Source organism: Nonomuraea sp. NPDC049028, from assembly GCF_043197735.1.
Lineage (GTDB): Bacteria > Actinomycetota > Actinomycetes > Streptosporangiales > Streptosporangiaceae > Nonomuraea.
Genome location: NZ_JBICTR010000010.1, coordinates 56,773 through 170,988, shown reverse-complemented (window position 1 = coordinate 170,988; position 114,216 = coordinate 56,773). Strand labels below are relative to the sequence as shown.

General features: G+C 68.4%; 107 protein-coding genes, 2 tRNA genes and 2 pseudogenes (2 of these 111 cut by a window edge). 37 read left to right on the top strand and 74 right to left on the bottom strand.

The window, feature by feature from the left end:
* Nucleotides 1-1,079: the 5' portion of an L-aspartate oxidase gene (locus ACGFJ2_RS37410; RefSeq protein WP_393476605.1), read on the bottom strand. The gene continues 652 nt to the left of window position 1, outside the view; 1,079 of the gene's 1,731 nt are visible here — the first part of the coding sequence; it begins with the start codon at nt 1,077-1,079; its stop codon lies beyond the left edge, outside the window.
* 196 nt (nt 1,080-1,275) lie between these two features.
* Between ACGFJ2_RS37410 and ACGFJ2_RS37405 the strand changes: the two genes are divergently transcribed.
* A complete protein-coding gene (locus ACGFJ2_RS37405; RefSeq protein ID WP_358181440.1) occupies nt 1,276-2,073 on the top strand; it encodes a sigma-70 family RNA polymerase sigma factor in 798 nt (265 codons plus the stop codon).
* Here the strand turns inward: ACGFJ2_RS37405 and ACGFJ2_RS37400 are convergent.
* From ACGFJ2_RS37400 to ACGFJ2_RS37370, 7 genes and pseudogenes are all read right to left on the bottom strand, one after another.
* Nucleotides 2,059-3,123: pseudogene (locus tag ACGFJ2_RS37400) on the bottom strand (low temperature requirement protein A); the annotation flags it as partial. The gene ACGFJ2_RS37405 and the pseudogene ACGFJ2_RS37400 overlap by 15 nt on opposite strands.
* 188 nt (nt 3,124-3,311) lie before the next feature.
* Nucleotides 3,312-3,986, bottom strand: coding sequence for a nitroreductase (locus ACGFJ2_RS37395; RefSeq protein WP_393476602.1), 675 nt, complete (start codon nt 3,984-3,986; stop codon nt 3,312-3,314).
* Between the two features lie 117 nt (nt 3,987-4,103).
* The gene (locus ACGFJ2_RS37390) at nt 4,104-4,670 is read right to left on the bottom strand and encodes an NADPH-dependent FMN reductase (protein WP_393476599.1); all 567 of its coding nucleotides are present in this window, start codon (nt 4,668-4,670) and stop codon (nt 4,104-4,106) included.
* A gap of 92 nt (nt 4,671-4,762) precedes the next feature.
* A complete protein-coding gene (locus ACGFJ2_RS37385) occupies nt 4,763-5,428 on the bottom strand; it encodes a nitroreductase (protein WP_357940049.1) in 666 nt (221 codons plus the stop codon).
* Nucleotides 5,429-5,698: 270 nt separating this feature from the next.
* Complete coding sequence (locus tag ACGFJ2_RS37380) at nt 5,699-6,184, bottom strand: MarR family winged helix-turn-helix transcriptional regulator (RefSeq protein ID WP_357940047.1); 486 nt, start codon at nt 6,182-6,184, stop codon at nt 5,699-5,701.
* 77 nt (nt 6,185-6,261) lie between these two features.
* A complete protein-coding gene (locus ACGFJ2_RS37375) occupies nt 6,262-6,594 on the bottom strand; it encodes a putative quinol monooxygenase (RefSeq protein ID WP_357940045.1) in 333 nt (110 codons plus the stop codon).
* Between the two features lie 196 nt (nt 6,595-6,790).
* Nucleotides 6,791-7,375 (bottom strand): DUF1707 and DUF4870 domain-containing protein, encoded by a 585-nt coding sequence (locus ACGFJ2_RS37370; protein WP_393477140.1) that lies wholly within the window; start codon nt 7,373-7,375, stop codon nt 6,791-6,793.
* Between the two features lie 141 nt (nt 7,376-7,516).
* Here ACGFJ2_RS37370 and ACGFJ2_RS37365 point away from each other — a divergent pair, with 141 nt between their 5' ends.
* Nucleotides 7,517-7,858 carry a hypothetical protein gene (locus ACGFJ2_RS37365; protein ID WP_357940043.1) on the top strand — a complete coding sequence of 114 codons (342 nt, stop codon included), beginning with the start codon at nt 7,517-7,519 and terminating at the stop codon, nt 7,856-7,858.
* Between the two features lie 19 nt (nt 7,859-7,877).
* Here ACGFJ2_RS37365 and ACGFJ2_RS37360 read toward each other — a convergent pair whose 3' ends face one another.
* From ACGFJ2_RS37360 to ACGFJ2_RS37310, 11 genes are all read right to left on the bottom strand, one after another.
* Nucleotides 7,878-9,008 (bottom strand): Gfo/Idh/MocA family protein, encoded by a 1,131-nt coding sequence (locus ACGFJ2_RS37360; protein ID WP_393476593.1) that lies wholly within the window; start codon nt 9,006-9,008, stop codon nt 7,878-7,880.
* Entirely contained in the window at nt 9,005-9,784 is a 780-nt protein-coding gene (locus ACGFJ2_RS37355) for a ThuA domain-containing protein (protein WP_357940039.1), read from the bottom strand. The genes ACGFJ2_RS37360 and ACGFJ2_RS37355 overlap by 4 nt, the downstream gene beginning before the upstream one ends.
* A 24-nt stretch (nt 9,785-9,808) precedes the next feature.
* Nucleotides 9,809-10,633: a carbohydrate ABC transporter permease gene (locus tag ACGFJ2_RS37350; protein WP_357940037.1), complete on the bottom strand. Its 825-nt coding sequence runs from the start codon at nt 10,631-10,633 to the stop codon at nt 9,809-9,811.
* 7 nt (nt 10,634-10,640) lie between these two features.
* On the bottom strand, nt 10,641-11,606 hold the full coding sequence (locus ACGFJ2_RS37345) for a carbohydrate ABC transporter permease (protein WP_393476589.1): 966 nt from the start codon (nt 11,604-11,606) through the stop codon (nt 10,641-10,643).
* Between the two features lie 19 nt (nt 11,607-11,625).
* Entirely contained in the window at nt 11,626-12,882 is a 1,257-nt protein-coding gene (locus ACGFJ2_RS37340) for an extracellular solute-binding protein (RefSeq protein WP_393476586.1), read from the bottom strand.
* 125 nt (nt 12,883-13,007) lie between these two features.
* Nucleotides 13,008-14,084, bottom strand: coding sequence for a LacI family DNA-binding transcriptional regulator (locus tag ACGFJ2_RS37335; protein WP_358181431.1), 1,077 nt, complete (start codon nt 14,082-14,084; stop codon nt 13,008-13,010).
* A 677-nt stretch (nt 14,085-14,761) separates the two neighbouring features.
* The gene (locus ACGFJ2_RS37330) at nt 14,762-14,914 is read right to left on the bottom strand and encodes a hypothetical protein (protein ID WP_358181429.1); all 153 of its coding nucleotides are present in this window, start codon (nt 14,912-14,914) and stop codon (nt 14,762-14,764) included.
* A gap of 643 nt (nt 14,915-15,557) precedes the next feature.
* Entirely contained in the window at nt 15,558-16,013 is a 456-nt protein-coding gene (locus ACGFJ2_RS37325; protein ID WP_358181426.1) for a hypothetical protein, read from the bottom strand.
* 39 nt (nt 16,014-16,052) lie between these two features.
* On the bottom strand, nt 16,053-23,462 hold the full coding sequence (locus ACGFJ2_RS37320) for a LamG-like jellyroll fold domain-containing protein (RefSeq protein ID WP_393476581.1): 7,410 nt from the start codon (nt 23,460-23,462) through the stop codon (nt 16,053-16,055).
* 471 nt (nt 23,463-23,933) lie between these two features.
* Nucleotides 23,934-24,083, bottom strand: a complete 150-nt coding sequence (locus ACGFJ2_RS37315) for a hypothetical protein (protein ID WP_393476578.1) — start codon at nt 24,081-24,083, stop codon at nt 23,934-23,936.
* 70 nt (nt 24,084-24,153) lie between these two features.
* Nucleotides 24,154-24,420, bottom strand: a complete 267-nt coding sequence (locus ACGFJ2_RS37310; protein ID WP_393477137.1) for a phosphotransferase — start codon at nt 24,418-24,420, stop codon at nt 24,154-24,156.
* Between the two features lie 723 nt (nt 24,421-25,143).
* Between ACGFJ2_RS37310 and ACGFJ2_RS37305 the strand changes: the two genes are divergently transcribed.
* The 3 genes from ACGFJ2_RS37305 (at nt 25,144) to ACGFJ2_RS37295 (ending at nt 28,909) form a co-directional block, all read left to right on the top strand.
* On the top strand, nt 25,144-27,759 hold the full coding sequence (locus ACGFJ2_RS37305; protein ID WP_393476576.1) for a DNRLRE domain-containing protein: 2,616 nt from the start codon (nt 25,144-25,146) through the stop codon (nt 27,757-27,759).
* A 16-nt stretch (nt 27,760-27,775) separates the two neighbouring features.
* A complete protein-coding gene (locus ACGFJ2_RS37300) occupies nt 27,776-28,180 on the top strand; it encodes a hypothetical protein (RefSeq protein ID WP_393476573.1) in 405 nt (134 codons plus the stop codon).
* A 120-nt stretch (nt 28,181-28,300) separates the two neighbouring features.
* Nucleotides 28,301-28,909 carry a transposase family protein gene (locus tag ACGFJ2_RS37295; RefSeq protein WP_393476570.1) on the top strand — a complete coding sequence of 203 codons (609 nt, stop codon included), beginning with the start codon at nt 28,301-28,303 and terminating at the stop codon, nt 28,907-28,909.
* Here the strand turns inward: ACGFJ2_RS37295 and ACGFJ2_RS37290 are convergent.
* From ACGFJ2_RS37290 to ACGFJ2_RS37260, 7 genes and pseudogenes are all read right to left on the bottom strand, one after another.
* Nucleotides 28,876-29,111 (bottom strand): annotated as a pseudogene (locus ACGFJ2_RS37290) (ISL3 family transposase); the annotation flags it as partial. The gene ACGFJ2_RS37295 and the pseudogene ACGFJ2_RS37290 overlap by 34 nt on opposite strands.
* A gap of 176 nt (nt 29,112-29,287) precedes the next feature.
* Nucleotides 29,288-30,358, bottom strand: coding sequence for a DUF4192 domain-containing protein (locus tag ACGFJ2_RS37285; RefSeq protein WP_393476567.1), 1,071 nt, complete (start codon nt 30,356-30,358; stop codon nt 29,288-29,290).
* Nucleotides 30,359-30,509: 151 nt separating this feature from the next.
* Nucleotides 30,510-31,265, bottom strand: a complete 756-nt coding sequence (locus tag ACGFJ2_RS37280) for an EI24 domain-containing protein (RefSeq protein ID WP_393476564.1) — start codon at nt 31,263-31,265, stop codon at nt 30,510-30,512.
* A 10-nt stretch (nt 31,266-31,275) separates the two neighbouring features.
* Nucleotides 31,276-31,857 (bottom strand): Maf family protein, encoded by a 582-nt coding sequence (locus ACGFJ2_RS37275; protein ID WP_393476561.1) that lies wholly within the window; start codon nt 31,855-31,857, stop codon nt 31,276-31,278.
* Between the two features lie 16 nt (nt 31,858-31,873).
* Nucleotides 31,874-32,416: a DUF937 domain-containing protein gene (locus tag ACGFJ2_RS37270; RefSeq protein ID WP_393476558.1), complete on the bottom strand. Its 543-nt coding sequence runs from the start codon at nt 32,414-32,416 to the stop codon at nt 31,874-31,876.
* 29 nt (nt 32,417-32,445) lie between these two features.
* The gene (gene ftsH, locus ACGFJ2_RS37265) at nt 32,446-34,407 is read right to left on the bottom strand and encodes an ATP-dependent zinc metalloprotease FtsH (RefSeq protein ID WP_358181408.1); all 1,962 of its coding nucleotides are present in this window, start codon (nt 34,405-34,407) and stop codon (nt 32,446-32,448) included.
* A 34-nt stretch (nt 34,408-34,441) separates the two neighbouring features.
* Nucleotides 34,442-35,233: a hypothetical protein gene (locus ACGFJ2_RS37260; RefSeq protein ID WP_393476554.1), complete on the bottom strand. Its 792-nt coding sequence runs from the start codon at nt 35,231-35,233 to the stop codon at nt 34,442-34,444.
* Between the two features lie 171 nt (nt 35,234-35,404).
* Here ACGFJ2_RS37260 and ACGFJ2_RS37255 point away from each other — a divergent pair, with 171 nt between their 5' ends.
* Complete coding sequence (locus ACGFJ2_RS37255) at nt 35,405-36,373, top strand: DUF3616 domain-containing protein (protein ID WP_393476551.1); 969 nt, start codon at nt 35,405-35,407, stop codon at nt 36,371-36,373.
* Between the two features lie 6 nt (nt 36,374-36,379).
* On the opposite strand, the gene ACGFJ2_RS37250 is transcribed toward ACGFJ2_RS37255, so the two are convergent.
* Together ACGFJ2_RS37250 and ACGFJ2_RS37245 are read right to left on the bottom strand one after the other, a co-directional pair.
* On the bottom strand, nt 36,380-37,039 hold the full coding sequence (locus tag ACGFJ2_RS37250; RefSeq protein ID WP_358181399.1) for a peptidyl-tRNA hydrolase: 660 nt from the start codon (nt 37,037-37,039) through the stop codon (nt 36,380-36,382).
* Complete coding sequence (locus ACGFJ2_RS37245; protein WP_357940007.1) at nt 37,036-38,298, bottom strand: MFS transporter; 1,263 nt, start codon at nt 38,296-38,298, stop codon at nt 37,036-37,038. The genes ACGFJ2_RS37250 and ACGFJ2_RS37245 overlap by 4 nt, the downstream gene beginning before the upstream one ends.
* A 71-nt stretch (nt 38,299-38,369) precedes the next feature.
* Between ACGFJ2_RS37245 and ACGFJ2_RS37240 the strand changes: the two genes are divergently transcribed.
* Nucleotides 38,370-39,317, top strand: coding sequence for a DJ-1/PfpI family protein (locus ACGFJ2_RS37240; RefSeq protein WP_357940005.1), 948 nt, complete (start codon nt 38,370-38,372; stop codon nt 39,315-39,317).
* A gap of 286 nt (nt 39,318-39,603) precedes the next feature.
* Here the strand turns inward: ACGFJ2_RS37240 and ACGFJ2_RS37235 are convergent, their stop codons facing one another.
* The 3 genes from ACGFJ2_RS37235 to ACGFJ2_RS37225 are packed head-to-tail and all read right to left on the bottom strand — an operon-like array spanning nt 39,604 to nt 42,500.
* On the bottom strand, nt 39,604-40,368 hold the full coding sequence (locus tag ACGFJ2_RS37235) for a class II aldolase/adducin family protein (RefSeq protein ID WP_357940003.1): 765 nt from the start codon (nt 40,366-40,368) through the stop codon (nt 39,604-39,606).
* Between the two features lie 27 nt (nt 40,369-40,395).
* Nucleotides 40,396-41,880 carry an FAD-dependent monooxygenase gene (locus ACGFJ2_RS37230; RefSeq protein ID WP_393476547.1) on the bottom strand — a complete coding sequence of 495 codons (1,485 nt, stop codon included), beginning with the start codon at nt 41,878-41,880 and terminating at the stop codon, nt 40,396-40,398.
* On the bottom strand, nt 41,877-42,500 hold the full coding sequence (locus tag ACGFJ2_RS37225) for a TetR/AcrR family transcriptional regulator (protein ID WP_393476544.1): 624 nt from the start codon (nt 42,498-42,500) through the stop codon (nt 41,877-41,879). The genes ACGFJ2_RS37230 and ACGFJ2_RS37225 overlap by 4 nt, the downstream gene beginning before the upstream one ends.
* Before the next feature lie 517 nt (nt 42,501-43,017).
* Here ACGFJ2_RS37225 and ACGFJ2_RS37220 point away from each other — a divergent pair.
* Entirely contained in the window at nt 43,018-43,725 is a 708-nt protein-coding gene (locus tag ACGFJ2_RS37220; RefSeq protein WP_358181388.1) for a hypothetical protein, read from the top strand.
* 77 nt (nt 43,726-43,802) lie between these two features.
* On the opposite strand, the gene ACGFJ2_RS37215 is transcribed toward ACGFJ2_RS37220, so the two are convergent.
* From ACGFJ2_RS37215 to ACGFJ2_RS37195, 5 genes are all read right to left on the bottom strand, one after another.
* Nucleotides 43,803-44,249, bottom strand: a complete 447-nt coding sequence (locus ACGFJ2_RS37215; protein WP_357939995.1) for a group II truncated hemoglobin — start codon at nt 44,247-44,249, stop codon at nt 43,803-43,805.
* 65 nt (nt 44,250-44,314) lie between these two features.
* Nucleotides 44,315-44,839: a flavin reductase gene (locus ACGFJ2_RS37210; RefSeq protein ID WP_357939993.1), complete on the bottom strand. Its 525-nt coding sequence runs from the start codon at nt 44,837-44,839 to the stop codon at nt 44,315-44,317.
* 103 nt (nt 44,840-44,942) lie between these two features.
* Nucleotides 44,943-45,719 (bottom strand): SDR family NAD(P)-dependent oxidoreductase, encoded by a 777-nt coding sequence (locus ACGFJ2_RS37205; protein WP_393476539.1) that lies wholly within the window; start codon nt 45,717-45,719, stop codon nt 44,943-44,945.
* Nucleotides 45,720-45,780: 61 nt separating this feature from the next.
* A complete protein-coding gene (locus ACGFJ2_RS37200; protein ID WP_357939989.1) occupies nt 45,781-46,167 on the bottom strand; it encodes a hypothetical protein in 387 nt (128 codons plus the stop codon).
* Nucleotides 46,168-46,176: 9 nt separating this feature from the next.
* Nucleotides 46,177-47,256, bottom strand: coding sequence for an acyl-CoA dehydrogenase family protein (locus ACGFJ2_RS37195; protein ID WP_393476536.1), 1,080 nt, complete (start codon nt 47,254-47,256; stop codon nt 46,177-46,179).
* A 302-nt stretch (nt 47,257-47,558) separates the two neighbouring features.
* Between ACGFJ2_RS37195 and ACGFJ2_RS37190 the strand changes: the two genes are divergently transcribed.
* Nucleotides 47,559-48,758 carry an NAD(P)/FAD-dependent oxidoreductase gene (locus ACGFJ2_RS37190; protein ID WP_393476533.1) on the top strand — a complete coding sequence of 400 codons (1,200 nt, stop codon included), beginning with the start codon at nt 47,559-47,561 and terminating at the stop codon, nt 48,756-48,758.
* Between the two features lie 18 nt (nt 48,759-48,776).
* Nucleotides 48,777-49,730 (top strand): sigma-70 family RNA polymerase sigma factor, encoded by a 954-nt coding sequence (locus ACGFJ2_RS37185; protein ID WP_393476530.1) that lies wholly within the window; start codon nt 48,777-48,779, stop codon nt 49,728-49,730.
* A gap of 114 nt (nt 49,731-49,844) precedes the next feature.
* Here the strand turns inward: ACGFJ2_RS37185 and ACGFJ2_RS37180 are convergent, their stop codons facing one another.
* The 6 genes from ACGFJ2_RS37180 to ACGFJ2_RS37155 all read right to left on the bottom strand — a co-directional run bounded on the left by ACGFJ2_RS37180 (nt 49,845) and on the right by ACGFJ2_RS37155 (nt 55,346).
* Complete coding sequence (locus ACGFJ2_RS37180) at nt 49,845-50,042, bottom strand: (4Fe-4S)-binding protein (RefSeq protein WP_357939981.1); 198 nt, start codon at nt 50,040-50,042, stop codon at nt 49,845-49,847.
* Between the two features lie 8 nt (nt 50,043-50,050).
* A complete protein-coding gene (locus ACGFJ2_RS37175; RefSeq protein WP_393476527.1) occupies nt 50,051-51,274 on the bottom strand; it encodes a cytochrome P450 in 1,224 nt (407 codons plus the stop codon).
* Between the two features lie 254 nt (nt 51,275-51,528).
* On the bottom strand, nt 51,529-53,025 hold the full coding sequence (locus ACGFJ2_RS37170) for an ATP-binding protein (protein ID WP_393476524.1): 1,497 nt from the start codon (nt 53,023-53,025) through the stop codon (nt 51,529-51,531).
* Between the two features lie 35 nt (nt 53,026-53,060).
* Nucleotides 53,061-53,699, bottom strand: coding sequence for a response regulator (locus ACGFJ2_RS37165; protein WP_357939975.1), 639 nt, complete (start codon nt 53,697-53,699; stop codon nt 53,061-53,063).
* A gap of 179 nt (nt 53,700-53,878) precedes the next feature.
* Nucleotides 53,879-54,565, bottom strand: coding sequence for a DedA family protein (locus tag ACGFJ2_RS37160; protein WP_393476521.1), 687 nt, complete (start codon nt 54,563-54,565; stop codon nt 53,879-53,881).
* Between the two features lie 151 nt (nt 54,566-54,716).
* Entirely contained in the window at nt 54,717-55,346 is a 630-nt protein-coding gene (locus ACGFJ2_RS37155; protein ID WP_393476518.1) for a TetR/AcrR family transcriptional regulator, read from the bottom strand.
* 111 nt (nt 55,347-55,457) lie between these two features.
* Here ACGFJ2_RS37155 and ACGFJ2_RS37150 point away from each other — a divergent pair, with 111 nt between their 5' ends.
* From ACGFJ2_RS37150 to ACGFJ2_RS37135, 4 genes are read left to right on the top strand one after another with little or no spacing between them, the layout of a single operon-like run.
* Complete coding sequence (locus ACGFJ2_RS37150; protein WP_393476515.1) at nt 55,458-55,655, top strand: ferredoxin; 198 nt, start codon at nt 55,458-55,460, stop codon at nt 55,653-55,655.
* Nucleotides 55,652-56,848: an NAD(P)/FAD-dependent oxidoreductase gene (locus ACGFJ2_RS37145; protein WP_393476512.1), complete on the top strand. Its 1,197-nt coding sequence runs from the start codon at nt 55,652-55,654 to the stop codon at nt 56,846-56,848. The genes ACGFJ2_RS37150 and ACGFJ2_RS37145 overlap by 4 nt, the downstream gene beginning before the upstream one ends.
* Before the next feature lie 14 nt (nt 56,849-56,862).
* A complete protein-coding gene (locus ACGFJ2_RS37140) occupies nt 56,863-58,059 on the top strand; it encodes a cytochrome P450 (protein ID WP_393476509.1) in 1,197 nt (398 codons plus the stop codon).
* Nucleotides 58,060-58,063: 4 nt separating this feature from the next.
* Nucleotides 58,064-58,816, top strand: coding sequence for an MFS transporter (locus ACGFJ2_RS37135; RefSeq protein WP_393476506.1), 753 nt, complete (start codon nt 58,064-58,066; stop codon nt 58,814-58,816).
* A 6-nt stretch (nt 58,817-58,822) separates the two neighbouring features.
* On the opposite strand, the gene ACGFJ2_RS37130 is transcribed toward ACGFJ2_RS37135, so the two are convergent.
* Genes ACGFJ2_RS37130 through ACGFJ2_RS37120 form a run of 3 tightly spaced genes read right to left on the bottom strand, consistent with a single transcriptional unit; the run spans nt 58,823 to nt 61,041 of the window.
* On the bottom strand, nt 58,823-59,116 hold the full coding sequence (locus ACGFJ2_RS37130) for a DUF1330 domain-containing protein (protein WP_357939971.1): 294 nt from the start codon (nt 59,114-59,116) through the stop codon (nt 58,823-58,825).
* Between the two features lie 34 nt (nt 59,117-59,150).
* Nucleotides 59,151-60,539 (bottom strand): MFS transporter, encoded by a 1,389-nt coding sequence (locus ACGFJ2_RS37125; protein WP_393476503.1) that lies wholly within the window; start codon nt 60,537-60,539, stop codon nt 59,151-59,153.
* Between the two features lie 43 nt (nt 60,540-60,582).
* Nucleotides 60,583-61,041, bottom strand: a complete 459-nt coding sequence (locus ACGFJ2_RS37120; protein WP_358181365.1) for a MarR family transcriptional regulator — start codon at nt 61,039-61,041, stop codon at nt 60,583-60,585.
* Between the two features lie 33 nt (nt 61,042-61,074).
* Here ACGFJ2_RS37120 and ACGFJ2_RS37115 point away from each other — a divergent pair, with 33 nt between their 5' ends.
* Nucleotides 61,075-61,221: a hypothetical protein gene (locus tag ACGFJ2_RS37115; protein WP_393476498.1), complete on the top strand. Its 147-nt coding sequence runs from the start codon at nt 61,075-61,077 to the stop codon at nt 61,219-61,221.
* Nucleotides 61,222-61,482: 261 nt separating this feature from the next.
* On the opposite strand, the gene ACGFJ2_RS37110 is transcribed toward ACGFJ2_RS37115, so the two are convergent.
* A complete protein-coding gene (locus ACGFJ2_RS37110) occupies nt 61,483-62,124 on the bottom strand; it encodes a 2'-5' RNA ligase family protein (protein WP_393476495.1) in 642 nt (213 codons plus the stop codon).
* Between the two features lie 219 nt (nt 62,125-62,343).
* Nucleotides 62,344-62,697: a putative quinol monooxygenase gene (locus ACGFJ2_RS37105; RefSeq protein ID WP_358181356.1), complete on the bottom strand. Its 354-nt coding sequence runs from the start codon at nt 62,695-62,697 to the stop codon at nt 62,344-62,346.
* Between the two features lie 58 nt (nt 62,698-62,755).
* Here ACGFJ2_RS37105 and ACGFJ2_RS37100 point away from each other — a divergent pair, with 58 nt between their 5' ends.
* Nucleotides 62,756-63,061 carry an ArsR family transcriptional regulator gene (locus tag ACGFJ2_RS37100; protein WP_357939959.1) on the top strand — a complete coding sequence of 102 codons (306 nt, stop codon included), beginning with the start codon at nt 62,756-62,758 and terminating at the stop codon, nt 63,059-63,061.
* A gap of 528 nt (nt 63,062-63,589) precedes the next feature.
* The gene (locus ACGFJ2_RS37095; protein ID WP_357939957.1) at nt 63,590-63,808 is read left to right on the top strand and encodes a type II toxin-antitoxin system VapB family antitoxin; all 219 of its coding nucleotides are present in this window, start codon (nt 63,590-63,592) and stop codon (nt 63,806-63,808) included.
* 255 nt (nt 63,809-64,063) lie between these two features.
* Here ACGFJ2_RS37095 and ACGFJ2_RS37090 read toward each other — a convergent pair.
* The 6 genes from ACGFJ2_RS37090 to ACGFJ2_RS37065 form a co-directional block, all read right to left on the bottom strand.
* Nucleotides 64,064-64,136 (bottom strand) — tRNA-Ala (locus tag ACGFJ2_RS37090).
* Nucleotides 64,137-64,243: 107 nt separating this feature from the next.
* Nucleotides 64,244-65,767: a von Willebrand factor type A domain-containing protein gene (locus tag ACGFJ2_RS37085; RefSeq protein ID WP_393476490.1), complete on the bottom strand. Its 1,524-nt coding sequence runs from the start codon at nt 65,765-65,767 to the stop codon at nt 64,244-64,246.
* Between the two features lie 95 nt (nt 65,768-65,862).
* A complete protein-coding gene (locus tag ACGFJ2_RS37080; protein WP_393476487.1) occupies nt 65,863-66,426 on the bottom strand; it encodes an isoprenylcysteine carboxyl methyltransferase family protein in 564 nt (187 codons plus the stop codon).
* Complete coding sequence (locus ACGFJ2_RS37075; protein WP_358181346.1) at nt 66,423-67,442, bottom strand: 3-oxoacyl-[acyl-carrier-protein] synthase III C-terminal domain-containing protein; 1,020 nt, start codon at nt 67,440-67,442, stop codon at nt 66,423-66,425. The genes ACGFJ2_RS37080 and ACGFJ2_RS37075 overlap by 4 nt, the downstream gene beginning before the upstream one ends.
* A gap of 114 nt (nt 67,443-67,556) precedes the next feature.
* Nucleotides 67,557-68,642 carry a methyltransferase gene (locus ACGFJ2_RS37070; RefSeq protein ID WP_393476484.1) on the bottom strand — a complete coding sequence of 362 codons (1,086 nt, stop codon included), beginning with the start codon at nt 68,640-68,642 and terminating at the stop codon, nt 67,557-67,559.
* On the bottom strand, nt 68,626-69,324 hold the full coding sequence (locus ACGFJ2_RS37065; protein WP_358181340.1) for a helix-turn-helix domain-containing protein: 699 nt from the start codon (nt 69,322-69,324) through the stop codon (nt 68,626-68,628). Before ACGFJ2_RS37065 ends, ACGFJ2_RS37070 begins: the two co-directional genes overlap by 17 nt.
* Nucleotides 69,325-69,374: 50 nt before the next feature.
* Here ACGFJ2_RS37065 and ACGFJ2_RS37060 point away from each other — a divergent pair, with 50 nt between their 5' ends.
* Nucleotides 69,375-69,785 carry a hemerythrin domain-containing protein gene (locus ACGFJ2_RS37060; protein ID WP_393476481.1) on the top strand — a complete coding sequence of 137 codons (411 nt, stop codon included), beginning with the start codon at nt 69,375-69,377 and terminating at the stop codon, nt 69,783-69,785.
* Between the two features lie 48 nt (nt 69,786-69,833).
* On the opposite strand, the gene ACGFJ2_RS37055 is transcribed toward ACGFJ2_RS37060, so the two are convergent.
* Complete coding sequence (locus tag ACGFJ2_RS37055; protein ID WP_393476478.1) at nt 69,834-70,367, bottom strand: TetR/AcrR family transcriptional regulator; 534 nt, start codon at nt 70,365-70,367, stop codon at nt 69,834-69,836.
* Nucleotides 70,368-70,447: 80 nt separating this feature from the next.
* Here ACGFJ2_RS37055 and ACGFJ2_RS37050 point away from each other — a divergent pair, with 80 nt between their 5' ends.
* Nucleotides 70,448-71,137: an SDR family NAD(P)-dependent oxidoreductase gene (locus tag ACGFJ2_RS37050; RefSeq protein ID WP_393476475.1), complete on the top strand. Its 690-nt coding sequence runs from the start codon at nt 70,448-70,450 to the stop codon at nt 71,135-71,137.
* Between the two features lie 93 nt (nt 71,138-71,230).
* Here ACGFJ2_RS37050 and ACGFJ2_RS37045 read toward each other — a convergent pair whose 3' ends face one another.
* Entirely contained in the window at nt 71,231-72,769 is a 1,539-nt protein-coding gene (locus ACGFJ2_RS37045; protein WP_357939939.1) for a carboxyl transferase domain-containing protein, read from the bottom strand.
* 130 nt (nt 72,770-72,899) lie between these two features.
* Between ACGFJ2_RS37045 and ACGFJ2_RS37040 the strand changes: the two genes are divergently transcribed.
* Nucleotides 72,900-73,877 (top strand): hypothetical protein, encoded by a 978-nt coding sequence (locus ACGFJ2_RS37040; RefSeq protein WP_393476471.1) that lies wholly within the window; start codon nt 72,900-72,902, stop codon nt 73,875-73,877.
* Here the strand turns inward: ACGFJ2_RS37040 and ACGFJ2_RS37035 are convergent.
* Complete coding sequence (locus ACGFJ2_RS37035) at nt 73,865-74,257, bottom strand: DUF3224 domain-containing protein (protein WP_358181330.1); 393 nt, start codon at nt 74,255-74,257, stop codon at nt 73,865-73,867. The two genes, ACGFJ2_RS37040 and ACGFJ2_RS37035, sit on opposite strands and share 13 nt — an antisense overlap.
* Before the next feature lie 36 nt (nt 74,258-74,293).
* A complete protein-coding gene (locus ACGFJ2_RS37030) occupies nt 74,294-75,457 on the bottom strand; it encodes an FAD-binding protein (RefSeq protein ID WP_393476467.1) in 1,164 nt (387 codons plus the stop codon).
* A 150-nt stretch (nt 75,458-75,607) separates the two neighbouring features.
* Between ACGFJ2_RS37030 and ACGFJ2_RS37025 the strand changes: the two genes are divergently transcribed.
* Nucleotides 75,608-75,961 (top strand): PLDc N-terminal domain-containing protein, encoded by a 354-nt coding sequence (locus ACGFJ2_RS37025; RefSeq protein WP_358442191.1) that lies wholly within the window; start codon nt 75,608-75,610, stop codon nt 75,959-75,961.
* Here ACGFJ2_RS37025 and araA read toward each other — a convergent pair.
* The 9 genes from araA to ACGFJ2_RS36980 all read right to left on the bottom strand — a co-directional run bounded on the left by araA (nt 75,958) and on the right by ACGFJ2_RS36980 (nt 86,610).
* Nucleotides 75,958-77,412 carry an L-arabinose isomerase gene (gene araA / locus ACGFJ2_RS37020; protein ID WP_357939929.1) on the bottom strand — a complete coding sequence of 485 codons (1,455 nt, stop codon included), beginning with the start codon at nt 77,410-77,412 and terminating at the stop codon, nt 75,958-75,960. The genes ACGFJ2_RS37025 and araA overlap by 4 nt on opposite strands.
* Nucleotides 77,409-78,071 carry an L-ribulose-5-phosphate 4-epimerase gene (locus tag ACGFJ2_RS37015; protein ID WP_357939927.1) on the bottom strand — a complete coding sequence of 221 codons (663 nt, stop codon included), beginning with the start codon at nt 78,069-78,071 and terminating at the stop codon, nt 77,409-77,411. The genes araA and ACGFJ2_RS37015 overlap by 4 nt, the downstream gene beginning before the upstream one ends.
* Entirely contained in the window at nt 78,068-79,693 is a 1,626-nt protein-coding gene (araB, locus tag ACGFJ2_RS37010; protein ID WP_393477134.1) for a ribulokinase, read from the bottom strand. The genes ACGFJ2_RS37015 and araB overlap by 4 nt, the downstream gene beginning before the upstream one ends.
* Before the next feature lie 69 nt (nt 79,694-79,762).
* Nucleotides 79,763-80,746 (bottom strand): galactofuranose ABC transporter, permease protein YjfF, encoded by a 984-nt coding sequence (yjfF, locus tag ACGFJ2_RS37005; RefSeq protein ID WP_393476462.1) that lies wholly within the window; start codon nt 80,744-80,746, stop codon nt 79,763-79,765.
* Entirely contained in the window at nt 80,743-81,756 is a 1,014-nt protein-coding gene (locus ACGFJ2_RS37000; RefSeq protein ID WP_357939920.1) for an ABC transporter permease, read from the bottom strand. The genes yjfF and ACGFJ2_RS37000 overlap by 4 nt, the downstream gene beginning before the upstream one ends.
* A complete protein-coding gene (locus tag ACGFJ2_RS36995) occupies nt 81,753-83,276 on the bottom strand; it encodes a sugar ABC transporter ATP-binding protein (protein WP_393476458.1) in 1,524 nt (507 codons plus the stop codon). Before ACGFJ2_RS36995 ends, ACGFJ2_RS37000 begins: the two co-directional genes overlap by 4 nt.
* Nucleotides 83,277-83,343: 67 nt before the next feature.
* Nucleotides 83,344-84,309, bottom strand: a complete 966-nt coding sequence (locus ACGFJ2_RS36990; protein ID WP_357939916.1) for an ABC transporter substrate-binding protein — start codon at nt 84,307-84,309, stop codon at nt 83,344-83,346.
* A gap of 72 nt (nt 84,310-84,381) precedes the next feature.
* Nucleotides 84,382-85,365, bottom strand: a complete 984-nt coding sequence (locus ACGFJ2_RS36985; protein WP_393477131.1) for a LacI family DNA-binding transcriptional regulator — start codon at nt 85,363-85,365, stop codon at nt 84,382-84,384.
* 237 nt (nt 85,366-85,602) lie between these two features.
* On the bottom strand, nt 85,603-86,610 hold the full coding sequence (locus ACGFJ2_RS36980; protein ID WP_357939914.1) for a LacI family DNA-binding transcriptional regulator: 1,008 nt from the start codon (nt 86,608-86,610) through the stop codon (nt 85,603-85,605).
* A 125-nt stretch (nt 86,611-86,735) separates the two neighbouring features.
* Between ACGFJ2_RS36980 and ACGFJ2_RS36975 the strand changes: the two genes are divergently transcribed.
* The 7 genes from ACGFJ2_RS36975 (at nt 86,736) to ACGFJ2_RS36945 (ending at nt 97,750) form a co-directional block, all read left to right on the top strand.
* Nucleotides 86,736-88,010, top strand: a complete 1,275-nt coding sequence (locus tag ACGFJ2_RS36975; RefSeq protein ID WP_357939912.1) for a sugar ABC transporter substrate-binding protein — start codon at nt 86,736-86,738, stop codon at nt 88,008-88,010.
* A 98-nt stretch (nt 88,011-88,108) separates the two neighbouring features.
* Nucleotides 88,109-88,978 (top strand): carbohydrate ABC transporter permease, encoded by an 870-nt coding sequence (locus ACGFJ2_RS36970; protein WP_393476452.1) that lies wholly within the window; start codon nt 88,109-88,111, stop codon nt 88,976-88,978.
* A gap of 81 nt (nt 88,979-89,059) precedes the next feature.
* On the top strand, nt 89,060-89,827 hold the full coding sequence (locus ACGFJ2_RS36965) for a carbohydrate ABC transporter permease (protein WP_357939908.1): 768 nt from the start codon (nt 89,060-89,062) through the stop codon (nt 89,825-89,827).
* Complete coding sequence (locus ACGFJ2_RS36960) at nt 89,820-91,901, top strand: glycoside hydrolase family 127 protein (RefSeq protein ID WP_393476448.1); 2,082 nt, start codon at nt 89,820-89,822, stop codon at nt 91,899-91,901. Before ACGFJ2_RS36965 ends, ACGFJ2_RS36960 begins: the two co-directional genes overlap by 8 nt.
* Before the next feature lie 19 nt (nt 91,902-91,920).
* Nucleotides 91,921-95,940, top strand: coding sequence for an Ig-like domain-containing protein (locus tag ACGFJ2_RS36955; RefSeq protein WP_393476445.1), 4,020 nt, complete (start codon nt 91,921-91,923; stop codon nt 95,938-95,940).
* A gap of 60 nt (nt 95,941-96,000) precedes the next feature.
* Nucleotides 96,001-96,201 carry a DUF4236 domain-containing protein gene (locus tag ACGFJ2_RS36950; RefSeq protein WP_357939902.1) on the top strand — a complete coding sequence of 67 codons (201 nt, stop codon included), beginning with the start codon at nt 96,001-96,003 and terminating at the stop codon, nt 96,199-96,201.
* A 166-nt stretch (nt 96,202-96,367) separates the two neighbouring features.
* Entirely contained in the window at nt 96,368-97,750 is a 1,383-nt protein-coding gene (locus ACGFJ2_RS36945) for an amidase (RefSeq protein WP_393476441.1), read from the top strand.
* Between the two features lie 26 nt (nt 97,751-97,776).
* Here the strand turns inward: ACGFJ2_RS36945 and ACGFJ2_RS36940 are convergent, their stop codons facing one another.
* Nucleotides 97,777-98,496 (bottom strand): phytanoyl-CoA dioxygenase family protein, encoded by a 720-nt coding sequence (locus ACGFJ2_RS36940; protein ID WP_393476438.1) that lies wholly within the window; start codon nt 98,494-98,496, stop codon nt 97,777-97,779.
* Between the two features lie 14 nt (nt 98,497-98,510).
* On the opposite strand from ACGFJ2_RS36940, the gene ACGFJ2_RS36935 reads away from it, so the two are divergent.
* Entirely contained in the window at nt 98,511-98,768 is a 258-nt protein-coding gene (locus tag ACGFJ2_RS36935; protein WP_393476435.1) for a hypothetical protein, read from the top strand.
* On the opposite strand, the gene ACGFJ2_RS36930 is transcribed toward ACGFJ2_RS36935, so the two are convergent.
* The gene (locus tag ACGFJ2_RS36930; protein ID WP_393476432.1) at nt 98,769-99,614 is read right to left on the bottom strand and encodes an intradiol ring-cleavage dioxygenase; all 846 of its coding nucleotides are present in this window, start codon (nt 99,612-99,614) and stop codon (nt 98,769-98,771) included.
* A gap of 186 nt (nt 99,615-99,800) precedes the next feature.
* Between ACGFJ2_RS36930 and ACGFJ2_RS36925 the strand changes: the two genes are divergently transcribed.
* Nucleotides 99,801-100,607, top strand: a complete 807-nt coding sequence (locus tag ACGFJ2_RS36925) for an SAM-dependent methyltransferase (RefSeq protein ID WP_393476429.1) — start codon at nt 99,801-99,803, stop codon at nt 100,605-100,607.
* Nucleotides 100,608-100,611: 4 nt separating this feature from the next.
* Here ACGFJ2_RS36925 and ACGFJ2_RS36920 read toward each other — a convergent pair whose 3' ends face one another.
* Entirely contained in the window at nt 100,612-101,226 is a 615-nt protein-coding gene (locus ACGFJ2_RS36920) for a hypothetical protein (protein WP_357939888.1), read from the bottom strand.
* Nucleotides 101,223-102,086, bottom strand: a complete 864-nt coding sequence (locus ACGFJ2_RS36915; RefSeq protein WP_393476426.1) for a hypothetical protein — start codon at nt 102,084-102,086, stop codon at nt 101,223-101,225. The genes ACGFJ2_RS36920 and ACGFJ2_RS36915 overlap by 4 nt, the downstream gene beginning before the upstream one ends.
* Nucleotides 102,087-102,345: 259 nt before the next feature.
* Between ACGFJ2_RS36915 and ACGFJ2_RS36910 the strand changes: the two genes are divergently transcribed.
* From ACGFJ2_RS36910 to ACGFJ2_RS36890, 5 genes are all read left to right on the top strand, one after another.
* Nucleotides 102,346-103,182 carry a helix-turn-helix domain-containing protein gene (locus ACGFJ2_RS36910; protein ID WP_358181309.1) on the top strand — a complete coding sequence of 279 codons (837 nt, stop codon included), beginning with the start codon at nt 102,346-102,348 and terminating at the stop codon, nt 103,180-103,182.
* A 163-nt stretch (nt 103,183-103,345) separates the two neighbouring features.
* Nucleotides 103,346-105,655, top strand: coding sequence for a hypothetical protein (locus ACGFJ2_RS36905; protein ID WP_393476423.1), 2,310 nt, complete (start codon nt 103,346-103,348; stop codon nt 105,653-105,655).
* A gap of 12 nt (nt 105,656-105,667) precedes the next feature.
* Entirely contained in the window at nt 105,668-108,991 is a 3,324-nt protein-coding gene (locus tag ACGFJ2_RS36900) for a NucA/NucB deoxyribonuclease domain-containing protein (RefSeq protein WP_393476420.1), read from the top strand.
* A 228-nt stretch (nt 108,992-109,219) separates the two neighbouring features.
* Nucleotides 109,220-110,047, top strand: a complete 828-nt coding sequence (locus ACGFJ2_RS36895) for a trypsin-like serine protease (protein WP_357939878.1) — start codon at nt 109,220-109,222, stop codon at nt 110,045-110,047.
* 130 nt (nt 110,048-110,177) lie between these two features.
* Nucleotides 110,178-110,753, top strand: a complete 576-nt coding sequence (locus ACGFJ2_RS36890; protein WP_393476417.1) for a dihydrofolate reductase family protein — start codon at nt 110,178-110,180, stop codon at nt 110,751-110,753.
* 315 nt (nt 110,754-111,068) lie between these two features.
* On the opposite strand, the gene ACGFJ2_RS36885 is transcribed toward ACGFJ2_RS36890, so the two are convergent.
* Nucleotides 111,069-111,141: transfer RNA gene (locus ACGFJ2_RS36885), tRNA-Ala, on the bottom strand.
* Nucleotides 111,142-111,217: 76 nt separating this feature from the next.
* Here ACGFJ2_RS36885 and sigJ point away from each other — a divergent pair.
* Entirely contained in the window at nt 111,218-112,111 is an 894-nt protein-coding gene (gene sigJ / locus ACGFJ2_RS36880) for an RNA polymerase sigma factor SigJ (protein ID WP_393476414.1), read from the top strand.
* A gap of 48 nt (nt 112,112-112,159) precedes the next feature.
* Here sigJ and ACGFJ2_RS36875 read toward each other — a convergent pair whose 3' ends face one another.
* Nucleotides 112,160-112,690 (bottom strand): Clp protease N-terminal domain-containing protein, encoded by a 531-nt coding sequence (locus tag ACGFJ2_RS36875; RefSeq protein ID WP_393476411.1) that lies wholly within the window; start codon nt 112,688-112,690, stop codon nt 112,160-112,162.
* A gap of 4 nt (nt 112,691-112,694) precedes the next feature.
* The gene (locus ACGFJ2_RS36870; RefSeq protein ID WP_357648152.1) at nt 112,695-112,910 is read right to left on the bottom strand and encodes a helix-turn-helix domain-containing protein; all 216 of its coding nucleotides are present in this window, start codon (nt 112,908-112,910) and stop codon (nt 112,695-112,697) included.
* Nucleotides 112,911-113,000: 90 nt separating this feature from the next.
* On the opposite strand from ACGFJ2_RS36870, the gene ACGFJ2_RS36865 reads away from it, so the two are divergent.
* On the top strand, nt 113,001-113,492 hold the full coding sequence (locus tag ACGFJ2_RS36865) for a dienelactone hydrolase family protein (protein WP_393476407.1): 492 nt from the start codon (nt 113,001-113,003) through the stop codon (nt 113,490-113,492).
* On the opposite strand, the gene ACGFJ2_RS36860 is transcribed toward ACGFJ2_RS36865, so the two are convergent.
* A protein-coding gene (locus tag ACGFJ2_RS36860) for a metal-dependent hydrolase (protein WP_357939868.1) crosses the window boundary here: on the bottom strand, nt 113,479-114,216 show its 3' portion. It continues 84 nt past the right edge of the window; the window shows 738 of its 822 coding nt (coding positions 85-822); its start codon lies beyond the right edge, outside the window; it ends in the stop codon at nt 113,479-113,481. The two genes, ACGFJ2_RS36865 and ACGFJ2_RS36860, sit on opposite strands and share 14 nt — an antisense overlap.

Sequence of the window (114,216 nt, the reverse complement as noted above, 5' to 3'; positions counted from 1 at the left end):
CGCACCCAGACCCCGCCCATCGAGTAGTGCGCGGTCGGCGCGATCTCGATCGGCTCCTTGGTGATGTCGAGCATCTGCAGCTCCAGAAGCGTCTGGTAGACGCGCGGCAACCGGGTCATGATCGTCTCGCGTGGCAGATGCGACACATCCAGCCAAACGCCGCCGTTCGGGGTCCCGCGGCCTTCTTTGATCTCTGTGTACGCGGCCAGTGCGACGCGGTCGCGCGTGGACAACTCCATCCGCTCCGGGTCGTACTTGGACATGAACCGCTCGCCGAGCTGGTTGCGCAGGATTCCGCCCTCGCCCCGGGCCGCTTCGGAGACGAGGGTGCCGGCCGCGTTCTCGGGGGCGATGAGACCGGATGGGTGGAACTGCACCAGTTCGGGGTCGCGGATGCGGCAGCCGGCCAGGATGGCGAGGCGGAAGGAGTCGCCGGTGTTCTCGTCCCTCCGGGAGGAGGTGCGCCGCCAGATCCGGGTGTGGCCGCCGGCGGCCAGGATCACCGCGTCGGCATGGATGACATAACGGCTGCCATCGGTCAGGTCGAACCCATACGCGCCGAAGACCGCGTTGTCACGGACGAGAAGGCGGGTGATGTACACGGTGTCGAGGATGGGGACATCCAGCTGCGCCGCACGGTTGATCAGGGTGCGCTGGATCTCGAGCCCGGTGTAGTCGCCGGCGTAGGCGGTGCGCCGGTAGGTGTGGGCGCCGAAGAAGCGCTGCGAGATTCGCCCGTCCTGTTCGCGGGCGAACGGCATGCCGTAATGCTGAAGGTCTTCGATGCCACGTGCCGCCCCCTCGGTGACGATTCTCACCGTCTCCGGATTGGCCAGGAGATAGCTCTCCTTGAGGGTGTCCGCCGCGTGTTGTTGCCAGGTGTCCTCGGGGTCCATCGTGGCGAGCGCCGCGTTGATGCCGCCCGCCGCGAGCGAGGTGTGCGCGTCCGCCTTCGGCCGTTTGCCCACCGCGAGGACGCCGACCCCGCGCTCGGCGAGTTCGATGGCGGCCCGCAGGCCGGCTCCTCCCGTCCCGATGACCAGGACGGACGTGGCGATCCGCTTCTCCGGCACGTGCATGGTGCTCCTTTGGCCGCATGGATGAAAGCCGTTACGGGAGCAAGACCGGGTAGCGGCGTGATTTGTGACATCCATCGAGGTGCTTCCCTCGTCCCTGGCCTGTCCCCCCACTGCCCAAGAGATAGGCGGCAGGTAATATGCCAGAAATATCCCAAAGCTCGCATTAGCCGACAAAAGGGATGCCGGAGCGGGGGCGATGGCAGTGGCTGATCCTGGAGATCTCGAACATGCGGCGGCGGTGTTCGTCAGTGTGCGGCCGCGCCTGTTCGGGATCGCGTACCGGATGCTGGGCGCGACCGAAGCCGAAGACCTGGTGCAGGACGTCTGGCTGCGCTGGCAGGCCTACGATCGCGCCACGGTGGGCAGCCCGGGCGGGTTCCTGGCGACGGTGACGATGCGGCTGGCGATCAACGCCGCCCAGTCCGTACGCATGCGCCGCGAGACCTGCGCCGGCCCGTGGCTGCCCGAACCCGTCGACACCGGCGCGGACCCGTACCTCGGCGCCGAGCGCGGCGAGGTCCTGGAGTCCGCGGTCCTGCTGCTCCTGGAGCGGCTCACGCCCGCCGAACGGGCGGCGTACATGCTGCGCGAGGCCTTCGACTACCCCTACCGGCAGATCGCCGACATCATCCGGCTCAGCGAGCCGGCCGTACGCCAGCTGGTCAGCAGGGCCCGCAAACACCTGCTCGTCGAACGCCGCACCCCCGTGGCCAGGGCCGAACAACGCAGACTGCTGACCGCCTTCGTCACCGCCGCCCGCTCCGGCGATCTGACCGCGCTGGAAGCGCTCCTCACCGCGGCCTGGTCGAGCACGAACGCGCGGTCTGCTTCACGAGTCGCCAGAGCTGGAAAGCCGCGGGTCCTGGCGACGCGCTCCGGCGCGGGCCCCGACAGCCGCGGCCATGATCGTGACGGCGACCAGCAGCACGCAACCGGCCGCGATGGCCGCGACCACAGCGGCCACGCCGATCCGCGGTGTCGCGAGCGGCATTGACAAGATGAGGGCGACGCAACCCAGGACGGCCGCCGGAGGGATGACGGGCTCGGTGGTGACAAGCGCGTGGACCGCCCACAGCGCGGCGAGATACACAGCGGCGGGGATGGCGACCGCGTAGCCGAGTGCCAGTGGTGACGCCGCGACGCCGCGCCCGCTCTGCTCCACCGCCACTTCGAGCCCGGCGCCGAGTGCCGCCAGGGCGGCGAAGATGCCGTAGTGGCCGTACCCCCACTGGTACGACCGATGACGGCGGTCACTGAGCCCCTCCCCGGCTTCCACGAGGAAGTAGAGCCACCAAAGAGCGAACAGCAGGACGAGGCCGCACCCGGCGATGACGACCAAGGGCGCCCTGATCTCGCCCGTTGCGAGCGCCCCTTCGACGCCCCGGCTCGCGGCCAGGACGCTCTCACCGAGCAGGATGATCGTGAACAGGCCGTAGCGCTCGGCGATGTGGTGCGGATGCCAGTTGGTGGCCCTGGCCCGCTCCGCCCACAGGGGCACCGCGAGTTCCAGGACATCCAGGAGAACGAAGGACAGCAGCCCGGAGAACCAGGGAAAGGCTCCCGTCCGCGCGATCAGGAAGCGAAGCGCCCAGCCCAGTGTCACGAGACTGATAGCGGCGGCGTAGCGCAGCGCGGTGCGGCGGCGCGCCCGGTCTTCGAGACCGGCCCGCAGCCATTGGCCGACGAGCCCGATCCTCATGATGACGTAGCCGAGGGTGACGATCCCGTAGTCGGAGTGATCGGCCGCGGCGGGCACACCGGCGGCGAGGGTCAGCACGCCGGCCATCTGCACCATGGTCAGCAGCCGGTAGGCGACATCGTCGGTGTCGTAGGACGAGGCGAACCAGGTGAAGTTCATCCACGCCCACCAGATCGCGAAGAACACCTGGAGGAACGGGACCAGCCCGGCGAGACCGTGACCGGCGGCGATGCTGTGCGCGAGCTGGGCGGTGACGCTGGCGACCGCGATCACGAAGGTGAGGTCGAACAGCAGCTCGAGCTGGCTCGAAGTGCGGTGCGGCTCGTCGATGGGACGAGCGCCCATCCGGACTCGGACTCGGATGATGCTGCCGGGTGATGGCAAGGTCTCGCTCCTGTGGCTGCGCGACGTCCTGGTACGTCGGAAAGACAGAGCAGCGGGCCGATCTGTGACAACCGGTTCTGAACCGTCCGGGCCCCACAGCGATGGCATTGGGACGGAGGCACCCCGTCATGCCGGATGCGATCGCCGTGCTACCCGTCGACGAACGTGACCGTCTCGTCGAGCGGCGCCCGGCCCGTACGGATGTAATCCACCGTGACGTCCTCGAACCCGATCGACATGCCGCAGAAGAGAATGAGCCCCTCCGGAGGCGACACGACCTCAGCGACGGTCTTACGGAACACCGACCAGGCCATCTGCGGGCAACTGTTCAACCCCTCGGCGCGCAACAGCAGCATGACCGTCTGCAAGAACATGCCGAGATCGGCCCACTGAGGCCGGCCCATGTCACGGTCGATGTAGCAGAACAAGGCGGCCGGCGCACCGAACGCCTGCCAGTTGCCGGCGGCGGCCCGCTGCCGCGCCTCCCAATCCCCCCGTGGAATACCGAGCGCGCCGTACCGCTCCTCCCCAAAAGCCGAGCGGCGCTCATAGTACGGAGACTTCAGTGACGGCGGATACATCTCGTACTCCCGCTCATCCCAAGCATCACCCGCCGCCACCCGCTCACCGGCGCGCTTCTTCAGCTCGGCCAACGGCCCACCCGTCACCACGTAGGCCCGCCACGGCTGCAGATTCGACCCGGACGGGGCCCAAGCCGCCGCCGACAACACCCGCTCCAGCACCTCGCGAGGAACAGGCCGATCGATGAACCCCCGCACCGCCCGCCGACTCGTGACCGCCTCATAGACGTCCAAGATCGCCATCTCCGTTCCTGCCCAACGTGTTTACACAATTGACAGTAGAGGAGCGGAAAATGTGACAAGCAGCGGTCAGGAATCACGCCCGGCTTCCAGGCTCGGTCCCCGGGGGATCCATGGCGGCTACAGGTCCGGGACGTCGTGGTGGTGGCGTCGGATGTGCGCCGCGAAGGCCCGCATGTATCCGGTCAGAAATTCGGCGGTGGCCGGCACCTGGATGTCGCCCTTGTCGTCGATCAGTCCCTTGCTGAAGTGGATGTAGGCCTCGGGCTGCCCCAGCACCGGGGAGTTGGTGAAGGACAGGATGGTCTTGAGATGCTGCTGTGCGACCGCGGTGGAGATCGGGCCGGGTGAGGTTCCGATGATCGCGGACGGCTTGCCGTTCAGCACATTGGATCCATAGGGCCGGGTCGCCCAGTCGATGGCGTTCTTCAGCGCGCCGGGGATGGACCGGTTGTACTCGGGGGTGACGAACAGGAGGGCGTCGGATGCCTTGATCGCGTCCTTGAACTCCAGGGCCACAGCGGGGTAGTTGGGGTCGTGGTCGTGGCTGTACAGGGGCAACTCGCCGATGGGGATCTCCGTGAGGCGGAGCTCCGGCGGCGCGAGCCGGCTCAAGGCCACAGCGAGCTTCCTGTTGATCGACTTCTGGGACAGGCTCCCGACGATGTAGCCCACGGTGTAGGTCATTGCGTTTCCTCTCGATCTCTTTATGTGCCGCCGTCGACATCGACGGTCTGGCCGGTGATGAAGAACGGCGTCCGTGATCCTTGTTCGGCGGACTAACCGTCGACGAACATGACCGTCTCGTCGAGCGGCGCCCGCCCTGTACGGACGTAATCCACCGTGACGTCCTCGAACCCGATGGACATGCCACAGAAGAGGATGAGCCCCTCCTCGGGTGACACGACCTCGGCGACGGTCTTGCGATACATCGACCACGCCATCTGCGGGCAACTGCTCAGGCCCTCGGCACGCAACAGCAGCATGACGGTCTGCAGGAACATGCCGAGATCGGCCCACTGAGGCCGGCCCATGTCACGGTCGATGTAGCAGAACAGGGCCGCGGGAGCACCGAAGCACTGCCAGTTGTCGGCAGCGGTCCGCTGCCGCGCCTCCCAGTCATCCCGCGCAATACCAAGAGCGCCGTAACGCTCCGCCCCGAAGGCGGATCGGCGCTCATAGTAGGGAGACTTCAGCGCGGGCGGATACGTCTCGTACTCGCGCTCGTCCCAGGGATCACCCGTGGCCACCCGCTCACCCGCTCGCTTCTTCAGCTCGGCCAACGGCTCGCCCGTCACCACATAGGCCCGCCACGGCTGCAGATTCGACGCGGACGGGGCCCAAGCCGCCGCCGACAACACTCGCTCCAGCGCCTCCCGAGGAACAGGCCGATCGGTGAACCCCCGCACCGCCCGTCGACTCCTGACCGCCTCATAGACGTCCAAGATCCCCACCTCCCATCTTTGTCTCGATCACGACGGTATCATTCAATACCATTCGATGACAAACGTGTCCGACACAAGTCAAAGCGGGGGTCGCGTCCGGGAGGCCGCGCCTGTACGAGTGGCGGCCACGCCCAAGCCTGGTTCGGTCGGCCGTTGTGGGAGATGGAGCCGGCCGACGCCGACGTCTACTTCGGGAAGGCGCCGCGCGGCACCGCGAAGGGCACCCGGCCGTCACGGGCCCAGGCGCTCAAGTCGTTCGTCTTGTCCCGCTTACGCCTCGTCGCCCGCGGGATAGGCGAACCGGGTCAGCAACTCCCTCAGCTGCTCGGATCCGTCAGACCCCAGGTCGGCGACCAGATGCTCAGCCAGCGGCTCCGCCGCCACATGGGCCGCGTCGAAAAGCTCGACACCCTGCGGAGTGATCTCCACCGCCCGCACCCGCCGATCCCCCGGAACGCTCTTGCGTACGGCCAGCCCCTTACGCTCCAGGTCGTCCACGACCCGCATGATCCCCGCCTTGTCCGTCCCCGTCGCAGCCGCCAGGTCCCGCTGCACCGTGGGCCCGCGGTCGACCAGCACGATCAGCACGGCGAAGTGCCGCAACTCGATGCCGAGCGGCCGGAGCGCCTCTGACATGACCGTGGCCGCGCGCCAGTGCGCCTGACGCAGCAGCAAGCCGAGAGCGAAGGGCGAGGCATCCCCCGGACGGTCGGTCGCACGCGAGGCGGCGGTCCTACGAGGAACATCGGCGCTCATGAGCGCTATATTACCGGCCATCTTTTCATTCGATACCGTAGCAAATGAAATTAATCACGTGCCGACGGTGTGGGCGCTCAGTCCCGTCCGGGTACGGCCATCTCACCGAGCAGGGACCAGTCGTCCTGAGGAACGGTCGCGTTCACGATGCGCGGCGTCTCGGCGAGGTACGGCGGCAGGGTCCGCTGCGCCTGCTTGAAATGCTCGGACTGAACGTGCGCCGCCCCGGCCTCGTCATCACGAAACGCCTCGACCAGCACATACTCGCTCGGATCCGCCACACTGCGCGACCAGTCGAACCACAGGCAGCCAGGTTCGTCGCGGGTCGCCTGGGTGAAGTCGCCGACGATCTCAATGAACCGGTCGGCGTGCTCAGGCAGGACGCGGAACTTCGCGGTAATGAAGATCATGGAGGCCATTTCCTTCGGTGAGCTGCGTACAGGTCGAGATTAGCGTCAGCCCCTCGCCGAATCGACGTACCCACCAGTGGTCTCCGGCAGACATAAGCGCGACGGCTCGTACAGTCGGCTGGCGTCAACACACGCATTGACGTCAGCCGGCGGCACGAGCCCGAAACGACAACCCGCCCAGGAGCCTGACCAGGCGTTACTTCACCAGGCGAACCGTCATTGGATAGCGGAACGGGTTCTCCGAGAGCGCCGAAATGCCACCGGCAATGGACAGCACGACCGCCGCCACCCAAATGAAGGGGAGAAGCACGACACCGATGATGGTGAACGGCAGCAGGAACGTCGCCCCCACCACCGTGAGCTGGAAGTTCAGGGCCTCCAACGCGTGCCGTCGAATGTAGGGCGAGGTCTTGCCGCCCGTCAGCAGCAGGATCAACGGCCCGATGACCGGGAACCCCACCAGCGTCAGCAGATGAGCCGCCGAAGCCCCGAGCCGTTCGTTGCTCTCCGGCGCCGCCTCGGGGCGAACCGGCGCGGGCATGGGGCGAATCCTGGGGATGGCACTCGTGCCGTACAGCTCCGCCATGATGGGCATCAGATCACCGTGCGTACGCGCGGTCATCGCGCGCTCCAGCCGGTCGTCGAACTCGAGCTTGTCGAAACGCCCCTCCGCGTAAGCCGCCTGAACGTGCTCGACCACGTGCTCACGGTCCTGGTTGGTGACGCGCAGGTGAGCCGGCGGCACCTGTCCCGGGCCCCGGTGTGTGGGTACCCCAGCCATAACAGCCATGCCTCTCCTTAGATTCGTGCAGTCTCCCTCCATACTGACCGCCGCACGTCATCATGGCCATCGGGAGAATCCCCGAGGTGTCCCCTAGATCACCCCGACGCGCGTGACCGTTTGGCGGTATAAAAAGGACTCATGAGATGGCGAGACCGCTACGGCATTCGGCGGCTGCGCGGTTCCAAAATCGCGAAGTTCGACCGGGAAGCCACTGACGCCGATATCGAGGCCCTCATCGCCTTCGCCAAATCGCGGCGAGGCGTCGAGTTCTTCGTCGAACCCGAAACCTTCGCGACCGACACCACGGCCGTCGCCGTGGCCGACGACGGCGAGTGGACCCGCCGCCGGGTCGGCTCCCCCGCCGTGATCCACAAGGTCGCCCGCGACCTGGCCCTGCCGGTGTACGACGTTCAGATCATGGGCTACCCACCCCGGATGCGCGCGTACAACGAACGGCGGCGTCGCGAGGAGAACCAGTAGCCGTCACAAGCCCCCGTCATCACGTCTCCACTCGCTCGGCGCCGGCCAGCACGTCACGTACCGAGGACCATCCGGCGAGAGCCTCCCGTACGTCCGTCCGGGTCTCCTCCCGCAGCGCCTGCGTGTGGGCCCGTTCGAGCACGTCGTCCAGGCGCTCGATCCGGCCGCTCGTCGCCGACCGCACCGCCGCCTCCACCATCGCCAGGCTCATCACGTTCTCGTGCACCTCGCCGGACGGCGGCTCCCCGGTCCGGAGCGCCCGCGTGAACACCTGCAAGGCGCCGGCGATCCCGGAGTACGGCGGGCCGGCCGGTTCACCGGCGTCCACCTCGGCGTCGAGGACCGGCTCGTGGTCGCCGTCCCAGAGCGCGGTGCCCTTCTCACCGCTGACCCGCCAGCTCCCGTTCCACGAGGTGATGTCGCCGGGACTGCACCAGCTGCCGTTGTAGACGTACCGGGTCCCGCCGTCCATCTCGAACACCACGGTCGCGTTGGCGTCCCCCGCGAACCAGCTCCACGGCGGGTTGTACGACTGGCAGTACGCCGTCACCGGCTCGGCCCGGAGCAGGAAACGCGCCGAGTCGAAAGCGTGGATCGCCATGTCGATGAGCAGCGGGTACGCCATCAGATCGCGAAACCCGCCGAACCGCTCGGACCGGAAGAACGCCGTGCTCACCGTCCCGATCGCGCCGAGCCGTGCGGTCATCCCCCGCAGCGCGGCGAGCTGCGGGTTCCAGCGGCGGGACTGGCTGACCATGAACAGTTCGCCGGTGACCTCGGCCGCGGCGGCCATGGACAGCGCCCGGCTCACGTTCTCCGCGACCGGTTTCTCACCGAGCACCGGCAGACCGGCGAACAACGCCTCGGTGGTCACCGGGTGGTGCGCCTCCGGAATGGTCACGTTGATCAGCGCCTGGGCGCCGGTCTGCCGGGCGAGGGCGACGGCGTCGGCGCCGACCGGGAGGTCCGGCAGGCCGGCCGAGTCGGCGACCTCCCGGGCCAGCGCCACGTTCAGGTCGGCGATGCCGGTGAGCAGCACCTCTGGCGAGTCGGTGACGGTGGACAGCCAGGCCCGGCCCATGCCGCCGGCGCCGACGATGACCACGCGGAGCGGATCCGCCGGGCTGGAGGGGATCGTCCGGAAGCTCACTGGAGCGGCCCCGTGTAGCCCTTGCCCTGGAAGAACTCCTCGGTCGCGTACCTCAGGAGCACGGGATGGCTCCGCTCCGGCCGGTCGGTGCGGGCCCAGGCGACGCCGTTCGCGATGACCCGGCGCACGTCCTTGTGGTGGTAGGTGGGGTATGCCTGGTCCCCCGGCCGGAAGTAGAAGATCTTGCCGTGGCCCCGGCGGAACGTGCAGCCGCTGCGGAACACCTCCCCGCCGCTGAACGAGCTGACGAACACGAGCTCGTCCGGTGCCGGGATGTCGAAGAACTCCCCGTACATCTCGTCCTCGTCGATGATCAGCGGGTGCGGCACGCCCTTGGCGATGGGGTGCGTGGGGTCGACCGTCCAGATGAGCTCACGGTCGTGCTCGTCACGCCAGCGCAGGGTGCAACTCGTACCCATGAGCTTGGTGAAGATCTTCGACCAGTGCCCGGAGTGCAGCACGACCAGCCCCATCCCGGACAGCACATGCCGGTGGACACGCTCGACGACCTCGTCGGCCACCTCGTCGTGCGCCGCGTGACCCCACCAGGTGAGCACGTCGGTGTCGGCCAGCACCTCCTCGGTCAGCCCGTGCTCCGGGTCGTCCAGGGTGACGGTACGGACGACGCACCCGTCGGCGAGGTTCTCCTCGATGCCCTCCGCGATCGTCGTGTGCATGCCCTTCGGATAGATCTTCGCCACGTGCTCCTCGATCTGCTCGTGACGGTTCTCGCCCCACACCGTCACACGCAGCGGGCCGGCAGTTCCGTTTGTCATGTCGAACCTTTTCTGCTGGGGGATTTACTTGACCGCGCCTGCCGTCGTGCCCGCGGCGACGTAGCGCTGGGCGACGACGAGCAGGACGATGGCCGGGATGGAGGCGAGCACGGCGGTGGCCATGACCGAGCTCCAGTCGTTCACATATGTCCCGATGTAGGTGTAGAGCCCGAGCGTCACCGGGCGCACATCCTCGGTCGTGGTGAGGGTGAGGGCGAACAGGAAGTCCGCCCAGGAGAAGAGGAAGGTGAACAGGGCGGCGGTGATGAGCGCGTTGCGGCTCATCGGCAGCACGATGGAGACGAACGTCCGGACGTGACCGGCCCCGTCGACCCGGCCGGCCTCCAGGACTGCCCGCGGGATGTTGATCATGAACGCGCGGACGATCAGGATCGCGAACGGGATGCCCGCGGTCGAGTCGGCGAGGATCAGGCCCGGGATCGAGTTGAGCAGTCCCAGGTCGTTGTAGGCGGTGTAGAGCGCGTTCGCGATGACGATCCCCGGGATCATCTGCGAGATCAGGATCCCGAAGAGGAACGCGCCCACGAAGCGGATCTTGAACTGCGCCAGGGCGTAGGCCGCCGGCATCGCGATCAGCAGGCTGAACACGACCGAGCCGAGGGCGACGACCAGGCTCGTGACCAGGTTGCGGCCCTGCTGGCCGAGCGCGGTGGCGTAGCCGTCGAAACTGAAGTCGAACGGCAGCCACGGGGTGCCGACCGCCGAGCCGCCCGGCTGCAACGAGACGTTGACCATCCAATAGATCGGGAACAGCAGAACGGCGAGGATGACGATCCCGGCGACAGTGCTGCCCCAGCCGGCCCGGGTGCGCCTTGTGGTGGTGGTCATGACGGCCTCACTCGTCCACGGCACGCCGGTTGGCGCGCAGATAGAAGATGGCGAACACCAAGGAGATCGCGATCAGGATGTTGCCGAGCGCGGCACCCTGACCGAAGTCGAACTGCTGGAACGACAGGTGGTACGACTGCGTCGCGATGGTCTGGCTGGCGTTGGCCGGCCCGCCGCCGGTCAGCGCCAGGATCACGTCCAGCACCTTGATCGTGTAGACCACGCCGAGCACCAGCACGACGCTCACCACCGGACGCAGCAACGGCCAGGTCACATATCGGAACCGCTGCCAGCCCCCCGCCCCGTCCAGCGCGGCCGCCTCGTACAGGTCCTCCGGGATGTCCTGGAGCCCGCCGTAGAGGATGGTCAGGTTGAACGGGATGCCGATCCAGATGTTCACCATGATCACCGCCACCAGGGCCAGTGAGGTGCTGGTCAGCCAGCCGGGGTGGTCGCTCGCCACCCCGATGGCGGCCAGGAACCGGTTGAGCGCGCCGTTGTCCTTGTCGAGGATCCACCGCCAGACCGCGCCGGAGGCGATCAGCGGGATCAGCCACGGCAGCAGGATCAACGACCGGAGCACACCGCTGAGCGGGAAGCGGCGCCGGAAGAACATCGCCAGGGCCAGACCGATGACGAACTGCCCGGCGATCGAGCCGGCGGTGAACAGGACGGTGTTCAGCATGGCCTTGCCGAACACCGGGGAGGACACCACCGCGGAGTAGTTGGCCAACCCGACCCACGGCGCCTCGCCGGTGTAGAAGGTGCTCGTCGAGTACTCCTGGAAGGCCATCACGAAGTTCTTGACGATCGGATAACCGAAGAACGCCACCATGTAGATCACGGCGGGGGCCAGGAACAGCACCTGCGCCGCGCGGGTCTGGAAGCGGAGCGAGTGCCAGAAGCGGGGTCCGGCAACGGTCCTGTCATCCGCCACGGTCACCGGCGGTGGTGGATCTGCCTGACGTTCCATCGTGGACTGTTGTGGGTGCTCAACCATTCTGGGCCGTTTCCAGAGCCTTGGCCGGTGCGGCCTGGCCGGTCAGCGCGGACTGGAACGCGGTGTAGATCTTCGTGGCCGCCTTGGGCCAGTCCGCGCCGAGTTCACCGGTGCGGGCCCGCGCGGTCGGGATCTGGTCCACGAAACCGGCCATGTTCGGGTTGCTCGAGCTGAACTTCTCCAGCAGCGCCTTCTTGGTGGGGATGGTCTGGGTGCCCTTGGCGAGGCTGAGCTGGTTGTCGTCCGAGTTGAGACAGGCGACGACCTTGGCGGCCTTGGCCTGCTTGTCCTTGTTCCCGGTCTGCGGCACGGTCCACGTTTCACCGCCGAGCGGCGCGACGATCGGCTTGCCCGCGGCCGGTGCCGGGATCTGCGCCACCCCGTACTTGACGCTCTTGTCCTCGTCCAACGCGGGGAACTGCCACGGCCCGTTGACCGCCATCGCGGCCTTGCCCGCCCGGAACTGGTCGTTGACGTCCGCCTGGGTCCAGTTGAGAGCGGACTTCGACACCGAGCCGTCGTTCATCAGATCGACCCACAGCTGCACGGCCTGCGCGGTCTCCGGCGTCGCGATGTTCTTCTCGTCACCGCCGTTGGACCACATGAACGGCAGGAACTGCCAGGTGCCCTCGTAGTTCGCCGGTGCCGAGAACGCCAGCCCGTACGTGCCGCCGGAGGTCAGCTTCTTGGCCACCGTCCTCAGCTCCGCCCAGGTCGTCGGGGGCGTCACGCCCGCCTTGTCGAGCAGGTCCTTGTTGTAGAACAGCCCGATGGTGTTGGTGATCGGCTGCAGGCCGTAGAGCTTGTCCTTGTACGTCGAGGCGCTGACCACGCCCTCCACGTACCCGTCGGCCTTGAGCCCGAGGTCGTTCAGCGGGGTGAGGGCGCCGGTCTGGGCGATCTGCTGCAGATCGGGGTTGTCCAGCATCAGGACGTCCGGAAGGGTCCGCGAGGACGCCTGCTGGAGCACCTTCTGGATCAGGGTCGCGCCGGGCACCGCCTCGCGCTGGATGGTGACACCGGCCTGCTTGCCGCAGGCGTCGATGGCCTTCTGCCAGACCGCCTTGCTCGGGTCGTTGTTGTAGTAGTCGAGCACCCGCAGGGTCGAGGAGTCGCCGCCGCTGTTGGAGCCGCCGTTCGAGCCGCCGCCGCAGGCGGTGACTGCGAGAGACAGGGTGAACATCGAGGCGAGGGCGGCCTGGGCTCGGCGGGATCGGGAGGAACGGGGGGTGCGGGGGGAGCGGATCATGTCGCGTCCTTTCGGATACGGAAATTTCCGGGTGAATCGATTCGTCGATACGCATCGACGTCGGTTGTACAAGTGTCCGTCGATACGCATCGACGATGCATATCGCTGGCCGAGCCTGTCGGTGATCAGTTGGAGGGAGTAGGCATCACGGTCGTACGCCGGGTGAGTCGTGGCGCGACCAGGTCGATTGCGGGACGTTCCACCCCGGAACTCGGATCGAGTAACCAGAACAGCGTCTCCATCGCGCGCCGGGAGACGTCGCGCGGTTCCACGGAGATATTCGTGTACGGCGGATCGGACTGCTCGGCCCAACGGTCGGAACTGAGTCCGATGAGGGAGATGTCACGACCCGGCACGACGTCCTTCTTCCGCAGTGCGGTCAGCAGCGGCATGATCGCGTCGCTGTGCGGCACCACCACTCCGAGACGCCCGCCGGTCTGCCAGGCGTCGTCGCCGTGCGGCACCACCGCTCGGAGACGCTCGCCGGTCCGCCGGGCGAGGAGCCGATCGGCCGCGGCGGCCTCCTGCCCATGGTCGACCGGTTCGATCACCGTCAACGGAAGGCCGCGCACCTGCGCCTGCCGCCGCACCGATCGCAGGAAGCGGCCGACGTAGTTGAGTCCACGCTCCATCGCCGCGGCCGGGTAACCCACTACGACGATCTCGTCGTGGCCGGTGTCGGCCAGCTCCTCAACCGCCATCCGGGCCGCCGCCTCGAAGTCGAGGTCGACGCAGTGCAGCCCGGCCGGGTCGGCCGGCACACCGATGAGCACCACAGGAACGGACAGCGCGGCGGCCACCGGGACCCGCTCGTCCTGCTCCTCGATGTCCATCATGATGATCGCGTCACACAGGGCCCGTCCGGCGAGACGCCGCAGACCCGCGGAGCCCTCGTCCGCGGTCACGAGCAGAACCTCGTGATCGTGGGCGCGGGCCGAGCTGGCGATGGTCTCGATGAACGGCAGCAACCCGAAGGCATCGCCCCCGGCCCCGAAGCGCACCACCAGACCGACCACTCGGGTGCGGCGTCCCGCGAGAGCCCGGGCGCCGGCGTGCGGCTCGTAGGTGAGCTGTGCCATCGCGTCCAGGACCCGCTGCCGCGTGCGCTCGGAAATGGGTCGCTTGCCGGTCATCACATAGGACACGGTGCTTTGCGAGACACCGGCGATACGCGCGACGTCCTTGCTGGTGAACGCCGCCATGACACCTCCCTGGAGGATTCGTCGATGCGTATCAATCGCAAGTCCCGACAGGCTACGACGTCGGTCGTCCGAGCCACAAGACATCTCCCGGCAACATTTCCGCAATCCGGCCACCTCGTCATGATCAGCTAGGAATCGTGGCGATGGGCTGTCATATGCCCCGGATCGCCGAAAGGCTGGCCTCGCCGTGGGCACCGCTGCGACAAAGGGCCGGTCCTGCCGTGGGCACCCTGCGCCGGCAGGTGGTTCTCTGATTGTGAATCAGCACCGCGCGAAGATCGGATCGCGCAGATACGGCGTCGACGACCCGGAGCGTGCGTTCGACGGTCTGCGCGGCCCCGTGTACGCACGCATCGACCTGGACACCTTCGAACCCACCGTCTTCGGCGCGACCTGGTACCGGAGCCTAACGGCACACAGCCACAGCGACCGATCGACTTCGTCTCCCAGGTGGACGACATCATCGGAGCAGCCATCACCGAATGCGTGCACGTCAACCCCTGCGAGGCCGACATGATCCGCTGACTGGGCGCCGCGCTGACACACTGACGGTCGGCATGTCCTCGCCCTGCCGGTGTATGACGTGCAGATCCTGGGCCGTCCGCCTTGGATGCGTGCGTACAACGAACGGCGGCGACACGAGCTGAACCAGTAGCGACCGGCCCGCTCTGGCAGCACTACGCAGTCCTCATCTCGTCATCGACCGTCTGCCGGGTCGCCGCGATGTCGCCCTCGTAGTCGGCGTCCGGCATCCCTGCGGTTCTGACCAAGGACGCCTTGACCGCCCGTCCGGAGGCCGTGGTTGCGGGACCGGTCACCGCAATCCGCATTTCACCGCTGGTCACCATATTTGTGTCAGCTCGTTTTCCGATGTCAAGGACCGTCGAGAAGCTCCGAGACGGTCCAGTGGCCGTCACCTTCATCGAATCGGATGATCTGACGTCGTAGCTTCCAAGAGCAAACGAAAACCGCCGTCCGTATGGGGGAGGGTGTCGGTCGGGACAGTCAGTGCCAATCGGAAAACTGTGACCGGGCCCGTCGGATCCTCAGGCGGCTTGTGCGACCCGGTGGCATGAGGCACTCATACTCGATGGGGTACCACTTATGATCATGCTTTTGCAGCACTTTCGGTGGCGACGTTTAGACCCAGCTCGCAGAAGTTGCAGGCGCTGGCCCACCTTCGTAACAGCGACACCTGCGCGTGCCTGACCGCCGATCTCACGATTAGCACTACCATGGCCTGGCATTACGTTCACAGCGGGAACACGGGTGCCGCGGGCCAACTGGCGGGGGTTTCGCGCCCCTTCCCCGGCCACGCATGCTCTGACCGTGGGCCGGATAGCCAGCTTGATCCACGCCCTGACCAGCACTGACGTGAGGGCCAACGGGGGCTGCCGGGGGTGAGCGGCACGATCCACACGCCGTTCACGCAATGGCTACGCTCAACGAACTTAGGGTCATCGCATATAACGCTCAATTGTACTCATATACATCTATAACGATAAGAGGCTTTTTCTTGGTTAATATCTTTTCTGCAATCTTAGGATCTGGAGCGGTCTCGGACTTCTCCGGATCGAGGGTGGCGATACTCAAGTGAGCCTTGTCCCACTTGTTTGATTTCATCAATATCTTCACTGGCCGATTCTCGGCCAGAATTTCCCATTCGCGCTTTCGGAGACGTTCGACTGCCGCGTTGAGTGCGTCCTTTGCATCCGCAGCCTCAACATCTACTACCAGCGTGCGCGTAATTTCAATCCCACCGTCTACGGCAGCCTGGCTGCTTGTCTCCTCCACTACAGAGCCGATTCCACGTACATTGTCGAGAACAGCCGGGGCCACCTGAAACGTTCGCGGTGATCCGCATCCTGCAGCTAAGATAATGACCCCGAACAGAGCTAAGGCCAACCTGCCACGTCGGCGTTGCCGCACGAGATCTCCCTTCAGACCCTTGGTAGACCTACATTCAAATCATCTGCTTGTCCAGCATGCAGCGCGACCACACCTCCAGAATTCTTCGACAGATCCATTGCTCCATAGATGTTCCAGATCCCTCTGGCGATTGACAACGCTAGTTGAGTCTTTGCGATCGAGGTATCCCGTCTCCTTCCAATCCTTATATTTCTTGAACGACAGTAACGGATAACCGCCTAGCGGATTGTCGACCGTCACCCCGGAGCAACCACAATAGGCTTCGGCGGCTTCCCTGTCTGTTAGATTATGCCTGCTGCCATCCTTATTTTCATACCAGACATTCTGCTTCAGATATTCCATCCATGCCGCAGCCAATTGTATGGCCCGAGGTGCATGCAGGAGCTGATCAGTAACCTGTCCGAGCGTTGCCTTGCCCCAGTCCCTTTCTTTGTAGTAGTACTTTATGAGCATCATTCGAGCTTTGTAGATTTCAAGCTGAGTGATACCGATAGACGCACCCCAGCCTTTGTAGCCGTCAATCAAATGGTCTTTTGTCTTAGCCGCCTCCGCACCCATTCGACCGGTTCCCTCCCTGGCGTGCGCGCTTTCCCATATGATGACAGCTGCGAGGACGTTTTTATTGATATGGTGATTAGCGGCGGCGGACTCAATATCTCGCCAATATCTCACGACTTGTTCATACGCACCGTAGTACTTGTAGCGAGATGCGGAGCTGCCATTCGGGGCGGCTACCGCGCGACTACCCGCCTGACCGGCATTGAGCTTCGCCGCAACCTTCTGCATATTTCGCCATTCACCAAGCCTTGAGTCGTGTGGGTTTTCCTTAGCCGCCCTCTCCATCGCTTTGAAACTCTCCAGGCCACCGGCCGATACCCAGCTGAAGGCCAGCTGCTCATCAGTCATTGTGGGTGACCAGTTGGACATGTATTCGTTCTGTACTTTTTCGCTGGCGAACCAGAAGTTGGGCTGGTCGACGGGTCGGCCGTTGGGCATGATTTTCCAACCCAATCTCTTAAGTTCGTCTTCCCCGGCCCAGAATCTCTTTTCGTTCTCCACCTCGCGCATCCGAAGGTAGCTCGGATCGACAATTGCTTCTCCAGCACCGAAACAAACGGTGCAGCCACCGATTTCGTAGTCGTCCCGGACGGGTCCGTAGGGGGTGCCCCAGACTCCTCCCACTGCCGATCCGGCGTATGTGGGGGTAAGCCCAACTCCACCGACGCCGTCGGTGATGACAGTGGCGTGGCCGGTGGGATCGACGCCTGTGAGGGGTGAGGCGTTGGCGTAGGTGTAGTGGTTGGCCTGGACGGATGGGCTGGGGTTGAGGGTAGCGGTGTCGCGGCTGGTGAAGTTGCCGGTGCCGGGTTGGTACCAGCGGGCGTGCATGTTGACCTTGCCGGTGTCCGGGTCGGTGTACTCGCCCTGGTAGCCGAGCTGCGTTTTGGTGCCGGTCTGGGCGATGGCGGTGCCGAACGGGTCGTAGGCAGTGGAAGTCTGCAGGCTGCTGGTGAAGGTGGCCACCAGGTCGCCGTGCAGGTCGCTTAGCGTCGCCGCCGCTACGCTCGCGCCTTCCTTGAGGCCGAGCAGGGCGCCGCCGGGGTCGCGGCCGTATGTCGCCTGCACGGCGCCGCCGCTGTCGGTGATGGCGGCCAGGTCGTTGCCGAGCCCGGAGTAGGCGAAGGTCTGCTTGGCGGTGCCGCGGATGCGGGAAGTGAGGCGGTCGAGAGCGTCGTAGCTGTAGAGGCTGTCGCCGTCGGCGATGAGCCGGTCGAAGGCGTCGAAGGTGTAGGCGGTGGTGGCGCCGGCCTTGGTCTGGCTGGCCAGGGTGCCGCGCGGGGTGTAGGCGTAGTCGGTGCCGTCGCCGTTGGTCAGGCGGTTGCGTTCGTCGTAGGTGAACGTCGCGGTGCCGGCCTTGGTGCGGTTGCCCGCCTTGTCCCATTCATAGGCGGTGACGGCGCCGCCGGGTGCGGTCCAGGAGGTTAAGCGTCCGGCGTGGTCGTAGCCGTAGGTGTTGGTGCCCGCCCCGGCGGTGCCCGCAGTGATCTTGCTGGTGAGGTTGTCGTCCTTGTCCCACCCGTAGGTGATCTTCGCGAGCTGGGTGCCGGTGCTGGTGCCCTTGCGCAGAGTCTGGGTTTCGGGCCGGTTCAACTTGTCGTAGGTGAAGATCTGGGTGTCGACCGTGGTGGTGCCGGTCGTGGCGGTCAGCGAGGCCAGGTTGTACTTGTCGTAGCCGTAGGTGATCTTCCGGCCGGTGACCGGGTCGGTGGCGGTGGCCGGGCGGTTGCTCTTGTCCCAGGTGAAGGTGGCCGTGCCAGCCGCGTCGACACGTTGGAGGGGATTGCCGAGCTCGTCGTAGCTATAGCCGGTCTGCTGAGTGGCGCCACGCTTGATGGACAGCGGCAGGCTGCGGTCGTTGTAGTCGACGCTCAGGTCGCCGGCAGTGGTGCGGCGGCCGGCCAGGTCGTAGCCGAAGGTGCGCTCGGCAGTAGCGGCGCCGCCGCCCGCGCCGGTCTCGTTGGTTAGACGGCCGAGGTGGTCAAAGGTGCGGTCGATGCGTACCCCGCCGGGCTGGAGGGTGGCTTTCTGGTTGCCGGCCGCGTCGTAGATCTGGGTCCAGGTGCGGTCGGTGAGGTCCGGGTGCGCGGTGGTGGCCGGTTCGATCACCGTTTCGGCCAGGCCGAGGCTGTTGTAGCTGGTCCAGGTGGCGTTGCCGCGGCCGTCGGTGATGCGGGTGCGGGCGCCGGTGGCGTCGTAGCCGAAGCTGGTGGTGATCTGATCGCCGGCCGAGACCGGTTCGATGAGTGAGGTGGCACGGTTCAGCGCGTCGAAGGTCTGCTTGGTGATGTGGCCTTCGGGGGAGGTGGTGCTGATCGGGTTGCCCGCAAGGTCGTAGCCGTAGCCGTAGGTGCGCTGCACAACGCCAGCGGTGTTCAGGTCTTCGACGGCGGTCTTGCGGCCGGCCAGGTCGTAGTCAGCGGTACTGACATTGCCGTTCGGATCGGTGACCTTGGTCAAGCGTCCGGCCAGGTCGTAGTCCGTGGTGGTGGTGTTGGTCAGTGGATCGGTGACCGTGGTGGTTTCACCGGCCGCGTTGACCGTGAAGCTGGTGACCTTGTTGCCCTGGCCCGGGGCGGTCTGCTTGAGCAGCCGGCCCGCGTCGTCGTACTCCATCGTGGTGGTGTAGCTGGCGGTGGCAGGCTTGCGCTCAATCTGCGTGGCGGTGATCTGCCGGCCCAGGTCGTCATACGTGGCCTGGCTGCGCGCGCCGGTCGGGTCGATGCCGGCCAGCTTTTCCCCGGCCATGTCGTATTCGCTCACCCAGGTCCCCGCGCTCTGGCCGTCGGGGGCGGGGTCGGTGACGCGGACCTGGCGGCCGAGCTGGTCATAGTCGTAGGAGGTGACGTACCCGTTCGGGTCGGTGGTGGTCTTGCGCTGCCCCGCCGCGTCGTAGGCGTGCCGGATGGTCGAGGTGATCGCGCTGCCGCCCGGTGGGGTGTACGTCGGCGCGCTGGTGCTGGTCAACCGGCCCGCCTTGTCGAAAGTGGAGACGAAGGCGCGCCCCTCGGCGTCGCGCTGGTGCGTCTGGTTACCCACCACGTCATAGCCGACCATGGTAGACGGGCGCGCCTGGGCTGCGGTGCCGTTTTTGTCCACCTGCACCTGGGGGGCGGTGGTCTCGACCAGCCGGTCCAGCGCGTCGTAGCGCAATGTGGTGGTGTAGTCGGCGGCGTTGGCCCCGTCGGCGTTGCCGCGCGGGTCGGTGGTGGAGGTGACCAGGCCGCGATCGTCGTAGCCGGTGGTGGAGATGATGTCCTGGGTACCGTTCTCGACGGTCTGCTTGGTGGGCTGGTTGAGCTTGTTGTAGGCGTAGCTGGTGGTCTCGGTGCGGCTGGCGCCGGCGGCGGTCAGCGTGGTCTTGGTGATGTTGCCGTTGGCGTCGTAACCGAAATCGGTGGCGCGGCCGAGCTTGTCCGGGTCCAGCACCTGGGTGGTGAGCCTGCTGGCCGCGTCGTACCTGAAGGTCGTGTGGATCTTGCCGCTGCCGGTCATCTGCTCGGTCAGGTTGCCGGCCGCGTCGTACTCCTCGGCCTTGACCACCACATCGCGCGGCGTGGCAGTGGAACTGTTCAGCCTGGCGCCGACCGCGATCTGCTCTTGTAGCCGGTTGTCCATCCAGTACTTGTTGGTGGTCTTGCGACCCATCACGTCGACACTGGATGTCAGGCGACCGCCCGGGTCGTAGCCGCGGGTCTCCAGCAGCACGTCCTTGGCCGTCTGTGGGTTGACCGGGCTGTCGGTCCAGCCCTTCAGCGTGCTGGAGATCAGCTCGCCACGCTCGCTGTAGCCCTGCTCGATCACCGTGCCGCGCGCGTCAGTGGTCCGGATGGGCTGGCCGAGCTGGTTCCAGTCCTGCCGGGCGATGCCGCCCTCCGAGTTGGTGATGGAGTCCTGGCGGCCGTGCGTGTCATAGGTGTAGGTGGTGACGCGGTCCGGATCGCCGCCGGTCAGGTCAGCGATCGTCTGCGTCAGCGTGTTGCCGTCCGGGTCGTAGGTGGTGCTGGTCTGCGCGGTGTGCGTGACGTTGCTGAGCTCGTTCTTCACTGCGGGGACGGTGCTGGTGAGCAGACGGCCGCGATCGTCGTAGGTGAAGGTCGTCTTGGCGCCGTTCGGGACCGCCTGAGAGACGCGGGTGCTGGCGGTCATGCGGCCCAGCGGGTCGTAGTCCAGCTTGGTGACCAGGCCTTCGGGGTCGCTCTGCTCGGCCAGGTCACCTGCCGCGGTGTAGCGGTAGCTCCACTGGCTGCCGCGCGCGTCGGTCTTGGTCTTCACCAGACCGGCCGGGGTGGTGCCGCCGCCGATCGCGGGCTCGCTGCCGTCGGTGTAGGCGGTGCTGATCGAGCGGCCCTGCGGGAAGTCCGTGGTGGCCGGGGTGGTCTGCTTGGTCTGCTCACCGAAGGTGTTGTAGTCGGTCTTGGTGGCGTAGGTGTTGTCGGTGTCGCCGCCTGAGCGGCCGTCGCGGTAGGCCGTCACCTGGTCGTTGCGCGGGTCGAACGGATCGTTCGGGTTGAGGTAGTAGGTCCAGAACTCGATCGCGCACTCGCCCGGCGCCCGGCAGTACTGCCTGCCGAGGGTGTTGCCGCGCTTGTCCTGGTAGATCTCGTTGGCGATGTCGTTGCGGTCGATCACCTTGTTGAGGAAGCCCGCCTGGTCGTACTCGTGCCAGGTGGTGTAGTTGCGCTGGTCGGTCTCACCGCGGATCCGATAGCCGCGCCAGGCATCGTACAGGTACTTGAGCGGCTTGTTGTTCGGGTCGGTCACGGTCACCTGTGCCTCGCCGGACTGCTGTTCGGTGGCGATGGCGCCGATCTTCCAGGTGCCGCCGTTGTTGTCGACGTGGGTGGCGATCCGGTCGCTCTTGTCGTCGTAGGTGTTGCTCGCCCAGAGCCGGCCGGACGGCAGCGTGACTTTGGCGAGCTTGAACGGCGCACCGTTGCGGGCGGCGTAGTGGCCCGCCACCTCGGCCGCGGTCAGCGGCTGGCCGTACAGGGCGACCTCATCCAGCTGGCCCTGGAACGGGAACGCCCCCACACTCGCGGGCACCGCCGGGGACTTGGCCGGGTCGGTGACGCCGTTGCCGATGGTGGCGTACGTGCGCCACCCGGTCGCCGTCCCGGTCATGGTGCCGACCTGCTGGCCATCCAGGTACAGCGTCTGAGCCTGCCCGGCCACGGTCAGCGCCACATGATGCCACTGACCCTCGTTCACCGCCGCAGCGGATGTGATCGGGGTCATCACCGCGTCCAGCGAGCCCCGCAGCTTTCCATCGGTGCCCACGTACAGCATCGCCCCACGCGCCAGGCTGCTGTTCTCGGTGGTGCCCGCCGCCATGATCACGCCGGACTGGGTGGTCTTGAACCACGCCTCCACCGACAACTGATCCCCCAGGTGCGGGATCGTGTTGGAGGGCAACTTCACCACCGAGCCAGCCTTGAACGTGGCCGAGGTGTCGGTGGTGTCGGACAGCGCACCGGGCTGGGCCAAGGTGATGCCCTGGTAGGTCAGGTCCCCGGCACCCGTGCCCAGGTCTTCCCCGCTCGTGCCCGACGCCTCACCGAGCCGCCAGTAGCCGAACGGGTCGGAGTTGAGCACGCTGCTGCGATACAGCGACCCGCCACCGTACTCATAAGAGGTGCAGTTCGGCGCCGCCACCGGCGCGCACACCTGCGTCAACCTGCCACCGTCATAGCCATACGACCAGGTCAGCACCTTGCCGTCCACCGGATCGCTGGAGATCGACGCCACCTGGCTCCCCTGCCAGGTGAACGTCAACGACCGGCCCCCGACACCGGTCACCTTGGCCAGCTTCCCCGCCGTGTCGTAGGTCAACTCCTGCCCGCGGCCGCGCCCATCAGTGATCGACGTCAACCGACCAGCGGCATCGAAGCGGTAATTGGCGGCCATCTTGTCCATCAACCGCCACGTGCCGCCGCTCTGCTCGGCCAGCGTCGCGTACATGCCGGGCGGCGGCTGGAACGTGCCATCCCCGTTTGCCCGGAACCGCACCTGCCGCCCGTCCGGGTAGGTCACCAGCGCCGACGTCGAAGTGCCGCGCACCTCCTTGACGACCTTCATGTCCCAGCGCGTCGACCAGCCCGCACCGAACATCCCGTCCGTCCGCGGATTCATGCTGTTGTAGGTACGCGTCACCGACAACGGCGGCCCCGCCGTCGCCACCGTCAAATCGGTGGACGTGGTGGTGTAGTTGCCCGTCTGCTGATCGAACTCATGCCCGTCAACACCACGATTGGCCAGCCCCGAGGTCACCGCCGGCTGCCGCACCCCCGTCACGAACGTCAACACCGGCGAGGTCGTGGTCGACGAATCCAGGGAGTCCTTGACGGTGACCGTCCACCAGTACTGCTTGCCCCACGCCAGCTTGCTCGCCGGGACCTTCCAGCTGTTGCCGTTGCCCGCCGCAGATCCCGACGTACACCCGGTGCCGGACATCGTCTCGACATCGCACACCTTGAACGAATACGACAACGCAGAACCGCCGTTGTTGCTCTGCCCCCACGCCCGCAACGTCGGCGTCAGCGAATCGACCAGATACCCCTGCTTGGGATAGACATCCACCAACCCCGGCACGGCCAGCACGGAACGTTCCGCCGCCTCCGCCCTGGCCACCCCCGCCGGGAGACTGTCCTGCTTGGACTCGGCCGTCGCCGAATCCAAAGTCCGGTCCTCGCGTGGCACCGCCCCCTCAGGCGCCTGCACGTCAGATCGCCACCCATCCGAAGCCGCCAGCGCCGCCGGCACCTGCGTGGTGGGCAACAGCGACGGCAATCCCGCGGCCGACCCAACCATCTGCTCCGGCACCATCGACGAAGAGCCGCCATCGCCCACGGCGCCGACCTCAGAGACCGCCACAACCGGTGACGCCTGCAAGACGAGCAGACTAGGCGCCAGACCCGCGAGCGCAAAGATCGTTCCAACCGAACGCCGCCATGACGAGACCCGACGCATGCGTCACCACACTCCGAACCACAACGAAGGACGCCAGCAAGGCGCCAACCTTCGCTCTCCGCCGCGGCGAGACCCACGTTCTCCCCGCGCGGCTCGGAGCCGATCATCATCCGGTGATCAACGTAAGGAATTCCGACCTATCCGACAAGACGAACGATTATCACAAAACGGAAAACAGCCTTATCGGGTACGCGACACTCCGTTACCAGACACATAGCGAACGTCAATCGCGAACACTGGCTGTCCGTTCTCATTGAAGCTCGTCTTGGTGAGGGATGCCGACCTGGGCAGGCCTAGCCCATTGAGACGCGAAAGTGAGCGATTCTCAATCAAGCTGGCCCGAGCTGCTGGTCCCTCAGAAGGGCCGCCAGACGCGCGGCAGGACGTCATGCCCTAGCGAAACGCGCGACGATCGAGCGCGGCCGGGACGTCGGGACTTTCCTCCACGTTCTGCATAAGCCACGTGGTCATGGTGACCTCACCCATGCGGTGCGGGGTGTGAAAGCCGGCCCACTCGATGACGTCGAAGCCGTAGGCGTCCACAGCCTGTGCCTCCCCCTCGCGCCACCCACCGGAAGCCCCTGAAGGGGATGCCTACACCGCTGCTGAGATCTCACTCGCGAGGTCCGAACGCGAAAGCCTCAAAGTCGAGCAGGATCACCCGCCCGTCCGTGCGGCGGAGCAGGTTGCCCTCGTTCGCATCTCCGTGGATGTGGCGAGCGGGGATTTGAGCTGAACTCGGGCGAACCCATGCCCGCGAGCGCCCGCCGTCCGCAGTGTCAGACGCGCCTTGCCGCCCCCTCCGGGCCCCACCGGCCTGTTCCAGGCGGGACTTGGCGAGCCGCCTCCTGACCGCAGGGAGCTCGCGACGGCGTCCGATGGAGTCGGTGGCCTCCGCAGGCGGATTGCCACATCCCTGCTGCGCAAGTCTATTCCTCTGGCGCGTGCCAACAGAGCGACGGCACGCTGATGGTACGGGGCGACAGCGCGTTCTATGCCGCCGAGGCGGTGGCCGCCTGCCACGAGCACGTTGCCCGTTTCGCCATCATCGCCATACTGGACCCCAAGCTCAAGGCGGCAATCACCGCGATGCCGCCCTGCTGGACGACCCTCGCCGATCACCGGCGTCGCTCTAGTGCCCACCCTGTCTCCGACCTGCTACCCATGAACAAGCCGCGACCCGAACACGGCGGCCGCCTCGAAACTAGGCCTTTGACCCGCAGGAGCGGCCCTGCTCGAGGATCGGACCGAGAACCGATCACGAGAAATCAAGCCGTAGAACCTGGCTCAGCCCCGGGGCGTTCAAAGAGAGACGCCGTGGACGTGCGCTGAAGGCGAACCCGTTCCTACGTCATTTTCCGCCCACATACAAGCACAGCGGCTATTCAACCTATATAAGAAATCGCGGATTTCCACAAGATTGCCTAGCCAATGATTCGCATGTAGCATGACGACGGCCTTTACAAGATCACGAATGGAGTGTGGATCGCCTATGCGCTTATCCGGGCGCCTTCTGTTACACACTGCAGTTTCGGGAGCACTCTTGGCGAGTTGTATCGCCGTGACCCCACCTCCTGCCTGGGCTCAGGCTTCTCCTTATCTCGTGGACGAAACACCGGATCGTCCAACTGAAATGCTCGGTGCCGCCACGGAATCGATGCGGGCCACGCGTCAACCGGACGGCCGCATGGTGGTCGAAACATGGTCCCAGCCAGTACGAGTCAAGCAGGCGAATGGAGCATGGTCCTGGATCGACCCGACGCTGGTCGAAAAAGATGGCGTACTCACGCCCAAAGTCACGAAGGCAAGTCTCGAGCTCTCCGCAGGAGGCAACGAGGTCCTCGCGCGGTTCAGCCCGACAAATGATCAGTCGATCGCACTGAACTGGCCCATGAGGCTGCCCCGTCCGACGGTCACTGGCAACCGCGCCACGTACGCAGACGCCGCGGGACCTGGCACGGATTTGGTAATCACCGCTCTGGCGACGGGGTTCCGCCAGGAAGTCGTCCTGCGCCAGCGGCCAACGGCCTCGTTCAAGCTCTCGATACCCGTTCAGACCACAGGTCTGCAATTGGGTTCGCAGAAGGATGGCCAGCTCTACCTCTTCGATCGGGTCGGGCAGAAGGTGGCTGTCGCATATAAAGCGGCCTTGAGAGAAGCACGGCCGGGCGAGCAAGCGGCGAGAACGGCGAAGAACTCTCGGGTGAAAGCGTCGGTGACCGAGCCCACTGCCGGCAAGCAAATTCTGGCCATCTCCCCGGACCCGGCTGTTCTGTCCGATCCGAAGACCGTCTACCCACTCACCATCACCTCGGGACTCGGGCTGTCGCTCGATCAGGACGTCGACGTCGCCGATGACGGGCAAGCTGCGGATCCGTCTCGCCCATGGCTGACAGCGGGCACCATTTTCGGCCTCAACAACCGTGCCTTCGCCAAATTCAATGTCACGGCGATCACATCGCAGAACATCGTGGACGCGAAAGTGTCCATGCTGAACACCGACGGTCCCGGTTGCAGCAGCGCCATCGGAGCCGGCATTCAGGTGCGAAGGGTCACCTCCTACTGGGACAAAGATGACCTAAACTGGGACAAAAAGCCGTCCTCCACCGATGAGGGAGCCCGGACCGTCGCCAGGGGATATGACTCGGTTTGTGGTCCCGGATCACTTGACTGGCCGATCACCGACATCGCCCGCGCATGGGCTGAGGGTGCTGCGAACCATGGTCTGGAGTTCCGGGCGGCCAACGAAGCGAGCGGCGACGACAACTGGCGGGAGTTCGCTTCCTCCGAACACCCCAGCGCCCAATCGCCGCCCAAGCTCACCGTCACCTACCAGGCAAGCGAAGGACCGACGGTCCTGTATCCCGCAGGTCCTGACGGTGTCGAGGTCTTCACCGCACCCGACAGTTGGGGCACCGACAGCCTCCCGATGGCGGAGGCGCAGGCGCATGCCGTGAACGACGCGCAGAAGAGAGTCAAGGCCAACCCCGACGCACTGGCTCCGCCAATCGTAGACCTGGCCACCGGACGGGTCGTAATCCCCGCCGCCACGTCGGCCGGCCAGCAAATAGGCGCCCAAGCCTTGTCCGGAACCGCGTTCCTCAGCTACGGAGGCTCTGACTCCGCCTTCCCGGGTGAGGGCGGAGGTTATCAGGACGACGCGGAGGACGGCGTCGACCTCCCCGGCGAAACGCAAAACTACACTTTCACGCCCCAGGTCCCCATGGCGGCCAACAGCGCTGCGCGTCTGACGGCCATTGTCGAAGAAGTACTCCGACTGGACGTCGCGCAACTCCCCGACAGCGACAAGATCTTCTCTGCGCGCCGATGGCCGCAACGCAACATGGTGCTGTTGCAGGCGACGGCCGTGTCTCCCGCGATGCGCCTGGCTCTTGCCCAGCGTTATGGCGTGAACTCCGTCGCGATCTGGCTCCGTCCGAATGCCAGCCTTCCGGACAAGCAGGCGAACAACCGTCAGGACGACAGCGACACTTGGGTCAACGGCGGCAGCAAGTACGTAGGCATCGAGAACGGCACATGCACTACCGGATTCGCCTGGGGCACCGCGAGCGAGAACCTCGTGCTCTCCGCAGGGCACTGCAATCCAGAGGACAGTGCTCACAAGGTCATCCCGAACATCGGACAGGTCGTGAGCAGCACCTTCAGGACCGGTGTCGGAACTGTGCGACCTCCTGGATACACCTGGGCACTCGGCGACATATCGGTGATCAAGGTAGCGTCCCCGCGCCTGCACACCGCGTCGATCTTCGGCGGGGACAAGAACTCGAGCTCCGTCCGCCCGGTGCTGGGACGCTATGCCCGTGGACCGGTGCCGGGAGACCGCTACTGTACCGGTGGCATCACGACCGGCGAGATCTGCGGCTGGGTCGTGGACGCCGCGTACGACACGGACAACTTCAAGACAACGAACGAAAAGGGCCAGCTCGAAGTAGCTAAGTTGACCATCAAAGGCTCGAAGACGGGCAATTGTACCAGTGGAGGAGATTCGGGCGGGCCCGTTTACACAATCCGCAATCTCAAAGTCAATGGAAAATGGAAAGGTTACGCCTACGCCCGAGGAATCCACTTCGGCGGCATAAAGGGCAAAACCACAGGAAACTTCCTGAGCCCCTGCAATGAATGGTTCACCGAAATCAACGACATCCAGCTGAACATCGGCAGCGACATCAAAAAGCGTAAGTTCCCCACCCTCTTCTAGAAGAAGACCTCCCAACGTGTCTCACAAGATATCCTCCGAAAGAAACCTGCTGATCCTCGCATCGCTGGCGCTACTGGCGCTAACTGGATGCGGCGGCCAGGAGAAGTGGTACCAGATTTCCTCGATCAAGGTGTCCGCCGACCAGCAAAGCATCGTGGCCGAGCTCCTATTCAGCGACAAGCGCGAGGATGGCACTTTTTGTGAGAAGGTCGTGGACACGGAGGTCACCGAGTCCGCTTCCCATGTGGTCGTCGGCGTCCGGGTGGAAAACCCCTGTGAGTCTGTCCTGCCTTGGGAGGAGAGACCCACGAAAGACATCGGGTACGCCTACCCCGTGCAGTTGCGTCTTACGCGGCCGCTCGCCCAACGGACGGTCCGCGACAAGTCCAACGATATGAAGATCCCGGTGACCAATAACTGAACCTGGATCCACGTGTCAACGGCCAAGTGCGCGTGGCTCTGGCGTAAAGTTTGTGCCGCGATCACGGACAGCGGCGTGGCTCTCGCTTGGCATTGATCGCGATAGGATAACGGGCCGCACATGAGTACGGGCCGCTCCGTGATGATCGGGTTCGACCAAGAACTTGATCGTCAACGGAGCGGCCGCGGAGTTCATTGTGCAGCATGCCGGGTCCCCGGCAGGGCCAAGCTTGCCTGCAGATTTTCTTCCCCACCTGACCGAGCCGGTCGTCGAGGAACGATTGATCGCGGCGGTTATGTGCTGATCAAAGCACGCACCCGTGGCACACCCATCAGCTGCCCGGGATGCGGGCAGCCCTCGACCCGGCTACACGGCCACTACCGGCGGTTGCTCCAGGACCTACCCGCCGGCGGGCGCCAGGTCCTGATCGATCTCACCGTACGGCGACTGAAATGCGGGAACCTGGCGTGCAAAATCCGGACGTTCGCCGAGCCCATCAATGGCTTGGCCGACAGGCACGCACGAAACACCCGGCTTCTGCAGCACATGCTAGAACGGCTGGCGTTGGCGCTGATCGGCCGGGCCGCTTCCCGGCTGCTGAGCATGCTCGGCGTCATTGTGTCCCCCGACACCATGATCCGGCTGATACGAGCCCTGCCCGACCCTGAGTTCGCACAGGTCACCGTGCTGGGAGTGGATGCCTGGGCGAAACGGCGCTTGAAAGCGTAATCATCGACACCCACCACGCGCGGGACCCTCCGCGGTGGAGCGGCAGCCGCATGAGCAATCGCAGTGCCGTGGACCTGGACACCGCCACAGCCAGGAACGCCGAGAGCCGAGCACCCGCCCGACCGGGCAGCTCTTTGACCACCGCGCCCAGTTGGCCGGTGAGCCTGCTTGTCCGACGCTGGTAGCGCTCGAGCGGCCCGGGGAACGCCACAGACGCACCGTTGTAAGTTCTACAGTCCCCAAATCAGGGCTGGTCAGTAGCCGGACCAGGATGGTTGGCCTGGCCAGGGTCTGGGCCGGTCGGTGGCTGGGCTGACCGCGGGTGGTCGGGGCAGGTGGGGGCGGTTGAGCTCGGAGCTGGGGTTGAGGTGGGTTGGCTTAGGCGGCCGTTTCATGGTCCTCGTCCAGGTTGTTGATCAGGGGGATTAGCCAACCCGCATTGACGGGCCCCATTGCGGTGTCCAGCTCGGAGGGGGCCGGGAGGCGGTCGAGCAGGGTGGCCGGGGACAGGAGTTGTTGCAGGGCGTGCATGAGCAGGTTGGCCATCGAGTAGCTCGGGTCGGTGGTCAGGGCGCGTTCGAGAGCGATGGTGGCCAGGACGCTGTCGCCCGTGCGCCAGGAGGCCATCGCCAGCAGGGACGCGGCCGGTGGGGTGAAGCGTGGTTCCAGGCGGCGGGTGAGGTCTTTCCAGAGGGCGGCGTGGGAGTCGCCGGCGAGGGTCCAGGCTTCGTCGCGGATTCTGATCACCGCCAGGTCGAGGCCCAGTCTGGCCGCTTCGGCGTCGTCCAGGCGGCCACCGGCGGCGTGGGTGGCCAGGGCGGCGCGGACTCTTACCAGGCCCCGGGTGACGAACTGCTGGGCGAACGCGTTCGCGTCCGTCGCCTCCATCAGCCGGGTGCGGAACTCCGCGACGGCCTCCGTCGTGGCGCGGCGCATCGACACCCGGACAGGGCCGGTGAGCGGGGCGATGGTGCGCTCCAGGCTCTGGCGGTCGGGCAGGGCCACCAGGCCGTGCACGGTGGCCTCGGCGGCGATCTGGCTGGTCGAGGTGTCGTACGGAGTGCCTTCGGGAGGGCAGCACTGGGGCACGTCGCACACGTACGACCAGTAGCGGCCGCCCTCGGCTCGCAGGGCCTCGTCCACGCCGACACCCGCTCGGGCGGCCAGTCGGCGGGCCTCGTCCACGGCCGGGGTGACCCGGTCTCCAGGGCCGTAGCCGATCAGGATGATGTGGGTGATGGCCTCACGATGGAACAGCGCCGACAAAGGCTCCAGCGTGCCCGGCGGAAACGGTAGTGGCCAGCGGGTCGCCAGCTTGGCCTGTCCCCGGGTGAGGCCGAGCACGATGAGGCTGTCGACGGGGTGGAACCCCACGAGGTAGGGCACCGCGGCGAGGACGTCGGTGGGGCTGGTCAGGGTCAGGCAGGGCTCGGAGGCATTGGTCGTCATGAGGCATGAGGGTGCCTGGACGGAGGGGGTCGCCGATGCGCCGAACCGCGTTCTGGGGATAAGGGGAGCCAGATGAGGGCGGGTGTCGTGGACGAGCGCGGAAGCCAGGGAGCGAAAGGTCAGGCGGGCGGGCGGGAGGGAGGGAGGGAGGTCAGGCGGGCGGGAGGCCAGGGGCGGGAGCTGGGGCCAGGCGGTTGCGGACGAACAGGGCCGCCCCCGCCACCCCCGCCGGCATCGCCACGACCGCCACAAAAGGCACCAGGAACAGCAAGAACACCACCACCCCGAACCCCAAGGCCCCCGCCTTGTTCCCCCGCAGCAGGGCGAACCGCTCCTTACGCCCCATCCCCCGCCGTTCCAGCGCCAGCGTCGTCAGCTCCACCGTCAGGAAGAACCCGGAGACCATGGCCCCCAGCACCGGCACCACCGTCTGCCCGACCACCGGCACGAAGCCCAGGAAGAACAGCGGCACGGTGAACAGCAGCACATAGCCCAGCGTCACCAGGCTGTCCCTGATGGACCGGGGCAAGGTGCGCCACCACGGCTGCTCCTCCGCCCCCGGCAGCGGATCCACCGTGGCGGACAGCTTCTCGTAGAACGGCTCCCCGACCGCCAGCGTGAGCGCCGTGAAAGTGAGCACCGCCAGCGCCAGCCCGCCGAGGACCAGCGCGATCCCGATCAGCGTACGGAAGAGGTCCCGCCACCCCCACGTGTCGGCGAACGGCGTAAGAAATTCCGCCATATCCGACGCGTTCGTGCCGAGGAAGATCAACGCCACCACGTACACGACAAAGGCCAGCAGCGCCGGGATCAACCCGAACAGCCACCACCGGCCATGCTTGGCGACCCAGCCCACACCCTGAAAGAAGAAGCCGACGCCCGCCAAGAAGTCGCGTACTGATCGCATGCCCGGCACGCTAGCGCCAGAAGGCCGTCACCGCGTAGCCCAGTTCGCCGAAAAGGTTGCGGAGCAGCGGAAGCGAGATGCCGAGCACGTTGCCGTGGTCGCCCTCGATGCCCTCGACGAACCAGCCGCCCCGCCCCTCGATGCTGAACGCCCCGGCCAGGCCCAGCGGCTCGCCCGTGTCAGCGTAGGCGGCTATCTCCTCGTCGGACGGCCGGCCGAAGTGGATCACGGTGGTGGACACCTCGGCCACCTGCCGGCCGGCGGGTACGTCGATGACGCAGTGGCCGGTCACCAGGCGTCCGGTCCGGCCGCGCATGATCCGCCACCGCTCGACGACCTCCTCGGCCGTGGCCGGCTTGCCGTAGGGCCTGCCGTCGAGCTCCAGGATCGAGTCGCAGCCGATGACCAGGCCCTCGTCGAGCCCGCTCGCGACCGCCGACGCCTTGGCCTTGGCGAGCTCAAGAGCGAGCGCGGCGGGCGAGTAGGCGGAGTATGCCTCCTCGTCGACGCCGCTGACGATCACCTTGGGGTCGAGTCCGGCGCTGCGGAGCAGGGCCAGCCGGGCAGGGGACGCTGAAGCCAGGATGATCACCGCACCAGCTTACCGTTCAGCGGTCGAAGTTCGGCTGGCCGGGTACGTCCATGGAGTCCCCGTCGAAGATCGCGCCGAGCAGCTCGGCCAGCTCAGCGGGGAGGGTGGCGCTCTCCTGGTTCAGGGCGTCGGCGACGGCGGCGGCCTCCATCCGCCCGCGAGTCGCCCGCCCGGCCAGCAACGACATGATCATGGGCGCGATCAGCGGCAGCAACCTCATGATCGTGCGGCCGTCGACCCCCACCAGCCGTGACAAGCCGTCGGCCGCCTGCTCGGTGCCCTGCCCGCCGAGTACGTGCCCCAGGATGCTCTGCCCGTCACGCGACAGCGACGCCACGTCGCCGTTGAACGGGTCGGCGTCCACATGGTCGTCGAGGGCGGCGCGCAGCGCCTCCGCGCCTTCAGGGTGCGCGGCGTTGCGCGCCAGGCCGCCGATGATGGTGCCGGACACCGTCGTGAGCACGATGCGGGCCGTTACGGTGTCCGTACCGAGCAGCCCGGCGACCTCCTCCAGCCCGGCATCGCCGAGCTCTGCGAGAAGCTCGTCGTTGAGTGTCACATCGGAGACCTGCCCGGCGCGGCCTCAATTTACGTTACGGGCTTGCCCAAGTCCCCGGAAAGCCCGGCCGCGGCGTAGGCGCTCGCCTCGTCCAGCGTCTCGTGCTCCAGCAGGGCCGCGACAATGGCGTCGAGCTTGTCGCGGTTCTCGCTGAGGACGCGCAGCGCGCGCTCGTAGCACTCGTCCACGATCCGCCGCGCCTCCTCGTCGACGGTGGCGAGCATGGCGGGCGAGGCCTGCGGCGGCTGACCGTCGCTGGGCAGGATGGTCAGCGGCCCGACCTTCTCCGACATGCCCCAGCGCCCGACCATGCCGCGGGCGATCATGGTGACCTGCTCCAGGTCGTTCTCGGCGCCGGTGGTGATCACGCCGAACACCACCTGCTCGGCCGCCATCCCGCCGAGCGCGCCGGTGATGCGCCCACGGAGATACTGCTCGTCGTAGGCGTAACGATCGGTGTCGGGCGTCGACAGCGTGACGCCGAGCGCCCGCCCGCGCGGGATGATCGAGATCTTCCTGACCGGGTCGGCGCCCGGCTGCAGCATGCCGAGCAGCGCGTGGCCGGCCTCGTGGAAGGCGGTCCTGGTGCGCTCCTCCTCCGGCATCACGATGCTGCGCGCCGCGCCGAGCTGCAGCTTCTCCAGCGCGTCGGCGAAGTCGGCGATGCCGACCTTCTCCTTGCCGCGCTTGGCGGCCAGGAGCGCGCCCTCGTTGACGAGGTTCGCCAGGTCGGCGCCGGTCATGCCGGGCGTGGTCTTGGCGATCTGGTCGAGGCTGACCTCGCCGTCGAGCGGCACGCTCCTGCTGTGCACGGCCAGGATCGCGGTACGGCCGGCGGCGTCGGGCAACCCCACCTGGACCGTACGGTCGAACCGGCCCGGCCGCAGCAGGGCCGGGTCGAGGATCTCCGGCCGGTTCGTGGCCCCGATGACGATGACGCCCTCGACGCCGGAGAAGCCGTCCATCTCGGTGAGGATCTGGTTGAGCGTCTGCTCGCGCTCGTCGTGCCCGCCGATGCCGCCGGCGCCGCCCCTGGCCCGGCCGATGGCGTCGATCTCGTCGATGAACACGATCGAGGGGGCGACCTTGCGCGCCTCCTCGAACAGGTCGCGTACCCGCGACGCGCCCACACCGACGATCATCTCGATGAACTCCGACGCGCTGGCCGAGAAGAACGGCACGTTCGCCTCACCGGCCACGGCACGGGCCAGCAGCGTCTTGCCGGTGCCGGGAGGACCGGCGAGCAGCACGCCCTTGGGCAGCTTGGCGCCGAGCCTGCGGTATTTGTCGGGATCCTTCAGGTAGTCGACGACCTCGACGAGCTCGTTCTCGACTTCGTCGATGCCCGCCACGTCCGCGAACGTGGCCCGCATCTGACCCGCTTCGACCGGCTTGGCCGCCTTGGACCGGCCGAGGCCGCTCAGCCCGCCGCCGCCCATCATGCTGGCGCCGCGGCGCATGACCCAGATCCAGAGCCCGGCCAGCAGCAGGACGGGGAGCAGAGAGAGCAGCAGGTTGACGAAGAAGCCGCGCCCGCTGTTGATCGGGTCGGCCTTGATATCGACCCCGTTGCTCTCCAGCTGCTGGTAGAGCTGGTCGTTGTTGGCGAAGGCGGGGATCTCCGTCTTGAACTTCGTGTACGACTTGTTGCCGCTGTCGGGATCCTTGGCCGCGGCCCGCAGATCGCCCTCGACCGACAGGCCCGTGGCGTAGATGTCCTTGACGTTCTTCGAGGTCACCTGCTTGGTGAACTCGGTGTAGGACACCGTCTCGACCGAGCCGCTGTCGAAGAAGGACGAGACCAGGAAGAACGCCGCGTACACGACGAGCAACGTGACGACGAAGCGCCACCAGTTGATCTTCGGGCGACCACCGCCGGACGAGCCGGGCAGCCCTTCCGCCCGCCAGGGCGGCTTGGGCTTGTCTCTGTCAGGCGCCTGCGGCTGTCCCGAGCGATTGTCAGGCGCCTTCGGCTGACCTGGGCGTTCCACGGCGTCACTCCCCCATATCGCCGTACATGATCTTCTAGCCTAGAACACGCACCCCGGAAACCACGCGCGTGATGTCACGCCACCTGGTCCGCTGCGACTCCGGCACTGTCACGAACGCCAGCCCCGGCTTGGCCATTCCCCCGTCGAGCACGACCACGGCCGCTCGCGAGACGTGCTTGCCGTACCTGACCTGGTAGGCGAGCAGCCAGCCGCGCTTGATCGGCTGGGAGACCAGCCAGCGGATCCGGGCGCCCTTGGGGTGGTGGTTGAGCGTCCAGCGGGCGGCGAGCAGCGCGGTGTCACGCGCCGACTTCTGCTCCTCGATCGGGAGCGGGCAGGTGACGAGCATGCCCCGCTGGTTCGAGCCGCGCTTGAGCGGGAGCACCTGCTTGCTGGTGAACGGCGCCGCACGATGCGCCTTCCACGGCTTGCCGAGCCTGGGCACGACCAGGCCGGTCCGCCGGTCCTTGATCGCTGCCTTGCCGGGCTTGGTCATCTTCAGCCGCGCGACCTTCTTCGGCAGCTTGGGGACCCGGGGGTCGGCGTACAGGGCCTCCATGGCGGTGTATCCGGGCGCGATGGTCGAGCCGGGAGTCGGTGTGGCGCGGGGAGCGGCCGCCGCGGCGGAGTCCACCGGCGAGGGAGACACCGACGGCTCGGACGACACTGTGGCAAGGGGCGGCGCGGACGAGGTCGGCACGGTCGATGGCGCGGCAACCGGCCGTGCGGCGACCTCGTCCGGCCGCGACGGGAGCAGCATGACCAGCGTGACAGTGACGACCGCCACCGCGGTCACGACTGCGAGCCCCCGGTATACATCCCGCATCCGAAGATCGCCGATGCGGGATCGCCTGGGTGAAGAAACAGGGGTTCCCGGCCTGGCAGCAGTTCTCACACGGGAACCTTCGGTCCCATCATCCCCATCGAGCACGATCGGGAGCGTACGACAAATCCCGCCATTCCGCTTATGAAGCGGCCGAAGTGTCATCATGGCTTCGTGGAACAGGTGGAGCTCCGATTCGACCCGGCCTCGCAAGCCTCCCAAACGCACACGAACCTCTCCGCGTTACGGCACGACGGCAGCGGCCTGTGGCTGGCCGGGGACGAGACCGCCACCATCGAGCATCTGGCCTGGACCGGCGTGAACTACACGGGTCAGCGCACCTTCCGGCTGGCCGACTACGTACGACTGCCCGCGGGCCCCGAGGACGAGGCGGACATCGAGGGCCTGGCCAGGGCCGACGGCCACCTGTGGGCCGTCGGCTCGCACAGTCTCAAGCGCCGCCGGATCAAGTCGGCCAAGGACCCGGCCAAGGCCGTCAAGCGGCTGGCGACCGTGGTCCGCGAGGAGAACCGCTTCATCCTGGTACGCCTGCCGCTCGATCCCGCCACCAACGCCCCGCTGCCGGGCGCGATCCTGTCGGGCCGGGACAACATCGCCGCCCATCTGGAGGACGACCCGCACCTCGCGCCGTTCCTCGCGCTGCCCGGCAAGGACAACGGCCTCGACATCGAGGGCATCGCGGTGCTGGACGAGCGGGTCTACCTGGGACTCCGTGGCCCGGTGCTACGCGGCTGGGCGGTGGTCCTGGAGATCAGGCCCGTCGAGAGCCATCCGGGCAGGCTGCGGCTGCGCGAGCCGTACCGCAAGCACTTCCTGGACCTGGGCGGGCTGGGCGTGCGGGACCTGTGCCCGTACGGCCGTGACGTGCTGCTGCTGGCCGGGCCGAGCATGAGCCTCGACGGGCCGGTGCGCGTGCTGCGCTGGCGGGTCCATCGAGCGGGCGAGGTGGTCGCGGCGGACGAGCTGGAGACGGTCGCCGAGCTGCCGTACGGCATCGGCTGCGACCATCCCGAAGGGATGGCCGTGCTGGCGGACGGCAGACTGATGATCGTCTACGACAGCCCGTCGCCCGCCCGGATCACCCCGGCGGGCGGCGTCCTGGCCGACGTGATCGAGATCTAACATCTGTCATGACCGGGCCACCCGCCCATAGAGCCACGGCGCGTCGGCGACGAACGTACATGAACCCGGCTCGATCTCGGTGAACCCGGCGTCCCGCACCACGGGCAGCCCCGCGGCCACCTTCGCCTGGAAGTCGCCCGCCGCCGCGGTGCGCACCGTCACGGCCAGCCCGGCCGCCCGCCACGCGGCGCGCTCGGCCTCGTCGCTGGCCCACCAGGCGAGCTGGGCGGCGTGCCCGGCCTGGGCCATGGCCTTGCCCGCCGACATGGCGAGCCCGGGGTTGGCCCACAGGATCGGCGGCTCGGCGGGCGCGAGGTCGCCGGTGTCGGTCAGCTCGGTGCCGGACACCTGCAACCGGGCGAGGTCTCTGGGCCAGTCGTCGAGCGGCACGGGCGGGTGCACACGCACCTCGGCCGTACGGTGCTCGACAGTACGGCCCGGCAGCGCCAGCGCCCGGCGCCACTCGGCGCCCCTGGCCCGGCGCACGACCTTGCGGATCTTGCCGGTGGACTGCCAGGCGTGCAGCTCCGCACCCCACTCGCCGGGGTCGTCGAGCAGGCTCAGCACGGCCATCGCGGCCGCCTCCAAAGCGTCGGTACGCTCCGGCGGCGTCGCTCTCTCGATCCTGACCACCAGCGGCAGGACCATCAACTCTGCGTCACTCATCGCCCTTTAGCATGCCCGATGGCCAGGGACATGCCGGCGGCCAGGAGGCAGAGGGCGCCCGAGACGTACCAGGCCAGGTCGTAAGCGCCCAGGTGGTCGCGGGTGAGCCCGGCGCCCACGGCGGCGAACGCGGCGCCGATCTGGTGCGAGCCGAACACCCAGCCGAACACGACCGCGCCGTCCGCTCCGTAGATCCGCCGGCACAGCGCGACGGTCGGCGGCACGGTCGCCACCCAGTCGAGCCCGTAGAACACGATGAAGATCAGCATGCTGGGCTGGGTCGTGGCCGCGAACAGCCCCGGCAGCACCATCAGCGACAGCCCGCGCAGCCCGTAGTAGACGCCGAGCAGGATCTTCGGATCCACCTTGTCGCTGAGCCAGCCGGAGGCGACCGTACCCGCGATGTCGAAGATCCCGATGACCGCGAGCAGCCCCGCCGCGACCGGTTCGGCCATGCCGTGGTCGTGCGCGGCGGGGATGAAGTGGGTGCCGACCAGGCCGTTCGTGCTGGCGCCGCAGATGGCGAAGCCGCCCGCCAGGAACCAGAACGCCCGGGTCCGCGCCGCCGACCTGAGGACCGTGAGCGCCCGCACGGCCGCGTTCCGCTGGACGGGCAGGGTACGGACCGTGCCGGGCTCCGCCCCCAGCGCCGTGGTGCCCACGTCCTCCGGATGGTCGCGCAGCAGCCACCACACGAACGGCACCACCGCCAGCGCGGCCCCCGCCACGGTCAGCGAGGCCACCCGCCACCCCGGCCCCTCGGCCAGCTGGGCGAGCACCGGCAGGAAGATCAACTGACCGGTGGCGCCGGCCGCGGTGAGCAGGCCGGTGACGAGGCCACGGTGCTTGACGAACCACCGGTCGGTCACCGTCGCCACGAACACCAGCGCCATGGACCCCGTGCCCAGCCCGACGAACACGCCCCAGAACAGCAGCAGCTGCCAGCTCGCCGTCATCAGCACCGTGAGCCCGCTACCGGTGGCCACCAGCAGCAGCGCGAGGGACACCACCCGCCGCATCCCGAACCGGTCCATCAGTGCGGCCGCGAACGGCGCGGTCAGGCCGTAGAGCACCAGGTTGACCGACACCGCGAGCGAGATCGTGCCCTTGGTCCAGCCGAACTCCGCCTGGAGCGGCGTGATCAGCACGCCGGGAGTGGCACGGAACCCGGCCGCGCCGAGAATGGCCACGAACGCGACGGCCGCGACGAACCAGGCCCGATGCAACCGCCTGGTCCGGGTGGTGGTGCTTATGGTCATCCGCTAATCCTGATTTATCCACCCTTATGGCCGCGAGTGGCCGGATAGCCAATATGTGAAAGAATTCGGCCATGGCGCATCGTGTCGCGGTCCTCGTTCTCGACCACTTCGCCCCTCTCGACCTGGGCGTTCCCGGCCAGGTCTTCTGGTCGGCGGAGTCAGCGGCCGGCGAGAAGCTCTACGAGGTCGTCACCTGCTCCCCCGGCCGCCGGCCCGTGCGCTGCTCGGCCGGATACAGCGTCCTGCCCGACCACGACCTGGACGTCCTGGCCACGGCCGACACGGTCCTGGTCCCCGGCATCCACGCGGGCCGCACGATGAAGGACGGCACGATCCAGCCCTACCTGCGCGACGCCCTGCACGGCCACAAGCGGATCATGTCGATCTGTACGGGCGCGTTCATTCTGGCCGCCGCAGGCCTGCTGGACGGCCGCCCCGCCACCACGCACTGGCGCGAGGCCGCCCACTTCGCCGCGCTGTTCCCCAAGGTCGACCTGGATCCCTCGGTGCTGTTCATCGACGACGGCGACGTACTCACCTCGGCGGGCGTGGCGGCCGGACTGGACCTCTGCCTCCACGTGATCAGGCGCGACTACGGCACCGAGGTGGCCAACAGGGCGGCCCGCCGCTGCGTCATGCCTCCTTGGCGGGACGGCGGCCAGGCCCAGTACATCGACCGCCCCTTCCCCGACCCGACGGGCACCAGCACCGCCCCGACCCGCACGTGGATGCTCTCCCACCTGGACAAACCACTCGACCTGGACGCCCTGGCCGGGCACGCGAAGATGAGCGTCCGCACCTTCACCAGACGCTTCCGCGAGGAAACCGGCCTGAGCCCGTCACGCTGGCTGACCAAACAACGAGTCGACCACGCCAGACACCTCTTGGAGACGACGGACGCGGGAGTGGAGGAGGTGGCCCGCCGAGCGGGCTTCACCACCACGGTCTCCCTCCGCCAACACCTCCACGCCGCAGTCGGCGTCGCCCCACTGACCTATCGCCACACTTTCCGCCGCTAGGGCGCGCTCTGGGTCCCCTCCTTGGGCCCCAGTCACCACGGACCATCTCCTTCCGCTCCCCCGGAGGGGGTCTCCCAAGGACCCCAGCCCCCACGGACCGTCGCAGGGACCGAGACGGCTGCCCGCTACGGAAGCCACGGTCAACTGAGCGCACGTATCGGCGCCCGGCCCCGTGCGGGCTCAGCGGGCGTTTTCCTGGAGGCCCTCAGCCACGGGCGGCGGGTGGCGGTGAGTGCGGCTTGCCGTAACGGATGGAAGGGGTTTGTCCGGACCGCAACAAAGCGGGTCACTCGAATAGATCTGGTTGCTCGCGGGTGATCTGGTCGTGGAGGGGCTGGTAGTTGATCCAGCCGACCAAATCGTTGCCGATCTGCCGGTGGGTCAGGGCCGCGTTGTCCGGTTCGATGGGCACCACCTGCCCGGCCGCCTGCGCGACGAGCTGCACCTGCGCCGAGCGTTCCATCGTGATGAACCACCACGCCGCCGCGTCCACGGTGTCGCCCACCGTCAGCAACCCGTGGTTACGCAGCACGACGGCCTTGTTGCCGCCCAGTGCGGCGGCGATGCGCTTGCCCTCCTCCAGGTCCGTCACCACGCCCGTGTAGTCGTCGAAGAGCGAGACGTCCTCATAGAAGGCGCAGGCGTCCTGCGTGATCGGCTCGATGACCCGGCCGAGCGCCGACAGCGCGCGTCCGTAGACCGAGTGGCTGTGCGCGGCCGCCACCACGCCGGGCCGCGCCTGGTGCACCTGCGAATGGATGGCGAAGGCCGCCTCGTTGACGGGGTAGCGACCCTCGACCACCTTGCCCTCGTGGTTGACAAGGATCAGGTCGCTCACGCGCACGTGCTTGAACGACATGCCGAACGGGTTGACCCAGAAGTGGTCGGTCAGCTCGGGGTCGCGGGCGGTGATGTGTCCCGCGACGCCCTCCTCGAAGCCCAGCTTGCCGAAGATGCGCAGCGCGGCGGCGAGCCGCTCCTTGCGATGGCGCCGTTCCTCCTCGACCGTCTCGAACGTCGGCGGCAGGCGAAAGATCAGGTTCTCCGGCATGAGCCCTCCTCAGAGTCCGGGATCAGGTTAACCGAACCAGGTTCTGACAGCCTCGTCCAGCGAGTCGTCCGGGGTGCCCGCCCAGGCCACGTACCCGTCCGGGCGGATCAGCAGCGCGTCGGCGGGCGGCGCCGCGCACGTGGCCGTGACCACGTCGATCCGGCCGTCCCACACCTCCTTCCGAACGCTTCCCACGAGGTCGAGCAGCAGCGGCCGCCCCTCCCGCATGAGCGTGGTGAGAGGCACCGGCTCCAACTCCAGGTCGGGTACGAAGTGGCCGGTCAGCGGATGTGCCGGGGCGGCCATGGGATAGGTGACATCCGCGCCCGACATGAGGGCAGATATCCGGCCGCGTGCGCTCTTGTCGTGGAGCAGTTCGCCGAACACCTCGCGCAGCGCCGTCACCTCCGGCCCCGGCGACATGAGCGCGAGCTGGGCCTTGCTGTGCATGGTGACCCGCTCGGCGGCCAGCCGTCGCTCCCGGTCGTAGCTGTCGAGCAGACCGGGCGGCGCCGTGCCGCGTACCGTGGCCGCCAGCTTCCAGCCGAGGTTGGCCGCGTCCTGGAGACCCAGGTTCAGCCCCGGCGCCCCGACCGCGGAGTGCACGTGGGCGGCGTCCCCGGCCAGCAGCACCCGGCCCGCCCGGAAGCGGTCGGCCATCCGGGTGTTGCGCCCGCTGAGGCGGCGCAGCAGGTGCGGCCCCGGACCGGGCGGGGTGGCCAGCGCGATGTCGACGCCCAGCACTCTGGACAGGCTCTCGCGCAGCTCGCCGAGCGTCATCTCGACATCCTCGCCGGGATCGTCGCTGTCCCACTCGACACAGCTGATCGTCAGGACCTCGGGGCTCACGGGCAGCAGGGCGTACGCGCCGCGCTCGGTGCGGTGCCAGGCGTAGAGGGCGGTCGTGCCCACGCCGGGCAGTTCCAGCTCGGCCCGGTCCATCCGGATCGTCGCCTCAGGTAGGACGACGTGGGCGGCCCGCGAGATGACGGAGAAGGCGTTCACACCGGGGAAGCCGATGCCGGCCTGCTTCCTGACCGTGCTGTGGGCGCCGTCGCAGCCGACCAGGTAGCGGGTGCGCAGCTGCTCGCCGCCGTCCAGTTCGAGCGTCACGCCCGACTCGTCCTGGGTGAACGAGGTCAGCTCCCGCCCCCGCCTGATCTCCACACCCAGCTCGCGGGCCCGATCCTCGAACAGCTCCTCCAGGCGGGCCTGCTTGATGCCCATGGCGTACAGCGTGTTGCCCTCGATCTCGGTTAGGTCGAGCGGCAGCGCGCCGAACAGGAACATCGGGATCGGTCGCGGCGGCTCGGCTACATCCAGGAAGCGCCGGTAGAGGCCGCGCTGGTCGAGCAGCCTGACGACCTGCCCGACGATGCCGTTGGCCTTGGGCGCCTGGCTCCGCTCCGGCAGGCGTTCCAGCACGATCGGCCGGACTCCGGCCAGGGCCAGCTCACTGGCCAGCATCAGCCCGTTGGGACCACCACCGGCGATGACGACGTCCGCGGTCATTGGGGCTCTCCTTGTGCCGTTGGGTCGGGTAGTCCGGTGGCGAGCTGGCGCATCGCCTCTTCGATCAGAGGAAGGAGCGGCACCGCGGGCTCGACGAGCAGCCAATGGCGGACGGCGGTCTGCGTGGCCGTGATCACCGCCGTGGCGACCAGTTGCGGGTAGAGGTCGCGTTCGTGGTCGGTGCCCGTGCGCTCGGCGACGGCCGCGGCCAGCTCGGCGTCGGCGGAGAAGAGCACCCGCAGCGACTCCCCCTCCATGGCGGGCGCGCTGGTCAGCAGCCGCAGGGCGGCCCGCATCTCAGGGCTGGGCGCCCGCGTGGTCTGCTCCGCGTTCTCCCACGGCGCCAGCATGGCCCGCGTCACCGCCTCCCACAGCGGCTCACCCGGCGGCCTGTCGCGCAGCACCCGCACCGAGTGCCTGGTCCGGTCGACGTGGCGGGCGGCCAGCGCCTCCCACTTGCTGGAGAAGTAGTTGTTGAACGTCCGCGGCGACACCCCCGCCGCCTCGGCGATGTCCTCGACCCGCACGTTGTCCAGCCCGCGCTCCATGGCGAGCTGGAGCGCGGCGGTCATCAGGGCGTCGCGGGTCGCCTGCTTCTTTCGTTCGCGTAGCCCGGTCATGTCCCCAGACTACAGAAATTTGCGCGCTCGGCAAATTTTCGCATCCCGCAGCTTTTCGCCGCCCCTCCGGCACAGCGGGGAGCCCGCCGATCAACGCCCCAAGCCCCTGAGCCAAGGCGCCATCTTCCGCCACAAAGGATTCGGGAAAGGGCATTCCCGAACACCAACGTGAATAAATCTCACCGCCACCGTCCATGTCGCACTCGGCACTCCCGGCATTCCCAAGGACATAACCACCCACCAACCTCGTCCTTTGGCAAACGCGAAGAGAACACGCAATACTCTTGCGATCTTCAGCTAGGATCAGGTGGCGGTTCATTAAACCGCCCCGAGTTACGCTTTATAAGCACATGGGCGAACTATGCACACATTGCCTTGATGTCCATTTTGTTCGCATGTGCAGGCGATCAAGCAGAAGAATGAGACAGGCGCGCTAACCAGCTCGGCCGCTTCGGAGTTGGCGCCTGGGGGCCCGAACAGCCAGTCAGTACCACTACGAAGATCGAAAGGCAGCCTAGTGGCCATCACCCCCCGATGCCTTGGGACACCAAGGAAAGAGAATCTCGGGCCGACAAAGCTCCACCGCGAGCAGCTGACGCAGCTCGCCAAGATATTCGAGCAGACCGGCGTCTATTTCAGCATCTGGACCGACAGCAACTACGTCGTGTACGAGTCCGACTCGTCGGCGGACATCGCCGACCTCGGCTCGAAGATGACCCCGACGCTGAAGATGGTGCGGATGGTCCGGCGCGACCCCGTGAACAGCGACAAGATCATGGAGTTGACGCTCTCCTCGGGTACGGCTCTACTGCTCCGCTACCGAGTGGACGAGACGGCGAACGACGCGGCCAGGATCAGGGAGATCTGCAACGAGAAGAAGCGGACCTGGGCGCAGTTCGCCCATATCCCTGGCCTGGCCGTCGGCACCCTCGCGGCCATCGTCGGCGCGGCCATCGCCGGCCGCTTCCTCGGCTCGTTCTCGGCCCCGGTGTGGTGGAGCCTGCTCCCGGTCACGATGGTCCCGCTGGTCCTCGGTCTGGGCTTCAAGTACCTGTGGAAACGGCTCGGCGCCGGCCTGACTCAGGCGGTCATCGTCAACGTTCCGGAAGGCTCGCAGGGCGGGCTGCTGTCACGGAAGCGCGATGACCTGATCGTCGCGGTGACCATGTTCGCGCTCAGTACGACCACCAACGTGCTGTTCACCCTGCTGTTGCAGCACAAGTAGGGCTCCCGGCACTTCCCGCCCGGGCGAGGGCCCTGGGCGGGAAGTGCCGGGAGCTCCGATTGACGTGGCGGTGGAAACTAGCTCGGCTCGGACCATCCCCACTGCGGCACCTCTCGGAGCGGGTGGAGTTGGTCGTCGGTTTCGGCATGGGAGTTCTGCATCGCCACCTTCGATCCGAACTCCACATGCGACCGCAGCGCCTCCCGGAAAGGCGCGTCTTCCGGGAGTCCGGCCTGATCGGCGGCCGCCATGTACAGCTCGACGAACCGCTGCCGCTGCGCCTCGCTGATCCCCAGCCCACGGTGCGCGTCGATCAGCCTGGAAAATCCACCCATTTCCCTGGAGAATGTGTCGGGGCCGCCGAAGGTCTCGGCCGTGAAAGCCGTCAGATGTGTCACGTGATGGGGAAGTCCTTCGCCGAACAATGGCTGGAGCAGCGGGTCGGACAAGACGCTTCCATAGAAGATGTCGATGAACCTGTGGAGCCCTTCTTGGCCGCCTGCGTGCTCAAAGAGAGTTTCCATGATTACATCATTACACCATCAATCGCCCAAGCGCTAGGTAGCTCCCGAGGCCGCGGCGCGATCCCTCAGCAGGCCATCGGCGAGCCGGAGTCCAGGCGATGGAAGCTCCGGTTGAAGTAGACGAGACTCGGGCCGCCCCTCCGGGTACGTACCTGCTCGATCTCCACGAACAGCACGCTGTGCGACCCCATCGGCTTGCAGTCCTTCACCACACCGATGACGGCCACTAACGCGTCCTTGAGCACCGGCACGCGCTGGCCGCGATCCCAGACGTTCCAGGTGAACCGTTCGGCCATGGAGACCTCCGTCGCTCCGGCGAAGTGCAGCGCCAAGTCCTGCTGGTCACCGCCCAGAACGTTGACGCAGACCCGGCCGTTGGCCCAGAACACGTCGTGCATGGCGCTGCTGCGGTTGAGGCAGACCAGGATGGTCGGCGGGTCGTCGGTCACCGAGCAGACCGCGCTGACCGTGATGCCGCAACGGCCGTTCGGACCGTCGGTCGTCATGATGTTGACGGCCGCGGGCAGATGCGCCATCGCCTCCCGGAAGTCGGCCTGCGAGGGGGTCTGATCGGGTTCTCTGACGGTCACGGCTTTGCTCCTCTCCGCCTTCGTCTTCCGTCTTCGGGTGAGTCAGCGCATGGGGTGAGTCAGCGCATGTACAGGCCCGCTGGTGGCATCCCATTCGGATGAGTCAGCGCATGTACAGGCCGCCGTTGGCGTCCCAGCACGCGCCGGTGACCGTGTCCGCCCGCTCGGAGGCCAGCAGCGCCACCATGTCGGCGATGAACTCGGGGCGGCCGAGCCGGCCGACCGGGATCATCGCCTCGATCCCCGCGAGCTTGTCAGGCGCGACGCTCTCGCGGACCACGGGCAGGTCGAGGATGCCCGGTGAGACGGCGTTCACCGTCACACCGCGCGGGGCCAGCTCACGGGCGAACACCTTGGTGAGCGTGGCCACGCCGCCCTTGGCCGCCGCGTAGTGCGCGCCGGTCGCGGTGCCGCCGTTCTGCCCGGCGAGTGAGGCGATGTTGACGATGCGTCCGTGGCCACGCTCGGCGAAGTAGGCGCCGAGGACCTGGCAGCCGAGAAACGTCCCGTCGAGGTTGGCGGCGATCACCGAGGAGAAGCTGTCCGGCTCGATGTCCATGAGCGGCTCGACCTTGGAGAATCCGGCGTTGTTGACCAGGACGTGGATCGCGCCCCACCGCTCGACGAGAGCGTCACGCGCCCGTACGAAGGCATTCTTGTCGCGCACGTCCAACCCGAGCCCGATCGCCGACCCTCCGTCCGGGGCGGGCGTGGCCGCCGACTCTCCGTCCGAGGCGAGCGAGGCCGCGACCTTGGCCGCCGCGCGCTGGTCGAGGTCGGTCACCGCCACGCGGTATCCGGCGCCGTGCAGACGGGCCGCGATGCACGCGCCCAAGCCGCGCGCCGCTCCCGTCACCAGCGCCACACGAGGAGAGCTCACAGCAGCCGTCCCAACGCCGTCACGCTGTCCTGACCGCCGATGAAGCGGCCGATCGTCCCGGTCATCGCGCGTCCCCCTCGACAGCGTCGGAGGGGACGGGCAGCGGGCGGCCCATGCGCGCCTCGATCTTCATGTACCGCCAGAGGCCGTGCTCGCCGACCTGCACCGTGCGGAACAGGTTGCAGGCCGCGGCGACCGTCGCCTGCTCGGGCACGTCGGCCAAAATGTAGGAGGTCCAGGGCCAGGAGGCGGACGGACCGACCATGTGCCGATCGTCGTCGAAGGTGCCGAGAACGGTCACACCAGGCAGCTCCGACAATTGCCTCAGCATGCTGACGAAGCCATCCCAGACCGGGCCGGCCTGTCCGGTCGGCAGGTCGAAGAAGTTCTGGTTGACGCCGATGCAGAAGAGCACCCGCAGGCGTTCCGGGGTGGTGGGCTGGGCCATGAGGATTCCTTAGAGATAGCCGGGAAAGGGCGGTACGCCCATGAGGACCGCGCCGGCGCCGTCGTACATGCCTTCCTGGAGGAAGGCGTGTTGTGGGACCACCGAGGCGTCGCGCAGGTAGCGCTGCATCGGGCTGCCGTCGGCGATGGCCGGGATGCCGCTCAGTTGATAGGCCGTACGCACGACCTCGAAGGAGGTTCTTGCCAGGTGGGCGGAGGCCAGGCGCAGCAGGCTGGCCTGGTTCGCGGTCGCCGGGTCGCCGGCCAGAACCGTTTCGTACACCTCGTGGGTGATCTCGTAGAAGAAGGCGCGTGCGGATCGCAGGTCGGCCTCCGCCCTGCCGACCGAGATGCGGTAGGTGGCGCGATCGGCCGGCTTCGGGGCGCCTGTGTAGCCGCCGCGGCCGCCGTTGCGGATGACGTGGTCGAGGGCGGCGCGGGCGACGCCGAGGCCGACGACCGCGAGCACCTGGGAGGCGTACGGGACGGTCGGGTAGCGGTACAACGGCTCGTCCACGGTCGGCTGGCCCCCGCGCACGAACGTCCATTCAGGAGGGACGACGACGCCGTCCACCTTGAGGTCATGGCTGCCGGTGCCGCGCAGTCCGATGACGTCCCAGTTGTCGACGATCTCCACCTGTCCGGGGCGCAGCAGGGCGGTCAGGGGACGGCCGGCCTGCTGCTCGCCCGCGGTGATGCCCACGCCGAGGATGTCGGCGCCCATGCAGCCGCTGGCGAACTTCCAGCGGCCCGAGACCTGATATCCGCCCTCGACGATGGCGGCGGGCTGCACCGGGAACAGGCCGCCCGCGAAGACGACGTCCGGCCCGTCGGCGTACAACTCGGCCTGCGTCTCCAGCGGCAGCGCGGCCAGGTAGACCAGCGCGGACCCGAAGCTGGCGACCCACCCCGCCGAGCCGTCGATCATCGAGATCCGCTCGATACGGGCCAGGAAGTCGGCCGGCGGCAGCGCGTCGCCGCCGAAGCGCCTGGGGGTGCTCGCCCGATAGATTCCCGCGCGCTTGAACTCGGCGATGATGTCGCCAGGAACGTGGCGTTTCTCATCGAATTCCGCCCGCCGTTCGGCCACTTTAACCAGGACCTCTTCAAAGGCGATTTCTTTCGCCGAAGGTGGACCGGCAGAGGCCGGGGAATCCAACGTCCGCGCCATGGTGATTTCTCCCTCGCATTACCGGCCAGCAGGGCCTTCCGCAGTGATCTCACGCTATGCGCGCCGAGATCGGCCGACAATTGGGAATTGGTTGGACGCCCTAGGGGATTTCCTTAGTCCACGCGCGGGGCGCGGGAGTGACCCACATCACCATCAAGTCCTGTCAGGAATCGCGGCGTTGCCTCGCTCAAGGGGCAGAAGCGAACCGATAGGAGCAGCACATGAAGCACCGCGTCGTCGTCCTCGGCGCCGGCTATGCCGGGGTCTACGTGGCCGGGAACCTGGCCCGCCGGTTGTCCCCGGTGGACACCGAGATCATCGTGGTCAACGCTGTGCCGGACTTCGTCGAGCGGCTGCGGCTGCACCAGTTGGCGGCCGGTCAGGAGATCGAGACTCAACAGCTCGCCGACGTCTTCGCGGGGACGGGGATACGGCTGCGCGTGGCCCGTGTCACCGCTGTCGACTCCGAGGGCCAGGTCGTCACTGTGGCCGACGCCGACGGCGGCGGCGAGCTCGGCTACGACACGCTTGTCTACGCGCTCGGCAGCCACGTCGCCGACAGCGGCGTTCCCGGCGTGGCCGAGCATGCCTTCAATGTCGCCGGCCGGCCCTCGGCGCTGCGCCTGCGCGAGCGCCTGGACGGCCTGGGCAGGCGGGGTGAAGGCGGGAGTGTGCTGGTCGTCGGCGACGGGTTGACCGGCATCGAGACCGCCGCCGAGATCGCCGAATCCCGGCCTGGCCTGTCGGTGGCGCTGGTCGCCCGCGGCGAGCTGGGCGCCCGGCTCTCCGCCGGAGCCCGCAGCCACCTGCGCCGTTCTTTCGACCGGCTGGGCGTCACCGTCCTGGAGCACACCAGCGTCGAAGCCGTCGAAGCGACGCGGGTGTTGTGCGCCGACGGCACCGCCCTGGCGTCCGACGCGACCGTGTGGACGGCCGGGTTCGCGGTCAACCCCATCGCCGCCGCCGGCGGGCTGGAGGTCACCGAGAACGGTCAGATCATCGTCGATCGCACCATGCGGTCGGTCTCGCACCCGAACGTCTACGCCGCCGGCGACAGCGCCTACGCCATCGGCGACAACGGCCGGCCGCTGCCGATGTCCTGCGCTTCGGCCGGTTTCACCAGCATGCAGGCGCTCGCCGCGATCCTCGCACAGCTGACCGGCCGCGAGATCCCCCGCACCAAGCTGGTCTACCTGGGCAACCACATCAGCCTCGGGCGCCGGGACGGGATCCTGCAGGCGGTCGACGACGAAGGGGTGGCGAAGCCGAAGTACGTGGGCGGCCGGAAGGCCGCGCGGATCAAAGCGGGCATCCTCAAGGTCTCGCTGTGGGCCAACTCGCACCCGACCTTCGGCCTGCCCAAGCGCAAGCGCCGCCTGGCCACCGCACCAGATGCGTCCGCCGAGAAGGCGTTCGCGTAGCCGCCTAGGGTGGTCCGCGTGGACAGCACCGCCACTGATCGCTTCGACACCGATCGGTTCGAGGCCAACCGGAACCGGCTGGCCTCGCTGGCGTACCGGCTGCTGGGCTCCGCCGCCGACGCCGAAGACGCTGTGCAGGACGCGTTCCTGCATTGGCAGGCCGCCGACCGGCAACGGATCAAGGTGCCGGAAGCATGGCTGACCAAGGTCGTCACCAACCTGTGCCTCGACCGGCTCCGCTCGGCACAAGCCCGCCGCGAACGCGCCGTCGGCGCCTGGCTGCCCGAACCGCTCCTCGACGGCGACCCGATGCTCGGCCCGGCCGACACTTTCGAGCAGCGCGAATCGGTCTCCCTGGCCGTACTGACGCTCATGGAGCGCCTGTCACCCCTCGAGCGGGCCGTCTACCTCCTGCGCGAAGCGTTCTCCTACAGCCACGCCGAGCTCGCCGAGATCCTCGACATCACCGAATCCGCAAGCCAGCAGCACCTTCACCGGGCCCGGCACCGAGTCACCGCCGCGCGCCGCCGCGGCGGTGAAGTCGACCCGGCGTCCGCCCGCAGGATCGTCGAGGAGTTCCTCGCCGCTGCCTCCGTGGGCCGCACCGAACGGCTGGTGGCACTGCTCACCGACGACGCGACCGCGATCTCTGACGGTGCCGGCCTGGCCGAGACGCTTCTGCGGTACGACGCTCCGCAGCGCATCGCCGCCGTCGTACGGGCCGGCTTCAAACCCACGCCCGCGAAACGGCGACTCGCCGGCGGCACGCCCGCCATCCACTACGCGCTCGTCAACAGCGCCCCCGCCATCCTCTTCGTGGTCGGCGACCAGGTCGTCGGCGCCGTGTCGTTCGACATCACCAACGGCAAGATCGCAACCGTGCGCGGCATCGCCGCCCCCAGCCGTCTCGCCCGCCTCGCCGAAGCCTGGCGGCGGCACGAACCGGACACGCCGCTAATCACCCAGTGGTGACCCGACACCGACCGCGGCCCGGCGCGGCACCCGCGCCGGGATGAACCGCTCCCGGGCTTCGTCCCGCGTCCGCGCCCTCTAACGGCATGGACGCGTAGTCCACCTGGATTGTGCTTACTCCTGTAGGATGGACAGAGCTCGGGACGGGCACAGGATGACGGCTTCGCGCGCCTGTGCCGCGGTCTTGTCGTCGGGGTGGTCGGTCAGCAGGGCCACGATGCCGTCGTCGTCTTGGTCGAATACGGCCGGCTCGGCCAGGACGCACTGGCCGGAGCCGACGCAGAGGCCGGTGTCCGCTTTGATGCGCATCATTGTCATCCTCACCAGGTGACCGGGAGCTCGTGAACGCCGTAGATGACGGCGTCCCTCTTGAACGGCAGGTCCTCGACCCCTGCGGCGAACCGCAGGGTGGGGATGCGGCGGAACAGCGTGTCGAAGACGATCTGCAGTTCCATCCGGGCCAGGTTCTGGCCAAGGCACTGGTGCGGGCCGAACCCGAAGGCGACGTGGTGGCGAGCCCCACGCTCGACGTCCAGTTCGGCCGGATTCTCGAACACCGCCGGGTCCCAGTTGGCCGACAGGCCCGAGACGATGACGCCCTCACCGGCCTTGATGCTCACCCCGCCGATCTCCACCTCTTCGGTGGCCAGCCGGGAGGTGACCCCGTCGGCGATGGTGAAGTAGCGCAGCAGTTCCTCCACGGCCATGGGCGTCTTGCCCGGGTCGTTCGTGATCAGAGCCAGTTGCTCCGGATGGGTGAGCAGCCCGACCACGCCGAGCGAGATCATGTTCGCCGTGGTCTCGTGCCCGGCGGTCAGCAGCAGGAAGGCCAGGCTCACCAGGCCCGCGTGGTCGCCGGTGCCCTCCCGGCGTTGCCGGGCGATCTGTCGGCCGAACAGATCGTCGCCGGGTTCGGACTCCTTGCGGGTGACCAGGTCGTCGATGTAGGCGCGCAGTTCGGCGAAGGCTCGCCGGCGGTCTTCCGGCGAGCCCCGGCGCACCATCATGGTGGTGCGGCTTTGGAAGAAGTCGTGGTCGGTGTAGGGGACACCGAGCAATTCGCAGATCACCAGCGAGGGCACCGGCAGGGACAGCGCCTGCACCAGGTCGACCGGGCTGTGGTCGGCGGCGAGCATGTCGTCGATGAAGTGGTCGACGATGTCCTGGATCCGCGGGCGTAGCGCGGCCAGGCGCTTCACGGTGAACTCGCCGATCACCGAGCGGCGGGCCGCGGAGTGTTCCGCGCCGTCCATGCTGAGCATCAACGGCGGCTGGCTGCGGAGCTGCTGCAGGGTCGCCGCGTCGAGGGTGAAGAGCGGCCAGCCGTCCTTGCGCTTGTCGGAGGAGAAGCGGGGGTCGGCGAGGATGGCACGGGCCTCCTCATGCTCGGACACCCACCACGCCTCGCCACCGCTGGTCATGCGGATCTTGCTGATCGGCGCCTGCTCGCGCAGTTGCTCGTAGGCGGCGGGCGGGGCGAACGGGCAGCCACGCTCGACCGGCAACTCCAGGCCGGCGAGTTCGCCGGCAACGCTGTTCGTCATGAAAGACCTCCCACAGGCTGAGATTTGTGCTGCGCTCCTCGGCCGTGTCCAGCTCGGGGAGCCAGAGGCGGACATGCGCCTCCTTGCGGCGCTTCCTGAGCTCCAGGCACAAGACGCCGGCCCTCACCGCTGTGTGACACCCATGGGTCGGTGGCGTAGGTCACATGACCGCGGGACTTCCGCTCGACGTGACCGACGAGGGCGCCGCCTTCGAGAGCGTGAAGCGAGCCAGGGGCACTTCGGCCGGCTGGACGTCAGCGGCGCAGCGGTGGCGCTTCGTCGACCAGCGGCAGCCGAAGGGCGAACACCGCGCCCTGGGGCGCGTTCTCAGCCGCGTGGACGGTGCCGCCGTGACGTGTGACGATGCGGCGGCTGAGGGCGAGGCCGATGCCGTTGCCGTTCCGCTTCGAGGTGAACGCGCCGTCGAAGATCCGGCCGTGGGGGAAGGCCGCCAAGCCCTGTCCCCGGTCGCGTACCTCGATCTCGCCGAGCGCGTCGTCGCGGCGGGTCGCGATGGTCACCACGCGCCGCTCCGCGGGCCAGCGCGCCATTTCATCGATCGCGTTGAAGGCGAGGTTCATCACGACCTGCCCGATAAGGACTTTCTCGCAGCGCACGACAAGCGGTTCCACCGCCGCCTCCCATTCCAGCGCGACCGCGTTCTGCTGGGCCCGTACGTCGATGAGATGTGCGCAGTCGGCGACGATCTCGTTCAGGTCGGCGAGTTGTTCCGACTGTTCGAGGCCGACGACGTACCGGCGCAGGCTGGCCATGATCTGCGCCGCCCGGTCGATCTGCACGGTCGCGTTGTCCAGCCCCCAGTCCAGCGACGCGGCGTCCACGCCGTCCCCCGCGAGTCGGCCGCGCACGCCCGCCACGAAGTTGTGCGCGGCGGCGATCGGCTGGCTGACCTCGTGGGCGATGGCCATCGCCATGTCGCCCATGGCGTTGAAGCGGGCGAGGTGGTTGAGATGTTGCGCGTCCCGGCGGTGTTCCTCCTCCGCACGGACCTGGTCGGTGATGTCGTGGAACAGCAGAAGGCACCCTCGCAGGTCGCCCTCGATGTCGATGTACTGGCATCGGGCCGAGAGCCAGCGCTCCTCGCCGTTCGTCGCGCGCAACCGGTAACGGCCGTCCCTCGGCGCCCCGCCCCGCGGTGTCGTGGCCAGCACCTCGCGCAGCCTCGTGGCCGACTCGCGGTCGCAGAACCGGGTGAAGTCGTCTCCGGCGAGCCGCCCGGCGTCGACCCGCAGCAGGGAACCCGCCGATTCGCTGGCGAACAGCACCCGCGCGTCGTCGTCGAGCACCACGATGCCCTCATCCAGATTGCGGAGGAACGTCTGCAGTCGCCCCTCCGTGCGCGACAGATCCAGGCGTGTGGCCTTCTCCTCCGCGATGTCACGGAACTGCACCATCACCACAGGGCCGGCCGCGAGGTCCACGCGGATGGCGACGGCCTCGGTGAGGATGTCCTCGCCCGCCTTGGACCGATAGCTCCACTCGATGGTGGCAGTGCCGTGATCGGCGGCGCGCTGCAACCACGCGACGCCGATCTCGCGGGCGTACTGGCGGGCGTTGGAGCTCATGTCGGGCGCCTTCAAGGGCTTCAGCTCGTCGAGAGTGAAGCCGAGGACGTCGCAGGCGGCCGGGTTGGCCCAGATGATCTCCTTGGTCACCGCGTCATGTACGAGGACGCAGTAGCGCAGCGCCTGAAAGAGCCGGCCCAGGTCGGCCAGCGTTAGGTCGACCATGCGGTTTCCTCCGGCTCAGCTCGCATTTCTCCGGCTCAGCTCGCCGACAGGCGCAGGCCGTATCGCAGCACGTCCGCGACCAGGGCGCCCAGGGTCTCCGCCGCGGTCTTCTCGCGGATGTGCGCCCGATGCACGTCCACCGTCTTCACGCTGATGCCCAGGCGCCCGGCGATGTTCTTGCTGGGCACCCCCTCCACGACCAGCCGCAGAATCTCCAGCTCGCGCGGGGTGAGCACGGCGAGCCGGGCCTCCAGCGCGCGCTGCCCGGCGCGCTCGGCATGCAGCTCCCGCGCCTTGTGCAGGGCGTTTTGTACCACCTCCAGCATGTGCTGCGGGTCGTACGGCTTCTCCAGGAAGTCAACGGCACCCTGCTGCATGGCCCGTACGGACATACGGACATCGCCGTGGGCCGACACGAACACCACCGGAAGCAACGAACCCATCCGATTGAGGATCTCCTGCACCTGGAAGCCACCCGTATGTGGCATACGGACGTCCAGGACAAGGCAGGCGGGCCGTTCCGGATCGATCGCCGACAGGAAGGACGCGGCCTCGGTGAAGCACTCGGCATTGATGTGCACCGACCCCAGCAACCAGGCCAGCGAGGAGCACAACTGCTCGTCGTCATCCAGGATGTAGACCACTTCGCCGGGCTCGTTCCGTCGCGTGCTCACGCTCACGTCATCGGCTCCCACATCGCCGGGGCGGTCCACTACTCGCCAGCCACCAGCAGCGTAATGGGACATATGTCGTGGACCACTGGACCGTCCCGCTCAGTGGAACGCGTATGCCGCCTGAAAGAGAGGCCGGAACGGGCGGGCCGAGCCCCGCCCTGAGCGAAGGGTCTTCATGGTCAAGCCCTGTGCGCCGGCTCGCGCTCGGGATCCGGGCCGCGGTCCGAGTCGTGGGGCGACGTGTCTGTTGTGGTCGTCTTCGCTCTGCGGCGCTTACGGATCATGACGACCGCGCCGAGCGCGAGCAGTACGCCAACGATGACGAGAACGATGCCGCTGGCGTCCTTCAGTCCTGCGGCGACTCCGACGCCGATCAGCAGGGGCATTGCTGCCGAGCAGGCCGCGCCTGCCGCCATCGGGGGCAGGAACGTGCGGTATGGCATGTGCGCCGCGCCGGCGACGGCGGGCACCACGCTTTGCACAAGCCCAATCGGTACGAGCCGGCCGACGAACACAGCCCAGCGGCCGTGCTTGCGGAGCAAAACCGTGGCCTTGTCCCAGCCCTTGGCGCCGCGCTTCTTGACGAGTCTGGTCTCGCGCAGTGCCGGGCCCACGCGGCGGCCGAGCTCGAACCCGATCACGTTGCCCGCGACCGCGCCGACCGTCACCACTGCCCACAGGATCAGGAACTCGGGTATCGAGTCGACGGTGGCCGAGGCGATCATCAGCGCCGCCTGACCAGGGAGGAAGAACCCGATGCCGATGATGGACTCACCGAGAGCGATCACTCCCGCGCCGGCGATGAGGGCGGGCTCCGGCAACGACTGCCACCAATCCAACACATTGGACAACGCCACGAGCGGCACCTCTCAGACGGATAGCTGCGGTAACTGAACTGGCAGCATGCTGACAGTTATAGCTGGGCGCATCAGGGTTCACCCTGAGATCAACCCTGATGTTGACTATCGGTCGTCGGCGCTTTGACAGGAAGTGGCGGCTGGTTGGGCAGCCGGGTCGTCAGAGGACCCAGTTGCCCGTTCGTGGCGTCTTGACCACAGGAACCGCCGCGGGCTGGACGCTCGCCGTGGCCGGCGACAACCCGTCCAGAAGGAAGCCGAGGTAGCGGCGCCAGCCCTCGGTCTTGGGGTCCATGGTCCAGAGCACGCTGGTGAGCATGGCCATGATCCTGGGCAGGTCCTCCGGGACGAGGTCGGCCCGCAGGAGCCGCGCCTGCTGGGCCCGCCGTACGAGCAGAGTGAGCGCCTCGAAGAACGTGGCGGACAGGTCGGGAGTGAGGGAGCCGGCGCTCTTCGCGGCGGCCAGAGTACTCATCTCACGAGCCACCATGTCGACGGCGGTTTCGATCAACGTGGTCAGACCGTGCAGCGGGTTCTCATCGTCTAGCGCTCGTTCGATGGCCGGTGTGAGGTTCTCGGCCACACTCTGATCGAGAACGGCCCTGACCAGGTCACCCTTGTGCGGGAAGTGCCGGTACAGCGTCCTGATGCCCACCCCCGCGCGGCGGGCGATCTCCTCGAGCGACACGTCCGGGCCGTCGTCGGCGAAGGCCGCGTGCGCGGCACGCACGATGCGTTCGAGATTGCGTACGGCATCAGCCCTCAAGGGCCGCTCGGTTTCGGTGACCACCACCAGAGCCTATCAACCGGCACCATGCTGCCACTTGTGTGCTAGCTTCGCACTGAAAGATGAAGTGGCAGACAGCTGCCGGTTAGCAACGGGCGAGGAGGAGGAGATCCGATGAAGGTGAGTGTTGACGCCGACAAGTGCGTCGCCGCTGGTCAGTGCGTACTGCTCGCGCCGGAGGTGTTCGACCAGCGGGAGGAGGACGGCATCGTAGTGTTGCTGGACGAGGCACCAGGGCCGGTGCTGCACGGCGCGGTCCGGCAGTCGGCCATGGTGTGCCCGGCCACGGCGATCCACCTGGCGGAGTCATGAACGCCTCCCCGACCCGGGTCGTGATCGTCGGGGCGGCCGCCGGTGGGCTGGCGGCGGCGGAGGCGTTGCGCAGGTCGGGATTCGGGGGCGTGATCACCCTGGTCGGCGACGAGCCGTGGCTGCCCTACGACCGGCCGCCGTTGTCCAAGCAGCTGCTGACCGGGCAGTGGGCGCCGGACCGGCTCGCCCTGCGCCCGGAGACCGACATCCACGCGCTGGGCCTGGAGCTACGGCTGGGCGTCGCGGCGACCGCGGTGGACACCGGCCGACGGGTGGTCACACTCGCCGATGACACCCATCTGTCCTACGACGCGCTGATTGTGGCGACCGGTGTCCGCGCCCGCCGCCTGCCCGGCACCGACGGTCTCGCCGGGGTGCACACGCTGCGTACCCTGCCGGACGCGTTGGCGCTGAAGGAGCGGCTGCGGCCCGGGCGGCATCTGGTGATCGTCGGCGCGGGGTTCGTGGGCGCCGAGGTCGCCGCCACCGCGCGCGGTCTCGGGGTACGGGTGACGTTGCTGGAGTCGGGTCCGGTGCCGCTGGCGTTGGCCGTCGGCGAGGAGGCCGGCCGGCTCATCACGCGCCTCCACGTCGAGCACGGCGTGACGGTCCGCACCCAAGTCTCGGTCACCGACGTGATCGGCACCGGTGGCGGACCAAGGGTGGGGGTGCGGTTGGCTGATGGCACGGTGGTGGCGGCTGATGACGTACTGGTGGCCATCGGTTCCGTGCCGAACACCGAGTGGCTGGCCGGCAGCGGCCTGTCCGTCCGCAACGGACTCGTGTGTGACGAGTACAGCTCCGCCGCGGACCGCGTGTACGGGGTCGGTGACGTGGCCCGCTGGCACAACCCGCTGTTCGGTACGCACATGCGCGTCGAGCACCGCACCAACGCCGCTGAGCAGGGCATGGCCGTCGCCCGCAACCTGCTCGGCGAACCCCGGCCGTTCGCCCCGGTGCCGTACTTCTGGTCCGACCAGTACGGCACCAAGTTCCAGGCCTACGGCCACCTCCGCGACCACGACGAGGCACTCGTACTCGACAGCGACCATCTCCTCGTCGCCTACCGCAAGGCCGATCGCCTCGTCGGCGTCCTCGCCGCCGACATGTCCCCCAAGGTTCTGCGCGCGTGGCGCGCTCTCATCGCGGCCCGCGCCCCGTGGACCACCGCCCTCACCACCGCCGCTGCCTGAAAGAAGGGATTTCCATGACCACCACCGACCTGCCGATCTTCCCCGGCGAACGCGTCGCCCGCTGCCCGTTCAACCCGCCCACCGAGTACGCGCGATGGCGGGAGGAGGGTCTGCGGCAGGTGAACTGGGACGGCCACACGGTGTGGGCCGTGAGCCGGTACGAGGACATCAAAACCGCCATGGCTCATCCGGCCGTCAGCGCCGAAGTTCTCGGTGTGCTGCAGGGCCACGGTAGACACGACGGCCCGAACGCCCCGGAGATGTTCCCCCGTATGGACGACCCCGAGCACGCTCGGCTGCGTCGCATGCTCACCAAGGACTTCACCGTCAAGCGGGTCAACGCGATGCGCCCGGACATCGAGGCGATGGCGAACGAGTTCATCGACAAGATGGTCGTGAAGGGGCAGCCCGGCGACCTGGTCCAGGACTACGCGCTGCCGATCCCCTCTCTGGTGATCTCCCTGCTGCTCGGGGTCCCGTACGCTGACCACGGCTTCTTCCAAACGATCACCGGCAAGCTGATGAACATGAACACCCCGCCGGAGGTGAAGGCCAAGGCCTCCAGGGAGTTCTTCGGGTACATGATGGAACTGGTCGCCCGCAAGGAGAAAGAACCCGGCGACGACCTGATGAGCCGGGTCATCCGCGAACATGTCCAGACCGGCGAACTACGGCGGGAGACCGCCGCGATGAACGGGGTCATCCTGCTCAACGCCGGCCACGAGACCACCGCCAACATGATCGCTCTCGGCACCGTGGCCTTGCTGGAGAACCCCGAGGCCGCCGCCAGGATCCGCGACACGGACGACCCGGCCGTGCTCGCCAATGCCGTCGAGGAACTCCTGCGCTACCTCACGATCGTGCACAGCCTGATCGTTCGCATCGCCAAGGAGGACGTCGAGATCGGCGGCACGCTCGTCAGGGCCGGCGAAGGGCTGATCATGAACCTGTCCGCCGGGAACTGGGACCCTGCCTTCACCGCCGAGCCCGAGACGCTGGACCTCGACCGGCCCGCGCGCGGGCACCTGGCGTTCGGGTACGGCGTACATCAGTGCATCGGCCAGACCCTCGCCCGCGCCGAACTCCAGATCGCGCTGCCCACCCTGCTGCGCCGGCTTCCGGGGCTGCGGCTCGCGAAGCCGATCGAGGACATCCGGTTCAGGAACGACATGAGCATCTACGGCGTCCACGAACTGCCCGTCAACTGGTGACGTGATGCGCGGCGGCCGGCTCGGCGACATGTTCGGCCGCCGCCGGGTGCTGCTCTTCGTCCTCGGCGTGCTCGCCACCGGCGCCCTGGTCGCCGCTCTGGCCGACGACCTCGCCACCGTGGTGATCGGCCGTGTCCGGCAAGGAGCCGGGGGCGCCATCCTGCCCCTGGCGTTCGGCATCGTCCGTGACGAACTGCCGCGCGAGCGGGTCGGCGTCGCAGTCGGCCTGCTGTCCGCACTGCTCGGAGCCGGCGGCGGCCTCGGCGCGGTACTGGCCGGACCGATCGTGTCCACCCTGTCCTGCCACTGGCTGTTCTGGATCCCCCTGATCATGATCGCCCTCGCCGCCGCAGGCATCGCGTTCGGCGTACCGGAATCTCCGGTACGCGCACCCGGCCGGGTGGACGTACCCGGCGCGCTCCTACTCTCGGCCGGCCTGGTCTGCCTACTCCTCGCACTCACCAAGGGCGGCAACTGGGGCTGGACCAGCACCACCACACTCGGCCTGTTCGCCGGCGCGGCCGTCGCACTCTCCGCCTGGGTGGTGGTCGAGGTGCGCGCCCGCGCACCGCTGGTCGACATGCGCATGATCACCAGCCGGGGCGTGTGGACCACCCTCATCACCGGCATCGCCTTCGGAGTCGCCACGTTGACAGCCGCCCACGACCAGCACGAGCACCCACGAACCCCGCCACACCAGCAGCCGCACCAGCGAAAACCAAGATGGTGGATCTTCAGGGAAGATCCACCATCTTGATCTCGGTCAGTCGATGCCTTCGACGATGCGGAAGTCGCGCTCGACGCCGTCGGAGAGGACGACCAACGCCTCCTGATAGGCCGCACTCTCGTACGCCGCGACGGCCTGCTCGAAGCTGTCGAACTCGATCAGGACAGTGCGCTCGGCGATTCCGGCGTCACGCGCCACGACCCGACCGCCACGGACGAAGGTCCGACCGCCCCCGGCCTTGACGGCCGGACCGGCCAGCTTGTTGTAAGCAGCCAGCTTCTCAGGGTCTGAAATGGTGCGGTAGACGCTGACCCAGTAGCCCTTGGGCACGGAACCTCCAGTGTTGGGATGAGTGCATCTGACTTTACGGGTTGGTCTCGGACGAGCGTCGGCGGGCGAGAGCGAGGCTTGTCAGCGTCGTGATCGCCATGGCGGCGATGCCCACCAGCGCCGCGGTGGTGTAGGCGCCGTCATCGGGGAAGAGGTGGCCCGGGCCGGTGCCCGCGGCGAGGATCAGGCCGCCGATGGCGCTGCCCAGGGAGTACCCGACACTGCGGACGACGTAGTTGAAGCTCATGGCGCTCGACGTCTCGCTCTTGGGGGTGACGGCCAGGATGACACCGGGCATCGCGGCCGAGAAGCCGCCGACGCCGAAGCCGAGCACGCCCATCGCCGCGAACAGTTCGGCCAGGTCCGACCGGGCCGCCGCGAACAGGGCGAACCCGCCGCCGACCACGACGGCGCTGCCGGCCAGGAGCAGGGGGTCGGCGATCCGCGTCCGGACCCGCGGCGTGAGCTTGCCGGCGACGAACCCCAGCACCGAGAACGGGATGAGGACCAGCCCGGCGACGAAGGTCGTCAGCCCGAAGCCGTAGCCGGCGCCGTGCGGCGTCTGCGCGTACCGGGTGATGAGCGTGAGCAGGAGGTACATGCCGATCCCGCCGACGAACATGGCGAGGTTCGCCCCGGCGACCGCTGGGTGCCGCACCGCCCGCACATCGACCAGGGGCGTCGTGCTGCGCAGCTCGATGACGGCCCAGACGCAGAGCAGCACCACCGCGACGACGGCGAGGCCCACCGCCACGGCGAGGTGCCGGCTCCACAGATTCCGTTCGCCGGCGAGGAACAGCACCAGAAGCAGCGCAGCGGCCAGGACGACCGCGCCTGCCACGTCCACGTGGGCGGAGCGGCCTTCGGGGGCTTCGGGCATGGAGCGCCACGCGGTCAGGAGGGCGGCGGCGGTGACCACCAGGCCGAGGCCGTAGGCGGCCCGTACCCCGCCGAGCTCGGCGAGCAGTGCGGCCAGCGGGTAGCCGACGCCGGCCCCGATGATCGAGACCACCGAGATCAGGGCGATCACGGCCGCGCTGCGCTCCTCGGGGAGGTGGTCCCGGGCCACGCCCATCATCAGCGCCGTCAGCCCGAGCCCGACGCCCTGGGCCGCCCTGCCGGCCAGCAGCCACGCGAACGGCAGCGGCAGCACGGTGAGCGCGCTACCGGCGACGACGACCGCCAGCGTGACGAGGATCGTGGCCCGCCGGTGCGGGCCGGCTCCGAGCCGGCCCAGGACCGGCGTGGCGACGGCGCCGCTTAGCAGCGCGACGGTCAGCGTCCACTGCGCGCTGCCGAGCGAGACGTGGAACGAGGTCGCCACGCTGGTGATGAGAGGCGTCCCGAGGCTGGCGACCGCCGCCACGACCAGAGCGATGAACACCAGGGCGGGGACCAGCAGCCGCGCCTCGGAACGCGCCACCGGGAACGCCTTCACCGCGACCCCGCCGACCGGGGCTGCCCGGTCACTGCTTCGGCCCTTCGCGGTCCTGGCTTTCGAGCTCTGCCAGATGCTTCAGCGCCGGAAGGGCCGCCACCAGCGCCTCGACCTCGTCGCCGGTGAGCTCGCCGATCAACCGCTCGAACGCGTGGACGCCCGCCTGGCGCCGCGTCCGGACATAGGAGGCGCCGGCCTCGGTCAGGCACACCAGCGTGACCCGCTTGTCGGACGCGTCGCCCCGCCGCTCGACCAGGCCGGACTCCTCCATCACCCGGATCAGGGTGGTCATCGCGGGCTGGGTGACGCCCTCGACCGCGGCCAGATCGGTGATGCGCCGCGGGCCGGTCCGGTCCAGGGTGGCCAGGGTGGCGGCGGACGTCAGGCTCATGTCCCGGGGCAGGCGTCTCGCGGCCCTGGTGGCCAGGCCGTAGAGAGCTGCCCCGATGGCGGCGGACGCGCCAGGAGCGGTGTCTTGACGACTCATGCTCGAAGCATAGCCTTTTTATATTCATAGTTTATGGAAATGGTCGGCCAGCCGGTTCAGCTTCGCCCGCAGCGGCTCCAGCTTGCCCCGCACCTCGACCGGCAGGCCGAGCACCTCGGCCTGCCGGTCCGGACCGTGACCGGCCCGGCCGCCTCCCGCACGATGGCCACCAGCCGCTGATAGTCCTGCGGCAGCACGTCGGGGTCGATCGTCCGCGCGAACCACCACAGCGAAAGACCCCAGGCTTTTTGTCTGCACAATGGATACCGCCCGTTTCGCGGTTTTCCCATCTAAGCCGCGCAAAGCCCTAGGGCCTAAGAACGCCTAGGCTTCATCAGCTCCAGGCATGCTCATCACGATGGCTTTAGCATGCCCCCAAATAGCATCTACGCATTTCTGACGCCATTTCAAGTACTAAGAATCAAACTGACCAACTATTCTCTATCGAGCCCCGAGAGGCACCGTCGTGCGGGTGGTCCAGCGATAGAGCCACTCGGGATCAAGAACCCGGTTCTGCACGATCAGCGCAACCTGCTCGACGTCCACAATGACCGGCGCGGCTTCGACCGCGCTCAGGGCGTCGATATATGGCCTGGCTGGTCCTGGTGTGTTGATGTAGGTCAGGCTGACGTGCGGGTGAAAGCCCTTGGCTTGCTCTGCTGCCGTGGGCGCGTTCCCCAGCACCTCGGCGATGCCGCTCCTGATCTCGCCCCACATCTGATGCAGCGGCCCTGTGGGAGTCGGAGCCAGTACAACTCCCTCACCGAGCAAGGCCGGCCGGTGGAAGGTCAGCTCAACGGGGGTCAACCCGCCCAGACGGACCCGTACGGCCTCGGTAATCTGGTCAAGCTGCTCCTCGGACACCTCGTCGACGAACCCGACCGCTTGCACGGTGAGATGTAGCCATCGCGCGGGTATCGGGTTGTGCTCCTCGATCGTTGCGAGGGCCGCTTGGTAGCGCTCGGCGAGCTGATGCAGTTGTGGCGCGTGCTCGAAGGTCAGGTGCCAGGTGTAGACCAGGCGCCCCGGCCGCCACCCTTCCCGAGGCCACCAGTGCGAGCGCACCTCGTCGGTGTCATGCATGCTCATTGAACCGCCTCAGATCTGTGAGGGAACGTCGGGAGCTTGCTCGTCCTGCTCGATTGTGTACTCGTCGATGATTGTGACGCGGTCGGCGGCTAGTGCGGTGACCGGAAAGGTTCACCGGGTTGGGGGACGGCGAATATCCACCCTTGGGTGTTCGATTCGGTGAGCGTTCAGGGGGACCACGTTGGCGGCCTGCGCGTTCCAGAAGCGAGCGCGCTACGCGTCCTGCTGTGGTGACTCGGCCGGAGCGTTCGCGGTGAGAGGCGTCAACCAGTGGATCTCCAGGTCCTCGCGCAGGTAGTTCATGCGAGTTTTCTGGAACTGGACGAGGTTGGGCTGGGCGAGGTGATTGCGCAGGTCGTCCCCCGAACGCCACAGCTCGTAGAAGACCAGCGTGGTGGGGTCGGAGGCATCGCGATGGACCTGGTACTGCCAGGCGCCCGGCTCGGCACGAGTCGACTCGACGAACGAAAGGAGCAGGCTTTCCAGCTCCTGGGCGCGTTCCGGGCGGGGGCGGGCGTATCCGTAGATGCCGATGGGGCCGGTTCCCTCAGGTATGACGATATTCATACCTGAGGAGGTTAGCCATGCCCGAGGTATGATGCAAGCCGTACCTGAAGGAGGAGATATGGAGCTCGGCAAAGTGCTCGCCGCGCTCGCCGACGACTCCCGGCGGCGCATGGTGGCCGAGCTCGCGGCCGATCCCAAGGATCAGGAGCGGGCATGCGGATCCTTCGACCTGCCGGTGAAAAAAGCCACACGAACCCATCACTTCCGGGTTCTGCGGGAGGCCGGCCTGGTCGCGCAGCGCGATCATGGCAACGGGAGCACGTTGAGGCTGCTCAGGAAGGACATCGAGCAGCACTATCCCGGCCTACTACAGCTACTCGTCGTCGAGCTCGGCCAGTCGGGTGAAGACGACGCCACGTCATGACACAAGGTGAGCACCGTATTCCGCATCATGCGTCTCGTCGAGGGTGACGAGCAACGTGACCTCGCCTTCGACGGCGTGACATCGGACCACGATATTCGCGGGGCCGACAGTCTCGCCGGCCTGACGGTCGAGGCACTCGAGCCGGTGAACCTTTCCGGTCACAGCACTAGATGGATTCCGACGCTTCCAGGATGCTCTTGTCCTCGGCACCCCTGCATGACCTGGCTGCCCTGCGGCAGGCCGAGCGTGGCGGCCTTCTCGAGGTGGCGCTGCGGGCGATCCACTGGTTTCGGGCGGGGTGGTGTTCCCTTTTCCGCGCGATCACTTGCAGACGACCTGGAGAAAGCGCGTCTGCTCCATGATCTACCTGCAGCCCTATCCGAGCGAATCGATGGCGCGCATTTCCTGGTTGATCAGCGGAATGGTGGAGTAATTGAGCGAGTGGACCACTGATCCAAGAGCGAGACGTCATGGACATCCATCACGATGTCCATGACACCCCCCGCAAGCGTGAAGGACGGTGATCCCATGAGCATGGTGAAGACCGCGATCGAGATCGACCAGGAGGCCCTGGCGATAGCCGCCGAAGTTCTCGGCACCAAGACGAAGAAGGACACGGTCAACGCAGCCCTCCGCGAGGTGGGGCAGCGGTTGGTGCGGCTGCGGGCCCTGGCCGCGCTTGCCGAGATGGCCGACCGTGGAGAATTCGATGAGTTCGTTGGCAACAAGGCGGCTTATCGCCTGTGACACACCAACTGCATTCACTCCTCAGCGGCTAACCATCATGGCCTCTTCAGCGGATGCCGGAAATGATCGATGTCCGGCCGACAAGATCTTCAGATGGCCCGATCGGGCAACGGGTAACGCGTGGGCGAAGCCCACGCCCAAAACAAGCGCCCGGAGCGAAACGGAGGCCCTACAGGGGTCGCGGCTACAGCGCGACTGGGCAACGCCTGAGGCCCTTGAGCGCGAAGCGCCCCCTATGAAGCCCTTGAGGGGAAGTGGAGCTATGGGGATTCGAACCCCAGACCTCCTCCATGCCATGGAGGCGCGCTACCAACTGCGCCATAGCCCCTTGAACCGTCCCCAAGTGTATCCGACTCCCAGCCCCGGGCAGCCGCCCCCAAGCAACTGGGCCGCCTCTCAAGGAAGCGGCCCAGCCGGAAAATGCCTGGTTAACGGCTACCCCACCGAGCGGGCCTTGTCGATGAGTCCTGCCAGCTCAGTCACCATCGGGTCCTCCGCCGCCTCCGCCAGCCGTTTGGCCTGCTCCCCCAGCGTCGGCAGGGTCAGCCCGAACGCCTCCCGGTCCCGCATGTACACCGCGAAAGCCGCCGCCACGACGTCCACCTGCAGCCGCACCGGCGCCTTCTCCCATACCGACTCCGTCAGCGCCCCCACGTCCACCGACTTGCTCGTCTCGGCGGGGTTCCTGGTGTCGGGGTTCTGCCAGCGTACGGTCGCCTGGGCCAGCTGCCCCGTCGCGCCTGACTTGAGCCGTACCGCGTAGAGAGCCGTGACCGAGTGGCCGGGGCCGATCTCGCCGCCGTCCCTGTTGTCGTCGCGGAACTCCTCGGTGGACAGGGCGCGGTTCTCGTACCCGATGAGCTGGTAGCCCTCCACCACCGAGGGGTTGAACACCACCTGCGCCTTGGCGTCGCGCGCCCGCAGCTCGATCGTGGCCGGGAGCTGGGAGGCGAAGACCTTGTCCGCGTCTTCCTGCGTGCTGACATAGACGGCGGCGCCGTCTCCGTTGTCCGCCAGCTGTTCCATCAGCTGGTCGCCGTAGTCGCGGCCGACGCCGACGGTCAGCAGGGTGACCTGCCGGCCCGCGTACTCCTTGACCCGGTCCAGGATGGAACGCCACTCGGTGCTGCCCTGGTTGGCCAGGCCGTCGGAGAGCAGGATGACCCGGTTGGTGGCCGCGGGGCGGAACGCCTTGGCCGCCTGCTCATAGCCGGTGACCAGCCCGGCCTCGAGGTTGGTGCTGCCGGCCACGGTCAGCTGGTCGACCGCCGCGTGCAGCTCGGTACGGGCGGCCAGCGGCGTCATCGAGGCCAGCACCGTGGCCTCGTCGCTGAAGGAGACGATCGACACCTGGTCGCCCGGCGCGAGCTGGTCGATCAGCGTATGCAGGGACTGCTTCACCAGGTCGAGGCGGCCGGGCTCGGCCATCGACCCGGACACGTCGATCACGAAGGTGAGGTTGGCGGGGCGCCGCGCCGCCGCGTCGGAGGCGCGCGTCTGCAGGCCGACGCGCAGGACGGCCTGGTTGCGTGACGGCATCATGGCGCCGTCGACGTGCACGGTGAACCCGTCGTCCCGCGGCTGCGCGTAGTCCTGCCGGAACGCGTTGACGAACTCCTCCGGCCGGATCTGCCCCGGTTCGGGCCAGCGTCCTTCCTGGAGGGTACGGCGGGCATAGGTGTACGAAGCGGTGTCCACGTCCAGGGCGAACGTCGAGATCTGCTCCGCCGACGTGTCCTTCTGCTCCTCGGGAGCGGCGCTTGCGGACGCGCTCGCCCGAGCCTCGGGCTTGGCATCCGCGGGGAGTTCGGGCCTGGACGAAGCCGACGGTGCGGCCCTGGACGAAGCGGGCGCCCGAAGGGCGGAGTCTCCCTTGTTCCCCCCGGGACCACCGCCGCAAGCGGCCAGTGCCAGGAGTCCAGCAATTCCGACGCTGATCGCCAAAGGACGAAATTTCATCGCAACCACCTCCGGCCCGTATGACGGCTCCCGGAAATGGCCTGGCCGGGCCGGTGACGCAAGCGAGCGCAAACCGCGATCAACACGTGATCCGGTCAGCCGACCAGCGCCGCCTCCTCCACCCGGATGCGAATCGTCAGCAACACCCCGTTCACCAGCGTGAACGCCAGCGCGGTGAGCCAGGCGGTGTGGACGAGCGGCAGAGCCACCCCCTCCGCGACCACGGCCACGTAGTTCGGATGACGCAGCCACCTGTACGGCCCGGCGCCGACCAGCGGCATCCCTGGCACCACGACGACGCGGGTGTTCCACTGCCTGCCCAGGGTGGCGATGCACGACCAGCGCAGCCCCTGGGCCAGCAGGACGATCGCGAGCATCGGCCAGCCGAGCGCCGGGATGAAGGGCCGGTCGAGCAGCCATACCTCGGCCGGGCAGGCCAGCAGGAGTCCGGTATGGGCCAGGACGATCCAGGGATAGTGCCGCCGGCCGTACTCGATGCCGCCCTTCGACCTGGCCCAGGCCAGGTTGCGGCGGGCCACGGCCAGCTCGGCCAGCCGCTCAGCGACGACCAACCCGATCAGCAGCGTGTACGGACTCATCAGGCTCGCGTACGCACCCACCAGCCCGATCACCAGCCCGTACGGACTCAAAACAGTCACCAGTGCAGCAGGAGCAACTCGGCCGAGAAGCCGGGCCCGAGGGCGAGCAGCACGGCCGGCTGGCCCGGGCGGCCGCGCGTCTCCTGCAGGACGTGCAGTACCGAGACCGACGACATGTTCCCGTGCTCGCGCAGTGACCGCCACGTGACCTCCAGAGCCGCCGGATCCAGGCCCAGCCGCTCCACGATCTTGTCGATCACCTTCGGGCCGCCGGGGTGGCAGATCCAGGTGCCGACCTGTTCGGGGGTGAGTCCGTTGTCGGCGAGGAAGCCCTTGATGTCGCCCGCGAGCACCTTCTCCACGAAGGCGGTGAGTTCGGCGTCCAGCACGAGGCGAAAGCCCCGCTCGCTCACCTGCCAGCCCATGAGGTGCTCCGTGCCCGAGTACAGCCTGCTGCGCGTGGCCACCACCTCCGGCCCGTGGCCGCGTCCCACCGCGACCACGGCCGCCGCGCCGTCGCCGAACAGGCCGCTGGCGACCAGGTTCGCGATCGAGGTGTCGTCGCGCTGAGTGGTCAGCGAGCACATCTCCACGCAGACCAGCGCCGCCACCTGTTCGGGCCAGCCGCGCAGGTAGTCGTTCAGCCGCGACAGGCCCGAGGCCCCCGCTGCGCAGCCGAGCCCGAACACCGGCACCCGTTTGACGTCCGGCCGCAGTCCCACGCGCTGGATCAGCCGCGCGTCCAAGGACGGCGTGGCGAGGCCGGTGGTCGAGCAGAACACCAGGTGATCCACCCGCCGGGGTGATATGCCCGCCTTGTCCAGCGCACCACGGAGTGCCCGTTCGCTCAGGTCGAGCGCGATCTCAAGGTAGATGTCGTTGGCGCGGCCGAACGAGTCCAGCTTGGCGTAGTCGTCCAGCGGGAGGGCCAGGTTCCGGCTCTGGACGCCGGTGGCTGCGTGGAAGCGTTCGAGCTGATCGAGGTCGGCCTCGGTCAGCCGGGAGAACGCCTCGGTGATCTCCGCCTGCGCGTAGCGGTAATCGGGCAAAACGGTCTGTACCCCCGAAATGTGCATGTATCTCTTCTGCCGCGGAGAGGGGGCGGCTAACCTGCGGCCGCGCTCATGCCCGTACGCGCCGGGCTTCTGAGCCGTTCGAGCCGGAGTACACCGCTCAAACGCCACAGCCTTTCAGCAGGCGAGCCGCCACAAAGACGTCACCTCGGCGGCCCGCGCGGCCCTCAGCGGGTCGGTGCCGTCGGACGCGCGCCGGTGACGCGGCCGTGTGTCGAGCCGATCCATGACCCGCACCCCCGCGCCGTCGAACGCCGCCATCAGGTCGGCACGAGACCGCAGGCCAAGATGTTCGGCCAGGTCCGACAGCACCAGCCACCCTTCACCGCCCGGCTCCAGATGCTCGGCCAGGCCGTCGAGGAAGCCCCGGAGCATGCACCCACCGGGGTCGTACACCGCCCGGTCGAGCGGCGACGACGGCTCGGCGGGCAACCAGGGCGGGTTGCACACGACGAGCGACGCGCGCCCCGGCGGGAACAGGTCGGCCGCCACCACGTCGACCCGATCGGCCAGGCCCAGCCGGGCCATGTTGTCGCGGGCGCAGACCACCGCGCGCCGGTCGAGGTCGGTGGCCACGACCCGCTCGACGCCCCGCCTGGCCAGCACCGCGGCCAGAACTCCGGTGCCCGTGCCGAGGTCGAAGGCCAGCCGCTTGCCGGGCAGCGGCGCCTGGGCCACCAGATCAATGTATTCGCCGCGAATCGGGGAGAACACTCCGTAATGCGGATGGATCCGGGCACCCAGCGCCGGGACCTCAACGCCCTTCTTGCGCCATTCGTGCGCGCCGATCAGCCCGAGCAGCTCGCGCAACGACCCCACGTACGGACCCTCCGCCGGCCCGTAGACCTCCTCGCACGCCTGCCGCACGTCGGGAGCGCGGGTGAGCGGGATGACGTGGCCTTCGTCGTACGGGATCAGCAGCAGGCCGAGCGTCCGCGCCCGCCGGCCCTGGGCCTGGCGGTAGCGGTCGAACGTGGCGCCGGGCTCGGCCGGCTCGCACCGGCGGCCCATCGCCTGAAGCAGCTGCCGGGCGTTCTGGAAGTCGCCGCGCCACAGCAGGGCGGTGCCCTCGCGAGCCAGGCGGTAGGCGGTGTCGGCCTTCATCCGGTCGTCGGCGATCACCACCCGAGCCGGTGGCGGCGCCTCCAGCGCGGAGCGCCACGCCGCCGAATACTCTTCGCCCGCCTCAGTCCATGTGATCATCAGGCTCAGACCGTTTCACGGACGACCGGCCCATGGCCAACCCTTTTAGCAGCAGCCCGGCCACGAGAGCGCGCAGCCCCTCGCCGTAGGTGTCGCGCGCGGTGAGCTCCTCCCACCGCTCGCCCACCGCCGCGAGCCGCGGCAACGCCTCGGCGTCGAGCGCGGCGAACACCTGCCGCCGGTACGTCGGCCCGCCCTGCTCCCGCCTGCGCAACGCCGCCGCCCGCGCGGTGATCTCCCCCGCCGTGTAGTGCCAGATGATCCGGTACGCGGCCACGGCCCGCTCCAGCGGCAGCCCGGCGCGTACGGCCGCGTCGATGATCATCTCCGGATACCACAGCGCGTTGACCGAGAGCAGGTCGTCCGCCCTGAGGACGTCCACGATCCACGGGACGCCCGCCAGCGCGTCGTGCATGGCGATGGCCGCCGCGGCCATCCGCTCGCCCGGCTCGTCCGGGAGCTCGGGCCGGGGCATCGCCGCCGCGTAGTCATCGAGCAGCAGCAGCAGGAGTTCCTCCTTGTCGTGCACGTGGTGGTAGAGGGCCATGGGCGTGGTGCCGACCTCACGGGCCAGCCTGCGCATCGTCAGGCTCTCCGTCCCTTCGGCCTCGATGAGCCGGTGGGCGGCGGACACGATGTCCGCCCGGGAGATCTTGGGCGGCCGTCCAGTACGTGCGGGCATCTTGTCATGCTACTTTCTATACGCGTATAGAAACTCAGAAGGGGTGTGACATGAGCGCCGAACGACTCATCGCCATGGGTGACGAGCTGGTGAAGCTGCACGACGGCTTCCGGCGGGAGCTCGCGGAGCTGCGGCGGGCACCCGGCTCGCGGCCCGAGCTGCGGGAGCACTGCCTGACGTTCTGCGACGCGCTGCACGCCCATCACACCGGCGAGGACGGCGTCCTGTTCCCGCACCTGGCGGGCGCGCATCCCGAGCTGGTGGAGGTGCTGGCCCGGCTGCGCGCCGAGCACGAGGTGGTGGCGCGGCTGCTCGCCCGGATCCGCGAGCTCCCCGACGAGGGCGATGTCGGCGCCGAGCTCGATCAGCTGTCCCGCGAACTGGAGGCGCACCTCGACTACGAGGAGGAGCAGTTGGTGCCGCTGCTCAACGCGATGAACGACTTCCCTGAGGGTCTCTAAGCAGTCGGCGCCGTCGCTCAACGCGAAGACCGACTTCCCCGAGGAGCTCTAACCGACCGGCGGCGCGGGTCTCAAGGCGTCGAGCATGAGTGTGAAGTGGCGCCGCCACCGGCTCGCGTCGGCCTGCGCCACGCGCGAGTTGGCCATGATGAAGAACGCCAGATCAAGCGGGCCGATGTCGAGCCGCAGCACCCCCGCCGCCTGCGCCCGCTCCACCAGCCGGCGGATCAGCTGATTGATCTCGGCCTGATCGTCCTGGTGGGACGCGCAGGCCAGCTCGGTGAAGGCTTGGTCGGCGGCCTGCAGCTCGCAGGTGCGCTCCAGGAAACCCGCCAGCCCAAGCCACGGGTCGTCGGCGGCGAGCGACTCGCGGGCCAGGTCGCTCCAGGCCGCCATCTTCTCGTCGAGAATCGCGTCGACCAGATCGCCGCGCTCGGGAAAGTGCCGGTAGAGGGTGCCGATCGCGACGCCTGCCCGCCTGGCCACGGCCTCCAGCGGCGCGTCCACGCCCCGCTCGGCCAGCACCTCACGGGCCGCCGTGACCAAGGCCTCACGGTTGCGCTGGGCGTCGCGGCGAATCACACCGGCCATCCTATCGAAGTCGAGGCATACCCTCACTTTCCTGCTAACCTGAGGCATACCCTCGACTTAAGGAGCCAGACATGAAGATCGCGATCATCGGCGCGGGGCCCGGCATCGGCCTGGCCGTGGCCCGCAGGTTCGGCCGGGAAGGCTTCGATGTGGCACTGACCGCCCGCGACGCCGGGCGCCTCACCGCGCTGACCGGCACGCTCGCCCACGAAGGCGTCACGGCGTCCGCGCATCCCGGCGACCTGACCGATCCCGCTTCGCTGACGACGGCCCTCGACGGCATGGGGCCGGTCGACGTCCTCGTCTACAACGGCGGCGGCACCGCCGCCTCCCGCACCTCCGCGCTGGACGTGACGCGGGAGAGCGCGCAGGACGCCTTCGACGGAGCGGTGCTGGGCGCGGTCACAGCGGTCCGCGCGGTGCTGCCCGGGATGCTCGACCGTGGCTCCGGCACGCTGCTGTTCACCTCGGGCATCTCGGCCGTCCACCCGATCGACTTCCTGGGCAACATCGGCATCGCCGTGGCGGGGCTGCGCAACTACGTCCTCGCCCTGGCGCAGGCGGTGTCACACCGTGGCGTCCATGTGGGCCATGTCCCCATCGGTGCCGCCGTCGCGCCGGGCTCTCCGGCCTCCCCCGAGGCGGTGGCCGAGACCCACTGGCGCCTGCACACCGATCGCGACCGCAACGAGGTGATCCTGGGCGACCTGGCCACGGTCCAAGCCGCGATCGACCAACTGAGCACCGCCCCGGCCCCCTGACCAGACCGCAGGGCCCAAGACCCGCCGACCCGGTCACGGTCAGGCGGCGGACGGGAGGCCCGGTAACAGGCGAGTCGTGTGCCAGAGGTCCGGTTACGGGCGGGTCGTGTGTCGGGGGCCCGGGTCGAGGACGGCGTAGGCGTCGTGGACCCACTCCGTGAGTACCGGCCGCGTCTGCGCCGGATCGATGATGTCCTCGACGAGGAACGCCTCCGCCGTCCTGAACGGTGATCTGACCGCCTCCAGCCGCTCGGCGATCTCCGCCTTCAGCGTCTCCGCCTCCGGCCCCGCCTCGGCGAGCAGGCGTTTGAAGGCCACCTCCAGCCCGCCCTCGATCGGCAGCGAGCCCCAGTCACCCGACGGCCAGGCGACCCGCAGGCCGTACCTGTCGTGGGGCCGGTGCGCGGCGCCCGCGACGCCGAAGACGCGGCGGACCAGCACGGACGCCCATGGGATGGTCGACTGGTAGACGGCGGCCAGCGCGCGGGCGCCGTGCCTGATGGTGCCGGCCCGCTCGGCGGCGCTGCCGATCACGAAGCCGGGCTGGTCCACGAGGTGGACGACCGGCAGGTGGAACGTCTCGGCCAGGTCCACGAACCTGGCCGTCTTGTCCGCGCCCTGCGCCGTCATACCGCCGCCGTAGACGCGCGGGTCGGCGGTCAGCACGGCCACCGGGTGCCCGGCGAGGCGGGCGAGCGCGGTGATCGTGGAGGGTGCGAACCGCCTGCCGAGTTCCAGCACGCTCCCGGTGTCGAAGACGAGGTCCATGATCCGCCGCATGTCGTACGGCCGGCGCCGGTCCCTGGGCACGATGTCCCGCAGTTCCGACGCCTCCCTGCCGGAAATATCATCAGATTTCGCCACGGGCGGCAGCCGCCACGCGCTCTGCGGCAGGTACCCCAGCACCCGCCTGGCCAGCTCGAACGCCTCCTCCTCCGACTCGGCGACCAGGTCCACGGTCCCGGCCGCCGAAATGGTCCGCCACCCGCCCAGTTCCTCCTTGCCGACCCGCTCCCCCATCCCGGCCTCCACCACGGCCGGCCCGGCGACGAACACCTGGGAGAGCTCCTTGACCATGATCGATACGTGCGAGGTCACCAGGCGGGCCGCGCCCAGCCCGGCGACGGGACCCAGGGCCAGCGCGATCACCGGCACCCGGCCCAGGTTCGCCACCACCTGGTCCCAGCCGGGGTTGTGCGGTACGTACGTACGCCCGAGATCCTCCAGCTGCTTGACGCTGCCCCCGCCGCCGGTCCCGTCGATCAGCCTGAGCAGCGGGACCCGCATCTCCCCCGCCATGCGCTCGGCCAGCACCTGCTTCTCATGGATGGCGGCGTCAGCGGCCCCGCCGCGCACGGTGAAGTCGTCGCCCGCCACGACCACCCGCCGACCGGCGACCACGGCCCTGCCGATGATCACGTTCGACGGGGTGAAGCTCTCCAGCCCGTCCTTCCCGTACTCGGCCTGGCCGGTCAGCGCGCCGACCTCGCGCCAGCTGTCGGTGAGGGCGGCGAGGCGCTCGCGGATCGTCAGCCGCCCGGTCGCGTGCTGGCGGGCGACCCGTTCCTCGCCTCCCATGCGCTCGGCCAGCCGCTTGCGGCGTTCCAGTTCGGCGAGTTCGGGGTCCCACACGGCGTTCGTCCCTTCACCGGCTGATCGGTAACGATCCCTTGAACCTAAGGGCCGAATAGGACGATTGTCATAGAGAGGTCAGGATGGATGGCACCTCCCGTCGTGCCCGGTTCTCGGGAGCATCGGTTACATGCGACGCATCCTGCCGGCCTTCGGGCTCGCGCTCCTGTCTCCGCTCGTGGCCGAGTTCCTGCTCGGCGACTTCCCGCTCACCTCGCTGTACTTCCTGGTCCTGCTCGCCCCCACGTACGGCGGCGCCGCGCTGCTGATCCGCGAGGTGGCGCGCAGGGCGGGGATCGGCTGGCCGGGCATCGTGCTCATGTCCCTCGCCTACGGCGTGTTCGAGGAAGGGATCATGACGATGTCGCTGTTCAACCCCAACTACGCCGGTCAGCGGCTGCTCGATCCCGGGTTCGTCCCGGCCTTGGGGATCGGGGTGCCGTGGACGCTGTTCGTGCTGGCGCTGCACACCGTGTGGAGCATGAGCGTGCCCATCGCCCTGGTCGAGGAGCTGACCGGTGCGCGGCGCACCACGCCGTGGCTCGGCAAGGTCGGGCTGACCGTCACCGCCGTACTGGCCGTGCTGGGCGCGGCCCTGATGACGGTGTTCAGCTACATGAACGGGCACTTCCTGGCGTCGGTGCCGCAGCTGGTGTCGATCGTGGTGATCGTGGTGGCCCTCGTCGTGCTGGCCTTCCGCCTACCGCGCCGGACCAGCGCTGACCAAGCAGCGGGCAAGGCGCCCGCGCCCTGGCTGGTCCTCGTGGTGACGCTGGTGGCGGGCGTGCTGTTCGAGGCGCCGAACCTCCTGCTGGGCGACCAGGTCGGCCTGGGGATCACCCTGCTGGCCGGGGTCGAGGTGGGGATGACGGCCCTGGCCCTGTTCTGGTCGGCCCGGCGCGGATGGGACGGCAGGCACCGGATGGCGCTGGCGGGCGGCGCCCTGCTGACCTACGTGTGGCATGCCTTCTTCTCCGGCCCGGTCGTGCCGGCGACTCCCCTGATCAACCTGGTCAGCCACATCGTGTTCGGCCTCGGCGCGCTGGTCCTGCTCGCGTTCGCCGCCCGCCGCGTCGCCGTGGACGCCAATGTTCCTCAGAGCCGGTAGTCGAAGACGTACGAGTGTGAGCCGTCAGGGGCGATGAGGATGTCCATTTCCCCCTTGAGACCGCTCAGCCCGCCGGTGCCGGAGTCCGGGACGACCGAGACGCGCAGTGACTGCTCGCCCCGGTCGCCCACCGCGAAGTGCTGCAGGACGAAGCTGCCCGACCGGCCTGCCAACGTGCCCACGACCCGCTCCATCGCCACGTACGCACGGGAGTCCGCTACCGGTGTCAACGCCATGATCATGCTGACCGTGCTGGTGCCGGTCAGGTCGCCGTGGAAGGTCTTGCCCAGGGTGACGTGGGCGAGCGACACGCCGTCGCCCTCCTCGTACGGAGGCTGGGGCGTCCAGTCGGCGGTGTCGAAGGTTCCCTTGGCTGTCATGCGTCCCATGGTGCGGGTCATACCTGTCAGATCCGGTCAGGTATCCAGCAGCGTCCCTACGAAGTCGTTGCGGAACTTGCCCGCCGGGTCGTAGCGCCCCACCAGGTCCCGGAAGCGCTCCGGGCACGACGGCCAGCGGGTGAACAGTTTGCCCCAGTGCGGCCGGGGATCGAACGGCGCCAGCCGCTCCTCCACCAGCTCGATCACCGGGAGCACCGCCTCGGTGTCCTTGACCCAGGTGAAGTGCAGGCCCACCGTGTCACGGCCGAGATACGGACTGAGCCACAGGTCGTCGGCGGCGATCGTGCGCACCTCGGAGATCTGCAGCACCGGCCGGAGGCGGTCGCCGATAGCCCGCAGCTCGCGCAGCGCCTCGGCCGCCCGCCCTCTGGGCAGCAGGAACTCCGACTGCAGCTCGTCGCCCGCGCTGCTCGGCGGCGAGTCGGCCCGGAAGTGCGGCAGCCGCTCGTGCCACGCCCCCGGCACGCCGAGCTGTTCGGTACAGCTCCCGGCCGGCATGCCCGGCACCGGGTGGCGGGGCCCGTCGGCCGCGCGGGTGCCGTGCCAGTCACCGGGCGGCAGTTCGCTGCGGCGCTTGAGCCACACGGTGGTCGCCAGCCAGTTGGTGAACAGGCTGACGCTGTAGCCGGCCGACATGACGGCCTCGAAGTCGAAGTCGTCGGGCAGGCCCTCCCGGACGTACTGGCGCAGCTCGAAGGCGGGCACGAGGTCGAGCGTGACCGAGGTGACGATGCCGAGCGCGCCGAGCGCCACGACCGCGCCGGGGAAGTCGGCCTCACCCCGCGCGAGGGTGATCAGGGAGCCGTCGGCGGTGACGAGATCCAGCGCCGAAACGGCCGCCGACAGGCTCTGGTTGCCGCCGCCGGAGCCGTGCGTGCCGGTCGCGACCGAACCCGCCACCGAGATGTGCGGCAGCGAGGCCAGGTTGCCCAGCGCGAAACCGCTCGCGTGCAGCACGGGCGCGAGCTCCGCGTACGTCACCCGCCCGCCGACCCGCACGCGCGCCGCGGCGCTGTCGATCTCGATCTCGTACGGCAGGCGGTCCAGGGCGACCAGGTCACCCCTCGAGTCGGCGACGTCGTTGAAGGAGTGGCCACTGCCTAACGCCCGGATGGAGGTGGTGCCGGCGACAAGGCTCTGGAGCTCGTCGAGGGCGGAGGGATGATGCACGTTTTTCATCTGAAAGGCGATGTTTCCCGCCCAATTCTTCAACGTCACTGCCCTACAGTTCCATAGCTCTTGTCAGCGCCGCGAGGGGGCGCTAGTTTCGGGTGCCGCCGACGAAAGCGCCGACGACAAAGGCGCTCTGGCGCCGCCGAGGAGAATTCCGTGCTCTACCTGTCCGAGGCCCTCGGTCTGGCCACGCTCGTGCTCTGGCTGTACTGCCTCTTCGACGCGATCACCACGCCGGAAGAGGCGTGCCGCAACCTGCCGAAGATCCTCTGGGTGCTCGTCGTCCTGCTGTTCCCGCTGGTCGGCTCCATCATCTGGCTGGTGGCCGGGCGCCCGCAGGCGCTCCCGCCGGCGCGGCCGACCGGGTACCCCGAGTACGACCGGCCGGGGCGCGCGACCGCGAGCAACCCCGACGACGACGAGGAGTTCCTGCGCCGCCTCCGCGAGCGGGCAGAGGAACAACGCAGGAACGCCCCGAAGCCGCCTGACGACACCCCCAAGGGCGACTAGAAGCCCTGCGCCAGCCGGTAGTACGCCTGGTTCCAGCGCAGCTCCTTGGCGAACCCCCGAGCCGTCGTGTCCGCGTCGATGACCAGCAGCTCGACCCCGAGCATGTCGGCCAGGTCGGTCAGCTCCTCGGTGCCCACGGCCGTCGAGAGCACGGTGTGGTGCGGCGCGCCCGCGGTCAGCCACGCCTCGGCGGAGGTACGCAGGTTCGGCCGGGGCCGCCAGACCGCGCGCGCCACCGGCAGGTTGGGCAGCGGGTGCGGCGGCGCGACGATGTCGATCTCGTTGGCCACCAGCCGGAACCGGTCCCCCATGTCGGCGAGCCCGATGACGACGCCGGGACCCGGCTCGGCGTCGAACACCAGCCGCACCGGGTCCTCCCGGCCACCGATGCCCAGCGGGTGGATCTCGCACGACGGGGTGCCCGTGGCGATCGACGGGCAGACCTCCAGCATGTGCGCGCCGAGGATGAGCTCCTCGCCCGGCGTCATGTTGTAGGTGTAGTCCTCCATGAACGAGGTGCCGCCGGGCGCCATGGCCTTGAGCGTGCGCAGCAGCACCGAGGTCTTCCAGTCGCCCTCGCCGCCGAAGCCGTACCCGTCGGCCATCAGCCGCTGCACGGCCAGCCCGGGGAGCTGGCGCAGCCCGCCGAGGTCCTCGAAGTTCGTGGTGAACGCGCGGAACCCGCCCGCCTCCAGGAAGCCGCGCAGGCCCAGCTCGATCCTGGCGGCGTAGCGCAGCGAGTCGTTCCGCTCGCCCAGCAGCTCCGGAGCCACCCGGTAGAGCTCGGCGTACTCCTTGACCAGCGCCGTCACGTCTGCCTCGGAGGCGGCGTCCACGGCCTCGACCAGCTCGTTGACGCCGTAGGTGTTGACCGAGACGCCGAAGCGGAGCTGCGCCTCGACCTTGTCGCCCTCGGTGACGGCGACGTCGCGCATGTTGTCGCCGAACCTGGCGAGCTTGAGCGTACGCACCTCCGCCAGGCCCGCCGCCGCCCGCGACCAGGCGAGCACCCGGTCGGCCACGAACGGGTCGCTGACGTGCCCGGCCACGGTCTTGCGCGGCACGCCCAGCCGGGTCTGTATGTGGCCGAACTCGCGGTCGCCGTGCGCGGCCTGGTTGAGGTTCATGAAGTCCATGTCGATGGAGCTCCACGGCAGCTCAACGTTGGCCTGCGTGTGCAGGTGCAGCAGCGGCTTGCGCAGCGTGTCCAGCCCGGCGATCCACATCTTGGCGGGGGAGAAGGTGTGCATCCAGGCGATCACGCCGGCGCACGAGTCGTCGGCGTTGGCCTCCAGCATCACCCGCCTGATCGCGGCCGCGTCGGTGAGCACGGGCTTCCACTCGACGGGCACCGGGAGCGCCGCGGCGATTCGCTGCGACTGCTCGGCGACCTGGCGCAGCGTGTCCTCGCCGTACAGCCCCTGGCTGCCGGTCAGAAACCAGATCTTCAACGCGGGCTCCTCTGTTGTCCGTAGACGTTCTGATAGCGGTCGTACAGGCGGTCGATGTCGTCCTGGGCGATGGCCAGCGGCTCGCCGAGCTGCTTGGCCACGTGCACGGTACGGGCGACGTCCTCGCACATCACAGCGGCCTTGACCGCGGCTTTGGGGCTCGGGCCGATGCTGAAGACGCCGTGGTTCTGCATCAGCACGGCCCGCGAGCGGTGCCCCTTGAGCGTCTTCACGATGCCCTGGCCGATGGAGTCGTCGCCGATAAGTGCGAACGGCCCGACCGGGATCTCGCCGCCGAACTCGTCGGCCATGGCGGTCAGCACGCACGGGATGGCCTCGCCGCGCGCCGCCCAGGCGGAGGCGTAGGTGGAGTGGGTGTGCACCACCCCGTTCACCTCGGGCATGTTGCGATAGACGTAGGCGTGCGCGGCGGTGTCGCTGGACGGCGCGTGCTCGCCGGCCACCAGGTTGCCGTCGAGGTCGCAGACGACCATGTTCTGCGGCGTCAGCTCGTCGTAGGTGACGCCGGACGGCTTGATGACGAACAGGTCCTCACCGGGGACCCGGCCGGAGACGTTCCCGGCGGTCCAGACGACGAGGTTGTTGCGCACCAGCTCGGCGTGCAGGTCACAGACCGTCTTCCGCATGGCCTCGGTCATGAGCGGGCCTCGTTCCTGATCGCGCGTAGCGTGTGCAGCATTCGTCCATCCCCGAAGTAGTCGTGCAGCTTGCGGTATTCGGCGTAGAGCCGGTCGTAGGCGTCGGCCCGGTCCGCGTCGGGCACGTAGGCGTTCTCCTGCCGCGCGCCCATCACGGCCGCGGCCTGCTGGATGTCGTCGTACGCGCCCGCCGCGACGGCCGCGTGGATCGCCGAGCCGAGCGCGGGGCCCTGCTCGGAGTCGATGATCGAGAGCGGGCGGCGCAGCACGTCGGCGTAGACCTGCATGAGGAAGCGGTTCTTCAGCAGGCCGCCGGCCACCACGAACTCCGCCACCGGCACGCCCGACGACTCGAACGTCTCGACGATCACCCGGGCGCCGAACGCGGTGGCCTCGATGAGCGCGCGGTAGACGTCCTCGGGCTTGGTGGCCAGGGTCTGGCCGACGACCACGCCGGACAGGTCGTGGTCGACCAGCACCGAGCGGTTGCCGTTGTGCCAGTCGAGCGCGACCAGGCCGTGCTGCCCGACCCGCTGCCCGGCGGCCAGCTCGGTCAGGTAGTCGTGCACCGACTGCCCCCGGTCGGCCGCGAGCCGCGCGTACGAGGCGGGCACGGCGTTGTCGACGAACCAGGCGAAGATGTCGCCCACGCCCGACTGTCCCGCCTCATATCCCCACAGCCCCGGCACGATCCCGTCGCGGACCACCCCGCACATGCCGGGCACCTCGGCCAACTGGTCGGAGGGCATCACGTGACAGGTGGAGGTGCCCATGATGGCGACCATCTGGCCGGGCCGGACGGCGTCGGCCGCGGCGGAGGTGACGTGCGCGTCGACGTTGCCGACGGCGATGGCGATGCCCTCGGGCAGTTTGGTCCACTCGGCGGCCTGCGCGGTCAGCCGCCCGGCGAGCCCGCCCAGCGGAGACAGCTCATGCCCCAGCTTGCCGGCAAACCCGGAGAAGCCGGGGTTGAGGGCGGCGAGGAAGTCCTCGGACGGATAGCCCCCATCCTGAAAAATCCCTTTGTATCCGGCGGTGCAGACGTTGCGGGTCTCGACCCCGGTGAGCTGCCAGATGATCCAGTCGGCCGCCTCGATCCACCGCTCGGCCCGCCCATAGGTCTCCGGGTCCTCTTCGAGCACCTGCAGGCCCTTGGCGAACTCCCACTCCGAGGAGATCTTGCCGCCGTAGCGCGGCAGCCAGCTCTCCCCGCGCCGCGCGGCCAGCTCGTTGATCCGGTCGGCGTGCGCCTGCGCCGCGTGGTGCTTCCACAGCTTGGGCCAGGCGTGCGGCCGCTCGGGCGTCTGGAAGCAGAGCGGCGTGCCGTCGCCGGTGGTCGGCAGCACCGTGCACGCGGTGAAGTCGGTGCCGAGCCCGACGACCTGCGCCGGGTCGATCCCGGCCGCGGCCACGGCCTCGGGCACGGCGGTACGCAGCACGTCCAGCCAGTCCTGCGGGGACTGCAGCGCCCAGTCGGGTCCCAGCCGGACCTCGGAGCCGGGCAGCCGGTCTTCGATGACGCGGTGGGCGTACTCGTGCACGGCGGTGCCGACCTCGGCGCCGTCGCCGACCCGCACCACCACGGCGCGGCCGGACAGCGTGCCGAAGTCGACACCGATCACGTATGTGTTGTTGTTGTTAGCGTTCACACAATCTCCCTTGATCCGGTACGGCGGAGGCCGTGCCGGAGGTCAGGTCCGGCGCGCCGAGAATAGACGCTGGAGCAGGATGAAGACGAAGAGCAGAAGTCCGATGAATATCTTGGTCCACCACGAACTGAGCGTGCCCTCGAAGCTGATGACCGTCTGGATCAGGCCCAGCACGAGCACGCCCAGCACGGTGCCGAGCAGGAAGCCCGAGCCGCCGGTCAGCAGTGTGCCGCCGATGACGACGGCCGCGATCGCGTCGAGCTCCATGCCGACAGCGTGCAGCCCGTACCCCGAGAGCATGTAGAACGACAGCAGCACCCCGCCGAGCGCCGAGCAGAACCCGCTGACCGTGTAGACCGTGATTTTCGTCCGGGCCACGGGCAGGCCCATCAGCAGCGCGGACTGCTCGCTGCCCCCGGTGGCGTAGACGGAGCGGCCCAGGCGCGTGTAATGCAGCACGTACGCCGCCACGAGCACCACAACGGCAGCGATGATCACGCTCGGCGAGATCCACAGACCGGCGAACAGGTCGATCCTGGTCTGCGCGAACGCCGTGAACGTCGGGTCCTCGATGGGGATCGAGTCAGTGCCGATCGTGTAGCACAGCCCTCTGGCCAGGAACATCCCGGCCAGCGTGACGATGAACGGCTGGATGTCGAAGGCGTGGATGATGTATCCCATCACCAGCCCCAGCGCGGCGCCGATGAGCAGCACCAGCGGGATCACCAGGTACGGCGGCCACCCGGGCCCCTTCATCAGGCTCGCCGAGATCATCGTGGACAGCGCGACCACCGAGCCGACCGACAGGTCGATCCCCCCGGTCAGGATCACGAACGTCATGCCGACGGCCACGACCAGCAAGAAGGCGTTGTCGATGAAGACGTTGAGTATCACCTGCCCGCTGGCGAACCCCTCGTAGCGGATGCCGCCCGCGACGAACATCGCCACGAACAGGCCGGCGGTCACCAGGACCGGCACGTACTTGGCCGGGATCGTCCTGAGGCCGTTGAGCGTCACGGTCGTCATGCCGTCACCCTGACCTTCTCCTCGGCCGCCGGGCTGGGCGGCACGGCTCGGCGGCGACGGCCGAACACCTTTTCGCGGAACGACTTCGACTGGATGAGGCAGACCGCGGTCACCACGAGCGCCTTGAACAGCAGCGTGGTCTCCGGCGGCACGCCGATGGAGTAGATGGTCGTGGTCAGCGTCTGGATGATCAGGGCGCCGAGCACGGTGCCGCCGAGCGAGAAGCGCCCGCCCGACAGCGAGGTGCCGCCGATGACCACGGCCAGGATGGCGTCGAGCTCGACCCAGAGGCCGGCGTTGTTGCCGTCGGCGCTGGACACGTTCGAGCTGATCATCAGCCCGGCGACGCCGGCGCAGAGCGCGGCGAAGGCGTAGACCATGATGATGATGCCGCGCGAACGGATCCCGGCGAGCCTGCTGGCCTCGGCGTTGCCGCCGACCGACTCGATCAGCATGCCCAGGGCCAGCCTGCGGGTGAGAAAGACGGTGATCGCCAGGACCACCACGACCAGCAGGATGCCGAAGGGCACGGTCAGCCAGTAGCCGCCGCCGATGACCTTGTACGAGGGGCTGTTGACGGTGATGATCTGCCCGCCGGTGATCAGCTGGGCCAGGCCGCGCCCGGCCACCATGAGGATCAGCGTGGCGATGATCGGCTGAATGCCGACGACCGCGACGAGCAGGCCGTTCCACGCCCCGAGCAGCACCGACAGGCCGAGCGCCAGCGCCACGGCGGTGAACACGCCGGCGTCGTCGCTGATCTGCAGGCAGGCCAGCGCCCCCGCGATCGCCACCACCGAGCCGACCGACAGGTCGATGCCGCCGGTCGCGATGACCAGCGTCATCCCGAGCGAGACCAGGATGAGCGGGGCGCCGAACCGCAGGATGTCGATCAGGCTGCCGTAGAGGTGGCCGTCGCGCATCTGGATCGAGAAGAAGTTCGCGGTGAAGAACACGTTGACGAGGAGCAGCAGGGCCAGGATGACGACCGGCCAGAGCAGGCGTCTCATTCCGCTCGCCCTCCGCCCGCGCCGCCACTTGCGATGGTCTCCATGAGCACGTCCGTGGTGAGGTCGTCGTCGTTGGGCAGCTCGGCGACCAGCCTGCGGTCGCGCAGGACGCCGACCTTGTGGCTGAGCCGCAGCACCTCCTCCAGCTCGGCGGAGATGAACAGCACCGCCATGCCGCCGTCGGAGAGCTGGGCGACCAGGCGCTGGATCTCGGTCTTCGCGCCGATGTCGATGCCGCGCGTGGGCTCGTCGAGGATGAGCAGTCTGGGCTCCAGGATCAGCCACCTGGCCAGCAGGACCTTCTGCTGGTTGCCGCCGCTGAGGTCGCGTACGAGGTGCTCCGGGTTGGCCGGGCTGATCTTCAGCGCGGAGATGTACTTGCCGACCAGCTCGTCCTGCTGCTCACGCGGGACCGGCCTGGTCCAGCCCCTGGTGGCCTGCAGGGCCAGGATGATGTTCTCCCGGAGCGTGAGGTCGGGGATCAGCCCGTCCGACTTGCGGTTCTCCGAGCAGAACGCGATCCGGTGGTTCATCGCGACGCGCGGCGCGCGCAGCGAGACGGGCGTGCCCTCGATGGTCACCTCGCCGGCGCTCGCGTGGTCGGCGCCGAACAGCAGCCGCGCGACCTCCGTACGGCCCGAGCCCAGCAGCCCGGCCAGCCCCACGACCTCGCCCTCGTGGACGGTCAGCGTGAACGGCTCGATGGCCCCGGCCCGGCCCAGCCCGCGCGCCTCCAGCAGCGGCCGGTCGAACACCTTGGCCTCGCCGTGCAGCTTCTCCAGGGCGGCGAGCTCCTGGCCGATCATCTTGGCGACCAGCTCGACCTGGCTGAGCTCCGCGGTGAGGTATTCGCCCACCAGCCGCCCGTTGCGCAGGATCGTCATCCGGTCGGAGATCTCGTAGACCTGGTCGAGGAAGTGCGAGACGAACAGGATCGCGATGCCCTCCTCCTTGAGGGTGCGCATCACGCGGAAGAGCTGTTCGACCTCGCTCGCGTCGAGGCTGGAGGTCGGCTCGTCGAGGATCAGCACCCGGGCCTCGATGTCGATGGCCCGCGCGATGGCCACCATCTGCTGGATGGCCGGCGAGTAGGTCGACAGGGGGGCCGAGACGTCGAGGTCGAGCTCCAGCCGGGCCAGCAGCTCCGCGGCCCTGGCCCGCATCCGCGGCCAGTCGATCCGGCCCCAGCGCCGGGGCTCGCGGCCGACGAAGATGTTCTCGGCGACCGAGAGGTTCGCGCAGAGGTTGACCTCCTGGTAGACCGTGCTGATGCCGGCCCCTTGAGCCTCCAGCGGGCTGCCGAACGCGACGGGCTCGCCGAGCAGCTCGATGCTGCCGGCGTCGATGGAGTGGACGCCGGTCAGCACCTTGATCAGGGTGGACTTGCCCGCGCCGTTCTCGCCCATGAGCGCGTGCACCTCGCCCGGCAGCAGTCGCAGGTCCACGCCGTCGAGAGCCTTCACGCCGGGGAACTGTTTGCCGATTCCGCTCATCAGCAGGATCGGCGCGGGTACGGCCATCGGCGCCCCTCTCCTCCCTCTTGCTCGTATGGGTGGGCCGGCCCGCGAGGGCCGGCCCGGTCGGCGGTCAGTACTGGCGGTTGGGCAGAGCGGCCTTGGCCTGCTCCTGGTTGAACGCCGTCTCCTGCGTGATCACGCGGGTCGGCACGGTCTCGTTCTTGACGACCTTCTTGGCCAGGTCCATCAGCTGCGGGCCGAGCAGCGGGGAGCACTCGACGATGTAGTTGATCTTTCCGTCGGCGAGCGCCTGCATGCCGTCCTTGACGGCGTCGACCGTGATGATCTTGATGTCCTTGCCGGGCACCTTGCCCGCGCCCTCGATGGCCTCGATCGCACCCAGCCCCATGTCGTCATTGTGCGCGTAAAGCACGTCGATGTCCGGAGTGGACTTCAGGAAGGCCTCCATGACCTCCTTGCCCTTGGCCCGGGTGAAGTCGCCGGTCTGCGAAGCGACGATCTGGAACTTGGGCTCGGCCTTGATGACCTCCTGGAAGCCCGCCTTGCGGTCGTTGGCCGGCGCCGAGCCCGTGGTGCCCTGCAGCTCGACGATCTTGACCGGGTCGGTGCTGCTCTTGTACTCGTCCACCAGCCACTTGCCGGCCTTGCGGCCCTCCTCGATGAAGTCCGAGCCGAGGAAGGTCTTGTAGAGCGAGGTGTCCTTGGAGTCCACGGCCCGGTCGGTGAGGATCACCGGGATCTTCGCGTCCTTGGCCTCCTTGAGCACGGTGTCCCAGCCCGACTCCACCACCGGCGAGAAGGCGATGACATCCACCTTCTGCTGGATGTAGGAGCGGATCGCCTTGATCTGGTTCTCCTGTTTCTGCTGGGCGTCCGAGAACTTCAGGGTGATCCCGGCTGACTTGGCCGAGTCCTGCACCGACTTGGTGTTCGCGGTGCGCCAGCCGCTCTCCGCGCCGACCTGCGAGAAGCCCATGGTGATCGCGCCACCGCCACCGCCGCCGCCACTGCCGCATCCGGCCACCGCCATGGCGGTGAACCCGGCGAGCATCAACACCGAGATCCTCTTCAACACGTGGGGGTCCCTTCTGATGTGAGCGCTAACACCAAAAGCGTGGGTGCGTGCGCGCTTCCTATCGTGTACGGCCTACCGCCGGGCCGTACTGGCCCGGGAGACGAGCGAGGGCGGGACCACGAGGCGTTCGCGCTCGTGGGAGCCTTGGCCCTCGATCTGCCGAAGGAGCACCTCGATGCTGTGCCTGCCCACCGCGCCGAAGTCCTGCCTGATGGTGGTGAGCGGCGGCGAGAAGAACTCCGATTCGGGGATGTCGTCGAAACCGACGACGCTCACCTGGTCGGGCACTCTCACCCCCTGCTCGGTGAACGCCCGCAGCACGCCCAGCGCCATCTGATCGTTGGCGACGAACACCGCCGTGACGTCCTTCATGCTCGCCAGGCTGCGTCCCGCCTCGTATCCCGAGCGCGGGCTCCAGTCTCCGGCGAGCGGCTCAGGGGCCGGTCGGCCCGCCTGCTTCAGCGCGGCCCGCCACCCGGCCACGCGTCCCTCGGCCTCCAGCCAGTCGGAGGGGCCGCGGATGTGCCAGACCGTCTCGTGCCCCAGGGAGAGCAGGTGCTCGGTGGCCATCCTGCCGCCGCGGACCTGGTCGACGCAGACGACCGACACGTCACCGGCCTCGCCGCCCTCGACGGCGACCGTGGGCACCCCGAACGGGAGCTCGCCCAGCGCCTGGGCGGCCGACCGTTGCGGCGCGACCACGACGATGCCGTCGACGCCCTGGTCGGCCAGGTAGTCGAGGGCGTCACTGACGCCGATCTTGTCGATGGACTTGAGACTCACGATGCTGACGAAGTAGCCGGCCCCCCGGGCCGCCTGCTCGATGCCGTAGACCGTGCTGGCCGGGCCGTACAGCGTGGTGTCGAAGCTGACCACGCCGAGCGTCCTGGAGTGCTTGGTGACCAGGGCACGGGCGACGAGGTTGCGGCGGTAGCCGAGCTTGTCGATCGCCTCCATCACCCGCGCGCGGGTCTCGCTGCGCACGTTGGGATGCTCGTTGAGCACGCGTGAGACCGTCTGGTGCGATACCCCGGCCTCTTTGGCCACATCGGCCATGACCGGCGGTCGACGCCCCTGGGTCGCTCCCACTGCCGTGCTCCCTTCCTGGCTTGGCATGACTGTGAACGTTAACAACAGGTCTCGTCAAGAGGTCGTAGGATTACGGTCGCGTCACACGAGATCTCTTGACTTCGCAGTGAGCGGCCCTCATCTTTGGTGCTCAAGGACCCACACAGAATGTTAACGCTAACATATCCTTGGAGCCGCCAGCCAGAACCGGCTCTCCGTGCGCGGTTACGCCGACGACGCCGTGGAGTCTCGGATCACCAGCTGGCAGGGCATGCGATGGATGCCCGGCGTGGCCCGTCCGTCGATGGCCGCGAACAGGTGCTGGGCGGCCGTCCTGCCGAGGAGCTCGAGGTTCATGTCCACGGTCGTCAGGGCCGGGCGCGTCTCGGTCGACAGCACCTCCCAGTTGTCGTAGCCGATCACCGCGATGTCGTCGGGCACCCGCCGCCCCCGCTCGCGGACCGCCTCCACGAACCCGGCCGCGACCTGGTCGCTGCCGCAGAACACCGCGTCGATCTCCGGCTGGGCCATCAGCAGCATCTCCGCCGCGTGCCGCCCCCACCGCTGCGACCACGCGCCCCAGAGCGTCTCGCCCGCCTGCTCCAGACCCGCCTCGGACAGCGCCAGCTCCACGCCCGCCACGCGATCACGGGCCGCCTTGTAGTGCTCGGGCCCGGTGACGTGCGCGATCCGCCGCCGGCCCAGCGCGATCAGATGGTTGACCGCCATCACCGCGCCGCCCACGTCGTCCGGCACGAACGACACGTCCTCCGGATCGTCCGACGGCCCGTAGGCGTAGACCACCGGCACTCCGAGATCGCGGCTGACCGACGGCCGCGGGTTGGTGCTCTCGCCCACCACGATCAGCCCGTCGACGCGGCGCGACAGCAGTGCGCGCAGGTGGTGCTGCTCCCTGATGGCGTCGCCGCGGGCGTCGCAGAGCAGCACCGCCATCTCCCCCGCGCCGAACGCGTCCTCCGCGCCGAGCAGCACCGGGATGCCGAACCGGCCCGCGCTGTCAGAGGTGAGCAGCCCGACCGTCCGCGTCTGGCCGGACAGCAGCCCCCTGGCCAGGGCGTTCGGCTGGAAGGAGAGCTCCTCCGCCGCGGCGAGCACGCGCTGACGGGTCGAGGCCCGCACGTCCTGCCGCCCGTTGAGCGCCTTGGAGGCCGTGGCGATCGACACCCCGGCCAGGGAGGCCACGTCGTTGATGGTCGCGCGCCTACCCGCCATATTTTCGAAACCCTTTTCAGTAACCCGGTATCTAGGACAAACCATAATACCCATTGACAGGCCCCAATGTTTCTTCTACGTTTCCGAAAACCTTTCAGTTCACGGGGGTCCCGAAGGAGACAACCATGAGACGACGGCTGGCTGGGATCGCCTTCCTCGGTTTGTTAGCGCTCACAGCCGCCGCTTGCGGCAGCAGCGGGAGCGGTGGGAGCGAGAAGCAGCCCCAAGCGGCAGGCCCGGTCACGATCACCATGTGGACCCGCGCGGCGACGCAGGCCCAGAGCGAACGGCTGGTGAAGGCCTACAACAGCAGTCACAAGAACCAAGTGAAACTGACCGTCATCCCGACGGACAACTACCAGCCGCGCATCGCTGCCGCGGCCGGGGCCAAGCAGCTGCCGGACGTGTTCGCGGCCGACGTGATCTTCGTCCCGAACTACACCTCGCAGGGCCTGTTCATGGACATCACCGACCGGGTCAACGCCCTGCCGTACAAGGCCGGTCTCGCGCCCTCCCACATGAAGCTGGGCACGCTGGACGGCAAGCTCTACACCCTGCCCCACACCCTGGACCTGTCGGTCTGGTTCTGGAACAAGGACCTCTACGCCAAGGCCGGGCTCGACCCGGAGAAGGGGCCCAAGACGCTGAAGGAGTTCGCCCAGCAGGCCACCACGATCCAGCAGAAGCTGGGCAAGGACGGCAAGGTGCACGGTACGTTCTTCGGCGGCAACTGCGGCGGCTGTTACGTCTTCACCTTCTGGCCCTCGGTCTGGGCGGCCGGCGCCCAGGTCATGAACGCCGAAGGCACCACCTCGCTCAACGACCAGCCCGCGATGACCGAGGTGTTCAAGACCTACCGCGACCTGTACGAGAAGAAGGTCACCGGCCCGACGGCCAAGGAGGAGCAGGGCCCGACCTGGACCGGCTTCTTCCCCAAGGGCGAGATCGGCGTCATGCCCATGCCGTCGACCACGCTCGGCACGATGCCCGCCGACATGAAGATCGGCGTCACCCCCATCGCCGGTCCCGACGGCGGCGAGTCGACGTTCGTGGGCGGCGACTCGATCGGCATCTCCTCGACGTCCAAGAACGCCGACGCGGCCTGGGACTTCCTGTCCTGGACCGTCTCCGATGACGCGCAGGTCGAGGTCATGGCCAAGAACAAGGACGTGCTCGCGCGTACGGACCTGGCCAACAACAAGTACTCGGCTGAGGACCCGCGTGTGGTGCTGATCAACTCGCTGGTGGCCAAGGGGCAGACGCCTTACGCGTTGCGCTTCGGCCAGACGTTCAACGACCCGCAGGGGCCGTGGCTGCGACTGGCCCGCGAAGCGGTGTTCGGCGACGCCTCGAAGGTGCCCCAGCTAAATGCCGAGATAACGAAGTCCCTGCAGCAATGATCGTGCTTATGGCCTCACTCCGTTCGGCGAGTCGGTCGCTCAAAAAGCTCCCGACTTCGCCGGGAGCGCGACCTCCGGGGCGGCGGGCGGCCCACACAGTGCCGTCCGCCCGATGGCGGGGCAGGCAGGTCCAGGGCTGGCTGTACGCCGCACCGACCGCCGTCATCGTGGGCGTCCTGTTCCTCGCACCGCTGGTGCTGGTCGTCTGGATGTCGCTGAACCGCTGGCCGCTGCTGGGCCAGGCGGTCTTCAACGCCCCCGACAACTACGCCAAGATCCCCAAGAACCCGCTGTTCTTCGACGCGGTGCTCTTCACGCTGAAGTACACCGCCATCACCACCGTCCTGCTGTCGGCCGTCGCGCTCGGCCTGGCGCTCCTGGTGCAGGAGCGCCGCCCCGGCGTCGCGTTCTTCCGTACCGCGTTCTTCCTGCCGGGAGCCGTCGGCTTCGCCGCCGCCGCGCTGCTGTTCTACGGCATGCTGAACAACGACTTCGGCCCGATCGACCCGCTGCTCCAGACGCTGGGGATCACGCACGAGCCGGTGAAGTGGATCGGCACGCCCAACATGGCGTTGTTCTCCACGATCGCGCTCGTGCTGTGGCGCTTCGCCGGGTTCAACATGCTCATCCTGCTGACCGGCCTGCAGTCGATCCCCGTCGAGGTGTACGAGGCGGCCAAGAGTGACGGCGCCAACCGCTGGCAGATCTTCACCAAGATCACGATGCCGCTGCTGCGCCCGACGCTGGCGCTGATGCTGATCCTCAGCATCACGGGCTCGCTGCTGGCCTTCGACCAGTTCTTCATCTTCACCAACGGCGGCCCGGACAACAGCACGGTCTCGATGGTCATGGTCGTCTACCGCGACGCGTTCTTCCGCTTCGACCTCGGCGGGGCGGCGGCGCTGTCCGTCGTGCTGCTGGTCGCCCTGGTCGGGTTCAACACTCTGCTGATGCGGAGGCTCAAGTGAGGAGTGAACCCGACGCAGCGAACGGAGCGGTCCGCGAGGAACGAGCGGCCCGCGGAGGGAGTGAGGAGCGGTGAACGACCAATGATGCGGTATTACCCCACTGTCACGGCGCTGGCCATTCTGTTCCTGTTCCCGCTGGTGTGGAGCGGCTGGGCGTCGCTGGAGGAGCCGTCCAACTACCTGAAGATGGCCCAGTTCGGCGAGGGCGTCGGCACCTACGCCACCAACAGCGTGCTGGTGTCGTCGATGACCGTCGCCGGCACGCTGATCGTCTCCGCGCTGGGCGGCTACGCCTTCGCCCGGTTCGACTTCCCCGGCAAGAACCTGCTGTTCCTGGCCACGCTGGCGATCCTCATGGTGCCGTACGCGACGATCCTCATCCCGCTCTACGTGCTGCTCGGCTACCTCGGCCTGCAGAACTCGCTGCTGGGGCTGTCGCTGGTGTTCGTGATGTTCCAGCTGCCGTTCGCGCTGTTCATGATGCGCAACGCCTTCGAGGCGATCCCGCGCGAGCTGGAGGAGGCGGCGCTGGTCGACGGCTGCGGCACCTTCCGGGCCTTCTCCCGGATCCTGCTGCACGCCGTACGGCCCGCGCTCGTCACGGTCGGCCTGTTCGCCTTCCTCGCCTCGTGGAACGACTTCTTCGCACCGCTCATCCTGCTCAACGACGGCGCGTCGTTCACCCTGCCGGTGGCCGTGGTCAGCATGACGCAGGGCACGTTCGGCGCCATCGACTACGGCATGCTCCAGGCCGGCGTCATGGTCATGGCACTCCCCTGTCTCATTCTGTTCGTCATTCTGCAGCGCCACTACGTGCGCGGATTCATGTCGGGAGCTCTGCGTGGCTAATCCTGTCCTCCCCTCATCGGGTGTGCTGTCCCCCCTCGGCCTGGACGCGGTACGTCCGGCGCCCGGCTTCTGGGGCGACCGCGTCACCCTCAACCGGGACGTCACCATCGCCCACTGCCAGGAATGGATGGAGCGCGAAGGCTGGATCGACAACTTCCGAGGCCGGCTGCCCCGCAAGGGCAGGGAGTTCAGCGACTCGGAGATCTACAAGCTGCTGGAGGGGATGGCGTGGGCCGACCACCCCGCGCTGCCCGAGCTGGCCGAGACCGTGGCCAGGGCCCAGGAGGGTGACGGCTACCTCAACACCCGATGGTCCGGCAGCCGCTACACCGACTTCGAGTGGGGCCATGAGCTCTACTGCTACGGCCACCTCATCCAGGCGGGGGTCGCCAGGCTACGCATGCACGGCGAGGACCGGCTGACCGCGGTGGTCAGGCGGGCGGCGGACCACATCTGCCGCCGCTTCATGGACACCTCGGAGACCTGTGGCCACCCGGTGGTGGAGATGGCGCTGGTCGAGCTGTACCGAGCCACCGGCACCGAGCGCTACCTGGAGATGGCCCGCCGCTTCGTCGAACGCCGGGGCCTGCCCGCGCTGGCCGAGATCCCGTTCGGCCGCGCCTACTTCCAGGATGATCTTCCAGTACGGCGCGCGCAGTCGTTGCGCGGGCATGCCGTACGGGCGCTCTACCTGGCCAGCGGCGTCGTCGACGTGGCTGTGGAGACGGGCGACGAGGAATTGCTGAAGGCCGTCGAAGCGCAGTGGGAGCGGGCGGTCGCCAGACGCACCCACCTGACGGGCGGCATGGGCTCGCGGCACACCGACGAGTCCTTCGGCGAGGACTACGAGCTGCCGCCGGACCGCGCCTACTCCGAGACCTGCGCGGGCATCGCCTCGATCATGCTGGCGCACCGGCTGCTGCTGGCCACCGGCGACGCCCGGTACGCCGACGTGGCCGAGCGGACGCTGTACAACGTGCTGGCCACCGCGGTGGCCCTGGACGGCCGGTCGTTCTTCTACGCCAACCCGCTGCGCGTGCGGGTGCCGGCCGTGCCGCTGAACGGGGTCAACCACGCCGCCGAGGGCGGGCTGCGCTCGCCGTGGTTCGACGTGTCGTGCTGCCCGAACAACATCGCCCGCACGCTCGCCTCGCTGGCGGCCTACGTGGCGACGAGTGACGCGGGCGGGGTGCAGATCCACCACTTCACGCCCGGCGAGATCACCCATGGGCCGCTCGCGTTGCGGGTGGAGACCGGGTATCCGTGGTCGGGCGGGGTGCGCGTGCGGGTCCTTTCGGGTGGCAGCGGGCGGATCTCGCTGCGCGTGCCCGCCTGGGCGAAGGGCGCCACGCTCGCGTACGGACCGGCCAGTGACACGGAATCGGCCGCCGATGGGTCGGACATTTCGCATATGTCGGGTAGTCGGGAGGTCGAGCCCGGGTACGCCGTCGTCGCGGGCGACTGGCGGCCGGGTGATGAGATCCGGCTCGACCTGCCCATGGCTCCCCGATGGACCTTCCCCGACCGGCGGGTGGACGCGCTGCGCGGGAGTGTCGCGGTGGAGCGCGGGCCGCTCGTCTACTGCGCGGAGTCCGTCGCCGACGAGCCGCCACTCGCCGACGTGGCCGCCCGCATCTCGTCCGCACCCATCGAGCGTCCGGCCGACCCTCCGGCCGCCCCTCCGGCCGCCCCTCTGGGCGATCAACCAGCTGACCATCCGGCCGACCACCAGGCCGGCTCTCCGGAAGGGGCGTCCGCAGCCGTCCCCGTACCGAGGGCGGCCGGTTCCGAGGCGGGCGCGCCCGATCCCGTCGCGGGCGCGCCCGCCACTGACCCCGCCGCCGATCTCGCCGCCGGTCACACTGTCGGTCCCGCCGCTGGTCCCGCCGTCGATCCTGTCGTGGAGATCGAGGTCGCCGTCGTGCTCGGGACTCCGGCCACCGACGACTGGCCGTACGGGCCGACGCCCGACGCGCCGGATGGCACGGACACCGTGCTGCGGCTGGTGCCGTACCACCGCTGGGGCAATCGCGGCCCCGCCACCATGCGCGTCTGGCTGCCCGTCGCCGACTGACACCCCCATGGAGAACTCCGTGCGCAAAACCCTCTCCGGCCTGGCCGCGTTAGCCGTCGCGGGCAGTCTGCTCGCCGCCGGCTCCCCGGCCACGGCCGTCCAGGACGATCTCGGTATGCCGGTGTTCACCGGCGCCGACCCCGTTCCGGCCGAGCCCGTCCGTTACCAGCCGCGCAAGATGATGGAGGAGATCTACAAGAAGGAGAAGGGCGGCGACTCGTACTGGATCGACCGCATGCTGGCCCGCCCCGGCGACGACCCGGCGGGCACGTGGCTGATGTCGCGGGGCCGGGCGCTGTTCATGAAGGAGCACGACCCGTCGGTCATCGGCTTCGGCGGCAGCGTGGCGTACTGGGAGAGCATCGACAACCGCGACGCCTACAGCGTCTCGATCGGCACGGATCTCAAGGAGGACGTGAGCAAGCGGTTGCAGATGCCCAGCCACTGGATCGGCCAGTACGCGGGCGGCGATCTGGCCGTGACCGTCAAGAAGTTCATCACGCACGAGAACGTGGCGGTCACCACGCTGGCGGTCACGAACAGGGGCACCGCGAAGCTGGAGGTGCCGGTCACGGTGACCTCTCCGTACACCAAGACCGCGGACGGCGACCGTGAGCTGACCGGCGTGGTGGCGGCGAAGAACCGGCTGACCACGATCTTCCCCCGGCTCAGCGGCGACGGCCTGAAGGTCGCGGACGGCGCGCTGAAGGGGACGCTCTCCGTCGAGCCGGGCAAGACCGTGCGGACCAAAGTGCAGATGGGCTTCGTCACCGAGGAACTGGCCGGGTCGCGCGACGAGTACGACGGCTACAAGGGCCGCTCGCCGGAGAAGGCGCTGCGACGGCAGCTCCAGGACTACAACGCCTGGTGGGCGGAGAATCTGCCCTACATCGACGTGCCGGACGCCAACATCAAGAAGTTCGTCTACTACCGCTGGTGGTTGATGCGGTTCAACTTCCTCGACGCCGACATTCCGGGCAACGACTTCCAGTTCCCGACGTCGGTGGAGGGGGCGCTCGGCTACAACAACGCGATCGTGCTGACCGTGCCGATGTTCCTGCAGGATCTGAAGTATCTGCGGGATCCGATCTACTCGTACGGCCCGTGGGTGTCGGCCGGCGAGGTATCACGTAACTCGAAATATACGGATAACCCGGGTGATCCGGAGAACTGGTCGAACAGCTACACCCAGTACATCTCTGCCTCCGCGCTGGAGAGCTACCAACTCCACGGCGGCCAGCCCGCGATCCTGCGCAACCTCGCCCGCTACGCGGAAAAGGACGTCTACGGGCAGCTCAACGCCTACGACTCCAACAAGAACGGAGTCATCGAGTACGACTGGGAGGCGATGACCGGCAACGACGCCGACGCGGTGTCGTTCCACTACTACAACCGGGCGAACGAACGGCTCGAGGGCGCCTATGTCTACGCCAACGCGATGGCGGCGGCGCAGGCGTACACGCTGATCGGCGACGCCGCGAAGGCCGCCGAGCTGCGGGGCGTGGCCGACAAGGTGAAGAACGGCATCCTCACCCTGCTCTGGGACGACCAGAACAAGCTGTTCAAGCACCGCGACCTGCAGACGGGCAACCTGATCCCGTGGAAGGAATCGAACAACTACATCCCGTTCGCCACCGGCCTGGTCCCGACGGACGACCCGAAATATCGGGAGGCGCTCCGTCTATGGACCGACCCCGCTGAATATCCGATTTTCCCGGCCTATACCGCTAATCAGAAGGACAAAGCGGAGGCCGCGGCGGCAGGGCATCCGGGGTCGAACAACTTCTCGCAGATCAATTCGACCCGGAACTTCTCGCTGTTCTCCAAGGCGCTGCGCGAATACACCTCGCCGTACATCACGGCCGACCAGTACAAGCAACTGCTGTACTGGAACGCCTGGTCGCAGTTCGTCGGCGGCGACACCCGTTACCCGGACGCCAACGAGTTCTGGTCGAACTGGAATCCCGCCACCAAGACCATCGACTACCGGTCGTGGATCCACCATACGATCCTCGGTAGTAGCAACTGGACGGTCATCGAGGACGTGATGGGCCTGCGCCCGCGCTCCGACGGCAAGGTCGAGCTGTGGCCGGTCGACATCGGCTGGGACCATTTCACGGTCAACGGCATCAACTACCGCGGCAGCGACCTGAGCATCGTCTGGGACAAGCCCGGCGACGGAAAAACGCACTACGCGGGCGTGCCCGAGGGTTACTCGATCTTCATCGACGGCAAGCGCAAGGTCACGCTGTCCGGGCTCGCGCACGCGGTCTGGGACCCGGCCACGGGCAAGGTCGAGGGCGGCGTTGAGAAGAGCACGGTCGTGCACGCCGAGGCGGCGCGGTCGATGAAGGCTCCGGCCGAGGTGAAGCTGTCGGGTGACCGGGTCGAGGACCTGTTCCAGAAGGCCGGGGTCGATCTCGGCTCCACCCGGCCGAACCTGGTCAAGTCCGCCACGGCCTCGTACGGCGACCCGGCGGGCGCGGCGGACGGGTTCACGATCAACGAGCCGTACTGGGGCAGCAAGGGCTCCGGCAAGGCGCAGGACTGGCTGGAGGTGGACCTGGGCTCGGCCCGGCCCGTCGACCGGCTGCGCCTGTACTTCTACAACGACCGCAAGACCGGGGGCTACAGCGAACCCGCCCTGTACTCGGCGCAGTACCTCGACGGCTCCACCTGGAAGGACGTGCCCGGCCAGGCCAAGGACCCGGTCTATCCCCGGGCCAACCTCAACGAGGTCCGCTTCAGGTCCCTCACCGCCCAGAAGCTGCGCGTGCTGGTCACCCACCGGCCGGGCTATTCGACGGGCTTGAAGGAGGTGCAGGCGTACGCGACCGGCTCGGCTCCGCCGTCCGCAGGCAACCGGGCCCCCTACGTGCTGGCCGTACAGGACGCGGCCTTCAACCGTCCCGGCCAGGCCAGGCTGGACGCGGTCGTCAAGGACGACGGGCTGCCGTCGGGGACGCTCAGCATGACGTGGAGCGTCGTCGACGGGCCTGGCCAGGCGTTCTTCACCGATCCGGCGAGCCCGGCCACGGTCGCGTCGTTCACCGAGGCGGGCACGTACCACCTGAAGCTGACCGCCACCGACGGCGCCAAGTCGGCGTCCGGCACGGTCGCCGTCACGGTGGGCGCGCTGGGCACGCAGGTGAACGTGGCGCCGTACGCGACACCGACCGCCTCCTACACTTCGCCCTGGGAAAAGGTGATGGCGATCAACGACGGCATCGAGCCGCCGCGCTCCAACGACGGCGCCAACCCGCGCTGGGGCACCTGGCCGCAGGAGGGCACGCAGTGGGTGCAGCTCGACTGGCCGTCGCCGGTACGGGTGAACAAGGCGGACCTGTACTTCTTCGACGACGGCGGCGGCGTCCGCGTCCCGGCGTCGTGGAAGATCCAGGCATGGGACGGCGACTCCTTCGAGGACGTGACCGGCGCCGCCTCCTATCCGACCGCGGCCGACGCCTACAACACGGTCTCGTTCGACACGGTGACGACGACGAAGCTGCGCGCCGAACTGGTGTCCGGGCCGGCGTCCGTCGGGGTGCTGGAGTGGAAGGCGTACGCGGTGCCGCCGGACTCGGTGCGGCCGGTGTACGTCCCGACGGTGGCCGGCACGCTGCCCCAGCTTCCGGCCAAGGTGGAGACGCTGTACGCGGACGGCGGCCGGGGTCAGGCCGCGGTGACGTGGCAGCAGGTGACCGCCGACCAGGTCAAGACCGGTGGCACCAGCTTCAAGGTCGCCGGGCTCGCCGAGGGTCTGCGCTCGCCCGTGGAGGCCACGGTGTACGTCAGGACGAGTCCGGCGGTGACCATCACCTCGATCGCCGAGGAGGCGGTGCGGACCCGGGCGGGCACCGCGCCGTCGCTGCCGGCGACCGTCGTGGCCACGTACAACGACGGGTCCAAGGACAGCTCGGTCGCGGTCACGTGGGCGCAGATCGACCCGAGCTCGTACGCCTCCCCCGGCACCTTCTCGGTGACCGGGCAGGTGGCGGGCACCACGGTCCCGGCGAACGCGACGGTGACAGTGGAGTGACCACCACACTAAACCCGATATTTCGTCAATTTTCGGGTAGCTGGGAGCCCTCGCGATCTCATGGAGGGAACCTCGATGGGCTGGAGCTACCGAAAGTCGATCAAGCTCGGGCCGTTCAGGCTCAATCTGTCGCGCGGCGGCGTCGGGCACAGCTGGGGCAACCGGTTGTTCCGTGTCACCCGTACGGCGGACGGCCGCCGCACGATATCCGTCAACCTGCCGGGTGGTTTCACCTGGCGCAAGACCACCCGGCATAACTAGCCGGATATTCCGAAGGGCCGGAGGCGATCGCCTCCGGCCCTTTTTTCGTACCGCTCCCACCTGCGCGTTCTCCGGCTGGCTGACGCGGCCGGGAAAGACAAGACTGCCTCTTTCTGAATTCTCGCCCTAGATTCCTCGGCACCGCTTACCCCTCAAGGAGGATGTCGTGGCTGAACTATGGGCATTGGCCGCCGGAGATCTGGCGCGGCTGATCGGCACCCGCGAGGTGTCCAGCCGTGAGGTGGTCCAGGCCCATCTGGCGCGGATCGCCGAGGTGAATCCGCAGGTCAACGCCATCACGGTGGTGCTGGAGGAGCAGGCCCTCGACGCGGCGGACGCGGCCGACCGGGCCCTGCGCGACGGCACGGCGCCGGGCCCGCTCTGCGGCGTCCCCATGACGGTCAAGGAGAACGTCGACGTGGCCGGCTCGGCGACGACACTCGGCATCGTCCCGCTGCGCGACGCCGTCGCCCAGCGCGACGCCCAGCACATCGCCCAGTTGCGCGCGGCGGGCGCGATCCCGCTCGGCCGGACGAACATGCCGGAGTTCGGCATCCGCTGGCACACCGACAACGACCTGCGCGGCGCGACCCGCAATCCCTGGTCGGCCGGCCACACGCCGGGCGGCTCCAGCGGCGGCGACGCGGCCGCGGTGGCGACCGGCCTGACCCCGCTCGGCATCGGCAACGACGGCGCGGGCTCGCTGCGCTGGCCCGCCCAGTGCTGCGGCGTCGCCGCGCTGAAGCCGTCGCTGGGCCGGATCGCCCAGCGAGGGCAGGCGTCGCCGTTCGCGTTCCAGCTGCTGGGCGTGCACGGGCCGATCGCGCGGCGGGTGGCCGACCTGCGGCTGGCCTTCGACCACATGTGCGGCCACGCGCCCGGCGACCCCTGGTACGCCCCGGTCCCCCTGCGGGGCCCCGCCCCGGCGACGCCGATCGGGGTGGCCGCGGTCACCGGCCTCGACGCGGACCCCCGGGTCACCGCCGCCGTACGGCAGGCGGCCAAACTGCTCGCCGACGCCGGTTACCGGGTGACGGAGAGCCTGCCTACCGCCCTGGACCGGGCCTCGGAGATCTACACCCAGATCATGTCCTCCTACGGCCGCGTCCACGAGGAGCAGCCGCCCGTCGAGACGGTCGCCTCCAAGGGGTTCGTCCAGTTCTGGGCCGCATACGAGGAGATCTGGACGCGAGCGGGCGGGCGCGCCGCCTTCGACCCGATGATGGAACGCGCCGCCATCCTGCGGGCCTGGGCCGACTGGACGGACTCGACCCCGCTGGTCCTCGCGCCGATCTGCACGATCCCGGCGTTCCCGGTGGGCGCCGACCTCGATTCCGAGTGGCTGGCCGGGTGGCCGGCGGCGCTGCGCATGAGCGTGGTGGCCAACCTGCTGGGGCTGCCGTCGGTCGCCGTCCCGACCGGTCTGGCGGACGGGCTGCCGCAGGCCGTACAGATCATCGGACCGCGCTTCCGCGAGGACCTGTGCCTGGACGCGGCCGCCGCCATCGAGGTCGGCACCCCGCCCCTGACACCGATCGACCCCCGATAACCCTTGGGTCGAGGTAGTGACAGGTCTCAGCGGAGCGCTCTGGCCAGCGGCGTGTCCGCCGCCGGGTCCAACGGCTCGGTCAGCATGAACGGCATCTGCGCCATGAACCTGGGCCTCTCACCGAGGTGCTCCTGGGCGGCGTGCACGGTCAGCGGATGCACCAGGTAGGCGTCCCCCGGCGAGCCGGTCGCCAGCGCCACCGGCCGGTCCTTGCTGGCCGCGTCCACCAGCCCGCCCGCGCTGATGTGGTCGTACACCTGCCGCTCGTCCAGCGCCCCGAAGCTGTCCCGCTGCGACCCCGCCCTGACCCGGGTCGGCGCGTCCGACTCGCCGACCTCCGAGAACAGCATCAGCACCAGGAGCGTAGTCGAGCGGACGGTCACCCCCCAGCTGCCGTCAGGCCGCGACACGTTGGCGTCCAGGTGCCAGCCGCGGTCGTCGGCCGGCGGTCGCCGCGGGAACCGGATCGGGATGTTGCCCGCCGCGCCACGCGGCTGCCAGCCGCCCTTCCCGCACACCGCGTCCAACCCGGCCGCCAGCTCGGGCGACCTGACCAACTCGCCGAACGGCCCATACCCGGTCATGTCCGCGGCCCACACCACCGGCTCGCGCCATCCTTCGGGCTCGTCCGGCGACAGGCCGATCTGCTTCCACAGCAGCGCCTGCGCCGCCTCACCCTGCTCGCGCGAACCGATCGTCAACTTCACGAAGCCGTCCCGCACGAACGACTCCACCAGTGCCTCCATGCCGACCACGCTATTTGTGGCCGCAACCGGTTTTCGAGCGCGCCCTGATCCCGCCCTGGTCGCCGCCCGCCACCTGGCCGACCGGCGGCGAACACCGTCTCGCACCAGAGGACCTGCTGCGCGACGGGCACACCATCCTGTTGACCCAGCTGCCGGGACCGGCCTACTCCGCCGTCGCCCGCGACTCCGACGGCAAGCCGATCGCCACCGGACAAGGCGAGAGCGTCAACGAGGCCCTGCGGCGCCTGCGCCCGCCCGAGGCCGGGGCCTGATCACTTGCCGTCCTTGTCGGAGTCGGCGGAGAAGACGATCGCCCCCAGATAGCCGTCGTCCTCCTCGGTGACCTTCAGCAGCATGGTGTCCTTGTAGATGGTGTCGCCGTCGTTGAAGGTGTCCCGGCCGGTGTGCGCCGCGTACGGCGACCGCGTGAAGACCTTGGTGTTGAGCGCCTCGTCGAACATCACCTGGGTGGTCAGCACCCGCGCGTTGCTGAAATGCACCATCGCGTGGATGTGCACCGTCCGTCCCCGGTACCAACCCGGCCAGATGGTGGTGAACTCCACGATCCCCTTGCTGTTGGTGACCTGAGCCCCGCGCAGGTAGCGCTTGTCGTCCGCCGGGGTCAGGTCGTTCGCGCTGGTCTCACCGGTCGGGGCACCCGTGGGCGGGCCGCCGTTCGGCGGGGTGCCGCCGGGACGGCCGCCGCCACCGGTCGACTGTGACTCCGCTCCCGAGTACAGCCCGGCCGCGTCGCAGTGCCAGATCTCCACCACGGCGTTCCCCAGCGGCTTGCAGGTCTCGCTGTCCTGGACCTTGACCGCCAGGCGCAGCCGCGTCCCCTTCCGGTCCTCGCGGATGTCGCTGCGGATCTTGTCCGCGTCGAAGTAGTAGGGGCCCTGCGTGGTGGTGGCGGTCAACGTACAGGTGTTGGCGTCGGCGAACAGGGCGGTGAGGTCCTTGGACGTGGTCGCCGTCGGAGACACGCTCGCCCCTGTCGAGGTGGTCACTGCCGGCGCGTCCTGGCCGCAGGCGGCGAGCAGGCTGCCCAGTCCGAGCGAGCTGACCCCGGTGATCAACCGTCGCCGGCTGACGCGCTGGCCCTCATGATCATGTCCCACGTGGTCGCCTTCCGAAGAGTCGAACTTCCCTTCCGCCAGCAAAGCTAAGAAACACCCCTTGAGACGCCATTTGCGGCGGATGAACTTTTCATGAGTCCCTGCCAGTACAAACCAGGACAAGACCCCCCGGACGGGCCTTGGCTTGCTACTGTCCTCTTAGCCGGGTGGGAGCGAAGGAGATGACAAATGAATGACACGCCCCGACGGCCAGGGGTGTCGGCCAACGCTCCCAGCGTCGCCCGCATGAACGACTACTTCCTGGGCGGCAAGGACAACTTCGCCGCCGACCGCGAAGCCGCCGCGCGGGTCCTGGCGCTGATCCCCGACGCCGGGGTGATGGGCGAGTACGTCCAGGAGTTCCGCGAACGGGTCGTGCGCTACCTGGTCGAGCAGGGTGTCACGCAGTTCGTCCATGTCGGCTCCGGGCTGCCTACCAAGCGGAACGTCCACGAGGTGGCCCAGTCGCTCGACCCGGAGGCCAACGTCGTCTACGTCGCCGACGACCCGGTCGCGCTCAACCACGCGCGGGCGCTGCTCGCCACCAACGAGCGCACGGGAGTGGTCGAAGGGGACATCCTCCACCCCGACGCCATGCTGGACGATCCCACCCTGAGCCAGCTGATCGACTTCGACCGGCCCGTCGGCGTCCTGATCATTGGCGCGCTCCAGTACATCCCCGACGAGGACGGCCCGTTCGAGCATGTGGCCCGGCTGTGCGAGCGGCTGGCGCCCGGGAGCTTCCTCTGCCTCACCCACGCCGTCTTCGACGGCCGCCCGGAGATAGCCGAGCAGATCGCCGACGTCTTCCGGGAGGCGCTCAACCGGCCCAAGGGCGGTCCGCGCAGCCGCGATCAGGCGGTGCGCTTCTTCGACGGGCTGGAGCTCGTCGAACCCGGCTTCATCTACGTCCGCAAGTGGCGCTCCAGCACCCCGGTCTCCGACCAGGAGACGAAGCGAGCCTGGGTCCTGGCCGGAGTCGCCCGCAAACCGTGATCCTCTACCGCTCCGGGACGGAGGCGCGCGCCGACCGCGCCCTGATCTGGCCGAGCGCGGCGTGGCTGGCCCGGATGTCGGAGATCAGCACGTACGCGACCAGCAACAGCCCGAGACAGAGGGCGTCAGCTCCCCACCAGGGGATCTCGGCGAGCAGCAGATAGCCGTCACTGTCACTCAGCGATCTGATCACCACCGTCACCGCGGCCACTACCACGGTGACCATCAGCCAGCTGCGTATACGTGGTAGGTTCCCGTTGTTCCACAGCCGGATCCGCCAGCTCATGAACACGGTGAGCACGCCGAGCAGCGCGCAGAACCCGATCAGCCACCACGGCAGCGCGAAGGCGGTCTGCTCGGCGATCTGCGCCTGCGTGGTGCGCAGCTCGGCCTCGGCCTTTCGCTTGGCCACCATGGCGGCGTCGAGCTGCTTCTGCAGCTGGGCCACGCTCTGGCGCGTCTCCTGACGCGGCGGCGTGGGGACGTCGGTCGGCAGCATCCGCGCCACGACGGTCAGCATGATCGCCACGAAGGACAGCGCCAGGACGATGGACATGAACAGGTCGATGAAGCGCAGGTCGAGCGGCGGCGCGAACGATCTGACGGCCCGCTTCCTCACTGCTCCCTCACCAGCGTGTACTTCTGCGGCCGGCTCTCGGCGGCGCTCAACCGCTCCACCGCGGTACGCAGCGCGTCCAGGCCCTTGACCAGCTCCTCGGTCCTGCCTCTGGACTGGGACAGCTCCTGGGTGAGCCCCGTCATGGCGGGCGCCACCTGCTTGACCGGCAGGCGCGCGATGTAGATGAGGAACACCTCGTCGGCGGCCACCACGCTGGCCCGCTCCGCCCGCTCGATCAGCGCCATCCCACCGAAGGCGAGCACGCTCAGGAACAGCGCGACCAGGGTGACACCGAACGCCGACGCCAGCTCGGGCAGCACGTGCTGCTTGAGCGCGGTGATCAGCACGCTGGGGTCCCCCTGGTTGTCCAGGGCGTTCGAGAAGGAGCTGACCATCGCGGCCATCGTCAGCGCGGTGCCGATGAACCCGAACACCGGCAGCGCCCAGATGAGCGCGTGGTCGAGGTGGTGCTTGTTGGCCATCTCGCTGTCGTCCAGCGCGGACCGGGCACCGAGCACCGCCTCACAGTCGTTCCCGGCCTCGGCCGCCTCCTTGAACAGCTTGAGCCGCCGCCCCACCAGCGTGTCCTCGTTCGGCTTCACCGCCTGCACGTTCGCCACGGCCCGCGCCGTCGCGGCACTCTCCCGCCGGATATCCGGTACGGCCCTGACGAGCCGGAGAACGGTGGTCAGGAACACCGCGATGATCAGCGTGACCACGACCTCCGCGGCCGGCGGGGCCGTGGTCGCACCCACGGACACCAGCAGCGTTTCCACCGCTCCGGCCACGAACAGCAGCGCGGAAACCATCAGGCCCACCGCAGGCGCGAACGCCGAGTGACGCCAGCCGTACTTTGACACCCTTCAACCCCACTCCGGCCCACAAACTTGTCAAAGGACTACCTAAGCACACGTAAAGCAACCATTGGGTTACGGAGGGCAGATCGGCCCGCTGCGTTTCGACCGCCGGGCCGACCAGCTACCTCCCGACCGGCCGGATCCTCGTGGTCGAATGCCTGGTCGCTCCAGATACCGAGTGATTTCGCCGAATATCATCGGCTCGAGATCAGTCCATGACGCCCATGAGTTCGGCCGCGTGCGCGCGGGGGACGGGGGATGCGTGAGCGCCTGGCGACCGTTAGCCGATTCGCTGAGCCCGGAGATGCGGCTCCTCACCGGCGAACTGCGCGTCATGAAGGACCGCACCTCGCTGAGCCTGGGGCAGCTGGCGAAGAAGACGGCGTGCAGCAAGTCGGCCTGGAGCCGGTACCTCAACGGCCAGGCGCTCGCCCCATACGCGGTGGTCGCCGCGCTGGGCGAGTTGGCCGATGCCGACCAGGCCCGGCTGCGGGCGCTGTGGGAGCTGGCCGCCGAGTCCGGCGGGCGCGCCGGCGAAGGGGCGTACACGGCGACCGGCGACGGCCCCGGGGTGGACGAGGAGGATGACGCGGAGTCGACCATGCCCTTCAGGGTGGTCAGAGACTCCTCACCGACGCGGCGGTGGCTCGCGATCCTCGCCATCGGGGTCGTGGTGGTGGCCATCGGGTTGGTGGTCGCGGTGCTGACCGGTGCGATCTCCCGCCCGGTGGCCTCACCGACCGGGCCGCGTACGCCCGCCCCGGCGGGCAGCTGCCAGGCGAGCGACTGCACCGGGCGGACGGCGGAGCCCTTGGGCTGCGCTCGCGACGCCGTCGTCACCGCGTCGGTGCAGGTGGACTACGCGCGGCTCGAACTGCGCTACAGCGCGGTGTGCCGGGCCGCGTGGGCCGTGCTGACCGGCGCGCGCCGCTACGACCGGGTCAACGTCACCGGTGACGCCGGAGCGGAAGCCAAGGGCAAGGACCGCGCCGGCTCCGCCGCCGCCACGCCCATGGTCGCCGCGGCCGGCCCGGAGGTGGGTTACGCCTGCGCCGAGCTCACCAGCGGCGCCAGGAAGTGTGCGGCCGCAGGGCGCTGAGCGTCCCGGGATTTCCCGGCTTTCCGGGCGTCCCCGCAGGTCGGAGGTGGGCTTTCCCGCGGTTTCCCGCGTAGTGCGTGATCCATGTACTTCCCTCGCCGGGGCGGCGACGATTCACCCGCCCGTGAATCGGCGGCGCTTCCCGACAGGAAGGACTTCCCACGTGTTCAGGTTTCGCCGGCGGCCGGTGGCCGCCTTGGTGGCCGTCTTCGGCTTAGGCATGGTTCCGGTCGCCTGGGCCGATGGCCCGTACCTCGCGGTGAACGGGGTTCCGCTGGCCGGGGGCAGCGTGACCGCGCCCTTCACCGCGGACCTCGTCGATCCGGGCGTGGTGACCGACGGCGTGAAGTTCCTGCTGGACAACGCCTACCTCGGCAAGGACACGACCGCGCCGTACCAGTGGACGGTGAGCGCTTCGACCGGCGGCCACGAGCTGAAGGCGAGATGGAGCGCGGCCGGGACCACGGTCTCCGCCGAGGCCACGTTCACGGTGACCACACAGCCACCCACGCCGACCCCAACTCCCACCCCAACCCCAACCCCCACGCCCACGCCCACTGTCACCCCCACGCCGCCCGCCGACGGTGAGGCGCGCACCGGCCTCGATCTGACGACCGGCAACCGCCGTGCTCCCGTGGCAGGGCTCTACGACTGGTCCAAGGCGGGCTATCGGGAGGGCGCGCCCCTCCCCGGCGCGTCCGACTACACCACCGACACCGCGTGCCGCCTGACCCCCGCGACACTGGCCGCCACGTACCACGTGCTCCCCGGCGACGGCGGCGACGACACCGCGGGCCTGCAGGCGGCGATCGACTTCGTACGAACACAGTGCTCCCCCACCGCGGCCCCGAACAGGCTCAGCTCCATCCAGCTCCCCCAGGGCGAGCTGCTGGTGACCGGCGAGATCAAGGTGGACGCCGACTACCTGGTGATCACCGGCGCCGGCGCCGACCCGGCCACCGGAACCAAGATCGTGTATCGGCCGGGCTCCGCCACCATGTACGACACGCTGACCTCCGACGGCTCCGACTGGGACCAGTCCGCGATGGAGTGGGGCAAGGCCAACGGCGGCTGGCTGTGGCCCGGCCGCGGGCTGTTCCGGGTCGAGTCGCGATGCGTGGCGGCCCAGTACCGGGTCGGCGCGCAGACCGGCTGCCCCGGCGCCGGAGCCGCCGACGAGGACGACGAGACCTATGACGACGCCCCGGCCAACCGCAAGGACATGTTCGAGGGCACGGTCAACGCGCACTGGGTGTCGGGCGTCAAGCTGCGCGCCATGCCCGGCACGCCGGGATTCGCCGGCAAGACCGGCCAGGACACGGTCTACCTGAGCACGAGCACCTCGGCGGCGCTGATGGCGGGCATCAAGGTGGGCGGCTACGTCAACGTACGCGCGGCCAACACCCGAAACTTCTACGCGCAGATGACCGTGCCCGCCGGCAGCGGCGAGATGGAGAACCTGCACATGCGGCAGCAGCTCTTCAAGGTCAAGGCAGTCGACACCACCGCGAAGACCGTACAGCTCGACAAGCCCCTCGAATTCGACGTGCCGGTCGACTCGACCTCGGACGGCTCCGCGGCCATCGACAACACCGTGTACGCCTCCAAGGTCGCGCCGCTGATCGACCCGGTGGTGGGCGTGGGCTTCGCGAATTTCTTCCTCACCCAGGACATGCCCGGCCTGGACGAACAGGCCGCCGTACACAACTACGGCAACATGGCGCCGGCCGCCGAGATGCACGGCATCGTCGTCAAGCACGCGGCCGACATCTGGATCAAGGGCATCCGCACGCACATGACCGGGTCGCACCCCATCGTCACCGAGGAGGCCAAGAACCTTTCGGTGGTCGACAACACGCTCGACGGCGCCTGGAACAAGGGCAAGGGCGGCAACGGCTACCTGCGCGGCTCGCGCGTGTGGGACTCGGTCTACGCCGGGAACACCACCACCGGCCTGCGGCACTTCACCTTCCAGTGGTCGGCCTCCGGCAACGTGGCGATCGGCAACAAGTTCGACTCCGACATCAACCTGCACGGCGGCTGGGAGCGCAACAACCTCTTCGAGCTCAACCGGAGCACGGTGCCGTACGACCACAGGTCCGGCAGCTGCACCGCGCGCTGCGGGGGCGAGGGCGGCGGCACGGACGACGGCACGTGGTTCCCCGTCTACTGGTCGGCCGGTCCCAAGGCCGTCAAGTGGTCCGGCTCGTCGGGGCCGAACAACGTGCTGTTCAACAACGTGCTGAAGAAGCAGGCCGACGGGCCGGCCGCACCGTACGAGGACTACTACCCGAGCCCCACGACGATCTACCGCTTCGGCTGGAACGGGACCGGCTGGCAGCACCTCGACGTCGGCGGCGTCCCGATCACCGACTGGGCCGGCAACGAACGCCGCGACTACACCGGCGGCCACGGAGTGGACGCCACCGGGACCGACACACAGTCGTCCCTCTTCCTCACCGTCATCCCCTAAGGAGCTGGCAGGGTGTTACAACGCTTATCGAGGTTATTAGCGGTTTTCGCTGGACTCATCGTCATCCTCCCCCTTCTGACCGGAATCTCGGCGGCGGCCGAGCCTGCCCCGCCGCCCACCACCACCCCCGCCGGCAGCGTCCCCGCCGCCGACGCGGACTGGGACACTCCACTGACCGGTTCCCGGCTCAAGGTGCACGACGGCTGCTCCGCCGCGGCCGTGAAGCTCTTCGGGGGACGGAAAGACGGCTGCACGAAGCCGAAGACCGCCGACCTCACCACGCGAAAGGCACGCACGGCCACCCGCGCGGCCGCCACGTCGCTGCCCGCCGGGTGCGCGGCCTCCCCGGAGGGGGCCTGGCACTTCATCAGCCGGGTGGAGGTCTGCGCGCGAACCCCGCTGCAGGCCGCCAAGGTCTACAACCGGGACCGCACCGAGCAGCTGGGCCAGCTCAACTACTTCGTGACGCAGTACTGGCACGCCGAGGTCAACGCCGACGGCCGGGCCATGAACACCTGGAGCTACGAAGCCGAGGTCGTCGCGATCCCCCTGGGCAGCTGGGGCGAGGTGAACGGCGCCGGCGTCGCGGCCAAGGCGTTCTACTGCGAGAAGCTCGGCGTCAAGCCGTCCTGCCCGAGGGTGCTCGACGACGGGAGCGACTACAAGGAGTTCCCGCGCGGTGATGGCCTGCCCACGCACCCGCTGGTGTACGACGCTCCGGTGCGCGGCACCTGGACCACCGACACCGTCGTGTCGGCCCGGAGCGGCGAGGTGTCCTGGGCGACGGTGCTCGGCCGGGTGGAGATCGTCTTCCCGGAGCACCCGGATCAGCCCGCGATGTCGGTGCTGGCCACCGAGCCGGACATCCGCTGCGACGGGATCGACTCCACCATCAAGGACGCCGGTTGCGTGTTCCCGCAGCAACCGGACACGATGACCTTCGCCCTCGACAACAGAGAGGTGCAGGAACACGCGCTGCACATCCGCGACGCTCAGCGACGGCGCGGCGTACCCGGCATGAAGGACGGCGGCCCCGCCCCCGGCGAGCCGGGCGGCGTCCCGTTGACGCGGGGCGCCAAGGAGGGCGACAACCGGGACATCGCCTGCCCCCGCAGCCTGCCGCGTCCCCCGGGTGACCTCGACAGCTGCGACGAATATCCCTTCAACTCCACGGCGGAGGGCGCGGCCGCGGGCAAGGGGGTCTCGTGCCGGATGATCAACGCAGCGCAGAACAGCCAGGGCGGTACCGATCTGAATCGCTTCTATCAGAACCACCACGTCCTGAAGATCGACAATCCCGCCGATCCCGCGGAGAAGGGCGACGCGTTCTACGTCCAGATCACCGGTAAGTACAACGCGGTGTCGCCACGCGCCTGGTCGCCCAACGCCGAGCACACGTGCGGCTACCCCGACCTGTACATTCCCCCGCCCGCGCCGCTGAAGGACCTGGACCTGTCCGCGGGGAACCGCCGCGGGCTCCAGATCGGCCTGCGCGACTGGACCAAGGCCGGATATCTGGACGGCGGCGACCTGCCCGGCGCCGGTGACTTCAACCCGAACGGCGCGTGCGCCATCACCTCCGCCGCCATGCGGAGCCAGTACGGCGTGCGGCCGAACGACGGGCAGGACGACACCGGCGGCATCCAGAACGCCATCGACCACATCAAGGGCACGTGCTCACCGAGCGCCGGATACCACAGCCTCAGCCAGATCACCCTGCCGGCCGGAACGCTCAACGTGACCCACCAGATCTACGTGGACGCCGACTACATGGTGCTGCGCGGCGAGGGCTCCGACCCCGACACCGGCACCCGCGTCGTCTACACCCCCGATGCCAACACCCGCTACGACAAACTCACCGCCGACGGAGCGGACTGGGACGAGGACGCGATGACCGTCGACCGCGGGGACGGCAATGCCGAACCCGCTCCCGGCGGATGGATCTGGCCGGGGCGCGGCCTGTTCCGGGTGCAGGCCAGAGAGCGCCATCCCGACTACGAGAACGGCTGGAAGGCGGCGCCGCAGAACCGCAAGGACATCTTCGAGGGCACGGTGAACGTGCACTGGAAGGTCGGCGCGAAGCTCAAGGAGAGCGCGAAGTGGGGCGAGGGACTCGCCGCGCGGACGGGCGACATGACGATCACCCTGGCCGACAGCACCAACAGCAAGATCATGGCGAACTTCAAGGCCGGCGCGTACGTGAACATCCGCGCCGCCAACACGATGAAGTTCTACCAGCAGATGGAGGCCGTGCCGACCGAGCACGAACTCCAGAACCTGCACATGCGGCAGCAGATCTTCAAGATCACGGCGGTCAACGGCAAGACCATCACGCTGGACAAGCCGCTGGAGTACGACGTGCCGGTCAACTCCACCTCCGACGGTTCGGACCCCATTCCCGGGCTCGACAAGCCCTTCGACTCCAAGGCCTCGCCGATCGTCGATCCGGTCCTGGGGGTGGGGATCGAGAACCTGTACTTCACCCAGGACATGCCCTCCGAGGAGGCCATCTCGGCCAGCCACAACTACGGCAACATGGATCCGGCCGGGGAGATGCACGGCATCGTGCTGAAGTGGGCGATCAACGGCTGGGTCAAGGGGGTCCGGTCGTACATGACGGGTTCCCACGCCATCGTGACCGAGGAGGCCAAGAACCTTTCGGTGATCAACAACTACCTGGAAGGTTCATGGAACAAGGGCAAGGGCGGCAACGGCTACTTCCGCGGCTCCCGCGTCTGGGACTCGGTGTACGCCGGCAACGCCACCCGCAACCTGCGGCACTTCACCTTCCAGTGGTCGGCCTCCGGCAACGTGGCCATCGGCAACGACTTCGACTCCGACCTCAACCTGCACGGCGGCTGGGAACGCAACAACATCTTCGAGCTCAACCGCGTCAACACGCCGTACGGGCACCGGCCGGGGAGCTGCTACAGCAACTGCGGTGACGAGGGCGGGAGCCCACCGGACGACTCGCAATGGTTCCCGATCTGGTGGGCCGCGGGAAAGAAGGCGGTGAAGTGGTCCGGATCATCCGGCTACAACAACATCTTCTTCAACAACATCATGAAAAAGCAGCTCGATTCCAGCAATAACGCATCCATCACCTACTACCCCGACCGCACAAAGATGTACTCCTTCGGCAGCACGCTCATCGACGGCACACTGCCGACCTGGAAGCACCTCACGGGGCCGGACGGCGGCCCGATCGCCAACTGGGCCGGCTACGAGCGGGACGACTTCTGCACGGGCAATCGTGGCGTGTGGTGCGAGCCGATGAGCGGCAAGTCCCTGTTCCTGAACAACGTGCCGTCATCATGGCCGGACAACTCCGGCTGATCGGCGCTCGGGACTGGAATCGCAGGTGAACGGCCATCACGCGATCATCTGGAGATCGCGTGATGGCACCCAGCGGAGCAGAGTCACCACGCATAGATCACCCGTCTATGCGCGCAGCATCGCCGAATCCCGCGTCCCCGCACTCACAAGCGTCACATCAGCCCTGGCGGAGGTAAATTTTTTGCACGGTATTCCATGCGGAGGCTATGTTCCGCCTACACTCCTCAGATGCGTTACGTCCCTTTTGTCCTAGTTATTGCGGCCACGGTTGCTTATTCAGCTACGCCCGCGGCAGCCATCACCAACGGCTCGGACGACGGTGACGCCCACCCGGAAGTAGGGGCCCTCGTCGCCGAGAAGCCGCACTCCGACGGTACCTGGGCGTACTGCACTGGCACCCTCGTCTCGCCGACGGTCTTCCTCACCGCCGCGCACTGCGGGGAGCGGAATCAGAAGACGGCCCAGGTCTCCTTCGCCCACCACTACACGCGCGGCGACCAGCTCTACTCCGGCCGGTACATCCCCGACCCGCGGTTCACGACGGACTCGGATCTGCACGACATGGCAGTCGTCGTCTTCGACAAGCCCGTCACGGGCATCCGCCCGGCCCAGTTGCCGGAGGTGGGCATGCTCGACCGCCTCAAGGCCGACGGCAAGCTGAAGTCCGCCCATTTCACCCCCGTCGGGTACGGCGCCCTCTCCCCGGCCAAGGGTGAGCACGGCGCCCAGGACAAGGGAGGGCACGGCGAGCAGTGGCATTACACCGACACGCGCCGCCAAGCGTCCATCTCCTTCGAGAACCTGTCCGCCAAATGGCTGGACCTGTCCCTGGCTTCCCATGGGGACGGCAGCACCTGCTTCGGCGACTCAGGCGGCCCGAACTTCCTGGGCGGCCCCGACTCGCACCTCCTCGTGGCCACGTCGATCAGCGGGGCCGACGACGCCTGCAAGGGAACCAACTACGACTACCGCCTGGACAAGCCGACAGCCCGGCAGTTCCTCGGCAAGTACGTTCCTCTTCCCGAAGCTGCCAGCGCTTCTGCCGACCTCCGGTAGTGCCCCTGGATGAGCCCGGAAAGTTTTGCCACAAATCCGGGAGAGGTGTCGGATCGGGGCGGTGGTGTTCGTAGCAAGGGTGAGGCCGCGACAAAGCAGGCGCGGCCAACTTCCCGCAAGGAGACACCCCATGACTGCCACGTACACCTTCGACATCTTCTCCACGCTCGACGGCTTCGCCAACCACAACGGCGACTGGGGCGGCTACTGGGGCAAGCAGGGCCCCGAATTCCTCGCCCATCGCGCCGCCGCCTACCGCGACCCGCTGCGCATGGTGCTCGGGGCCAAGACCTACTCGTCGAACGCGCCGTTCCTTGACGCGGGCTTCGACCGCAGCCTGTTCGACGGGTGGATCACGCGCATGTTCGACTCCCCGGTCACGGTGCTCTCCAGCCGGCTGACCGAGCCGCTCGATTGGCCGGACACGACCATCGAGTCCGGCGACCCTGTCGAGGTGGTCACGCGCCTCAAGGCCGAATCCGATGTGCCGCTGCGCTCCCACGGCAGCCTGACCCTCAACCGGACACTGCTGAACGCCGGCCTGATCGACGCCATCGAGGTAACGGTCTTCCCAGTGATCTCCGGGACGACCGGCGTGGACCGGATCTTCGACGGCGCGGACGACTTCGACCTCGAACTGCTCGAGGCCCGGACCTTCGACGGCCACACGCAGGTACTGACCTACCGGCCGACCCGACACGGTTGATCGGCGACGGGGCGTCCGCCCTGGGCTTCCGCAACCTCACCGACCACGAACGCCCAGAACCCGTGAAGCCGCTCGGGCCGAAGAAGCCCCAACACGGGGAAACGGCCTCCCGCGACTTGCGCCCATGCGGGCGAACGTAGTCACACGATCAACCGAGATGACCCGCAGAGCGGTGCGGTTTCTCGGCCACACAGCGGAGCAGCCGTACAACGAGATCGTGGATCACTTGGCGAGGCGCGCCATCTCGACAAAGTCGCCGTGGGGAAGCGAAGCCCCCGTAGGGGGCGAGCAACCACGAAAACCCCGCCGATCGAGTGGAGCTATGGGGATTCGAACCCCAGACCCCCTCCATGCCATGGAGGTGCGCTACCAGCTGCGCTATAGCCCCTTGGTGCGATCTCAGTGTATAGGAATCCCGCAGCGGCTGTGTCACACACGATCCCCCGTGATACGTCTTAAGTCTCATGTCGACCTTCGAAGACCACCGCGGCCTGCTGACCGGCGTCGCGTACCGGATCCTGGGCAGCGTGACCGATGCCGAGGACGTGGTGCAGGAGGCGTGGCTGCGCTGGTCCGGCGTGGATGAGACGACCGTCGCCGACCCCAAGGCGTACCTGGTCAGGATCACGTCGCGGCTGGCCATCGACCGGCTGCGGTGGGCGAAGTCGCGGCGCGAGTCGTACGTCGGCCCGTGGCTGCCCGAGCCCATCAGCACCGCGCCCGACGTGGCGGAGCACGCGGAGCTGGCCGATTCCGTGGAGTTCGCGCTGCTCGTGGTGCTCGAAACGCTCTCGCCGCTGGAGCGGGCGGTGTTCGTGCTGCGGGAGGCGTTCGATCTGCCGTTCTCCGAGATCGCCGAGGTGATCGGCCGGGCCGAGCCCGCCACGCGGCAGCTGGCCAGGCGCGCCCGCGATCACGTACAGGAGAAGCGGCCCCGTTTCGATGTGGACCGCGGCGAGCGGCGGCGCATCACCGAACGCTTCATCCGCGCCTCCACCAGCGGTGACCTGGACGGGTTGATCGAGCTGCTGTCCACCGATGTGACGTTGGTGAGCGACGGTGGCGGCAAGGCCCGGTCCCCGCTGCGTGCCCTGACCGGCGCCGCGAACGTGACGCGCTTCATGACGTCCATCGCCACCCCCGACGGCATCGCCAAGTTCATGGCCTCGATCGGCGTAAGCGACTTGGTCACCCTGTCGTACGATCTGGCGAACGTGAACGGCGCACCCGCCATAGTCGCCTCGGCCGCGGGCCGGGTCGTCACCGTCATCTCCCTGCTCGTCACGGACGGCAAGATCGACACGATCTACCTCATCGCGAACCCAGACAAGATCACCCACCTCAACGTCCCGTCCTGACGCAGCACTACGCTGCCTGGGCCACCGGCATCCCCGCCTCCACCGGCGCTACGCCGTCTGGGCCACCGGTATCCCCGCCTCCTCCACCAGCGCCCGCAAGTCCACCCCGCCGTCCAGCAGAATCCGCCCCACTCCGTGCGAATAGTCGGCCAACAACCCCCAAAGCAGCCGCTCCCCCGTCACCGCCCCCGGCCGCCACATCGCCACCTCCACCGCTTTGCGCGCGTGCATGGCCAGTGGTACCGCGCCCAACGGCCCGTACAGGGTCATCCGCAGCGGCTTGAGGCGCGACCTCGTCAGTCGCCACCGCGCGGGGTCGGAGGTCCCCTCCCTGGTACGGCGGTGCACGGCGTCGAGGTCGATCCCCAGGGTGGCGAGCAGTTCACGGGCGTCACCGAGATCCACCTGCCCCCGTACATCCTCAGCCGTCACGGTGAACCGCTCCAGCGAGAAGGGCCGGATCTCGGCCAGGGCGAGCAGCAGGAGGTCAGGGGTGAGCGCCGGACGCCTCGCGTCGAGGGCCAGCGTGCCGGCCCTGATCAGCGTGCGGCGGGCGGGGTCGGTGAATCTGGCGAGCATGTGGCTACCTTCCGACTCGGCGGGCGTGCTTGCGGTGCGCGGACTGCCGTCTGACCCCGAGGGCGTCGGCGATCTGCTCCCAGGACCACCCCTGGTCCCGGGCGTTGGACACGTGCGTGGCCTCGAGCTCCTCCAGCAGAGCTCTCAGGGCGGCCACGGCCGCCAGACCCACGCCGGGATCGCGATCGGTGGCCGCCTCGGCCAGCTCGTTGACCTTCATGGTGTCAGCATGTGTTGACAAGCATCCGCTTGTCAACACATGCTGACACGCCTGTCGGCCGAGTCGGTGCTTTGGTAATTTCGCCCCATCATGTGCTACGACGACGATGCGCAACCACCCGTCCCCACCGCCCCCATCACCGGCACGAGCGCCTCCGGCATAAGGCTGACCTCGGCCGACGGCACCGTGTTCGCCGCCTACGAGGCTCGTCCCGACGACGTCCGCGGGCCGGGCGTGGTCATCCTGCCCGACCTGCGCGGGCTGCACGACTTCTACAAGCAGCTGGCCGTACGGCTGGCGGAGCAGGGTCACCCGGCCATCGCCATCGACTACTACGGCAGGACCGCCACCGACGACGATCGGGGCGAGGACTTCCCCTTCATGGAGCACGTCTCCAAGCTCGGCAGGGAGAGCATCCAGGACGACATCATGGCCGCGGCCGACCGGCTGGGCAGGCCGGCGGTGGCGCGCCCCGCACGGCTTCTTCGACGCCACCGCCGCCGGGCACGAGGAGGCCTGCGCCGACGCCTGGCAGCGGGTGCTCGCCTTCCTCAGAGACAAGTAGTCCTCAGCGACAAGTAGTACGCATGGTCAGCGCGGCATCCGCCAGATCCAGCTCGACCGTGACGACCCCGAGCTCCGCCGTACCCCGGACATGCGTGCCGCCGCACGGGATCGAGGTCTCCCCTTCCGGCAGCGCGCAGTGCCACGTACGGCGGGCCGTCAGCCCGGGCCCCGGCACGTCGAGCCAGACCGCCGCGTCGGCCGCGACCCACGCCTTGAGCCGGTCGTTCACCTCCGAGGTGACCTGCGAGAGGTCCAGTCCCTCGGCGGAGAACCCCTTCTTGCGCAGGGACTTGCCGAGCCGGTAGACGTCCTCGCTGCCGAAGGGGGAGATCCGCGACGAGGTGATCGCGCTCTGGTCGAAGTCCGGGTGGCCGAGCCCGTCGGGCGCCGCGGGCTTGCGCCAGTGCCCGGCCAGGGCGGCGTTCAGGGCGAGCGCGGCCAGGTGGCAGGCGGTGTGCCCGGCCGACAGGGCCGCCCGGTGGCCGGGGTCCACCTCCAGCGCGACCTCGGTCCCCACGGGCAGCGGGGTCTCGGTCACGTGGACGACCAGCCAGGCCCAGCCCTCGGTGCCCCGGCGTACCGGGATGTCGGGGCCGAGGAAGATCTCGCCGGTGCCCGACTGGGCCCCCGTGACGCAGTCGGCCACCGGCAGCCCGCCGATCGTGCCCCGGTCGGCGGGCTGGTCCGGCCAGGTGTGATCGAGCGGGTGGAACGGTGTTTCGGCGACGACGAGACCGTG

Coding starts and splice junctions, on each gene's coding strand:
- ACGFJ2_RS37405 (WP_358181440.1), top strand. CDS start 1,276: ATGGCAGTGGCTGATCCTGGAGATCTCGAACATGCGGCGGCGGTGTTC.
- ACGFJ2_RS37395 (WP_393476602.1), bottom strand. CDS start 3,986: ATGGCGATCTTGGACGTCTATGAGGCGGTCACGAGTCGGCGGGCGGTG.
- ACGFJ2_RS37390 (WP_393476599.1), bottom strand. CDS start 4,670: ATGACCTACACCGTGGGCTACATCGTCGGGAGCCTGTCCCAGAAGTCG.
- ACGFJ2_RS37380 (WP_357940047.1), bottom strand. CDS start 6,184: ATGAGCGCCGATGTTCCTCGTAGGACCGCCGCCTCGCGTGCGACCGAC.
- ACGFJ2_RS37375 (WP_357940045.1), bottom strand. CDS start 6,594: ATGATCTTCATTACCGCGAAGTTCCGCGTCCTGCCTGAGCACGCCGAC.
- ACGFJ2_RS37370 (WP_393477140.1), bottom strand. CDS start 7,375: ATGGCTGGGGTACCCACACACCGGGGCCCGGGACAGGTGCCGCCGGCT.
- ACGFJ2_RS37365 (WP_357940043.1), top strand. CDS start 7,517: ATGAGATGGCGAGACCGCTACGGCATTCGGCGGCTGCGCGGTTCCAAA.
- ACGFJ2_RS37355 (WP_357940039.1), bottom strand. CDS start 9,784: ATGACAAACGGAACTGCCGGCCCGCTGCGTGTGACGGTGTGGGGCGAG.
- ACGFJ2_RS37350 (WP_357940037.1), bottom strand. CDS start 10,633: ATGACCACCACCACAAGGCGCACCCGGGCCGGCTGGGGCAGCACTGTC.
- ACGFJ2_RS37345 (WP_393476589.1), bottom strand. CDS start 11,606: ATGGAACGTCAGGCAGATCCACCACCGCCGGTGACCGTGGCGGATGAC.
- ACGFJ2_RS37340 (WP_393476586.1), bottom strand. CDS start 12,882: ATGATCCGCTCCCCCCGCACCCCCCGTTCCTCCCGATCCCGCCGAGCC.
- ACGFJ2_RS37335 (WP_358181431.1), bottom strand. CDS start 14,084: ATGGCGGCGTTCACCAGCAAGGACGTCGCGCGTATCGCCGGTGTCTCG.
- ACGFJ2_RS37330 (WP_358181429.1), bottom strand. CDS start 14,914: ATGCGGATTGCGGTGACCGGTCCCGCAACCACGGCCTCCGGACGGGCG.
- ACGFJ2_RS37295 (WP_393476570.1), top strand. CDS start 28,301: ATGAGTACGGGCCGCTCCGTGATGATCGGGTTCGACCAAGAACTTGAT.
- ACGFJ2_RS37285 (WP_393476567.1), bottom strand. CDS start 30,358: ATGACGACCAATGCCTCCGAGCCCTGCCTGACCCTGACCAGCCCCACC.
- ACGFJ2_RS37280 (WP_393476564.1), bottom strand. CDS start 31,265: ATGCGATCAGTACGCGACTTCTTGGCGGGCGTCGGCTTCTTCTTTCAG.
- ACGFJ2_RS37260 (WP_393476554.1), bottom strand. CDS start 35,233: ATGCGGGATGTATACCGGGGGCTCGCAGTCGTGACCGCGGTGGCGGTC.
- ACGFJ2_RS37250 (WP_358181399.1), bottom strand. CDS start 37,039: ATGAGTGACGCAGAGTTGATGGTCCTGCCGCTGGTGGTCAGGATCGAG.
- ACGFJ2_RS37245 (WP_357940007.1), bottom strand. CDS start 38,298: ATGACCATAAGCACCACCACCCGGACCAGGCGGTTGCATCGGGCCTGG.
- ACGFJ2_RS37240 (WP_357940005.1), top strand. CDS start 38,370: ATGGCGCATCGTGTCGCGGTCCTCGTTCTCGACCACTTCGCCCCTCTC.
- ACGFJ2_RS37235 (WP_357940003.1), bottom strand. CDS start 40,368: ATGCCGGAGAACCTGATCTTTCGCCTGCCGCCGACGTTCGAGACGGTC.
- ACGFJ2_RS37230 (WP_393476547.1), bottom strand. CDS start 41,880: ATGACCGCGGACGTCGTCATCGCCGGTGGTGGTCCCAACGGGCTGATG.
- ACGFJ2_RS37225 (WP_393476544.1), bottom strand. CDS start 42,500: ATGACCGGGCTACGCGAACGAAAGAAGCAGGCGACCCGCGACGCCCTG.
- ACGFJ2_RS37215 (WP_357939995.1), bottom strand. CDS start 44,249: ATGGAAACTCTCTTTGAGCACGCAGGCGGCCAAGAAGGGCTCCACAGG.
- ACGFJ2_RS37200 (WP_357939989.1), bottom strand. CDS start 46,167: ATGGCCCAGCCCACCACCCCGGAACGCCTGCGGGTGCTCTTCTGCATC.
- ACGFJ2_RS37190 (WP_393476533.1), top strand. CDS start 47,559: ATGAAGCACCGCGTCGTCGTCCTCGGCGCCGGCTATGCCGGGGTCTAC.
- ACGFJ2_RS37180 (WP_357939981.1), bottom strand. CDS start 50,042: ATGATGCGCATCAAAGCGGACACCGGCCTCTGCGTCGGCTCCGGCCAG.
- ACGFJ2_RS37175 (WP_393476527.1), bottom strand. CDS start 51,274: ATGACGAACAGCGTTGCCGGCGAACTCGCCGGCCTGGAGTTGCCGGTC.
- ACGFJ2_RS37170 (WP_393476524.1), bottom strand. CDS start 53,025: ATGGTCGACCTAACGCTGGCCGACCTGGGCCGGCTCTTTCAGGCGCTG.
- ACGFJ2_RS37150 (WP_393476515.1), top strand. CDS start 55,458: ATGAAGGTGAGTGTTGACGCCGACAAGTGCGTCGCCGCTGGTCAGTGC.
- ACGFJ2_RS37145 (WP_393476512.1), top strand. CDS start 55,652: ATGAACGCCTCCCCGACCCGGGTCGTGATCGTCGGGGCGGCCGCCGGT.
- ACGFJ2_RS37140 (WP_393476509.1), top strand. CDS start 56,863: ATGACCACCACCGACCTGCCGATCTTCCCCGGCGAACGCGTCGCCCGC.
- ACGFJ2_RS37135 (WP_393476506.1), top strand. CDS start 58,064: ATGCGCGGCGGCCGGCTCGGCGACATGTTCGGCCGCCGCCGGGTGCTG.
- ACGFJ2_RS37120 (WP_358181365.1), bottom strand. CDS start 61,041: ATGAGTCGTCAAGACACCGCTCCTGGCGCGTCCGCCGCCATCGGGGCA.
- ACGFJ2_RS37115 (WP_393476498.1), top strand. CDS start 61,075: ATGGAAATGGTCGGCCAGCCGGTTCAGCTTCGCCCGCAGCGGCTCCAG.
- ACGFJ2_RS37110 (WP_393476495.1), bottom strand. CDS start 62,124: ATGCATGACACCGACGAGGTGCGCTCGCACTGGTGGCCTCGGGAAGGG.
- ACGFJ2_RS37105 (WP_358181356.1), bottom strand. CDS start 62,697: ATGAATATCGTCATACCTGAGGGAACCGGCCCCATCGGCATCTACGGA.
- ACGFJ2_RS37100 (WP_357939959.1), top strand. CDS start 62,756: ATGGAGCTCGGCAAAGTGCTCGCCGCGCTCGCCGACGACTCCCGGCGG.
- ACGFJ2_RS37095 (WP_357939957.1), top strand. CDS start 63,590: ATGAGCATGGTGAAGACCGCGATCGAGATCGACCAGGAGGCCCTGGCG.
- ACGFJ2_RS37085 (WP_393476490.1), bottom strand. CDS start 65,767: ATGAAATTTCGTCCTTTGGCGATCAGCGTCGGAATTGCTGGACTCCTG.
- ACGFJ2_RS37075 (WP_358181346.1), bottom strand. CDS start 67,442: ATGCACATTTCGGGGGTACAGACCGTTTTGCCCGATTACCGCTACGCG.
- ACGFJ2_RS37070 (WP_393476484.1), bottom strand. CDS start 68,642: ATGATCACATGGACTGAGGCGGGCGAAGAGTATTCGGCGGCGTGGCGC.
- ACGFJ2_RS37065 (WP_358181340.1), bottom strand. CDS start 69,324: ATGCCCGCACGTACTGGACGGCCGCCCAAGATCTCCCGGGCGGACATC.
- ACGFJ2_RS37060 (WP_393476481.1), top strand. CDS start 69,375: ATGAGCGCCGAACGACTCATCGCCATGGGTGACGAGCTGGTGAAGCTG.
- ACGFJ2_RS37050 (WP_393476475.1), top strand. CDS start 70,448: ATGAAGATCGCGATCATCGGCGCGGGGCCCGGCATCGGCCTGGCCGTG.
- ACGFJ2_RS37040 (WP_393476471.1), top strand. CDS start 72,900: ATGCGACGCATCCTGCCGGCCTTCGGGCTCGCGCTCCTGTCTCCGCTC.
- ACGFJ2_RS37035 (WP_358181330.1), bottom strand. CDS start 74,257: ATGACAGCCAAGGGAACCTTCGACACCGCCGACTGGACGCCCCAGCCT.
- ACGFJ2_RS37030 (WP_393476467.1), bottom strand. CDS start 75,457: ATGAAAAACGTGCATCATCCCTCCGCCCTCGACGAGCTCCAGAGCCTT.
- ACGFJ2_RS37015 (WP_357939927.1), bottom strand. CDS start 78,071: ATGACCGAGGCCATGCGGAAGACGGTCTGTGACCTGCACGCCGAGCTG.
- yjfF (WP_393476462.1), bottom strand. CDS start 80,746: ATGACGACCGTGACGCTCAACGGCCTCAGGACGATCCCGGCCAAGTAC.
- ACGFJ2_RS37000 (WP_357939920.1), bottom strand. CDS start 81,756: ATGAGACGCCTGCTCTGGCCGGTCGTCATCCTGGCCCTGCTGCTCCTC.
- ACGFJ2_RS36995 (WP_393476458.1), bottom strand. CDS start 83,276: ATGGCCGTACCCGCGCCGATCCTGCTGATGAGCGGAATCGGCAAACAG.
- ACGFJ2_RS36985 (WP_393477131.1), bottom strand. CDS start 85,365: ATGGCCGATGTGGCCAAAGAGGCCGGGGTATCGCACCAGACGGTCTCA.
- ACGFJ2_RS36980 (WP_357939914.1), bottom strand. CDS start 86,610: ATGGCGGGTAGGCGCGCGACCATCAACGACGTGGCCTCCCTGGCCGGG.
- ACGFJ2_RS36975 (WP_357939912.1), top strand. CDS start 86,736: ATGAGACGACGGCTGGCTGGGATCGCCTTCCTCGGTTTGTTAGCGCTC.
- ACGFJ2_RS36965 (WP_357939908.1), top strand. CDS start 89,060: ATGATGCGGTATTACCCCACTGTCACGGCGCTGGCCATTCTGTTCCTG.
- ACGFJ2_RS36950 (WP_357939902.1), top strand. CDS start 96,001: ATGGAGGGAACCTCGATGGGCTGGAGCTACCGAAAGTCGATCAAGCTC.
- ACGFJ2_RS36940 (WP_393476438.1), bottom strand. CDS start 98,496: ATGGAGGCACTGGTGGAGTCGTTCGTGCGGGACGGCTTCGTGAAGTTG.
- ACGFJ2_RS36925 (WP_393476429.1), top strand. CDS start 99,801: ATGAATGACACGCCCCGACGGCCAGGGGTGTCGGCCAACGCTCCCAGC.
- ACGFJ2_RS36895 (WP_357939878.1), top strand. CDS start 109,220: ATGCGTTACGTCCCTTTTGTCCTAGTTATTGCGGCCACGGTTGCTTAT.
- ACGFJ2_RS36890 (WP_393476417.1), top strand. CDS start 110,178: ATGACTGCCACGTACACCTTCGACATCTTCTCCACGCTCGACGGCTTC.
- sigJ (WP_393476414.1), top strand. CDS start 111,218: ATGTCGACCTTCGAAGACCACCGCGGCCTGCTGACCGGCGTCGCGTAC.
- ACGFJ2_RS36875 (WP_393476411.1), bottom strand. CDS start 112,690: ATGCTCGCCAGATTCACCGACCCCGCCCGCCGCACGCTGATCAGGGCC.
- ACGFJ2_RS36870 (WP_357648152.1), bottom strand. CDS start 112,910: ATGAAGGTCAACGAGCTGGCCGAGGCGGCCACCGATCGCGATCCCGGC.
- ACGFJ2_RS36865 (WP_393476407.1), top strand. CDS start 113,001: ATGTGCTACGACGACGATGCGCAACCACCCGTCCCCACCGCCCCCATC.